This is a genomic window from Brucella grignonensis (assembly GCF_002252505.1).
Taxonomy (GTDB): Bacteria; Pseudomonadota; Alphaproteobacteria; order Rhizobiales; family Rhizobiaceae; genus Brucella; species Brucella grignonensis.
The window spans coordinates 346,030-461,372 of sequence record NZ_NNRL01000163.1 but is presented as its reverse complement, the minus strand read 5'-3'; the positions used below and the strand labels follow the sequence as shown (position 1 = coordinate 461,372).

The window sequence follows — 115,343 nt, the reverse complement described above, 5'->3', positions numbered from 1 at the left end:
TGCGCGTTGTGCGCAATGGTCACGGTATTCACCCGGTTGACGTAACGACCGATCCATTCCCCGGTTTCCCGACCGATCTTCAGGCGCAGTTCATGGGCCTGATGACCATGGCAAAGGGAACGTCGCGCATTACCGAAACGATTTTCGAGAATCGCTTTATGCACGTACAGGAACTGGCGCGCCTTGGCGCAAAGATTTCGCTGTCCGGTCAGACCGCGACAGTTGAAGGCGTCGAACGTCTCAAGGGCGCTCAGGTTATGGCAACCGATCTGCGCGCTTCGGTTTCTCTCGTCATTGCAGGTCTTGCAGCCGAAGGTGAAACCATCGTCAACCGCGTCTATCACCTTGATCGCGGCTTTGAGCGTCTGGAAGAAAAGCTCTCGCGTTGCGGCGCGAATGTCGAACGCATCAGCGGTTAATTGCTTAAAAGCCGGAAATAAGTTTCCGGCTTTTCTTTTATTGCAGGCAGATTAATCAACAGGCTGAAAAGCCTGTCGATTTTTTTCTGCTGGCATGTAAAGTTGACTTGCCTAAGACTGAAGAACAGTAGGGAACGATGCCAGATATGGAAATGTTGAAGCTTGTGGCGCTGGATGAGGAGGATTTGCAGGTCCTGTCCGCCCATCTTCAGGATGCAGTCCTAAAAGTCTCCGATCTTCAATATCTCGCGAAGGACAAGCGCTTTGTCCTGACTGCCAACCGTTTTGCGTGGGAAGAAGCGAAGCCAAAGCTGTTTCGCAAACCCCAGTATCAGCGCCGCCGGGCAGCTTTGCATTTCAATCGTGTGACGGTTGCGAAAGCCACCGGCATTGATCGACAGAAGCCGGATGAGGTTCTCTCGCTGCTTGCTATTCGTTTCATTCCCGGTGAGGCACCTGCCGGAACATTGGAACTGACTTTTTCGGCAAATGCAGCTATCCGTCTGGATGTGGAATGCATTGAAGCGCAGCTGACGGATGTGGGACCAGCCTGGGAAACAAATTCCCTGCCGCGACACGACGCCTGATTGCCGCTGACATCTGCTTCGCATACCTGACGGGCACCGCCCAGACTGACAATTAAAGGAATACCAGCGTGGTCACGACGCTAAGACAAACCGATCCCGATTTTGAACAGAAGTTTGCAGCTTTCCTCACCGGCAAGCGCGAGGTCTCGGAAGATGTGGATCGGGCTGCCCGCGAAATCGTTGATCACGTGCGTCGCGAAGGCGATACAGCGCTTATTGAATATTCGCAGCGGTTTGATCGTATCGATTTGAATAAGACCGGTATCCGGGTGACGGAAGCGGAAATCGATACGGCTTTCGATCAGGCGCCTGCTTCGACCATCGAAGCTCTCAAACTTGCCCATGAACGCATCGAAAAGCATCATGCGCGTCAGCTCCCAAAGGACGACCGTTATACCGACGCACTTGGTGTAGAACTCGGTTCCCGCTGGACAGCCATCGAAGCGGTTGGTCTTTATGTGCCGGGCGGCACGGCAAGCTATCCAAGTTCGGTGCTGATGAATGCCGTGCCCGCGAAGGTCGCAGGCGTCGAGCGCATCGTCATGGTTGTTCCCTCACCCGATGGCAAGCTCAACCCACTGGTTCTGGTTGCGGCCCGTCTTGCAGGTGTGTCGGAAATCTACCGCGTCGGCGGTGCGCAGGCTATTGCGGCGCTCGCTTATGGCACGGAAACCATTGCGCCGGTGGCCAAGATCGTCGGTCCCGGCAATGCATATGTTGCTGCGGCCAAGCGCATTGTGTTCGGCACTGTCGGCATCGATATGATTGCAGGACCTTCCGAAGTTCTGGTGATTGCCGACAAGGACAACAATCCAGATTGGCTGGCCGCCGACATTCTGGCACAGGCAGAACATGACACAGCGGCGCAGTCGATTCTCATGACGAACGACGAGCCTTTCGCAAGAGCTGTTGAAGAGGCTGTGGAGCGTCAGCTCAAGACTTTGCCGCGTGCTGAGACTGCCGCCGCAAGCTGGCGCGATTTCGGTGCCGTCATTCTGGTTGACGATTTTGAAGCGGCCATTCCGCTGGCAAACCGCATTGCTGCGGAGCATCTGGAAATCGCCACGGCAGATCCGGAAGCGCTTTTGCCAAAAATCCGCAACGCCGGTTCGGTGTTTATAGGCGCCTATACGCCGGAAGTGATCGGCGACTATGTCGGCGGCTGTAACCACGTTCTGCCCACAGCACGCTCTGCGCGTTTCTCGTCTGGCCTGTCGGTTCTGGATTACATGAAACGCACATCGCTTCTTAAACTCGGCCCGGATCAGTTGCGTGCCCTCGGTCCCGCAGCCATCGAAATCGCCCGTGCTGAAGGCCTCGACGCCCACGCACAATCTGTCGCCATCCGGCTTAATCTATGAGGTATCATGACCGCCGGCGTTCCTAATGCCCGCCTTGTTGACGTCGAGCTCGATGATTCCATCGGCCGCTCGACGCCTGACGTCGAGCACGAACGCGCGGTCGCGATTTTTGACCTGATTGAAGAAAATGCGTTTCATCCGGTGGGTGACCATACTGGCGGGCCGTACAAACTGAAGCTTTCGCTGATGGAATCACGTTTGATTTTTTCCATCATGCGTGAAAGCGGTGACGATGTTGCAACTCACATTCTCTCGTTAACCCCATTGAGACGCGTTGTGCGCGACTATTTTCTCGTTTGCGAAAGCTATTATGAGGCCATTCGCTCAGCGAGCCCCAGCAAGATCGAGGCGATCGACATGGGACGGCGCGGCTTGCACAATGAAGGCTCGCAGACTCTGCAAACTAGACTGAACGGCAAGATCGAAGTCGATTTTGCGACCGCACGGCGTCTTTTCACGCTCGTCTGCGTGCTGCACTGGCGGGGCTGATCCTTGATGAGCAATCAGGAAGCGATTGTCCCAACAGAAGAAAGCGAAGTCGCTAAACGGCCCACTTCTGTACTTTTCGTCTGTGGCAAGAATTCTATTCGTTCGCCAATTGCCGAACTTCTTGCAAGAAAACTGCTTCCACCCAATATGTATATCGCTTCTGCCGGTGTTCAACGTGGCGAGCGCGATCCGTTTGTCGATGCCGTGCTCATTGAAGAAGGCCTGTCGCTCGATGCCCGGCAACCGCGCGGACTCGAAGAATTGGCGGACGGCTATTTTGATCTTATCATCACGCTTACCCCGCTCGCGCATCATACGGTGCTTGAACGGATGCGTGGCTTTTCCGTCGATGTGGAATATTGGCCCACGCCTGATCCAACGCTTATGACGGGAAGTCGCGAGCAGATCATGAATGCATATCGTGACGTGCGAGACCGCCTGAAGCGGCAAATCACAGAGCGATTGGCCCCAAAATAACATCGCCCAATTCGGTTGTTCACAAATGCTGTCTAATCATATAGGTTCCGGCCAAATTTAAAGCTGCGGCCCGATGTCGGGCCAATCTATCAAAGAAAGTAACAGGTATCGCATGGCGAAAGAAGAAGTCCTCGAATTTCCGGGCGTTGTTACGGAACTGCTGCCGAATGCAATGTTCCGTGTGAAGCTCGAAAACGAACATGAAATTATTGCGCACACCGCAGGCCGCATGCGCAAAAACCGCATTCGCGTTCTGGCTGGCGACAAGGTTCTGGTCGAAATGACCCCTTACGACCTGACCAAAGGCCGTATCACATACCGCTTCAAGTAAGCAGCCGCCTATCTTTCAGGAAACTTAGTTCCAGGAAAAGCCTTGTCTATGAGCGCGCAACATAAGCTAGTTCTTGCCTCCGGCTCTCCCCGCAGGATCGAGCTTCTGGGGCAGGTCGGCATTGAGCCAGATCATATTCAGCCAGCAGATATTGACGAAACGCCTGAGCGCGCGGAACATCCGCGTTCACTGGCGCGTCGTCTTGCGCGTGAAAAGGCAAAAGCCGCACAGGAACAATTGAAGGGCGATGAAAACTTCGCCAATGCTTTTGTTCTGGCGGCTGACACGGTTGTTGCCGTGGGACGTCGTGTCCTGCCCAAGGCAGAGATCAACGACGAAGCACGGGAATGTTTGCGCCTTTTGTCAGGACGCACGCATAAGGTTTTCACCGGCGTGTGCCTTATTCTGCCCAACGGCAACCTGCGTCAGACGCTTGTAGAAACGCGCCTGCGTTTCGAGCGGTTGACGCGCAAACAGATTGACGCCTATCTCGCTTCGGGCGAATGGCGCGGCAAGGCCGGTGGTTATGCCGTTCAGGGGCTTGCAGGCAGCTTTGTGGTCAAGCTGGTTGGATCATATACCAATGTGGTTGGCCTCCCCTTGCAGGAAACTGTAAGCTTGTTGGCCGATGGTGACTATCCGATTTATACCAATTGGATAAACGGCAAGGTCTGAGAATTCCCATGAGCGACAAGAAAGATATATCTGCAGCTGCCGGTTCGCGCGTTACACCGTTGCGCCCGACTCGCCCCTGCCCTGAATGTGGTAAGCCATCAGTTCGTGATACGTATCCGTTCTGCTCGCCACGTTGCAAAAGCATCGATCTCAATCGCTGGCTTTCGGGAAGCTATGTCATTCCTGGAAAAACGATTGAAGAAGAGGAAGAAAACGACAACTGAGGCTGGGTAACGTCGATTTCCACAGTGAAATCGGCACTTTAGCGTGTTTATAAGAAATCTTATAAAAATTGCGATGGGGTGCTGGACAGCGCGAAATTTAATGCTATAACCCACCCACTTCCGGCGGACACCAACACCGCCACACGGTGAGAAATCACTGCAAGGATGCCCGGATAGCTCAGTTGGTAGAGCAGCGGATTGAAAATCCGCGTGTCGGCGGTTCAAATCCGTCTCCGGGCACCATCTTTCTCCTGACAATGATCTTCTGATATTGCGCAGCACTTTAGCGGTTACCTGATATTCGGTGAGTTTAATCCGGAATACTCATGAAATTTTCCCCTGCCGATCAAGATGTTCTCTTCCGCATTCTGCGGTGGCGGCGAGATGTGCGCCATTTTCTATCTGATCCTGTTTCCGATGAAATTCTCGAAAAGCTGCAACAGGCAATGGCCTATGCACCATCCGTTGGAAATTCACGGCCATGGAGAATCTTTGCCGTCCAGAGCGCCAAAATGCGCGAGGCGGTGCATCATCTATTTGAAAAATCAAACCGCGATGCAGCAAATATCTACGACCCGGCTCGTGCCAGGGAATATGAGAAACTGAAGCTGGAAGCTATCCGCACAGCCCCGGTTCAACTCGCCATTTTCACCGAAACAGACCCCGCTGAAGGTCATGGTCTCGGGCGACAGACAATGGCTACCACACTGGAGCAAAGCACAGCGATGGCAGTCCAGAATCTCAATCTGGTAGCCCGTTCACTCGGACTTGGTGTCGGCATGGTTTCTATTCTCGATCCACACGCAATGAAGCACCTGTTCAGCACGCCAGAACATTGGAATTTCAGTTTTTATCTGTGTATCGGCTGGCCATGCTTCGCCAGCGATACGCCCCTCCTGCACGAGAACGGATGGCAAGAAAATACGCCCCTCCATTGGAGCACATCATAGATCACAATCATCCGCTGGCCTGATCGTTCAGCAAGTGGCTGGCACGCATTTGATAGTTGATCGCAACAGCCCAATTTTCTTGATGAGAGACATGCTTCTACGCCACAAACACCGGCTCGCTGCTTTATTTTGATGTCGACCGGTACAAGTCAATGACGAGCGTGGCCACGCTGCTGGCGACGAGTTGCTGCAGCTGATCGGCGAAACACTGGCCGGGCGCAATCGTCCGGATGAAGTCAGTGCACGTTCCGGTGGCGATGAATTCATCGTGCTGCGTCTGGGCGGGACAAAGGCAAGCGATCTTGCCGAAGCGCAGCAGATCAAGGCTTTGTTTGATGATGCCGTTGCGCGTGAAGGCTTTCCCGTGAGCTTTTCGATGGGCCTTGTGAGCTTCACCATGGCTCCGACAGATGTAACGGCAGCTCTCTATGCAGCTGATGCACTGATGTATGACGCCAAGCGGCGCGGTAAAAACCTGATCTCTGTCGGCGAACAGAAATAAGGCTTCACTTTTCAGTGAGGCTGAGGCTTGTTGTTTTGCTGCGATTGATCTGCAGCACGTCTTCTGCGACCACTGCATCCCACAGATAATTGGGAATGTTATCTGGTAGGCTTCAGCGCATATCGCCTGTCATCAAACGGCTTGTTTAACATCTTGCGGGGATTTTCCATGATCTGGACCTTGTTCGGCATTCTTTCGGGTGCCTGTATTGCTATTCAGGCGCCAATCAATGCCGCACTGGCTCGTGGATTGGGATCGCCGGTAACAGCTGCTGCGATTTCGTTTCTTTCCGGTGCCGTCATCCTTGCCGTTATCGCCGGAATTACCGCGCGCGCGACGGGTGCGATGCCAGCGTTCAACGTGCCTGCGGGCTGGCTGTTCGTGGCTGGCGGTGCGCTTGGCTGTATCTATGTGACCGCATCGGTGTTGCTGACGCCGCGTATCGGGGCTGCTGCCGTGATGGGGCTTGCTGTTGCTGGACAATTGATGGCCGGACTGGCTGCTGACCGCATCGGCTTCATGGGCGTTGCGGTGCGTGAAATCACCGCCGGGCGCATTGTTGGTGCGGTGCTGTTGCTTTCCGGCGCATTGATGATCCGCTTCCTCTAAAAACAAAGCCGCGCTTTCCAGCGCGGCTTTTTATTTTACGATAAGCCGAAAATTGGCTCTCAACCCTTGAACGTATATTCCGCAATCGACTGCGGTTTCATTTCAATCGAGAAGCCCGGCAGCGATGGTGGCATATAAGCCGCATCCTTGATGATGCATGGCTCGATGAAGTGTTCGTGCAGGTGATCGACATATTCGATCACACGACCATCCATGGTGCCGGAAACGGCCACATAGTCGATCATGGAAAGGTGCTGCACATATTCACACAGGCCAACGCCACCCGCATGTGGCCAAACCGGCTTGTTGTACTTGGCAGCAATCAGCAGCACGGACAGAACTTCATTCAGGCCACCCATACGGCATGAATCGATCTGAACGATGTCGATAGCGCCTTCCGCGATGAACTGCTTGAACATGATGCGGTTCTGGCACATTTCACCAGTCGCAACCTTCACATCGCCAATGGCTTCGCGGATCTTGCGATGGCCTGCAACATCATCCGGGCTGGTCGGTTCTTCGATGAAGAACGGCTTGGAGAAGGCAAGCTTGTTGACCCATTCGATTGCCTGATCGACTTCCCAGACCTGATTGGCGTCGATCATCAGATAACGATCCGGGCCGATTACTTCGCGCGCGATGGTGAGACGACGAATATCGTCTTCCAGATCGCGGCCAACCTTCATCTTCACATGATTGAAACCCTCGTCGATGGCTTCCTGGCAAAGACGACGCAGCTTGTCATCGTCATAGCCGAGCCAGCCAGCAGACGTCGTGTAGCAAGGATAACCCTTGGCTTCGAGCTTCGCGATACGCTCGGCCTTGCCGGCTCCCGCTTTACGCAGAATTTCGACAGCTTCGTCGCGGGTCAGCGCATCGGTGAGGTAGCGATAATCGACAATATCGGCGATCTCTTCCGGCGACATGTCGGCGACAAGCCGCCATACCGGCTTGCCAGCCTGCTTTGCCGCCAAATCCCAGAAGGCGTTGACGACAGCGCCGGTGGCAAGATGCATCGCGCCCTTGTCCGGACCGATCCAGCGCAGCTGGCTGTCACCGGTCAGGTAGCGCCAGAACTTGCCGGGGGCCGCGAGGAAATCATCCATCGAGGCACCCACGACCAGATGACGCATGGCGAGAATCGCCTGACAGCAAATGTCGTTGCCGCGTCCAATGGTGAAGGTCAGGCCATGGCCCTTCAGCGCCTCGTCATCCGTATCGAGGATAACATAGGCTGCCGAATAGTCCGGGTCCGGGTTCATCGCGTCAGAGCCGTCCAGACTTTGCGAAGTCGGGAAGCGGAGATCGAAGACGCGCAGATCAGTGATTTTCGTCATGATTTATCCGTGATCAGAGCATGCTCAAAAAAGTTAAACGTCAGCGCGCACGTTCTGCTTTTGCGTGCCGAGACCTTCGATGCCGAGTTCGACAACATCGCCAGCCTTGAGATAGCGCGGTGGCTTCATGCCCATGCCAACGCCAGGAGGCGTGCCGGTGGAGATGATATCGCCCGGCTGCAAAGACATGAACTGCGAGAGATAGGAAACGAGGTGGCGTACGCCATAGACCATGGTCTTGGTCGAGCCGTCCTGCATGGTTTCGCCATTGACCTTGAGCCACATGCCAAGGTTCTGCGGATCGGCAACCTCGTCCTTCGTCACCAGCCATGGGCCGGTCGGGCCGAACGTGTCGCAGGATTTGCCCTTGGTCCACTGACCGGCGCGCTCGATCTGGAATGCGCGTTCCGAAACGTCATGCAGCGTGCAGTAGCCCGCGACATAATCAAGCGCATCATCTTCCGAAACATATTTCGCAGTCTTGCCGATGACGATGCCGAGTTCGACTTCCCAGTCGGTCTTTTCCGAACCGCGCGGGATCAGCAGATCATCATTCGGACCGACGATTGCCGAGGTTGCCTTCATGAAGATGACCGGCTCTGGTGGTACAGCCATGCCGGATTCTGCTGCGTGATCGGCATAGTTGAGGCCGATGCAGATGAACTTGCCGGTGCCTGCAACGCATGGGCCAAGGCGTGGGTTGCCTTCGACTTTTGGCAGCGCATTGACATCCAGTGAACCGAGCTTGGCGAGTGCTTCAGGGCTGAGAACGGCACCCGACAAATCGCTGACATGCGCGGAAAGATCACGGATATTGCCGTCCGCATCGAGAAGGCCCGGCTTTTCCTGACCGGTTTCGCCATAGCGAAGAAATTTCATGAGTTTACTCCTTGTGGGGATAGAATTGGTGGCGGTGGAATGCCTAGAGCTGTCGAAATTCAGGTTATGGCGTGCCGAAAATGGTGTTTTTCGAGAACCGGAGCGGAATGTACTTAAAGGTACATGAGCACCGAAAGCGAAGAAAAATGCCATTTGCAGGCCGCCAGAGCCTGAATATCGACTACCCTAGATCGTCCAGCCTCCATCAATGTTATAAGCCTGACCGGTGGTATAGGTCGCACCCGCGAGATAGACCGCCAGATCGGCGATTTCTTCCGGCTGGCCGATACGGCCAATTGGCTGACGCGCGATGAATGCCGCGCGCTGTTCTTCATAATCGCCCTGCGCACGCAGACGGTCCTGAAGCGACGGGCTTTCAACCGTACCGGGGCAGATGGCGTTGCAGCGGACGCCCTTGGCAACATAGTCGGCAGCGACAGCCTTGGTGAGGCCGATGACAGCCGCCTTGGTGACGCCATAAGCAAACCGGTTCGGCACGCCTTTGACGCTCGAAGCAACCGACGCCATGTTGACGATGGCGCCATCCTTGCGTTCCAGCATGCCCGGCAGCACGGCCTGAATGGTGCGGATCATGGCCTTGACGTTGAGATTGACGGCAAAGTCGAGATCTTCGTCCTTCATCTCAAGGATTGAGCCGCCATGGACGACGCCCGCGCAGTTGAACAGGATATCGACCTGGCCGATCTCGGCGACCGCTGCCTTCACTTCCACCTCGTCAAGCACGTTGAGCTTGCGGGTGATAATGCCCGAAACGCCTTCGATTTCCTTGAGTGCGGCCTCGTTGATATCGGTCGCATAGACCTTGGCACCCGCTTCCGCAAAGGCCAGCACGCTGGCGCGGCCAATGCCTTGTGCTGCGGCTGTCACCAGTGCGGTTTTTCCATCAAATCGTATCGTCATTTTCAAGCCTTCCGTTCGACAAGCAGGATGTGGTCGCAAGCCAGCACCACTTCATCCCGCTGATTAAGCACTTCGCACCGCTCGGTAACGCGGCCCATATTGGCCCTCTTCGGGTCATCTTCCTTAGCGCTGATTGTCACGCGCGTGCGGATCGTATCTCCGATATGAACCGGACGAATAAAGCGCAGACGATCATAACCATAGGAAAATGCAACCGGATTGATCAGCGTTGCGGTCAATCCGACACCAATTGCAAAGATCATTGTGCCGTGGGCAATGCGCTGACCACCCGGCAGGGTCTTGGCGAATTCCGCATCCATATGGTGTGGAAAGAAATCGCCCGTATGCCCGGCGTGAACCACGAAATCCGTTTCGGTGATGGTGCGGCCCGTGGTGAGGCGCACATGGTTCATTTCATAATCTTCGTAGTAGATTTTCTGTTCGGCCATAATCAGACCTCCGGTTTTGCGGCAAGCGGCGTGGCGGGCGCGGCGCTCGACTGATAGGCGGCCTCGACCAGTGCCATGGTGTGCCAAGCATCTTCGACCGAGCCGATCAGTTCTGCATCTTCGCCGGTTCCAAAGCGCTGCAACTGCGCCATGCGGTTTAAGAATGCGTCCGGGAACCAAGCGCCTTGAAGCTCTACCTGCACCCAATCGCCCTCGCCTTTTGGCTTGATCCAGAGCTCGTCCGGTTCGCCGCGCGGATAGTCGAGATTGACGCCCAGTTTCACATAGGCAGCACCCTCGGTGCCGCAGATGCGGAACTCGCAGGCCTGAAACTTGCGGCCGAAATCATGATCGTGATTGACCGACAGCGCGCAGCGGACCCGGTCGCCATAATCGAGGATCGCGGCAGTGCGAGTCTGGGCCACATCGTGGTTCGGGTGGCCAATCGTTTTGGCGTGAACGCCAAGCGGATTGCCGAGCAGGCCGCGGATGAAATCCAGATAGTGGATCGAATGCATGGCAATCTCGATGCGCGGCAGACCTTTCAGGAACGGCCACAGACCCCAAGGGGTCGCAAGCGCCAGCCACGCGTCGAAATCCACCACTTCACCAAGCAAGCCCTTATCGACAGCATCATAAAGTGCCAACATCATCGGCGCAAAGCGTAGCTGGAAATTGACCGCAGCTTTGAGATTGCGCGCACGGCAAACTTTCAGAATTTCCGTGGCTGCAACAAGATCGCTGCCCATCGGCTTTTGGATGAGACAAGCGGAGCCTTCCGGCAATTGTGCGAGGATCGAAGCATGGGCCGATGGTGGCGTAGCGAGATCAAAGATCGCGCCTTCGACAGCAATCGCTTCTTCAAGGCTTCCAAAAGCTTTCACGCCCCATTGGTCGGCAAGTGCCGATGCCTTGTCCAGATTGGGATCGAAAATACCTGCAACCGGAAAGCCGCCCTTTTGATAAGCAGGCAGATGCGCGTCACCGACGATACTGCCTGCACCGAAAATCACGATAGGCTTTGGCTGTGTGGGCTTGGCCCACCACTGGCGCAGGGTCTTCGGATCGAAAACCTCAGTCATGATGGAATACCTCTTCCATCATCGCCCACCACTCGCCCTCTTTGCGGGTTTCGAGCGGCTTCTGACATGGCATGCAGACGGACCACCATTCCTGATTTTTCGGATTATCGGCCATCTTCTTCATGTCGGCCTCAAAGTCGGTGCCGACATAGTCCCATGTGCCGAACAGGAGATTTTCCGGTTCTTTCAGAAAGATCGTATAATTGGTGATGTTGCATTCGGAAATGAGCGCCAGAATTTCCGGCCACACGCTCGCGTGCAGCTTTTTATATTCTGCGATTTTCTCAGGCTTCAGCCCGATCACCATGCCCATTCGCTGCGCCATTACGACCTCACGATCTCGCGGGTGAATTCGGAAACCGACCGCGCACGCACAGCATCCCAATCCCACGAAATGCCAATGCCCGGCTCGGACGGCGCAATAGCGTGGCCATCACGGATTTCCATGCCCTTGGTGGTCAGATCATCAAGCTGCGGAATATATTCGACATAGCGCCCGTTCTGAACGGCACAGGTGAGGCTGACATGCAGTTCCATCAGGAAGTGCGGGCAGACCGGAATGTCGAACGCTTCTGCGGCGTGTGCCACTTTCAGCCATGGCGTGATGCCGCCAATACGCGCCACATCCACCTGCACGATGGAGCAAGCGCCCTTCTGCATATATTCGCGGAAATGGCGGATCGAATAGATCGATTCACCAACTGCAATCGGTGTCGGTGTGGAACGGGTCAGGCGGATATGACCGTCAAGATCATCCGCCGGAAGCGGCTCTTCAATCCACGCCAGATCAAGTTCTTTCAGACGCTCGGCGCGACGGATCGCTTCGTCCACCGTAAAGCCCTGATTGCAATCGGTCATGATTTCAAAGCCATCGCCTACGGCTGCACGAACAGCAGAAAGACGCGCATAGTCTTCCGACCCATGCGGCTTGCCGATCTTCACCTTGGAGCCAGAAAAGCCATTGGCTTTGGCTTGCAGTGCATCCTCAACCAGCGCTTCTTTTTCGATATGCAGCCAGCCGCCTTCGGTCGTATAAAGCGGACAGCGATCCTTGGCACCACCTGCAAGCTTCCACAGCGGCAGGTTCTGTTTTTTCGCACGCAAATCCCAGAGTGCCGTATCAATGGCCGCGAGCGCCAAAGCGGTGATCGCGCCGATGGTTGTGGCGTGGGTTGCAAATTCGAGCTTACGCCAGATCGCCTCGATGCAATCCGCATCCTCATTGATGATCAGCGGCACCAGATGGTCGTTCAACAGGCGCATGACGGACGAGCCGCCGGTGCCAATGGTGTAGCTGTAGCCCGTACCGACCGCACCATCGCTATCGGTGATGGTGACGATTGGTGTTTCCTGGCTGACAAAGCTCTGGATCGCATCGGTGCGCTTGACCTTCGGTGGAAGGTCGACCATGCGCAGTTCAACTTTTTCAATACGCGCCATAACTATACCGCCAGACTCTTGCCGCTTGCCGCATCAAACAGATGCGCCTGCGACAGATCAAAATGCATGGAAATCGCTTCACCGGAATTGAGGTGACGCGGGTTGAGCATACGCGCCACCCATTCCTTGCCAGCAAATTCGACAAAGACCAGCGTTTCATTGCCAAGCGGCTCGGTGATCGAAACGCGCAATTCGCCCTCATGAACGGCGTCTCCCGATGAAAGCCCGTGGCCTTTCGGAAACAGATCATCCGGGCGCAGGCCGAACGTGACCTTGGAGCCATCCGTGACCTTGGCCTTGAACTGTGCCGGCACTGGCAGGCGGTCGCCACTGGCAAAGACCAGTTCCGAACCCTGCACGGTTGCCTCAGCCATATTCATCGGCGGTGAGCCGATAAAGCCCGCAACAAACTGCGTGGCCGGACGCTTGAACACTTCATCCGGTGTTCCGACCTGCTCGATATGGCCATCGCGCATGATGACGATGCGGTCGGCCAGTGTCATGGCCTCGACCTGATCATGCGTCACGTAAACAACCGTTGACTGCACCTTGGCATGAAGCTTTTTGATCTCGGTGCGCATCTGCGTGCGCAGCTTCGCGTCGAGGTTGGAAAGCGGTTCGTCGAACAGAAACACTTCGGGGTTGCGCACGATGGCGCGACCCATGGCAACACGCTGGCGCTGACCGCCCGAAAGCTGTGCCGGACGGCGTTCCATCAGCGCTTCGAGGCCAAGAATGGCGGAGGCTTCATTGACGCGTCGGTCGATTTCCGCCTGCGGCTGCTTGGCGATTTTGAGCGAGAAGCCCATGTTCTCTCGCACCGACATATGCGGATAAAGCGCATAGGACTGGAACACCATGGAGATGTTGCGATCACGCGGTGGCAGATCGTTGACCACCTTGCCGCCGATTTCGAGCGCACCATCGGAGATGCTTTCAAGACCCGCGATCATGCGCAGCGTCGTGGACTTGCCACAGCCGGATGGGCCAACAAGCGCTACAAATTCCTTGTCGGCGATTTCGAGATTGATGCCATGCACCACTTCGATTGTACCATAGCGCTTGACGAGATTTTTAATGGAAAGCTGAGCCATTGTAATATCAACCTTTAACCGCGCCGAACGTCAGACCAGCAACAAGATGCTTCTGAACGATGAATGTGAGGGTCAGCGCCGGAATAATCATCACGACCGCCAGCGCACACATGCCACGCCAGTCGATGGTGAATTCAGCGGTGTAATCGAGAAGACCAACAGGAAGGGTCTTGGAATTGACGGAACGGGTAAGCTGGGACGCCAGCGCATATTCGTTCCACGAAGTGAGGAAGGCAAAAATGCCTGCGGTCGCAATGCCGGGACCAGCGAGTGGAAACTCCACCTGCCAGAAGGCCTGCCAGCGTGTGCAGCCGTCAATCTGGGCTGCTTCCGCCAGATCCTTCGGCACCTGACGGAAGAAGCCGTCGATCAGCCAGATCGTGAATGGCACATTGAGCGCCACATAGGTGACGATCAGACCAAAATGCGTGTCGATAATGCCGATGCGCGAATAGAGCATGAAGAGCGGTAGCGACAAGGCAATGCCCGGCACCGAGCGCGTCAGCATGAGGCCGAGGAAGGTTGTCGACTTGCCCCAGAAGCGGAAGCGCGCAAAGGCATAGCCACCTGAAACACCGACAATCAGCGCGATGATGGTGGATGTGACCGAGATAATCAGCGAGTTGCGGAAATAATCCCAGACCGGAATACCGCCGCCGCCAGCACCCGAAAACATCGCATAATAAGCATCAAGCGTGATTTCCTGCGGAATCCAGACCGGTGGCTTTGCCATGATTTCGACCGGCGGGCGCAGCGAGGACAGCACGATCCACAGACCGGGCAGACAAATGATCGTCATCGCGAGAAACAGGCCGATGAGATAGGCGACTTTCTTGACGCGACGTAGCAGACGATGCTGATCATTAGAGAGGGTTTTGGAAGCCATGATTACCACTCCGCTCCAATTTGCGCGCGTGCGGCTGCAAGCTTGCGGAAGAACATTACGGTGAAGAGGATCGAGAGCAGGATCGCGACATAAGCCATGGCATTGGCCAAGCCCATCTGCGCATCCGAATAGGCCGTGCGTCCGACCAGCGTCCAGATCAGCTCGGTTCGCCGTGCCGGGCCACCATCGGTCATGATCTTCACGATGTCATAGGCACGCGCTACATCGAGCGAACGAATGGTCATTGCGATAAAGGCAAATGGCATCAGATAAGGCCAGATGACATAGCGGAAGGTCTGCCATGGCGTGCAGCCATCAACGCGGGCCGCTTCAACCGGGTCCTGCGGCATGGACAGAAGACCGCCCAGAATAAGGATTGCGAACACCGAGGTCGACATCCAGACTTCTGCCAGCAAAATCGCAAACAGCGCCAGATTGCCGTCGATCAGCCATGGAATAGCCTGGCTGGTGATGCCCAGAGATTGCAGCGCATTGTTCACGAGACCGATATTGTCGTTGAACATGAACTTGAACTGGAAGCCAACGAGCACCGGCGAAAACATCATCGGGAACATCATCAGCGTGCGCAAAACACGCTGACCGTGGGTGGCCTTATTGATGAGCAGCGCTAAGCCAAGGCCGAGCAGCATTTCCAGATTGAGCGCGATGGTGAGGAAAATCACCGTGCGGATGAATGCAGCCCAGAACACCCAATCACTCATGATGCGCTGATAGTTACGCAAGCCGATGAAGTTGAACAGGCTTTCAGGACGCGTCAGCCGGAACGGCGTGAAGCTTGAATAGAGCGAAAGCGCGAGGGGAAACAGAACCACCGCTGCGAGAATGATGAAGGCCGGAAGCAAAAGCAGAACCGGCGGGGAAATTCGTTTAAACATTGTTCTTCCGAAGCGGTCATTAAGCGCAAAAGTGGCCCGCCCCGGTTAGAGCGGGCCATGAAGTCATAGTTTAAATCAAACGGCGGGCTTAAAGCTCGCCAGCATCCTCAAGGATCTGCGTTGCCTTCTTGGCTGCATCATCAAGCGCCTGCTGTGAGGTCTTGTCACCAAGGATAGCTGCCTGAAGCTCAGGATAAACAGCGTTGGAAATTTCGATCCAGGATGGGGTCTGCGGAACCGGGAAAGCGGTCTTTGCCGTTTCCTGGAACACCGAAAGCACTTCCTTCTTGTATGGATCGGAAGCAGCCTGTTCGATGACATAATCCCAGACGGCGGTGCGGGTTGGCAGCGTACCAGCAGCCGATTCCTGCTTCTGCGAATCCTCATTGGTCAGGAACCAGACGAGCGATGCGGCAGCTTCTTTATTGTTGCAGGTTTCAGTGACCGAGAAGCCATGATGACCCGACCAGCCAGTGCGCTTACCCGATGAACCTTCCGGCGCGACGGCGATACCGACATTGCCTGCGACTTTCGACGACTTTGGATCGTTGAAATAGGTCGCCCAGCCCGGCCAATCCAGATTGAGTGCAATGGTGCCGGATGCAAAGCCAGCGCCCAACTCATCCCACAGATAGTTGGTGGTGCCTGCAGGAACGGCCTTGGCCTTGTAAAGATTGACGAACCAGTCGAGCGCACGAACACCGGCTTCAGAGTTGAAAGCAGGCTTGCCGTCCTTGAGATATTCGCCGCCTTCAGCCACCAGCATTTCATAGAAGCGGCCATTGATCGCTTCTTCCTTGCCCGCAAACTGCGTGCCGTAGAAATTTGGCGGGTCAGCGAAGAATACAGCCTGATCGGAAACTTCCTTCCAGGTCTTTGGCGGCGCCAGATCGTAGCCGTATTTTTCCTTGAATGCCGCCTTCTTGGCGTCATCTTCGTAGAGGCTCTTCTGATAGTAGAGCGCCGAGACGTCGTATTGCGCCCGCGGCAGCATGATCAGCTTGTCGTTAAGCGTCGACGCCTTGATGACCGATGGCACGAAGCCTTCGATTTCTTCCTTTGGAACCAAAGCGTTCAGGTCGGCATAAAGGGTAGGATATTGTGGTGCAAAGGACGAGTGGTTGGAACCAACGCACCAATTGATCGAGCCGGATGCAATGTCCGACTTGATTTCCTTGTCCAGCTCGAAGTGGTTCTTCTTGGACAGGATATTGACCTTGGCACCAGTCGCTTTTTCCCATTCGGCAATGCGCGAATACAGCGCTTCATACTGCTGACCACCAATGAGCTTGGCGTCAATTGTAACGCCTTCAAATTTGCCCGGAAGTTCCGCAGCCCCCGCAGAAACCATACCCAGCGCAAGCAGGACTGAACCTGCCAGCACAGATGTCGTAAAATTCCTCATGCTTTCCTCCTCATGACGGGCACCTCCCGTGCCCGCACCCAATTGTAAATTGTGTATTTATATGCAAACATAATATTCACAGCCGGTCAAGGCGCTTTCGCTGCGTTCACGACTTTCATCACTTGCGATGTTCGTATATGAAGAAGGCTATTCATGAAGGGGACCAGTTTGGAAACGGATGATCGCTACCGCGCGCCTGCGCTGGACAAGGGGCTGGATATTCTCGAATTGCTGGCGAGCGTCGATGGCGGCTTAAGTCAAGCCGAGATTGCCAAATATCTCGACCGCAGCCCCAACGAGTTTTATCGGATGCTCGACCGGCTGGTGAAGCGCGGTTATGTGACCAAGCTCGAAGGCGACCGTTATTCTCTGACGCTGAAACTATTCGGTCTTGCACATCTGCATGCGCCGGTGCGCAGACTTGCATCATTCGCCACGCCCTTCATGCGCGAACTCGCAGACCGCTCAAAGCAAGCCAACCAGCTCGCGGTTTTCGACCGCGGTTCTGTTGTGGTGATCGCCCAGCAGGAAGCCCCGGACTATTGGGGTATTTCGATCCGCGTCGGTTCGCATATCAGCCTGTTTGATACAGGTTCCGGCCATGTGCTTTTGGCCTTCCGTTCACCGGAAGAGCGCAAGATGATGATCGCGGAATATGTGAAAGGCGGCGAAAGTGCACAGCTTGACGATAGCTTCTATGAGCGCCTCGACCAGATTCGCGAGCGCGGCTATGAGATGATGCCAAGTGCACAGGTGGCTGGCGTCTATAACCTGTCGGCACCGATTCTCGGGCCGGACGGCACATGCATTGCAGCGCTCACCTGTCCCTATGTCACGCTCGTCAATTCGACCGCTGCACCCGACATCACACAGACGATCAATCTGCTGCAAAAGACTGTCAAAGACCTGTCGAAGCTGGTTGGTTCCGATATCGGAACAACTGATTAAACAGCGCCAACAATTCTTATTTGAAAACTCTCTTCTTTTTTGAAAATATAACGGAGGAGGAGAGTTTTCATGATTATCGATACCCATCTGCATCTGATAGACAAAAGCGCGCTCAACTATCCATGGCTGGGGGATGTCCCGGCGCTCAACCGCGACTTTCTGTTTGAGACCTATCGGAAGCAGGCCGAACGCTGCGGCATCAAGGCAGCGCTGCACATGGAAGTGGATGTTGCCGCTGATAGCATTCAAGCCGAGACGCACCATGTTCAGGATATTTCAATCGCGAATGGTGGCTTTATAAAAGGTGCAATTGCCTCCTGCCGCCCGGAAGAGCCAGGCTTTCCCGAATATCTCGAATTGCAGCTTGGCAATCCTTTCGTCAAAGGCTTTCGCCGCGTGCTGCATGTCGTACCCGATGACGTTTCTGAGGGTGTTCTTTTCCGCGAGAATATCAAGCGGCTGGAAGGCACTGGCCTGACCTTTGATCTCTGCACACTCCCACACCAGATCGACAAAGTGACGGCACTTGCCGATCTTGCCCCGGACGTGCAATTCGTGCTCGATCATTGCGGCGTGCCGGACATCAAGTCAGGTGCGCTGGAAGTCTGGCAGAAGGGCATTAACGAGATTGCGCAGCGCGACAATGTGACGGCCAAGATTTCCGGCGTGGTTGCCTATGCCGATGCTGAAAGCTGGACCGTCGACACCGTGTGCCCCTATGTGGAGCACGTCATTCAGGCCTTCGGTTGGGAGCGGATTGTGTGGGGCAGCGACTGGCCCGTCTGCACTTTAGCAGTTCCGGGGGCGAGCAGTGTCGATGCCGGACTTTCGACTTGGGTGGCCACAACCCATGCGCTTCTTGAAGGATGCAGCGACGACGAAAAAGCGCTGCTTCTCTCCGAGAATGCAACGCGTCTCTGGAAGCTATAAAATTGATAAAGCTGGCGGATTAACCGCCAGCCAATTTGTTGAATTAAAAGCTTTCGCGGAAAAGCCGATTGAGATCGGCAACGACATCTTCCGCCTTCTCATTGTCCAGCAAGCCCTTGTTGATGCGTTCCGATGCCGCTTCCTGAAACGGCATATAGCCATCGTGACGCGGACGTACCCATGCGCCTTCCAGTGTCGCGCGCGTGTCGCGGTAGAAGTCAGACGTCGCCGCATTCACAGTGTCGTCTTCCCATGCTTCCGCATGTCCCGGCTGACCATTGGAGGCCGCATAAAGCCCCTTCTGTACGTCACCGCTTGCAATCCAGTAAGCAAAGTCGATTGCCGATTCAGGATGCTTGCTGAAGGCTGAAACAGCAATACCCGTACCGCCCAGAGCCGAGCCTGCAACACCTGCTGGACCCGCTGGAACATCGGCAAAGCGGATCAGGCGGTCGCGGAAACCCGGCATGGCATAATTCACATAGCCGTAGATCAGGGGTGAGCACGCGATTTCGGATTCCAGCTCTGCCATTTCTTCAAACACGGCAATCGGATCCATGCCGAAGCATTCCGGCTTTACCAGCGAAGCGATCTCGCGCAGTTGCTCAAAAGCTTTCGCGCCATCCTCAACAGAGATCAGTTCGCCTTCAACCGCGCAAGGCGTTCCGGCATTGGCAACGAGTGTATAAAAGCACATCAGCGAATGCGGTGAGCGCAGTGGCAGCAGAACTTTCCCGGCGCGCGCAAGGCGCAGAACTTCACCCCATGAGCTTGCAGGACTATCCATCAGATCGGGACGCCATGCCTGAACCTGTGTGGCGGCATCAAGCGGAAATGCCCATTGCCGCCCCTGCCAGTTATAGCTTGGGAAGGACTGGCCGACCGAACCTTCGGCAAGCTTTTTCAGTTCCGTTTCGCGGCCCGGCACATCAAGCGGCAGCAGACAGCCTTCCTTGGTGATCTGGCCCACATGCGGATGGTCGATCACGATCATATCGAAATTGCACGCCAGTTCCTCGACCGGAAAGGTCTCGAAATCCTGTAGCGACCGCTTTTCCCACTCGATTTCGACGCCCTTGTCCGCGAGCCACTGCTCGGCACCGGCAACCATCGGATCATAGCTGCGCGGGTGGCTCCAGGTCATGCCTTTCAGCTTGATCGTGCTCATAGACCGAATTCCTCGCGAATTTCTTTGCTGTTTTCGCCAATGCGCGGTGCAGCACGTGCCACCTTCGGACGCTGTCCATTGATGCGCAGTGGGGAACGTGTGGTGGTGATGGAAACATCATCCTCACGCGTTACCGTCTGGAGCAGATCGAGGGTTGAAAAACCTTCGCTTGCAAGTAGTTCTTCCCAGTTGAGAACGCGAGCGCACCAGATATCAGCTGGTTCCAGAATGGCGAGCCATTCATCGACCGTCTTCGTGGCAATACAATCAGCAATCAGACGCTTGATCTCATCGCGCTTGGCAAAAGCCAGTTTCGCATCCTCAATGAAAGGCGAAAGCGTATCGGTTTCAAGCAGTGGTGCGAGTTTCGCAATCGGCATCATGGCAATCGCCAGATAACCGTCCGCTGCTGGATAGACACCGTAAGGTGCTGCAAGATAGGCATGCGCGCTGCGGAAATCGGACCGCTTTGGCAGGCGGCGACCATCGTTAAGGTGGGTGGTCAGCACTTCAAACTGGAAATCAACCAGCGCTTCGAGAAGGCTGGTTTCGACATGCGAGCCTCTATTGGTGATGCCGCGGCGAACCAGCGCTGCGAGAATTCCCTGTGCGGCCGCGGCCCCCGCCAGCATATCGGCAACCGCCAGACCGAATGGCACCGGTCCCTGCCCTTCATCACCATTGAGCCACATGAGGCCTGAGCGCGCCTGCGCCAGCAGATCCTGCCCCGGACGCCCGACCCATGGCCCTTCTTCGCCATAGCCGCTGATCGATGCATAGACGAGACGCGGATTGATTTCTTTGGCTGCCTCGTAATCAAGGCCAAGACGCTTGATGACACCGGGACGGAAATTCTGAATAACCACATCGGCCTGTGTGAGAAGCTTTTTCAATGCTGCCAGATCGTCAGGATTTTTGAGGTCAATCGCAAGGCTGTCCTTGCCGCGATTGATCGCATGAAAAATCGTGGAATCACCGCCGATCTCCGTGTCACTCAGATAAAGCCTGCGCGAGAGATCGCCACCATCGGGCCGTTCAATCTTGATGACGCGTGCGCCCAGATCCATCAGACGCAACGAGCAATAAGGCCCCGACAGAAACTGGCTCATATCAACAACGACAAGCCCGCTCAGCGGCAGTTCGCTTTCCGACATCGGGAAATTCCCTCCTCATGAATTTCTTATGTAAATATAGTCTTCACATATGGATTTATGGAAGGCAAGACCGAATTTGGGCTTTGAATGCAAAAACGCCGCCCGGTTGGGCGGCGTTTTCAGTCCCGATTTGATGAATTGGATTGCGTGTTAAACTTCGTTGCTGGCCAGTTCCAGCAAGGTCCAGACGTGATCCGCGAATGAGTTCCACACTTCAATCCGGTAATGATCGGCATCCCACTTCAACAGAATGATCTGGGCGTGATCGAAGATCGTGCGGGCAGCACCGGGAAAGCTCATCTGCGAAAGATCAAGCGGGGAAGCGGCATTCAACAGCCACTCCGCTTTGGGGCCGGAAATATCGATGCCGGTTTCCCGATGGCTTACTTCCGTCAGGCTGTGCGGCTCTGTTTCATAAAGCTTGGCGAAAGCCTGTGTGATGGCTGCGCCCTTGGCTTCCTCGGCCCAGATATACCATTCATCCGGTCCGATGCAGGCAACGGCAATATCGTCCGTGCGGATCAAACCGCCGATCTTTGCCGGGATTTTTGCACCCAGCGCCTTTTCGGCCAAGGCCAGTTTTGCCGGGGCAATGCGCAGGATGAAACGGGCGGCATCATCGGCTGCATGGATTTCCAGACGACCGGGAATGGCGACCTTGCGGTTCGAATAAGGTTTTGTCTCAACAAGCATGGTTCAATCCTTATCACTACAGTTGCAAATTCGTCAGGCCGTGGCGAAAAGAGTGATTTTCGAGTACCGGAGGGGAGCGTACTTAAAGGTACGTGAGCACCGGAACGCAGACAAATTGCTCTTTGCAGCCCGGCATCACGAAGAATGCAGCTGTAGTGTTATCCGTTCAGTTTCTTTCCTTCGGGATCATAGAAGACCATGCCCGAAACGGTGGCTTCGTGCACGCTGCCATCCGGCATCGGCATATAAAGCGTTTCACCCATACGATCCTTGCCGCCTGATACCACGGCCATGGCGATGGAACGACCAAGCGCCTCGCTCCAATAGGACGAGGTGACATGGCCGAGCATGGTCATCGGCAGCGCCTGCTTTGGATCGGCAACAATCTGCGCACCTTCTTCCAGCACCAGCTTCGGATCGTTGGTGAGCAGACCCACGAGATGCTTGCGGTCCGATTTCAGCATATCCGGACGCGCCAGCGAACGCTTACCGACGAAATCCGGCTTCTGCTTGCCGACAGCCCAGCCTAGGCTTGCATCATCCGGCGTAATTGTGCCGTCAGTGTCCTGACCGACAATGATATAGCCCTTTTCAGCGCGCAGAACGTGCATGGTTTCGGTGCCGTAAGGCGTGATGTCATATTGCTGACCGGCCTCATAGAGCGCCTTCCAGAGTGACAGGCCGTAACGGGCAGGCACGTTGATTTCATAGCCCAGCTCGCCGGTGAAGCTCATGCGGAACAGACGCGCTGGCACGCCAAGGAATGTGCATTCCGCCACCGACATATGCGGGAAGGCTTCATCGGAAATATCCAGACCTTCAACCATTGGCTCAATGAGCTTGCGCGCATTCGGGCCGTTGATTGCCACCACGGCCCATTGTTCCGTGGTTGAAGTAAGCCGCACTTTCAGGTCCGGCCACTCGGTCTGGAGATAGTCTTCCATCATATTGAGAACACGCGCAGCACCGCCGGTCGTGGTCGTCACATGGAAACGATCCTGCGTCAGACGCCCGACAACACCGTCATCCCGGATGAAACCATCTTCGCCAAGCAGCAGACCATAGCGGCAGCGCCCGACACCAAGCTTCGTCCATGGATTGGTGTACATGCGGTTCATGAATTCCGCAGCATCCGGGCCAACCACTTCGATCTTGCCAAGCGTTGAGGCGTCGAACATGCCGAGTGACTGGCGGGTTGCCTTGCACTCGCGCGCCACGGCCTGATGCATGTCTTCGCCGGTTTTCGGGAAGTACCATGCGCGACGCCACAGCGAGACCGGCTCGAAAGCAGCACCATGCTGTTCAGCCCAGCTATCGATTGGCGTCTTGCGCGTGACATCGAACAGCTTGCCGCGATTGTAACCGCAGAAAGCGCCAAAGGTCGTCGGCGTGTAAGGCGGGCGGAAGGTGGTGAGACCTACCTGCGGCGTTGGGCGCTTGAGCGCATCGGCTGCAACGGCCAGACCGTTGATGTTCGAGGTCTTGCCCTGATCCGTCGCCATGCCGTTGGTGGTATAGCGCTTGACGTGCTCGATGGAATGGAAACCCTCGCGCACGGCCAGACGAATATCCTTGGCAGTCACATCGTTCTGGAAATCGATGAAAGCTTTGGCCTTGCCCGGATCGCGATCGGTTGGCAGTTCGCGACAGCTTACGCCATCACAGACAAAATCACCGGCGACCGCATATTCCGATGCCTTGGCTTTGTGTCCGGAGTCATTGGCAGCAGCAGCACCCGCTTCCGCACCCTCGCGCAATGCGGCCTGTAGGTCGAAATTGCCATTGCCTGCACCGGCACAGCGGCTTTCCTCGGTGCGTTCGCCGGGCAGATAAATCTGACGCGCTTCATCCCAGACGAGAGAGCCTTTCGTGTGCGAGAACAGATGCACGCTCGGATTCCAGCCGCCGGACATCAGCAGCACATCGCAAGCAATCGTGCGCGCAGCACCGACCGAGCCATGGGAAACCGGATTAGCCCGCACAGACGACACGCGATGGCGCCCGCCAGAATCCGTCACAGTCCAGCCGGTCAGTGTTTCAATGCCAAGCATTTTGGCGCGGTTGACGAGGCTGTCGGCAACGCTTGAACGCACATCGATGATGGCTGGAACCTTCACACCTGCAACAGCGAGATCGAAAGCCGCAAGCCATGCGCTGTCATGCGAGGTGACGACGACAGCCTGATTGCCGACCTTGACGCCATAGCGATTGAGATAGGTGCGTGCGCTCGATGCCAGCATCACGCCGGGGCGGTCATTGCCTGCAAAGACCAGCGGCTTTTCAATCGCGCCCTGCGCCAGCACCACCTGTTTTGCGCGCACGCGCCACATACGCTCACGCGGCGTATTGGAGGCAGGCTTGGCCTGATGATCGGTCAGGCGTTCGCAAAGGCCAACCATGTTTTGATGGTAATAGCCAATGGCCGTCGTGCGCGGCAAAAGCGTGACATTCGGATTAGCCTTGAGCACTTCTATGGTTTCGTTCAGCCAGTCCCAGCTTGCGCGGCCATTGATGACCGGCTCCGGTTCCGACAGAAGCGAGCCGCCAAATTCTGCCTGCTCGTCAACGAGGATAACCTTCGCGCCGCTCTTGGCGGCTTCAAGAGCCGCAGCCAGACCCGCAGGTCCACCACCGGCAACCAGCACATCGCAGAAAGCATAGCGGCTGGCATAGGTATCCGGGTCCGGTTCGGACGGCGATTTGCCAAGACCGGCGGCACCACGGATGAAAGGCTCATAGACCTTGTTCCAGAAGCTTTTCGGCCACATGAAGGTCTTGTAGTAAAAGCCTGCCGAGAAGAACATGTAGAATGCATCATTGATCGCGCCGACATCGTGCTTGAGCGACGGCCAGTGGTTCTGGGTTTCAGCCTTGAGGCCGTCATAGAGTTCCAGCACCGTTGCGCGGGTGTTCGGCTCAAACCGACCTGGCCCACGCGAGACGCCCATCAGTGCATTCGGCTCTTCGGAACCGGCAGAAAGAATGCCGCGCGGGCGGTGATATTTAAACGAACGACCGGCCAGATGCTCGCCATTGGCAAGCATGGCGGATGCCAGCGTATCACCTTCAAAGCCGGAATAGGTCTTGCCGTTGAGGGTGAACCGAACGGACTTGGCCTTATTGACACGGCCTTTGTTATGAATGCGCATATCGGTCATTATTTCGTCTCCGCAGCCGGAGTTTCTGCCAAAGCAGGACGGGGTTCGCCGGCCTTGTAGGTGGTGACAAACTTGTCGCTCACCGTATCGCGCACCGCATTGAAAAAGCGGCCGCAGCCATTGATATGCCGCCAGCGTTCATAATGGGTGCCGCGCGGATTGGAGCGCGTGAACAGGAAATCGCGCCATTCATCATCGGTCAATGTCGATGGGTCGGCTGGGCGCGCAATATGCGCTTCGCCCGCATAGGCGAATTCCAGCTCTGGGCGTTCCATCTCGCAATAAGGGCAACGGATAAGAAGCATTAGTGTTTCCCCTATTTCCTTAGTGAGCCACGGCGGCGGCAGCCGCTTCATCGATCAGGCGACCGGTGGTGAAGCGTTCCAGCGTGAATGGCGCGTTGATCCAGTGTGGTTCGTCGCGCGCGATGGTGTGAGCGAAGACATGCGCGGAACCCGGTGTTGCCTTGAAGCCGCCCGTGCCCCAGCCGCAATTGACAAAGAGGCCCTGAACCGGGGTCTTGCCAATGATCGGCGAACGATCCGGCGTGACGTCAACGATACCGCCCCATTTGCGCAGCATCCGCATACGGGTGAAGATCGGGAAGACTTCGCAGATGGCCGCAAGCGTATGCTCGATCAGTGGTAGGCCGCCGCGCTGGCTGTAAGACACATATTGGTCAGTGCCGGAACCGATCACCAGCTCGCCCTTGTCGGACTGGCTGATATAGGCATGAACCGTGTTGGACATGACCACGCATGGGAAGATCGGCTTGACCGGCTCGGACACGAGCGCCTGTAGCGGATAGCTTTCAAGCGGCATCCGCACGCCTGCCGTATCCATGACAATCGATGTGCTGCCAGCTGCCGAAACGGCCACTTTCTTCGCCTTGATGAAACCGCGTGGCGTATCAACGCCGGTCACGCGACCCGACGCATCGCGACGAATGGCTGTAACCGGACAATTCTGGATGATATCGACGCCGCGCTCTGTCGCGCCGCGTGCATAACCCCAGGCAACCGCATCGTGACGGGCCACGCCGCCGCGCCGCTGCAAGGTGGCACCGACGACCGGATAGCGCGCATTGGTTGAAATATCGAGCGGCGGGCAATATTCCTTCGCCTGCTCCTTGGTCAGCCATTCATTGTCGATGCCGTTGAGACGATTGGCATGGATGTGACGCTTGAAGCTCTGCACATCATGCACCGTATGGGCCAGCATCATCACGCCGCGCTGCGAGAACATGACGTTGTAGTTGAGGTCCTGGCTCAAGCCTTCCCACAGCTTCATCGCATGTTCGTAGAGATGCGCGCTCTCATCATAGAGATAGTTGGAGCGGATGATGGTGGTGTTGCGCCCGGTATTGCCGCCGCCAAGCCAGCCTTTTTCGATGACCGCAACATTGGTGATGCCATGTTCCTTGGCCAGATAATAGGCGGCACCCAAACCATGCCCGCCCGCGCCGACGATGATCACGTCATATTCGGCCTTGGGTTCGGCATTCGGCCATTGCGGCTTCCAGTTCTTGTTGCCGGAAAGCGCATTTTTAATAATAGAAGCAGCAGAAAAGCGGGACATAGACAAACCACCAGTCTTACGGTTCATGCACCCATGCGGCACACGAAAAATCTCTGACGATATTTGTATTGACTCACGAGCAAGATCGACAGCAGGCTTGCGTCAAAAGACGTCACAAATACGACATTAGCACCATTTCGCGACATGCTCGCTTATTCCCGTCAGAAGTTGCAATTGTTCCCATAGCCAGACAGTAGTGGAGTGAATTTGAACGCACCGCATCAACTTTGACTGGATTTCCCGATGACCGACACATTGCCGCTTAAGCCGCTCGATCTACCTGAAAGCGAATTTGCAAATCTCGTGCCGAATGCCAGACTGCGGCAGCAGTTCCAGTTCATTCTTGAAGTCGAAAAGCTGAAGCAGGTGATGCGGCGGACACCGCTTCTGGATGGGTCGCGCCGCGAGAACGATGCCGAGCACACCTGGGAACTGGTGCTCATGGCGATGGTTCTGCAGGAACATGCGAATGAAAAAGTTGATCTGCTGCGCGTGCTCAAGATGCTGATCATCCACGACATCGTGGAAATCGATGCAGGCGACACCTTTATCTATGACGACGCGGGAGCGCTCGACCAGGAAGAGCGTGAAATACAGGCAGCCACCCGGATATTCGGCATTCTGCCCGACGATCAGGCGCTGGAATTCCGCGCCCTTTGGGATGAGTTCGAGGCACGCAAAACGGCAGAAGCGCAGTTCGCTCGCGCGATGGATCGGCTGCAACCACTCCTGCACAATTTCTTCACAAGTGGCGGCACCTGGCATACGCCCGGCGTAACTGCGCCTGTGGTGCTTGACCGGAAGTCACCGATTTCCCACGCATCTGATACGCTTTGGGAAGCTGCACAGCGGATTATCGCGGAAGGTGTTGAGCGTGGATTTTTGAAGCAGGGCTGAATGCTGCATTTGTATCCGCCTCATTATATTAGCAACAAGTAATTTTAGAAAAAGTCCAAAACATATCTTTGAGATAGGACAATAATATTGTCCTTTTCTCTTTCCTTTTATTGCGTGAACAGATACCCAGACTTGCGCAAAATCGCATTTAAAAAAACTTAAACGCAAGAAAGGTGATTTCGTGACTAGGGAAAATCTACTCGAAAGCGCGCTCGTTCGTCTGGATGAAGCCGCAAGCCACATCAATATTGATCCGGATGTTATCGAAAAGCTGAAATACGCTCGTGAAACCATGAAGGTGCGGTTGATGATCCGCATGGACGACGGTTCGCGGAAATCCTTTCTTGCATGGCGCTGCCGTTATGACGACACCCGCGGACCAACCAAGGGCGGCATTCGCTATCATCCCGAATCAACCGCTGAAGAAGTTGAAACGCTCGCTTTCTGGATGACTTTCAAATGCGCGGTCATGAACCTGCCTTATGGCGGCGGCAAGGGTGCAATCCAGGTCGATCCCCGCAAGCTTTCAAAGGCGGAACTTGAGCGCCTTTCGCGTGCCTATATTCAGGCTTTCTCCGGTATCATCGGCCCGGACCGTGATATTCCGGCACCAGACGTCTATACCAATTCCATGATCATGGGCTGGATGGCAGACGAATACTCACAGATCGTCGGCCAATCCTCACCTGCCGTGATTACCGGCAAGCCATTGGCGCTGGGCGGCTCGCTGGGTCGTAACGATGCCACTGCACGCGGCGGCTTCTATCTGGTTCGCCATTTGGCTCACGACCTCGGCCTCGCTGCACAGCTCCGCGTCACGGTTCAGGGTTTCGGCAATGCCGGTCAGTTCTTTGCGAAACTTATGGCCAGCGACGGCCACAAGATTGTAGCCGTATCGGATTCGTCGGGCGCTGTTTATTGCGCGAATGGTCTTGATCTCGATCTGCTGCTGGCTGCAAAAGAACAGGGCAAGTCGGTTGTTTCCACCGCCGGCAACAAGGGCCATGAGGCGATCAGCGCTGATGAACTGCTTGCTGTTGATTGCGATGTTCTGGCACCAAGCGCCATGGAAAACATGATCCATGTCGACAATGCTGCATCCATCCAGAGCAAACTGATTGTTGAGCTGGCAAACGGTCCTGTGACGCCAGAAGCCGACAAAATCCTGGAGGAAAAGGGCGTTATCGTTCTGCCGGATATTCTGGCCAATGCCGGTGGCGTGACGGTTTCCTATTTCGAATGGGTGCAGAACCGTCAGGGCTATTACTGGACGCTTGAAGAAATCCATGAGCGCCTGAAGGTCATCATGGAACGCGAAGGCCGCGCCATCTGGAACCATGCCAAGCAGCACAACGTAACTGTTCGCTCGGCCGCCTATGTTCATGCACTGGAACGTCTCGCACAGGCCATCGAGGCGCACGGCACGCAGAACTACTTCTCTGCCTGATTGCGCATTTTGAAACTGTCCCTCCTGTCAGACATCTGGCAGGAGAGGCCTCTTTCGTACGCAACTTTTGTCAAGCGGCAATAATCCGGCCTTTTAGAATAACAATCGTATAATACATGCCTGCAAGGCTCTTTGAATAAAGCCTTGCCATCCCTATATCTTGTGAAATCAGGAAACCGCGAGGAACGGGATGAATATCGGGCAAGCCGCCAAAGCATCGGGCATATCGGCGAAAATGATCCGCCATTATGAAACCATCGGGCTTATCGAGGCTGCCGACAGAACCAGCTCGGGCTATCGCGTCTATACGCAGAATGATGTCGAAACGCTGCGTTTCATCCGCTCAAGCCGCGATCTCGGATTTCAGGTCGAACAGATCAAGGAACTGCTGGCACTTTGGCGCGATCGCAACCGCGCATCTGCCGATGTAAAGAAGGTCGCACTTCAGCATGTCGAAGACCTCGAAGCCAAGATGAGGCAGCTGCAGAATATGGCCGATACACTGCGCCATCTCGCTCATAATTGCCAGGGCAATAACCGTCCCGACTGTCCGATTATTCAAGAACTTGCCACCCATAGCGTACAAAAGCCTGGGCGTCCTGCGCCTCGGAAGGGCGAGTTGCTGCACGGAAAAGTTTGAAACGCTCTTTGGACAAGAGACATTTCAAAAAAGCAAAACGCCGGGAAATTCCCGGCGTTTTTGTTTGATGTGTTCTGTCGGTTTATTTTTACGCGCATCTTATCCCGAAAACCGACTCACACTTTTCGGGATGCGCTTTATTTCGGCAGCGTATAGGCAATCACGTAGTCACCCGGCTTGGTACCAACCGAACCGTGACCGCCCGCAACCATCAGCACGAATTGCTGATCGTCAACCGTATAGGTCATTGGTGTGGACTGACCGCCCGCAGGCAGGCGCGCCTCCCACAGAACCTCACCATTGGTGAGATTATAGGCGCGGAGATAATCATCGACTGCAGCGCCCAAGAAGGCAATGCCACCAGCTGTGATCATCGGCCCACCAATACCCGGCACACCCACCTTGAATGGCAGCGGAACCGGTGCCATGTCGCGGATGGTGCCGTTGCGGTGTTTGTAAACCGTCTTGCCGGTTCGCAGATCAACACCCGCAACATAGCCCCATGGTGGCGACTGACACGGAATGCCGAGCGGACTTAAGAACGGTCCCATGAAGACGCCATAAGGCGCGCCGTCATTGCGGTTCAGGCCCTGCTCGCTGCCCTTCTCGCCCTGACCTTTCGGTGGAATGTCTGCACGTGGCACAAGGCGCGATGTAAAGGCGAGATAGGTCGGCATACCGAACATCACCTGACGCACCGGATCGACTGCCACACTGCCCCAGTTGAAGACGCCGAAATTGCCCGGATAAACAATCGTGCCTTTAAGCGAAGGTGGCGTATAGCGCCCTTCGTAGAAATGCTTATGGAACGAAATGCGGCAGGCAAGCTGATCGAACAATGTGACGCCCCACATGTCGCTTTCTTTAAGCGGCGGCGGGCTGAATGTCAGATCAGAGATCGGTTGCGTGGGCGATGTATGATCTTCCGGAATTGCGCCTGTGGGCGCCGCAATCTCGCTGATCGGAATGATCGGCTCACCAGTGCGGCGGTCGAGCACATAGAGATCGCCCTGCTTGGTCGGGCCAACCAGTGCAGGAACACCGTTGATGTCAAGCAGGACGGGTTGTGCCGGAACATCCATATCCCACAAATCGTGATGGACGGTCTGGCGAACCCATTTCACCTGCCCTGTATTCACGTCAAGCGCCACGATGGATGACGAGTATTTTTCGACATTCTCGCTGCGGCCCATACCGAGCTGATCAGGCACCTGATTGCCAAGCGGGATATAGACAAGGCCGAGCTTGTCATCGACGCTGAATACCGACCAGCTGTTAGGCGAATTGGTCGTGTAGTGCTCACCTTCCGGCAGCGGTGTCGTTACATCCGGATTGCCTGAATCCCAGTTCCAAAGCAGCGCACCTGTGCGGATATCGAACGCGCGGATAACGCCCGACTGTTCTTCAGTCGAATAGTTGTCATTGACCGCACCGCCGACAATAATCTTGTCGCCGACGACTGCTGGTGGCGAGGTCGAGTAATAATAGCCAGCCGGGTTATATTTCATCCCATGGCTGAGATCGAGCGTGCCACCACTGGCAAAGTCGGTACAGATTTCGCCGGTAGCAGTATCAAGCGCGATCAGACGGGCATCCGAAGTCGGCAGATAGACACGCTCAGAGCATTTAGCGCCAGCACTCGCGGTTGAATCCTTCCAGTAGCTTACACCACGGCAGGTCTGATGCTGACGGTCTGTATTGAAACCAACCTTCGGGTCGAACTTCCACTTTTCCTTGCCCGTTGCCGCATCAAGCGCAATCGCCCAATTGTGCGGCGTGCAGAGGAAAAGCGAGTCACCTATCTTGAGCGGTGTCACCTGATAGGTGGTTTCGCCCACATCTTCAGGCTGTTTCACATCGCCGGTCTGGTATTGCCAGGCGACCTGCAGTTTGGAGACATTTTCAGGCGTTATCTGTGCAAGCGGCGAATAGCGCTGCCCGTAAGGCGTGCGCCCATATTGATGCCATTCGCCATCGGGTACATTGCCACCAAGATCAGGCGTTGCGGCTACCTTTTCCGTCGGCAGATCACCCTTGATGCTGGTCGGGTCCTGCGTCATCGAGTAACCCGCGACAACGAGAGCTGCGAGTGTCGCAATGGTCAATGGTAATCCACCACCATTGAGCGGCTTCCTGATCCATGGAGTGAGGAGCCAGAGGCCTAGCAACACAATGATGCCGCCCGTGGAACCCAGTCGCCACCAATCGAATCCTACTTCATAAACAGCCCAGCCAAGCGCTCCGAAAATGACCAACGCATAGATCCAGAGCGCCATAGAGCTTCGTTTGAGAAGGAAGAAACCTGTCAGCAGGAAGCCGACAGCGATGATGATGAAGGCCCAACTACCGCCCAGCGTGACGAGATAAATCCCTGCTGCGCCGAGCACAAGGCCAATCAGTAACAACACAATAGCCGTAAGAGAAACAAGCAAGACATTACCCCCTTCAAGTAGTGACTGCAGTCCCGCCGTGCATGACTGTTAATCTATTGAAAGCTGCACGGATTAAACCGAATTCGAGGCATTTCTGATTTGGGTAGGCCTGATTTGGGTAAGAGTGTCGCAGCAAATCCTTTGCCACGCAACACTAGCTGCCTGTTCATCCACATAGGCTGTAAAATGAAAAATCCAGAGGCGTGTATCTAAAAATTCACATTAATGAATCGGCAGCCTTCACGACTGCCGATGTAACTATTCCAATATTTCTTTTATCAGCTCGCCATCGGACTCTTAAAGCCCTTCAGTCGCAGAGCATTGCTCAAGACGAAGATGCTTGAAAGCGCCATGGCTCCCGCAGCCAAAACCGGAGACAGCAACGTGCCGGTGAACGGATAGAGGATACCAGCTGCAACCGGGATCAGCGCCACGTTATAGGCAAAGGCCCAGAACAGGTTTTCGCTGATATTGCGGATCGTTGCCTTCGAGATCGCAATCGCATTCACCACGCCACGCAGATCACCGGACATCAGCACAACGTCTGCACTTTCAATCGCAATATCCGTGCCCGTACCAATGGCAATGCCGACATCGGCCGCAGCAAGGGCTGGCGCATCGTTGATGCCATCACCAACAAAGGCAATACGCTTGCCACCTGCCGAGAGGCGCTTCAAGGCTTCGACCTTGCCGTCAGGCAATACTTCGGCCACCACTTCATCAATGCCCAGACGCTTGGCAATGGCCTGCGCCGTGCGACGGTTGTCGCCCGTAATCATTGCCACTTTTAAACCCTGTTCATGCATCGCTGCAATGGCTGCGGGTGTGGTTTCCTTCATTGGATCGGCAACGGTGATGATCGCGGCAAGCTTGCCATCAATTGCTGCATAAAGCGGTGTCTGGCCTTCATCGCCAAGGCGACTTGCATCATCGGCAAAAACAGCCACGTCAAAGCCAAGCTTTACCATATAACGATCAGCACCGATCGCAACTTCATGACCGGCAACACTGGCTTTCAGGCCAAAGCCCGGGACAGATTCAAAGGCTGAGACATCCGCAAGCTTAAGGCCCTTTTCCTTTGCTGCAGCCACAATCGCATCGGCAATCGGATGCTCAGAACGCGCTTCCACCGCGGCAACCAGGGCCAGGGCTTCATCCTTGTCAACGCCATCAACAACAGCAAAATGTGCAAGTGCAGGTTTGCCCTGTGTCAGTGTGCCGGTCTTATCGACCGCGATCACCGAGGCATCACGCAGTGTTTGCAGTGCATCGCCTCGACGGAACAGCACACCAAATTCGGCTGCACGGCCCGTTCCGACCATGATTGAGGTCGGTGTTGCAAGGCCCATGGCGCATGGGCACGCAATGATGACAACGGCGATGGCATTGACCAGCGCATAGCCCATCATGCCCGTGCCGCCGATTACCAGCCAGACCACGAAGGTCAGCGCCGCAGCCGCCAGAACCGCTGGCACGAACCAGCCGGTGACTTTATCAACTTTCGCCTGAATAGGCAGCTTGTCGGCTTGGGCATCCTCGACCATGCGCACGATCTGCGAGATCACCATATCGCGGCCAACCTTGGTCGCGCGGAACGTGAAGGCGCCAGTCTTGTTGATCGTACCACCGACAACTTCGGCTCCTTCTTCCTTGGCAACGGGCACCGGCTCGCCCGTGATCATCGATTCATCCACATAGGACGAACCCTCAATCACCTCGCCGTCCACTGGCACTTTTTCGCCCGGACGCACCTGCACGATATCGCCGACCAATACATGATCGAGCGGCACATCGACTGTCTCACCATCGCGCACGACGCGCGCAGATTTTGCCTGCAAACCGACCAGGCGGCTGATTGCAGCGGAAGTACGACCCTTGGCACGCGCCTCCAGATAACGACCGATCAGGATCAGCGTGACGATGACAGCGGCTGCCTCGAAGTAAACATTCACCGTGCCTTCAGGAAGAATTTCGGGCCAGAAAGTTGCAACGACCGAAAAACCCCATGCGGCTGTCGTTCCGACCACCACCAGAGAATTCATGTCCGGTGTGCCGCGCAGCAATGCCGGAATGCCTTTCTTGAAAAAGCGCATACCGGGACCGAACAGCACCATGGTGGTAAGTACAAACTGGAAATACCAGCTGTTCTGCATTCCGATCGTGTCCATGACGAACATGTGCACCGCCGGAATGATATGTGACCCCATTTCAAGAATGAATACCGGCAACGTCAGAACTGCGGCAAGGATCACGCTCTTCTTGAGTTCTGCAGCTTCTGCATCGCGCTTGTCGGATTGCGTTTCCTGCTTCGCATCGCTGCGCGCTTCATCAAGCGAGCGAGCCTCATAGCCTGCAGTCTCGACAGCCTTGATAAGATCACTGAGGGGCACCGGACCTGCAAGCTCTACATGCGCACGCTCGGTCGCCAGATTGACACTGGCCCGCGCAACACCCGGAACGGCGTTCAACGCCTTTTCAACCTTGCTGACGCAGGACGCGCAGGTCATGCCTTCAATGGCAAGATCGGCACTCCCAGATGGCACGTCGTAGCCAGCCTTGCGGATGGCATCGATGACCGCAGGCATATCAGGAGCGGCTTTAAAAGTTACATCAGCGCGTTCCGTCGCAAGATTGACCAGAACCTTGTCAACGCCCGGCACTTTCGCGACGGCTTTCTCAATGGAAGACACACAGGACGCGCAGCTCATGCCCTCAACGGGAATGGCAAAGCTTGTGTTTTCGGGTTTGACTGGCTTGTTCATGGCAATCCCTTTCAGCCCCTATTTGAGGGGCGATATGACGAGTTGCACAATAAGTAACCCTTCCCACCGTTGGAAGGTCAAGCCTTAATCTGAAATGAATTTCAGACTGCCATTTCGTTCTGCGGCTGCAGCGCAACGAGGATTGAACCGCAGCGGGTCTGAATGAAGTCCGGCACGTCGGCTGCAGGCATCGGCCGTCCCATGAGGAAGCCCTGCACTTCACCGAAATTCTGTCTACGCAGACATTCAAGCTGTTGCGTCGTCTCAACCCCTTCGGCGGTCGTGACAATCTTGAAGCCCGCTCCAAGCGTCGCAACAGCCTGAATGATTGCCAGATCGCGGCTATCAATTTCGATACCGGAAACGAAGCTCCGGTCGACCTTGATCTTGTCGAAAGGAAACGAGCGCAGATAGCTCAGCGATGAATAACCGGTGCCAAAATCATCCATGGCAATGCGTACGCCCAATTGGCGTAACTCGAACAGCAGCTCAGTATTGTGCTTGCTGTTTTGCAGAAAGACCGATTCCGTAATTTCCAGTTCAAGACGGTCGGGAGAAAGCCGCGCTGCATGCAATGCGTCCTTCACGGAATCAAGCAACATGCACTGATTGAACTGAACCGGAGAAAGATTGACGGAAACCTTGATGTCGTCAGGCCACGAAGCCGCCTCCCGACACGCCTCGCCAAGCACCCAGTCGCCGATGGGGCCGATGAGTCCCGCCTCTTCGGCAATCGGAATAAACTCGACCGGAGAAATCATGCCCAATAGGGGATGATACCAACGCAGCAAGGCTTCAAAACCGGATATGTGTCCAGTTTCAAGATTGAAGATCGGCTGATAATGCAACTCGAACTGCCGCGCTGCCAAAGCCAGTCGCAGGTCGGTCGTCATAGCATGACGTTTTTCAACGGCAAGGCGCAGAGAATGCTGATAAAAGCAGAAAGTCCGTCTACCATCTGCCTTGGCGGCATAAAGTGCAAGATCGGCATTTCGCATCAGCACATCGGGATCGTCACCGTGCATCGGTGCCTGTGCAATGCCGATACTGCATGTCACAAATTCCGAGATATCGCCCAGATCGAACGGATCTTGAAATGCGGAAAGGAGACAGTCGGCAAACATGGCCATCTGTTCAACCGTATCGCAATGATAAATGATGGCGAATTCATCGCCACCAAGTCGCGCGATAAACTGATCACTGATGATATTTTTGAGCCGAACAGCAACCTGTTGGAGAAGCAGATCGCCAATCTGGTGACCTCTGCTGTCATTGATGGTCTTGAAATGATCGATGTCGAGATAAAACAGCGCGAATGCGGGAGCGCGCTCTCTCTTTTTCAACACCCCGGCAATATGCTGTGAGAAATAGGCACGGTTAGGTAAATCCGTCAGACTGTCATGCATGGCAACATGAGCCATGCGTTCCTCAATCTGCCGCTGCTTTGTCGTATCCTCTACCAAACCAATAAGATAGCGCGGCTGATCGCCCTCTATCGGAGGGATCGAGCGCTTTATAATGCGCATCCGGCGCGGCTTGCCATCGGCGCAACGGATATCACGTTCAACCGTCAAAACATTGCCGCGGCGCATGGCCTGACGATCCTGCTGGGCTAGAAGCTTTGCTTCCTCAACCGGAAAGATTTCTGCATCTATCGAACCAACAACCCGATCAATTTTATGCCCACTGATGCTGGACGCCGCCTGATTGTAGAGGAGATAGCGCCCCTCATCCTTCATGTCCTTGACGAACACGCCAAGCGGCAGGTTATTGACGAGACTGTCGAGCAGCGATTGCACATGATTTGCCTGCCGGTTAGCTTCTTCCAGCTCGGTAATATCCTGCACAATTGCAAGGATGGCCTGTTTGCCATCAAAGATTACCTGACGCCCGTAAGTCAGAACATCGATGGTCTTGCCGTTGGCTTTCAGATGCTGCCAACGCTCCGGGCGCTCCAGATCACTCCTGTCACGCACTGCAGCAAACATTCTGTCACGTTCGGTCTGCGGGCGAATGTCCAGCACCGTCATGCCGGGTATTTCATCAATGGAATAGCCATAGAGCCCTTGGGCTGCTTCATTCATGACAATGAAATGCAGCGTTTCAGGATCATAAACCCACATCGGCGTCGGATGGGTTGTAAAAAGAACGCGGAAATCTTCTTCGGAGGTGCGCACCATGGCACCATCCGAGCGAGCCTGATCGGCTTCCCGCTTCCTCATCATTGTCCCCTCATCAGACTTATCCTGACTGGATGTTCTCTGTTCTCATGTCTGGAGAATCAAACCAAACTGTCTGTAGCAGGACGAAACAATCCCGTGGATAGCTTACGGCGCATAATTTTAACAAATTATATACAAATTATCGGAATTGCTAAATTAGCCCATCTTATTTGGAATTCAGAGAGCTTTGCTCTGTCTCTTGACCGGCTTGCCGTTCCGGCCTATGCCTAAAGACGCAAAATTCGTTGGGGTGCCTTCGAAGCGATATCAGGAAAAGTGCTGAGCAGTTTTCCGTCCGGTATTGCGACACAAAAGGCTGAGAGACGCTGATCGCGTTAACCCATTGAACCTGATCCGGGTAATACCTGCGTAGGGAACGGAGTTTGACGCGTCGCGGCCGAGGGAGTTCCCTCATCGGAGTTCAGGCTCCAAACAGGTTCATGACGTCTCATTTTTCCGTTCGGAATGAGAGACGACATGATGGACCAAAAAAACAGTTTCTCCCGAACAACAGCAAACGGCAGTGCGGCATTCGTGCCCATATGCGTAACTATTGCCGGCTCTGACAGCGGCGGCGGCGCGGGCATTCAGGCCGACCTGAAAGCCTTTTCGGCCCTTAATGTTTATGGCGCAAGCATTATCACGGCAATCACCGCGCAGAATACACGTGCTGTGACGGCGGTGCATGATGTGCCACCGGAAATTGTCGCCGGACAAATCGATGCGGTTTTCAGCGATCTCAATGTCGCTGCGGTCAAGATTGGCATGGTCTCGGTTCCTAAGACAATTCAGGCAATCGCGCGAAGCCTCGAGCATTTTTCCGGCCCTATCGTTCTTGATCCGGTGATGATCGCCAAATCGGGTGATCGCTTGTTGAGTGAAGATGCTATTTCAATCCTGCGCGAAAAGCTGATCCCGCTTGCAGCCATTTTAACCCCCAACAGACCGGAAGCTGCCTGCCTTCTCGACACGCCTGTGGCGACCAATGAAGACGATGTAGAGGAACAGGGCCGTGCTTTGCTAAAGCTCGGCGCTAAAACCGTCTTGATGAAAGGGGGACATGCTGAAGGCGCAATCTGTACGGACCTTTTGATCCGCAGTGACCAGCCAACGATGCGGCTTGAAGCACCCCGCATTTACACCGCAAACACGCATGGAACGGGTTGTACGCTATCTTCCGCAATTACAGCCGGACTTGGTAAGTATCTCCCTCTTGAGCAAGCACTCCGCGAGGCCCACGCCTATCTGCAAGGCGCGATCCAGAACGCAGACAAGCTTAAAGTCGGCAGCGGGCATGGTCCTGTGCATCACTTCCATAATTTGTGGGAGACAGTCTGATGCGTGTGACCATCATTGGCGCAGGCGTTGCTGGCCTTGCCTGCGCTGCAGAGTTTAGCGATCAGGGACATGCCGTCACCGTGATTGCGAAAAGCGCCGCAATCGGTTCCGACAGTTGCTCGTGGTTTGCAGGCGGAATGCTCGCCCCATGGTGCGAGGGCGAGAGTGCGGAAGAACCCGTCGTCAGGTTGGGACAAGAGGCGATTGGCTGGTGGGAGCGGCATGTTTCGACGGTCCACCGCAAGGGCACCCTCGTCATCTCCCACACCCGCGATGCGACTGAATTGCGCCGCTTTGCCCGTCGCACGGAAGCATTCGACACAATCGATTCCGAACAGATTGGTGCGCTGGAACCAGACCTCGCAGGCCGTTTCCGGCAGGGGCTTTTCTTTGCCGAAGAAGGCCACCTCAACCCACGCAATACACTGATCGAGCTTGCCGAAAACCTGCAAAAGAAAGGCGTCGTCTTTCATCTCGGTCAAGATGCGAAAGACGTCAAAATCGATACCGATATCACCGTCGATGCGCGCGGTCTGGCAGCACGCGATCAATTGCAGGATCTGCGCGGCGTGAAGGGCGAAATGCTGGTGGTTCGCTCCCGCGACATCAGTCTTTCACGCCCAGTGCGACTGCTGCATCCGCGCATTCCGCTCTACATCGTGCCACGCGGCGATGGCATCCACATGATCGGCGCAACCATGATCGAAAGCGATGAGAGGGGCGGTATCAGCGTTCGCTCAACGCTGGAAATGTTAAGCGCCGCCTATGCGCTGCATCCAGCATTTGGCGAGGCGGAAATTCTGGAAACGGGCGTCGATGCCCGCCCCGCCTTCCCCGACAATCTGCCGCGTGTGCGCAAGCGTGGCCAAACAATCTATGTCAACGGGCTTTACCGGCACGGATTTCTGCTCTCGCCTGCGGTTGCACGCATGGCGGTTGCGGCAGCAACCGAGGCCGAACAACAGCCTGAACTTCTGGAGAACCTGGCATGACCATCGTTTTAAATGGCGCGGTCTTTGAGACCAAAAGCGCCAATCTTTTGGCCCTGCTTGCAGAAATCGAACTGGATGAGGCCGTGGTGGCGACCGCGCTCAATGGCGAATTCATTGCGGGTGACGAACGTGAAGAAACCTTGATCGGTGAAGGCGACCGCATTGAAGTGCTCGCGCCCATGCAGGGAGGCTAAGATGCTGGAATTTTACGGGAAAACATTTGAAAGCCGCCTGCTATTGGGAACGGCACAATATCCATCGCCTTCAATTCTCGCAGACAGCGTCCGCTCTTCAAAGACGGAAATCGTAACAGTTTCACTGCGGCGCGAGAGCGGAAACCAGCGTGCCGGTCAAGATTTCTGGACGCTCATCAAAGATTTGGGTGTTTCGGTTCTGCCCAATACTGCCGGGTGCCATACCGCACGTGAAGCTGTGACCACGGCAAAAATGGCGCGTGACGTTTTCGGCACCAGCTGGATCAAGCTTGAAGTCATCGGCGATCACGACACATTGCAGCCCGATCCTTTCGGGCTGGTCGAAGCAGCCCATATTCTCTGCGATGAAGGTTTTGACGTCTTTCCCTATACGAATGACGATCTGGTGGTGGCTGAAAAACTTATCGAAGCAGGCTGCAAGGTGTTGATGCCATGGGGCGCGCCGATTGGTTCAGGTCGGGGCCTCAACAATCCTTATGCGCTTAAAACCATGCGTGCGCATTTCCCCGATACTCCACTGGTCGTGGATGCCGGTATTGGCGTGCCATCGCACGCTGCAACCGCCATGGAACTTGGCTTTGATGCCGTGCTGATCAACACCGCCGTTGCCAAAGCAGGTGATCCTTGCGCAATCGCCCACGCTTTTGCGCTCGCTGTTGAAGCTGGTCGCATCGCTTATGAAGCGGACCCGATTGAAGCCCGCGACATGGCAGCCCCCTCCACTCCCCTCATCGGAAAGGCGTTTTTGTAATGGCCCTTGATCCGTTCTACCCGATCTTTGACAGCGCAAGCTGGTGTGAGCGCTTGGTACCGCTTGGCATCAAACTCGTGCAGCTACGCATCAAGGATAAGGACGACACGCAACTGCGCGCAGAAATTCGTGCAGCTCGCGAAATCTGCGCCCGATATGATTGCCAACTCATCATCAATGACTACTGGAAGCTGGCGATTGAGGAAGGCTGCGACTTCATTCATCTCGGTCAGGAAGACCTTGATGATGCTGATCTTGATGCGATCCGCGCGAGCGGCGTGAAGCTTGGCGTATCCAGCCATGATAGAGCTGAACTTGATCGTGCCATGGCGCTTAAGCCTGCCTATATCGCGCTCGGTCCTGTCTATCCGACCATTCTCAAGAAGATGCAATGGCATGAACAGGGACTGGACCGTGTAAGCCAATGGAAAGCCGCCATTGGCGATATTCCGCTCGTTGGCATTGGCGGTATGAATGTGGAGCGTGCCTCCGGCGTCTTTGAAGTCGGAGCCGATATCGTTTCAGTCGTCACCGACATCACTCTCAACCCCGATCCCGAAGCCCGCGTGCGGCAATGGATCGACATTACGCGTGCCTATGTAATTTAGTTTCTGGAGGAAACAGTGAAAAAACTGATTTTTGCTGCGCTTTTCAGCGCCACGGCTTCGTTTACCCTGATGTCAGCTCAGGCAGCATACGCAAACGATAAATTTAAACTCATACTGGACTGGTATGTGAACCCTGATCATGGTCCGATCATCGTCGCCGACAAACTCGGCTACTTCAAGGATGCGGGTCTCGATGTCGAAATCGTGGCGCCTGCGGATGCATCCGTGCCACCCAAAATGGTTGCCGCCGGACAGGCTGATCTCGCAATTTCCTATCAGCAGCAGGTGCATCTCGATGTACATGCCGATATTCCGCTGATCCGCGTCGGCACTTTGGTCGATTCCCCACTCAATTGCCTGATGGTCCGCGATGATGGTTCGGTCAATTCAATTGCCGATCTCAAGGGCAAGAAGATTGGCTTCTCGGTTGCAGGCGTTGAAGAAACGGTGCTTGGCACCATTCTTAAACGCCACGATATTCAGCTTTCCGATGTCGAACTCATCAACGTAAACTTCTCTCTGGCACCATCGCTGATGTCAAAGCAGGTCGATGCGGTGATGGGCGCCTATCGCAATGTTGAACTCAACCAGATGGCGGTTGAAGGGGTTGCGGGCAAATGCTTCTTCGTCGAGGAAGAAGGCGTGCCGGTCTATGACGAGCTGGTTTATGTCGCCAATTCCAACAAGCTTGATGCGAGCGAAAAAGAGCGGATTTCGCGCTTTCTCGCCGCCACAGAAAAGGCCGCGCAATATATCGTCAATCATCCAGAGCAAAGCTACGACCTGTTTGCATCCTATAGTTCCGAACTCAAAGACGAGCTGAACCAGCGCGCATGGAAAGACACCGTCGCCCGTTTCTCGCGCTCGCCTGCAAGTCTCGATTACGGACGCTGGAGCCGCTACGAAACCTATCTCAAGGAAAACGGCCTCGTGCCCTCCATCCTGCCTGTCGAGAAATTCGCCATAGACGTCAACGCGGAAGGGAGCAAGTCATGAGCCAGCCACAGCCGCATTATTCGTCAGAACTGTTCACCCGTCTGCGTGCTGCAACACTTGATGACTGGAAGCCCTATATCGATCATGAGTTTGTGCGTGGACTTGGCGACGGAACTCTGCCGAAATCGGCATTCCTGCACTATCTCAGGCAGGATTATGTCTATCTGCATCACTATGCCCGCGCCTTTGCGCTTGGTGTCGTGAAGGCAGGCAGTCTTCAGGAAACGCGGCTCTGCGCTGAAATCATGCATGGGCTGGCAGTGACGGAATTGCCGCTGCATGTCGGCATCTGCGCTCGCGAAGGCATAACCGAAGACGATCTTTACAACACAAAAGAAGAGCCGGAAAACCTAGCCTATACGCGTTATGTGCTCGATTGCGGGCAGGCAGGCGACTTCCTCGATCTGCTGACCGCCCTTGTTCCCTGCGCGCATGGCTATGGCGAGATCGGGATCAACCTCGCAACCACTGCCCATACCGGTACACCCTATCAGGAGTGGATCGACACCTATGCAGGCGCTGACTATCAGGAGATGTGCCACACAGTTGGCAAACTCTTCGATCAGGCTGCCAGAGATCGCATTGGCACAGATTTCGAGAGCAGCCCGCGCTGGCCAAAACTCTGTCAGATTTTTGCAACCGCAAGCAGGCTTGAAGCCGATTTCTGGAGTATGGGCCTTAAAGGAGCATGACGGGCGTGATCCCGCACTCGCGCAAAAAACGCATCGCCGACGGTTTTCTGTCGGCGTTTGCAATGCTGGTACTATGGCAGGCTGTGGTGAGCATCTGGCAGATGCCGCGCTTCATCCTGCCCGGTCCGCTCGATGTCGTTCAATCGCTTATCACCAATGCGCAGCTGATTGCTGACAATGCCGTTGTGACATTTGGCGAAGTGCTGGGCGGGCTATTTCTCGGCTCTGCCATTGGCGTACTGACTGCCATCTGCCTGATGATGTCGCCGCTTGCACAACGGCTGGTCATGCCAGTGATGGTGTTCAGTCAGGCGATCCCGATATTTGCGCTTGCGCCCATCTTAACGCTCTGGCTCGGCTACGGCCCTACATCCAAAATCGCTGTCACCATTCTGATGATCTTCTTTCCGGTCGTCTCGACCTTTCTGGATGGAATGCAGCGTACCGATCAAACTCTCATCAACGCGGCGGAAAATCTCGGTGCCAAGCGCATGCAAATTCTGTTTCGCATTCGCATCCCGGCAGCGTTCCCGTCGCTCGCTTCGGGGTTAAGTCTTGCAGCCGTCTACGCACCCATCGGTGCCGTGGTGGGCGAATGGGTCGGCGCATCCAAAGGGCTTGGCTATCTGATGCTGCTCGCCAATGGGCGCGCCAAGGTCGATCTCATGTTCGCAAGCCTGTTTGTGCTGGCGGCCTTCACCATGCTATTGCATGCAACGATCTCACATTTTGCGCGCAAGCTCGCCGCGTGGCCTCGAAAGCTTTAAAGCGTAAAGCGCTTTATTTTTTTGCTTTACGCATGTCTTAACCCCAAAACCGGTTCCCACTTTTGGGAGACATGCGTGGCCTGACATTTTTGCCACACTCAATGGATTGAAATTAAACTTCCGTATTTTGCCACTTGGCAAATAGATTTGCTCATTTATTGTGCAGCCATCTGAAACACTGGCAAGAGGTATGAGATGCGTGCTTATCCATTTCCGTCGGTGCCCGGTGTTAATGCGGGCGCTTCCAAGCTTTAAGTCTTTGGCCCGTGTTGCAGGCTAAGGCCTGACCGCCCTCCCTAAAAGGGCACATTCCTAACAACTTCCAAATTTGCCGCAGCTATTTTCAGCTGTTTGTTTTGTCTTCGTTTTCACGCATCGTCCGGCGCATAACCGCATCGCACATTTGCTGAAAATGATTTTAAAGGAACCAGAATCCGTCTTCGCGCGGCCTGGTATTATTCATATGACTCGGTTTCGTATCGATTTCCGGGGACCTGCCTTCCGCAATGTCCTCGGCTACACATTTGGCCACTGGCGAAGTCAGCCTCTGCGGCTGACGCTGATTATCATCAGTATGCTACTTGCAACGGCCGCAGATGTTCTCACACCGCTTTATTCCGGGCGGCTCGTTGACGCCCTTTCTCTTGGCAAAGACAGCGCATGGGATGGTGCGGTTCATGCGCTGATTATCCTGCTTGCACTGGGTGCACTGGCGCTGATCACACGTCAGCTGACCTTCTATGTCATCACCGACTTCACGCTGAAGATCATGAGCGACATGGCAGCCAGCTCATTTCGCAAGTTACAGCGATTTTCGACCGACTGGCACGCCAATGCTTTTGCCGGATCAACCGTGCGCAAAGTCTCGCGCGGCATGTGGGCGCTCGATCTGCTCAATGACACGCTGCTCATTGCCTTGCTGCCATCAATCCTGATGCTGCTTGGCTCAGTGGCGCTGCTCTCATGGTACTGGCCAATGATGGGCTTGCTCGTTGCAATTGGCTCGGTGCTTTTCATCGTCTGCACGATCGTGATTTCACTGGGCTTTGTTGCGCCTGCAGCAACGCTCGCCAATAGCTGGGACACACGTATGGGCGGCGCTTTGGCCGATGCCATTTCGTGCAATGCCGTTGTTAAGGCATTCGGTGCGGAAGGTCGTGAAGATGGACGTCTCGCAAAGGTCGTCACCAAGTGGCGCGGTCGTACACGCCGCACATGGCTGATCGGCACGCTGAACGGCTTCATTCAGGGGGTAAACCTGCTGGTGATGCGTGGCGTGGTCATTGCCTTTGCGCTCTATCTGTGGAGCCAGGGCAAGGCAACGGCCGGTGATATCACCTTCGTTCTGACGGCCTTCTTCATGTTGCAGGGCTACCTGCGTGATGTGGGTATGCATATCCGCAACCTGCAGCGTTCGGTTAACGATATGGAAGAACTGGTTCAGATTGAAGCCGAGCCTTATGGCATTGCCGACAGGCCAGGTGCTGGTGCAATCAAGATTGGAAATGGTGAGATCACATTCGACAACGTCACCTTCCATTACGGCAGTCACGACACAGCTCTTTATCGCGACTTCTCGGTCAGGATCGAAGCTGGTGAACGGGTTGGTCTGGTCGGTCATTCGGGTTCGGGCAAGACGACATTCGTCAAGCTCATCCAGCGTCTTTATGATGTCAGTGGCGGCGCCATCAAGATTGACGGACAGAACATTGCCGAAGTCACGCAAGGGTCACTGCGTTCGCAGATTGCTATCGTGCAGCAGGAACCGATCCTGTTTCACCGCACACTGGCTGAGAACATTGCTTATGCTCGCCCCGGCGCAACTCAGGCCGAGATCGAGCATGCAGCGATGCTTGCCAGTGCGCATGACTTCATCATGCGTCTGCCAAAGGGCTATGCGACACTCGTTGGCGAACGCGGCGTGAAGCTTTCGGGCGGTGAACGTCAGCGTGTAGCGATTGCCCGTGCATTTCTGGCAGATGCACCAATCCTTATTCTGGACGAGGCGACGTCGAGCCTTGATTCAGAATCGGAAGTGCTGATCCAGCAGGCCATGGAACGGCTGATGATCGGTCGTACAACACTCGTCATTGCACACCGGCTTTCGACGGTTCGTGCGCTTGACCGGTTGCTGGTCTTCGACAAGGGCAAGATTTTGGAAGAAGGCGATCATGATGCGCTTATCCGTAAGCCGGGCGGCATCTATCGCCGCATGTTCGAACGGCAGGCGCTGGAACTGACCAAGGGACTGGAAGACGTTCTTCCTTCATAGTAAGAAATGAAGCGGGGCCGGGATTACCGGCCCTTTTTTATTCCGCCACCTTGCCGGAAGACTGGCGGATAATCAGCTTATATTCGACATGGCGCGACGGTGATGCATCGCCGCTTTCGATCTGCTGCAGAAGCATTTCTACGGCATCGCGGGTCATCTCGCGTATGGGCTGACGAACGGTCGTAATCTGCGGCGACACCATGCTGGCGATAGCGCTGTCATCGAAGCCGACAATGGTCAGATCGCCAGGTACGTCCAGCTTATAATCATAGGCGATCTGCAAAACGGCAGCCGCCATATCATCATTGGAAGCGAAAATGGCCGTTGGCCTCTTTTGCAGTTCCATCAGTTTCCTACCTGCTGTCAGCCCGCTGGCGAAACTGAACCCACCCCCAACCTCATAATCGGGATTGTGCTCAATGCCCGCCTCATCAAGCATTCGCCGATACCCCGCGAGCCGCAATTGCGCGGAACGATGGGTCAGATCGCCAATGACAATGGCAATCCTCGTATGACCCTGCTTGAGAAGGTAATCCATCAAGTCGATAGTGGCGGCTTCGTCATCAATTGCCACACTGTCAGTCGGATGCACGTTAAAATCGCCCGCCACCCGCGCAAATGGCATGGCGGAAGCAATCAATTCCTGCAAAATCTCCGGATCATCAGACATGGGCGGCGTGACGATTATGCCATCAAGCCCGGAAGCATGAGCGGTTTCAATCAAGGATCCACGAATATCGGCGCGATTTTCGACCGGAAAGATCAAAAGCCGATAGCGGGTACCGCGCAGGCGATCAAGCGCACCGTTCTGCAATTCCGTGACATAGCTGTGGCTCGGATTTTCAAAGAAAAGTCCAATGAGATGCGAGCGTCTTTCAACCAGATTGCGCGCTGCCGCATTCGGGCGATAGCGCAACTCGGCCCCCGCTTCTCTCACACGCTCGCGGATCGTGTCGCGGACATTGGGTTCGTCATTATAAACCCGTGATACTGTCTTGATAGACACGCCAGCAAGACGCGCCACATCATGGATTGTCGCTCTTTTATTGGATGCGGCCATGGCCGTTATGTACTCTCTCCCCGGTATTTCCGACAATTTAACTAGCTGCTTTGCCTGTCAACGCAAAGCGTTAAAGCGCGACGCGCTTTAACTATTGCTTTTACGCATGTCGTTATCCCCAAAGCCGGTGTCCACTTTTGGGGGGCATGCTTCAAATCGAGCATATCTTGGAGCGGGTGAGAAAGCGTTTTTCACGGCCATTATCGAGCGAGAACATACCACCCCGCCCCGGCACGACATCGATGATGAGTTCGGTATGCTTCCAGGCTTCGTATTGCGAACCGCTGATGTAAAATGGCGCACCGCCAATCTCACCAAGTTTTACGTCAGCGTCAGACAGCAGCAAATCGCCCTGCGGGTAACACATCGGCGAAGAGCCATCACAGCAACCACCGGACTGATGAAACATGATCGGCCCATATTCGGCCTGCAATTCCTTTATGAGCTCAAGCGCTGCATCAGTCGCAGTAACCTGCTGCTCTTGTGCGAGCTGGGTCATGGTTTCCTCCTCCCATAAAGAAAGCCGCCGCATCACTACGGCGGCTCTATTTGAACTATGAACCGATTACTGCGTGAGGTCCATCACGACACGGCCTTCAATCTGACCGGCGCGCATTTCATCAAAAATTGCATTGATGTTGTCGATCTTGTCTGTGCGGATGGTCGCCTTAACCTTGCCGTCGGCGGCAAAATCGATGGATTCCTGCAAATCGAGACGGGTACCGACGATGGAACCGCGCACGGTGACGCCGTTCAACACCATATTGAAAATCGACAGAGGGAATTCACCCGCTGGTAGGCCATTGAGCGCAATCGTGCCACCGCGCGCAGCCATGCCGATTGCCTGTTCAAAGGCCTTTGGCGAAACGGCTGTGACAAGTACGCCCTGTGCACCGCCATCAGTTTCTTTTTTAATATAAGCAGCCGGATCATTATGCGTCTTGGCATTGACCGTAACAGTCGCACCAAGCCTACGGGCAAGGTCGAGCTTCTTGTCATCGATATCGACGGCGGCGACATTGAGCCCCATCGCTTTGGCATATTGCACCGCCATATGGCCAAGGCCACCAATGCCGGAAATCACCACCCAGTCACCAGGCTTGGTGTCCGTGACTTTAAGGCCTTTATAGACCGTCACGCCAGCGCAAAGGATAGGTGCAATCTCATTGAACTCGATGTTCTTCGGCAGATGCCCAACGAAATTCGGATCTGCAACCACATAATCAGCAAAGCCGCCATTGACAGAATAGCCAGTATTCAGTTGTTCTTCACAGAGTGTTTCCCAGCCGCCAAGGCAATGCACGCAATGACCGCAAGCCGTGTAGAGCCATGGAATGCCGACGCGATCACCTTCCTTGACGTGTTTTACCCCTTTACCCACTGCAGACACAAAGCCAACGCCTTCATGTCCGGGGATAAATGGAGGATTGGGCTTCACAGGCCAATCGCCTTCCGCGGCATGAAGATCAGTGTGACAGACGCCGGATGCCTGAATGGCTATCTGAATCTGACCGTCTCCCGGCTGCGGAATTGGAACTTCGTCAATTGTCAGTGGTTTGCCGAATTCGCGGACTACAGCCGCTTTCATTGTCTTTGCCATTGGAAGTTCCTTCTGTTTTTGGGCGGGCGGGCAGGAATACAAACCCTGCCGACCCGCCCCTTTCCTGGGAGGAAACAGGGGGGAAACGACCTCAGCATGATGTAGCAAGTGAAGCCGTACTGTACCGATAAACTGTGAGGAGAACGGCGGTCCGAGCTTCGAAAGCCACGAACCGCCTTCGCTGTTTAGAAGAAGCCGAGTTTCTTCGGGCTGTAGCTCACCAGCATGTTCTTGGTCTGCTGGTAGTGATCGAGCATCTTGAGGTGGTTTTCACGACCGATACCCGACTGCTTATAACCACCGAACGCCGCATGGGCCGGATAGGCGTGGTAGCAATTTGTCCAGACGCGGCCTGCCTGAATGGCACGACCAAAGCGATAAGCGCGCGTGCCGTCACGCGTCCATACACCTGCGCCAAGACCGTAAAGTGTGTCATTGGCAATTGCGAGCGCTTCGGCATCGTCCTTAAACGTCGTGACCGAAACAACAGGACCGAAGATTTCCTCCTGGAAAATCCGCATCTTGTTGGTGCCCTTGAAGACAGTTGGCTTGACGTAATAGCCGCCTGCAAGATCACCGGCCAGCTCGTTGCGCCCGCCGCCGGTCAACACTTCTGCGCCTTCCTGTTTGCCGATATCGATATAGCTCAGGATTTTTTCGAGCTGTTCGCTGGATGCCTGCGCACCGATCATGGTTGCCGGGTCAAGAGGATCGCCCTGCACGATAGCTTCCACGCGCTTCAATGCGCGCTCCATGAACTTGTCATAGATCTTTTCATGGATCAGCGCTCGGCTTGGACAGGTGCAGACTTCACCCTGATTGAGCGCAAACATGACAAAGCCTTCAATGGCCTTATCGAAGAAATCGTCATCTTCTGCCGTAACGTCAGAGAAGAAGATGTTTGGCGATTTTCCGCCCAGTTCCAGCGTAACCGGGATGAGGTTCTGGCTGGCATATTGCATGATGAGACGACCAGTCGTCGTTTCACCGGTAAAGGCGATCTTGGCAATGCGCGGGCTCGATGCCAGCGGCTTGCCAGCTTCCAGACCAAAACCATTGACCACGTTGAGCACGCCCGCAGGCAGCAGATCACCAATAAGCTCCATCAGTACAAGAATGGATGCAGGTGTCTGTTCAGCAGGCTTCAGCACAACGCAGTTACCGGCAGCAAGGGCTGGTGCCAGCTTCCATACGGCCATCAGCAGCGGAAAATTCCAAGGGATGATCTGGCCGACCACACCGAGCGGCTCGTGGAAATGATACGCAACCGTATCGTGGTCGATTTCCGAAATACCACCTTCCTGCGCACGGATTGCACCGGCAAAATAACGGAAGTGATCAATAGCGAGTGGCAGATCGGCATTAGTGGTTTCGCGGATCGGCTTGCCATTGTCCCATGTTTCGGCGGCAGCAAGCTTTGGCAGATTTGCTTCCATGCGATCTGCGATCTTGTTGAGGATCACAGCGCGTTCCGCAGGGCTGGTTCTGCCCCATGCATCCTTGGCTGCGTGTGCCGCATCAAGAGCCGCATCGATATCAGCGGCATCGGAACGCGCAACTTCGCACAGAACCTGACCATTGACCGGGGATGTGTTTTCGAAATAGCGGCCAGACTTGGGTTCAACCCATTTGCCACCAATGAAATTGCCATAGCGTTTGGCAAACTCCGGCTTAACGGAGCGGTGAAATTCTACCTTGTTCATGACATTCCTCCCAAAGACAACGCCGCTCCTACGGCGTTTCTTTATTCAAGATGGCGCGGCTCTTGGGAGGAGTCATCCACACGAATGACTATACAATATCAATGTGTCTCAATAATGAGACAGTTTGGAAGGCCTAACGTAAAATCTAGTTCGTCCGAATGATTTTCAGTCGATTGAGCTTGCGGTGAAGTGTGGCGCGGCTGATACCAAGAAGCTTGGCAGCGGAAGAAATATTGCCGTCTGAACGTGCAATAGCCCGCAAGATGACACTCCTTTCCGACTCCGCCATATCCTCTCGCGGATCGGCATGCCAACCCAAAAGGTCGGCAGCCGGGAGTGCCGTCGAAAGCGCTTCATCGGTAAGATCAAGCGAAAGCCTTGCCGCTCTTGTGGCACCAACCACCAGGTCATCCTTATCGACAGCAATCAGCGCGCCGCCGGTGCGATCAGCGCTTGGAGCCAACATGATACGCGCTTGCGGAAAAGCCTGGCGGAAATTTTCGGCCTCTATCCGACGCGCGGCATCAATGACAGCCACAGAAATCAGCTGAACAAAAGCCTCCGTGAGATCACTGCGGCACGATGAAACATCAAGCGCTGCCATAAGCCGACCCCGATGATCATGGATCGGTGCAACCGTACAGGAAAGGCCTATGTTTCGCGTGTGAAAATGTTGGTCACGGTGGATGGTCAGCGCTCGTTGTTCGGCAATACAGGTCCCAATCCCGTTTGTGCCTTCGACAGCTTCACTCCACACGGCACCGGTCCACAGACCCCAATCATAGAATGTATCATCATCGCCTGCAGCACCTCGTCGCTCGACCGGCACACCGTTACTGTCAGCCAGAAGCACACAGCAACCAACGCCGCCAACCGCCATATAAAGGCGATCCATGCTCGCTTGCGCTATGTTGACCACACGCTCCATACGTTGACGTATATTGCGAAACTCGCCGTCAGAGAGCGTTTGAACTGAACCAAGCTCTGCCGGGTCCAGCCCATGCAATTGCGCAGATCGCCGCCACGATGCGACAAGAGCCGAGCGAGCCGCACCACCCGTATCTATAGCGGAATGGATGCGGTCAGCATGAATTCTGTCTTGCGGTGCGCCCATGTTTTCCTCCCAGAAAGGCTGGAAACCGCCTGCTGGAGGGATAATGGCTTTTTATATCGAGGGTTGCAAGTGTGGGATCAAGCCGCCTTCACCGACTTCAAGAAAGATTCCAGCGCAACAACCTCCGAGCTAGTCAAACGAAGGCCAAGCTTTGTGCGCCGCCACAGAATATCCTCTGCCGTATGTGCCCATTCATTTTCAATGAGATAGCGCACTTCTGCCTCATAGAGATCGGCACCAAAATGCTGTCCCAGATCAGCGAGCGAACTGGCCTTTCCGAGCAAGGCGCGTGCCCGTGTTCCATAAAGCCGGAAGAGGCGACGGGCATGGGTGGGTGAAAGGAACGGATAAGCTGCTTTCAGCTTTTCAAGCTCACGATCAAAGGCTACTTCCTGAAAATCACCGCCCGGTAGAGGTGCGGCATGGGTCCAAGGAGCACCTTTTTTGCCCAAGTGATGCTCAATCTTCTCAAGCATATGCTCAGCCAGCCTGCGCGCAGTGGTCAGCTTACCGCCAAAGACGTTAATCAGCGGTGCGGCACCCTGCGGAGCATCTTCTTTTAGCACGTAATCACGTGTTGCTTCCTGTGCCTTGCTCGCACCGTCGTCATAAAGCGGACGCACGCCAGAATAGGTCCAGACAATATCCTCACGACGCACCGGCTCCTTGAAATATTCACTGGCACAAGCGCAGAGATAATCAGCTTCCTTGTCTGTGATCGCGACCTTGGCCGGATCGCCCTGATAGTCCTGATCGGTTGTACCGATCAGCGTGAAATCATCCTCATAGGGAATGGCGAAGATGATACGTCCGTCATTGTTCTGGAAGAAATAGGACCGCGGATCAGAGAATTTTTTGCGCACCACAATATGGCTGCCCTGAACCAGACGCACATTATGTAGTTGGCGATCACCTTCAACACCTTGCAAAACCTGGTCGGCCCATGGGCCTGCTGCATTGACCAGAAGCCGTGCGCGAAACTCTTCGCGCGCACCCGTGTCAATGTTTTCCAGCGTCACCGTCCATGCCTCATGGTCACGGCGAGCGGATATGACCTTGGTGCGCGTGCGGATCATTGCACCACGATCTGCGGCGTCACGCGCAGTCAGGGCAGTGAAACGCGCATCATCCACCCAGCAATCGGAATATTCGAAGGCCTTGGTGAAAAGCGGCTTCAACGGTGCGCTCGAGGGGTCGGTTCGCATATCGAGCGTGCGCGTCACAGGCAGTTTCTTCCGACCACCGAGATGATCGTACAGAAACAGGCCAAGGCGCAAAAGCCAGGCCGGGCGAACCCCACCCTTATGAAAAGGCAGCACAAAGCGCATAGGATGGATGAGATGCGGCGCGTTGGCCCACAGTACTTCCCGCTCCATCAGCGCCTCGCGCACCAGACGGAATTCGTAATGCTCCAGATAGCGCAAACCGCCATGAATGAGCTTGGTGGCCCGCGACGAGGTGCCGCTTGCCAGATCGTTCATTTCGGCGAGACCAACGGAGAAGCCACGCCCCACCGCATCTCTTGCAATGCCGCATCCATTGATGCCGCCACCAATTACGAAAATATCGAATATTTTATTCTGCACCATGGCGAACCCTGAAGACCCTCTCCAACCACCAAAGCGAATATAATTCATTTCATACGAAAGCAAAACGAAAATGAAACGAAACTGCGATTCTTTCTGCCCATTGGAACGACATACCTCCTATAGGGTACTGAAACGTCGCTCTAACGGTTTAAATTCGCTGCATAATTTTGGTTTAATTCGATTTTGGCCCAAAGAATTAAATTGCAGGCTATTCAACCGCTGTTTCAATGAGTTCAACCTCATTTTCCCGACATAAATCACGCAGTTGCTGCGACGGACAGCGGTCGGTGATGAAAGTATGGACCTGCGATATATGCCCCAGACGCACGGGCGCCGTTCGTTCCAGCTTGGTTGAGTCGGTCACAAGAATCACATGACGTGCATTGGCGATGATGGCCTGTGCGACCTTCACTTCGCGGAAATCGAAATCGAGCAGTGCACCATCTTCATCCATCGCCGAGGTACCAATGACCGCATAATCGACCTTAAACTGACGGATAAAATCAACCGCAGCTTCGCCAACAATACCGCCATCAGAGGCGCGCACGACACCGCCAGCAATAACCACCTCTATTTCAGGATAGACACGCAGCGTATTGGCGACATTGATATTGTTGGTGATGACCATCAGGTGATTGTGGTCAATGAGTGCATGGCTGACAGCCTCGGTCGTTGTGCCAATATTGATAAAAAGCGATGCGCCGTCGGGGATCATTTCAGCAGCAGCCCGCCCGATCAACTCCTTCTCATGTGCTGCAATCCGGCGGCGCGCCTCATATTCCATGTTCTCGACGCCGGATGGATAGAGTGCACCACCATGAATGCGCCGCAGCAAACGCGCCTTGCAGAGATCATTAAGATCCTTGCGCACGGTTTGCGGTGTCACATCGAACGCAGCTGCCAGATCGTCGACCAGCACCTGCCCCTGTCGGCGGGCGATATCCAAAATTGCATTATGGCGAGGAGTAAGCTGCATTTTTTGTCCGGCAATAGAATTGTTCTAACGAGAGCATTTCCAGATTAAGTTGAATCATTAGAAATGCTCTATCTTTTTGCTTTTTTTCGCACATCTTGTCAGAAAACCGGTTCCCACTTTTCCGCGACAAGCTTTAAGTTCGTAATTTCGCTGTTTTGCGAAAGAAAGCAACCGCTTGATGACAAATCAGCTGGAAAGTGACGCCATCAGTCCGTAATTTTCACGTTACGTTTGCAAGCCTGTCAATTTACTTGATCCTGCGCCTGCCGACGTAGCGCGTCAGATAATGTCGATAGATATAAACTTTCGTGTAGAAGCGCAACTAACGTCAGAACCAATAATCTGAAAATACTCTTGTGATAAATCTAAAGATTAATAATAATTAAAACATTACACAATTTACGTAATAAATATCATAACATTTATATTCACAGGATTTAAAATTCTTATATTGTTAAACAACATCCTTTCTGACTTGAATCTAGAGGGATTATATACATCTAAACTGGGCATCCTTTACCTATGGAGCAATTGACCCAGAAATTTGACGTAGCTTTGCCAGTGATAGTGAGTAAGAAAAATAATTATAGGGAGTTCAGCGAACCAATCTTGGCTGGACTCGCTAAAATTGAAAATTCGCGGAACTCGAAAGGCTGTAGCGAGAGGTCATCGCGTTTACTCTCGCTCAGAAAAGAATGAGAGACCCCTCAAAGAATACCCCTCTCATTCTTAGGGGCAGGTGAAAATCTGCCCCTACCCTTTTTACTTAAACGCAGAACAATCTCTGCGTTATACGTGGCTCCATACATGGCTCCGAAAGCCATGAAGCGCCGACTGAGCTTGTCAGTCCGGCGCTTCATAGTTTCCAGAATGTATATGTATGCATGCGAATGCTCATTCCTCGCTGAATTTATTACCGTACATTTTATGCAGCTTGCAAGCGACTTCGGTGCGGTTGGCAGCACCGATCTTTCTCATGATGTTATGAACATGCGCCTTTACCGTGCCTTCACTCATACCAAGTTCAAAAGCAATAATCTTGTTGGATTTGCCCACCCGGATCGCGTGAACAACTTCAATCTCGCGCACCGTCAATAGCTCGCCCAGCACATCATCGTTCAAATCCTGTGACGGCGGCTTCATCAGCATCGAAGCCGGTACATACATACCACCCGCCAAGGCAAGATGAATTGCTTCCACACAGATCTTGATATCAACCGATGTCGGAATGTAGCCGCGGGCTCCGATTTCCATCGCACGCAAAACCTGCGACCACTCTTCGCGTTCGGCAAGGAGCACAAGCGGCGTCGGATGCCATGCTTTAACCGCAGCCTCCACCTCATCGGAAAAAAACGGATCAGCGAGGCGCTTTGAACCGATATGCATGAGGATAACGATTGCACCATTCAACGGCATGTTTTTATCAATAGATGCGTAGCTGACGACCGGAAGTTTAAGTCCGTTCATCATCAGCCCATTGAAAAGACATTCCCGCTCCAGATTGCTTTTACAAACAAGCATCAAATGTGGTTCATTCTGCACAGACAAACCGGCCGAATGTCCCCCTTCTTTTGTTCGCCCACCTACAGCAACAGAAACTCCGTCACTATTGCCATCAGGTGCTGCCCATAAGTATTGTTCTCTGACTTCAAACATTGCTTAGTTTCCCCTGTTACTCAGGTTTGCATTCAACGCAAAACACTAGTCATGCCAAAAACTGCGCTAGTTTATTAGGATTTTCGTTGCCAATTCAGATGACGGCTGGTCTAAATATTGCTACCGTCAAATAAACGTGTCATTAACTTATGTTAGCGCTTTATAAAAAAATGCAATCGCCATAAGAACGACTTCGGGAACAGAAAGTTATAAATTCTATAACTTTCGTTGGGCATAGGCAGCAGATGCATAGTGGTAACCAGAACACCACCGCCCTGATGATCGACGGATTGGTTAGCTTATTGGAATCCCCTCCAATTCTGGCCAAATTGAACACGCAGGAAAAAGAAGCGTTGCAGTCTCTCGTCATTTCCGAGAGCAGTTATCCTGCTGATGCTGTCATCATTAATCAGGGCGCTTCAATCAGAAGCATTCATCTGGTCCGTTCAGGCTGGGGATGTGTTTATCGCGATCTTTCGAGTGGCGAGCGTCAGATCATCGATTTTCCCATGAGATGCGATTTTGTCGGGCTGAGGACCGCAGATGGTTACAGCTATAATACGATCAAGACGATCACACCGATGTCCGTTTATGAAATACCGCTAACGTCACTTGAAGAAACAATCCGCCAAGTACCAAGATTGGGCATGATTTTCATCGAGCTGCTTTCACGACAACGCTCAATGCTCATCGAACATCTGACCAATGTTGGTTGCCGAAGTGCTTTTATCCGCACAGCGCATCTTTTGCTGGAGTTATCTGACCGCGTTAAATCCTGCGGGATGGGTGAGCCAGATTCCTTTTATTGTCCGCTCACACAGTACCAGCTTGCAGATGCTTTGGGCCTCACGCCCATTCATCTCAACCGCATGATGCGTGAGTTGCGCGAAGAAGGGCTGATCACGTTCAGAAATTACAACGTCGAAATTATCAATCGGCCTCGACTGATCGAAATCGCCGAATATGACGGCGCATTCATGCGAATGTCAGTTTTCGGCAGAACGAACTAGCTTCGCCTGCTGACAAATACAGATCATTTTACAACATCGCTGGGGAAGACATGGTCGGAGCGAGAGGATTCGAACCTCCGACCCCCTGATCCCAAATCAGGTGCGCTACCAGGCTGCGCTACGCTCCGTGACCATCTTAATCGTGACTCTCACAAGCCCGACTGTGAAGCGGCTTATAGCGCTGCCGTTTTCAAGTCGCAAGGGGAGTATCAGGCTTTTTTTGCAGTCTTTTTGAGACATAGAGTGCCGTACGTCTTATTGGAGGCACTAAGATTTCTCTAACATTTTAAATTTGCTGCATAATTTCACCTTAAACTGTTTCAAGTTGGAGGTAAAATTATGCTACGTCTGATTAGCTGGCTTATCAGTTTCAACGGGTGGGGTTTTGAAGCCGCTTATTTTAAGCAAAAACCGGTGCCGCTCCTGCGCCGTAGGCGACAAAATCCGGATTTGCGAAACTTTGCACTGTGCCATCGGAGCGCTGGCCATAAGTCAGTGGGCGCGCATCAAGCGTAGTCGTCATCCCACCAGCGGCACGAAGCACTGCGTCCCCTGCCGCCGTATCCCACTCCATTGTCGGGCCAAAGCGCGGATATAAATCAGCCTCGCCCCGCGCAATCATGCAAAATTTGAGTGAAGATCCCACAGAAACGCAATCGCCGATGTTGTTGGCTTTGAGAAATTGCTCCGTCTCCATTGTGATATGGGAACGACTGCAAACCACGACACGTTTGGAGGGCGCGATGCGCGCTTTAATCGATCGCTGGCTCTCGGCGGCATGATCGGTTGTCGTCACGATTTCAACGGCACCATCGGGGCTTCCCACGTAGAGGAGATTGCGTACCGGCGCATAGACAAGGCCCAGCGCAGGTACTCCATCCTCAATAAGCGCGATATTCACCGTAAAATCGCCATTACGCAGCAGAAACTCCCGCGTTCCGTCAAGGGGATCTATCAGGAAGAAGTTTCGTCCCAGATGAGTAGGCAAACGGCCCGCTGCAGCCTCCTCTTCCGCAACGACTGGAACATCGGGAGCAATAGAGGAGAGAGCCGATAGAATCACGGCTTCTGCAGCGTGGTCGGCTTCTGTAACCGGCGACTGATCCTTCTTGGAATGAACTGCGCAACCATTGGCATAATGCTTCATGATCACGCGTCCCGCCTCAAGCGTTGCATCCCGCAAAGCAGCAAGAAGCGTCTGGCCATCTGGCTCTTTTTTTGGTGAGGCGAATATTTTCATTTTCTCAAATCGACCAGGAATCGCTGCCATAGCTGCCGATAACACCGCGTTCAGCCAGGTACTTTTCTACCTCCGCGACGAGCTCGTCAATGTCACGCCCTGCAGTATTAAGATGCAACTCGGGTGAAAGCGGAGCTTCATAAGGTGAATCGATGCCTGTGAAGGCCTTGATCTCGCCCCGTAAAGCTTGCGCATAGAGCCCTTTCGGATCACGCGCCATGCATTCCTCAATCGGCGTATCGACAAAGATTTCGATGAATTCTCCCTCCGGCAAGCGTGACCGCACCCGGTCCCGTTCAGCGCGAAACGGCGAAATGAACGACACCAGCGTAATCAATCCGGCATCGGCCATAAGCCCAGCCACTTCGCCAACACGGCGGATATTCTCCGCACGGTCTTCATCCGAAAAGCCGAGATCACTGTTGAGACCGTGACGGACATTATCGCCATCCAGCAGATAGGTGTGCTTGCCAAGCGCATGCAACCGCTGCTCGAGCCTGTTGGCGATAGTGGATTTGCCTGAGGCGGACAGTCCTGTAAACCAGAGCACCGCCGGCTTCTGGAATTTCTGCGCAGCGCGTGCCTGCTTGTCGAGATCGAAAGCCTGCAAATGCACATTGGTTGCCTGCCGCAGCGCATGATCGATCATGCCTGCGCCAACGGTTGCATTGGTGAGACGGTCAATCAGCACGAAAGCACCCGTCACGCGGTTATCCGCATAGGGATCAAACACGATCTGATCCGCCGTCTGAAGATGGCAAAGTCCCACTTCGTTGAGGTCGAGATGCGCTGTATCTTCGCGGGCAAATGTATTGACGTCGGTGCGGTATTTAATCTCGCTGATCGTTACCGGCGTCTGGTCGGTTTCGGTGCGCAGCAGATAGGAACGCCCTGGCTGCAAAGCGTCTTCGCCGAACCAGACGATATTGGCCGCAAAGCGATCTGCTACTTCAGGCCGTGCCTCTGTACCCACCAGCATATTGCCACGAGACACCTCAATCTCGTCTTCGAGAACCAGCGTAACCGCCTGCCCTTCGGTTGCACGCGGCAGGTCGCCGTCATAGGTGGCGATGCGTTTCACCTTCGACTGTTTACCCGATTTTGCAACAACGACCGTGTCACCCTCGGCAATCGATCCCGAGGCAACAGTGCCGGAGAAGCCTCGGAAATCGAGGTTGGGTCGGTTCACATATTGCACCGGAAAGCGAAACGGCTTGCCGATACTATCCGCTTCAAGACGCACCGTTTCCAGATGCTCAAGCAGATACGGTCCTTCATACCAGCCGATACGCGGTGAAAGGCTGCTGACATTATCACCGAAGCGCGCGGAAAGCGGGATAGCCTGAATGCTGGCAAAGCCCAGGTCTTTGGCGAAACTCATATAGTCGGCAACGATCCGATCAAACGCAGTTTGCGAGAAATCAACCAGATCGATCTTATTGACGGCCACCACGATATGCCGGATGCCCAAAAGCGAAGCAATAAAGCTGTGACGGCGCGTCTGCGTCAGCACACCCTGACGCGCATCGATCAGCACAACCGCAAGATCGGCGGTCGAAGCGCCCGTCGCCATGTTGCGGGTATATTGCGCATGGCCGGGCGTATCAGCCACGATAAACTTGCGGCGCGGTGTCGAGAAAAAGCGATAGGCCACATCAATAGTGATGCCCTGCTCGCGTTCGGCTTCCAGACCATCCACCAGCAATGCAAAGTCAAAATCATCATCCGTGGTGCCGAATTTGCGGCTGTCGTTCTTCAGCGTAGCCAGCTGATCCTCAAAGATCAGCTTGGTATCATAGAGAAGTCGACCGATCAGCGTAGACTTGCCGTCATCGACAGAACCACACGTCAAAAAGCGGAGCAGCGTCTTGCGTTCCTGATCAGCGAGAAAGTCACTGACCGCCGCACTCGTTACAGAAGGCTTCAATACGGCGTTCATCAGAAATAGCCCTCGCGCTTCTTCTTTTCCATTGAGCCCGCCTCATCGCGATCAATGGCGCGGCCCTGACGCTCGGATGTTCGGGCGATCAGCATTTCTTCCACAATATCGGAAAGATTGGTGGCGCTTGATTCAATTGCACCCGTCAGCGGGTAGCAGCCAAGTGTGCGGAAGCGCACCAGTCGTTCTTCCACCTTTTCACCGGCGCGTAGCGTCATGCGGTCGTCATCGAGTTTGATCAACATGCCATCGCGCTCCACCACCGGACGGGGAGCGGCAAAATAGAGCGGCACAATCGGGATATTTTCCTGCAGGATATACTGCCAGATATCGAGTTCGGTCCAGTTGGAGAGTGGGAAGACGCGGATCGATTCACCAGCTGCGACGCGGGTATTATAGACCTTCCACATTTCCGGTCGCTGGTTCTTCGGGTCCCAGCCGTGCTGTGCATTGCGGAATGAAAAAATGCGCTCCTTGGCACGGGATTTTTCCTCATCGCGCCGCGCACCGCCAAAGGCGGCATCGAATTTGTATTTGTCCAATGCCTGCCTCAAACCTACTGTCTTCATGACATGGGTATGGACGTTTGAGCCATGCGTGAATGGGCCAACACCATCGCGCACGCCATCTTCATTGATATGAACGAGCAACTCAAAACCCTTTTCGCGGGCCTGTGCATCGCGAAACTCGATCATTTCGCGGAATTTCCATGTTGTATCAACATGCAGGAACGGAAATGGCGGGGGAGCTGGATAGAACGCCTTCATCGCCAGATGCAGCATGACGGAGGAATCCTTGCCCACCGAATAAAGCATCACCGGATTGGAGAAGGTCGCAGCAACCTCGCGAAAGATATGAATTGCTTCTGCTTCCAGACGCTCAAGATGTGTCAGGTTTTTACTCAGGGATGCATGATGCACGTCTGTTTCTCCCGGAAACCGGCTAACTAACTCTACTTTGACGCGCATCTTGCCCGAAAACCGTTTCACACTTTTCGGAATGCGCTTTGGTACTGGCGGGAGACTGGCAAGAGCCCTGATCCGGCGCAGATGTGGCAAGCCACGTTGAGCGCATTGTCGTGAAAGACAGGGCAAAAGGAAAAGTATGCTATCGCGTATTGCGAGAGGGTTAAGCGAAAACGTGCCTGTTTTAAGCCCGAAGCAGGAACAAACTTGCGTCAGATCGAAAGGGGCAATTTTCGGCCAAACCGCGGAAAATACTACTAAATTTGTGGTATTAAGATAATTTTGAAGGGGTAAATTGTCCTTCGAGCCAGACCGCCGAAGGATTAAGCACTGTTACAGAAGACCAAAAGTGCGCGCCTTAGCGACAGCCTGCACCTTGTTCACAGCAACAAGTTTGATGAGAACATTGCTGATATGGAAATTGACGGTTCGGGTCGAGATGTTGAGGATTTTTCCGATAATTTCGGCGGTCTTTCCTTCACTCGTCCACCGCAAAATCTCCCGTTCGCGCGCCGTCAGATTAACCTCCGCCACACAATTGATGCTTGGAACATCGACATGTTCATACATGGCGAGATGTAGAAGGTTAGCTACAATCTGCATCTGCCGACGCAGCATCGAGATTTCCCCCTCTGACAGCGCTGGCTTTTCGCGCAAGAATGTAAGAATTCCAAAAACACCCTGAGCCGCCCAGCACGGCTGGGAGATACCAGCCTTCAAACCAAACTCTTGTGCATCTGCCCATATTTGTGGGGCCTCCGCAAATTGTCGGGCCGACCAAACCAAAGGCTCGATGCTGTTTATGCCCCGCCTGATAATCGGATCGATATCCGCATATTTCTTGGCGGCATAGTGCTTCTGCCACCCATCAGGCAAGGATTCATAACGCACCCAGCGAGCAAAACTGTTTAGAGACGGCACACACATGGCATATGAAGCATATTGAAAGCCGAGCGCTTCAGCGTAAGACCTAACGTGTTCAAATAAGTGCTCTGCATCGTCGGATGATTGTATCTTTTCGTATAAATCTTCCCATTTCATCGCATAAATCCCAACATTTTCCTTATGAAGCAATATTTACTCTGAAAACGCTGCAAGCAGGCACACTCCGGCATCAGAGCGCATTTCGATCCGATTGAATCAGATCGCACTCTGACATTTTGTTTTGATGCGCATCTTTTCCGAAAACCGTTTCACACTTTTCGGGACGCGCTAAAACTCTGCCAGACAAACACATATAAACTGAAGGGATTCTATGGCGCCGGAATCCGCGAATTCAAATCATCGACTACAAAACCGTAAGCCACCTGTATTACATAACACATGATTCTTGGGTCATCTATACAGAATGATTTCAATTTCTTATGGAGATTTCAGAAAACTAATATTTATTCTACATAAATTTAAATTTAGTGAATTAAGTATAGAAGCCCCGCATCGCGGGGCTTTTATCATCATTATTTTATAAATTACTCAAGCAGCAGCTTCAACCGGCTCTGGCGTCTGCCCCGGTATATAGTTTAGAATCGGTCCCAGCCAGCGCTCGACCTCCTCAACGCTCATGCCCTTGCGGTTCGCGTAATCTTCGACCTGATCACGCTCGACCTTGGCGACACCGAAATAATAGCTTTCCGGATGGCCGATATAGAGGCCCGACACGGACGAACCCGGCCACATGGAATAGCTTTCCGTCAGTTCGACGCCGGTTTGCGCTGTGGCATCCAGCAGTTCGAACAAGGTCTTCTTTTCGGTGTGGTCAGGCTGCGCCGGATAACCCGGTGCCGGACGGATACCCGCATAACGCTCGTGGATCAGATCATCATTCGTAAGCTCCTCGCCCGGCGCATAGCCCCAGAACTCATTGCGCACGCGCTGATGCATCAGTTCGGCAAAGGCTTCGGCAAAACGGTCGGCCAGTGCCTTCACGAGAATGGACGAGTAATCGTCATTGGCCCGCTCGAAGCGTTCGGCAATTGCCACTTCCTCGATACCCGCCGTGACGACGAAGCCACCGACATAGTCCTGCTTGCCACTATCGGCGGGTGCAACAAAATCGGACATAGCGACATTCGGACGACCATCACGTTTTGACAATTGCTGACGCAGCGTGAAGAAGGTTGCGAGTTCTTCCTTGCGGCTTTCATCGGTAAAGAGACGAATATCGTCGCCCACCGTATTGGCAGGCCAGAAACCGATTATGCCACGCGGCGCAAACCACCTCTCATCAATGATCTTTGCGAGCATGGCCTGTGCATCCGCCCAGAGCTGACGCGCTGCTTCGCCCTGCTTCTCATCTTCGAGAATAGCCGGATAACGGCCTTTCAGCTCCCATGTCTGGAAGAAAGGTGTCCAGTCGATATAACGAGCAATCTCTGCGAGATCGTAGTTCTCAAATGTTTTGGTGCCAAGGAATGTCGGCTTTGGCGGTGTGTAGGCGTCCCAGTCGAGCTTGTGGGCGTTTTCGCGCGCACGAGCTAGTGGCAGACGCTTCTTTTCTGCCTCATTGCGCGCATGCGCTGCCGCAACCTTGGCATATTCCTCACGGATGCCCTCAACGTAACCCGCCTTGTTTTCAGGCGATAGCAGATTGGAAACAACACCCACCGCACGGCTGGCATCAATCACGTAGACCGCCTGTCCCTGCTCATAACGCGGATGGATTTTCACCGCAGTATGCACACGGCTGGTCGTCGCACCACCGATCAGCAGCGGCACATTGAAGCCTTCGCGTTCCATTTCAGCAGCCACATGCACCATCTCGTCGAGCGATGGGGTGATCAGACCAGACAGCCCGATGACATCGACATTTTCAGCGCGCGCCGTATCGAGAATTTTCTGCGTCGGCACCATCACGCCAAGATCGATGATCTCGTAATTGTTGCAGGCGAGGACCACGCCGACAATGTTCTTGCCAATGTCGTGCACGTCGCCTTTCACAGTGGCCATCAGCACCTTACCAGCGCTCTGGCGGCCTTCGCCACCATTCAGGCGCTTTTCTTCTTCCATGTAAGGCAGAAGTACAGCCACGGCCTGCTTCATGACGCGGGCGGACTTGACCACCTGCGGCAAGAACATCTTGCCCGAGCCGAACAGATCGCCAACCACATTCATACCAGCCATCAGCGGACCTTCGATGACATGCAGCGGACGTGCAGCCGCCTGACGCGCTTCTTCGGTATCGGCTTCAATATATTCGGTAATGCCATTGACCAGCGCATGGGAAAGCCGCTTTTCGACCGACCATTCACGCCAGCTCAGATCCTGCGTCTTGGCTTCTTTTGTGCCGCTGTCGCGGAAACGCTCCGCGATTTCGAGCAGTCGTTCCGTCGCGTCATCACGACGGTTCAGCACCACATCTTCGCAAGCTTCACGCAGTTCTGCGTCAATCGTATCGTAGACCGCCAACTGCCCAGCATTGACGATACCCATATCCATGCCGACCTGAATGGCATGATAAAGGAAGACAGCATGCATCGCTTCGCGCACCGGCTCGTTACCGCGGAACGAGAAGGACAGATTTGATACACCACCCGAAATATGGACGTGCGGCAGCGTTTCGGTGATCTTGCGCGTGGCTTCGATGAAGTCGACGCCGTAATTATTATGCTCGTCAATGCCGGTTGCGACCGCAAAGACGTTCGGATCGAAGATGATGTCTTCCGGCGGGAAACCAACCTGCTCGGTCAGGATCTTGTAAGCGCGGGTACAAATCTCGACCTTGCGCTGTTCAGTGTCCGCCTGTCCGGTTTCGTCAAATGCCATAATGACAACTGCAGCACCATAGGCACGCACCAGACGCGCATGGTGCAGGAAGGCTTCTTCGCCTTCCTTGAGCGAGATCGAATTGACGATCGGCTTGCCCTGAACGCATTTCAAGCCAGCTTCGATCACTTCCCACTTGGAGCTGTCGATCATTACCGGAACGCGCGCGATATCCGGCTCTGCCGCAATCAAGTTGAGGTATTCAACCATGATCTTCTGGCTGTCGATCAGACCTTCATCCATGTTGATGTCGATGATCTGCGCGCCGTTTTCGACCTGATCGCGCGCCACATCGAGCGCTGTCGAATAATCGCCAGCCTTGATCAGCTTGCGAAAACGAGCTGAACCGGTAACATTCGTGCGCTCGCCGACATTGACGAAAGGAATATCCTTGGTCAGCGTGAAAGGCTCAAGGCCCGAGAGGCGCATCAGCGGTGGCACCTTGACGGGTTTGCGCGGCGGATGCTTGGCCACCGCTTGCGCAATGGCGCGGATATGGTCCGGCGTCGAACCACAACAGCCGCCTACCACGTTGACGAGGCCTTCACGCGCAAAATCTTCGATCTGCGCCGCCATGGCTTCCGGGCTTTCGTCATATTGGCCGAATTCATTTGGCAGACCAGCATTCGGATAGGCGCAGACAAATGTATCGGCAATACCGGCAATTTCCGCGAGATGTTCGCGCATCGCATTGGCACCGAGCGCGCAATTAAGCCCGATGGTGAAAGGCTTGGCATGGCGCAACGAATACCAGAACGCCGTCGGCGTCTGGCCGGAAAGCGTGCGGCCCGAAAGATCGGTGATCGTGCCGGAAATCATCACCGGCAGATGCACGCCCTTCTCAATGAACACTTCTTCGGCGGCAAAGACAGCGGCCTTGGCGTTCAGCGTATCGAAGATCGTCTCAATGAGAATAATGTCGGAGCCACCATCGATCAGCCCGCGGATCTGGTCAGCATAAGCAATGCGCAGATCATCGAATGTCACCGCACGATAGCCCGGATTGTTAACATCCGGAGACAGCGACGCGGTACGGTTTGTCGGCCCCAACGCACCCGCAACAAAGCGGCGGCGGCCGTCTTTCTGCTGCGCACGGATTGCCGCGCGACGCGCCAGACGTGCGCCATCACGATTCAGCTCATAGACAGCATCTTCCATGCCGTAATCAGCCTGGGCGATGGTCGTTGAGGAGAATGTATTGGTTTCGAGAATATCAGCGCCAGCCATTGCATAGGCATAGTGAATTTCTTCAATCGCCTTTGGCTGGGTGAGTGTCAGAAGATCGTTGTTGCCCTGCAACTGGCAATGGCAGGCACCAAAACGCTCGCCGCGAAAATGCTCTTCGTGAAAGCCAAGTCCCTGAATCTGCGTACCCATGGCACCGTCGAGAATCAGAATGCGCTCGCTTGCGGCTTTGGTCAGTGCTGCAAGCACTTCCGAACCGTCCGGCTTTGCCGCCGTTGAACCAAAAAGATTATCGAGGGAAGACGTCATAGGGGATTACCACCTGTATTCAGATACGCTTCATCGCTACAACACCGCCCGAAATCCGCAAAGGATTTTCAGTAAACGCGATGTGTAGATTACTTCATAGAGCGCGCGTTTGATGGTTCTGTATGAACCCACAGCACATAGGGCTCATTTAATGACATAAACATATCTTTATGTCAATTCGATTGATGTATTTTGAATCACCGTTCCCGTCCTCACCAAACTGTTGCCGTTGAGAAGAAAAAGTGAGTTTTCCCAGCCGCCTACCCGCCACATTGCGGGAGTAAGATAGGTCTCAGGGACGTTGATAACAAAGCCACTATATTAGGGAGAAACCGATGAAGAGATTTGCATCTTCCTTCTTCGCAGCCTGTCTGTCATTCGGCATAGGCGTACCCGCTATAACAGCAAGCGCCAATGCGGCACAGCCGACAACGCTCATCGCACCTGCAACAGCACCCGGCGCACAGGCTCCGGTCGAAAATGTGCAGTATTACGACTATCGCGGCGATAGACGCCATTGGCGCCACCATCCGCCACGCTATCGGGATGGCTACAGGTATTATCGCCCTCATTATCGGCCATACTATCGCGATTGGGGACCGCCACCGATCTATCGCCATCCACCGCGCTATCGCCCAGCCCCGATGTATCGTGGTGGCAATGCGCATGTGCGCTGGTGTTACAACCGCTATCGCTCTTACCGCGCCTATGACAATACGTTTCAGCCCAATTATGGACCACGGCGTCAGTGCTATTCGCCTTATATTTAGAGCGTATCCCGAAAAGTGTGAAACGGTTTTCGGACAAAGATGCGCGTTAAAACAAATATTTAGAGCGCCGATCTGATCCAATCAGATCGGCGCTCTAAACAAAAAAGCCCCGGACGAACCGGGGCTTTTCCATAGTGAATATCTCAAAGATCAGGTTACGAAAGCGCCGATAGAGGCTGCGACCAATCCGATCGCAATGGCGATCATAACGCCGTAAATACGAGGTTTATCGAAAAGCACGGCAAAGGCAGAGAACCAAGCCACCACCGCCGCACCCAGCGCGAAAAGAAAACCGGGCTTGTCGCCATGGTAAAGATTGGCCGCCATCAGTGCGCCGACGATCAGCGCACCAAACACGATCATCAGCCCTGTGGCATAGCGTTCGTAATCGTCCATCTAAAATTCCTTGTCCCGATCACGCCAAACGCGCGCCAGAAGATATCGCTCATTCATTTGGCCATTTAAAGACATGGTCATTTCCCATGTCATTGCCAGGTTATTCTCACACAATCACTATTTGCTTCGTTCTTCAACCATTTCGCAGCACGATCCGCTGCAATTGTCACGACTTTCACGTAGGCATTTTCGCAAAAACCCCAACTCATGTTATGATTACAGCCATGGAATCGTCTGGTCTTAACATCTTTGAAACACCGATAGGCCCTTGCGGCATCGCCTGGCATGCAGACAAAATCGTCGGCGTGGAAATTGGTGACGCAGATGAAAATGAGACCCGTTACAGGCTGAAAAGCCGCTTCTCTGAAATAGAGGTATCATCCCCACCCGTTTTCGTCACAGAAGCTATCGACAAAGTTCGCATACTTCTTGAGGGCGGCGATCCGGATTTCTCCGTGACACCACTCGCGCTTGATTCGGTGCCCGATCTCAACCGCAAGGTCTATGAAGTCCTCCTCGAGCTCAAAGCTGGCGAGACTATCACCTATGGCGCAATCGCGCGCAGGCTGGGCGATGTCAGTCTTTCACAGGCGGTGGGCTATGCGCTCGGCAAAAACCCTTTTCCGATTATAGTGCCCTGCCATCGGGTTTTAGGCTCCAACGGCAAGGTCGGCGGTTTTTCGGCTGCGGGCGGCACGGCGACCAAGCTGCGTCTGCTCAATATTGAACGCGCCAGAACATCGCTCGAGCCGGATTTGTTCGGTGGCTTGCCGTTGCAGGCACGACGGACACCCGAAGACTAATTACGCAAATCCCGCCAACCCGAATGACGCAGCTGATCTACGATCAATCCGACGGCATCATTCGTTGAGACCAACGCTGTATCGATCACAAGACGTGGTCTATCCCAGGGGGCATATTCCCGAGATAGAACAGCGTTCCATGTCGGCTGAGAGGGGTCCTGAGACTTCTCCCGACGCGACTCAACGCGTCTTCTATGCTCCACGACGTCAGAACAGATGATTTCTACTTCAGTCAGCGGCACTTTCGCGGAAATCGCCACAGACCTGTAGGTATCACGTGTAATTTTGAGAGGGTTCACAGAATCTGCAATGACCGTGTGCCCAATCGCCAGATTATCCGCTGCAATACTGTAAGCGGTCAAATAACCTGCAGCTCCCGGCTGTGAAAGCATATCGGAAGCAACGATGGCTTTTTCGATCGTATCAATGCGCAAATAAAAAGCGGGCAAAATGCCCGCCAATCTATGCGCAATCGTACTTTTCCCAACGCCCGGCAAACCTGCAAACACGATAAACATATGCCTATCACCTTCCGTCAGAGCCGGGTTAGAGCATTTCCAGCAAAAGTGCGAAGCGGTTTTGCGTCGGATAATGCGCATCAGCCCTTGTCAGTTACAACATCCGCAGAGAAACGCAGCTCACGCATGGGGCGAACATGCTGTGTAGTCGCATCATAGGTTGGGTGTTTCTTGAAGGCAAAAAGCGCTTCTTCGTCCCTGAACTCGGCATAGACAACGAGATCAATATCGTTGCCCATCGGATCGACCTTGGAATTCGGCAGAACTTCAAACACGTCGGAATGTGGAATGGTGCCCAACTGCTCCAAACCCTTGCGGACGATTTCTATGTCCTGGTCGGGCTTGACGCTGAAGAAAACAATGTGGCGGATCACTTCTTGTCTCCAAATCTTGATGGGGCGTATCTACCCCATCAAGCTGGCAAGAAAAACCACAAAAAGGTGATTGCTAAGATTTAACCAGCCTTAACTCGACGCCAGGCAAATCCACCCTCTTGCTGCACAGAACCACGGCCGGGCTGATAGTAGCCCGGTGTATCGACGAGACGCTGCTCGCCAAGACGCGATTGCGCAACCTTGTTGGTCACTTGCAAGCTGTCGAAACCCGTGCGCAGCATGAGCGCTGCCTGATCAATCAGCACATCGCCCGTCGCACGCAATTCGCCCTCAAAGCCCGCACGACGCAGAACTTCTGCCTTGGAGTAGGAGCGTCCATCATTGAAGGCTGGAAACTGCAAAGCGATGACAGGCAAACTTGCCAGATGGTCGAGCAGTGGCTCAATCTTCTCACCCGGCGTCACCGAAACACCGATGCGGCGATTGGAAGAACGGCGCCGTTCCTCATCAAGCCCCAGCCAGACGGCCAAAGGGATGATAATCGCAGGCGCATCGCCTGCGGTTTCGAGATCATCCGCAAAAATATAGTCGTCTTCACGAAAGCCTTGCTCAGACCAGAGTTGGGTTTCAGCTATTGTTTCACTCATTTCTGGTCCAAAGCTCCTAGATTATTCAGGCTATCAGCAAGGCCCGTCAGATGGATGCCGCATTCGGTCTTTTCCGATCCTGCCCAACGTCCTGCGCGCTGATCTTCGTCATCGCTGACCGGTCGTGTGCAGGGCATGCAGCCGATTGACCGATACCCCTGCTCTGTCAGCGGGTGGACGGGGAGATCGTGCACGCGCGCATAGGCACGCAAATCTTCCGCGCTCATATGTGCAAGCGGATTGATGCGAATACGCGGGCCGACTGATTCAAAAACCGGCAAAGCATTGCGGGTCGAGGCCTGAAACTGCTTCCGGCCAGTCATCCATGCATCATAAGGTGCGACAGCACGCGCCATCGGCTCCACCTTGCGAATGAAGCAGCAGCGATCCTTGTCGGTCATCGACAAAGCGCCGAACGGATCATCGGCTTTCACGTTTTCCTCAAGCGGCAGAATATCCTGCACATTGAGCAGACCCAACCGGTCTACGAGATCATGCCGATAATCGAGTGTTGCACGGAAATGCTTACCCGTATCGAGAAACAGAACCGGAGTTGCCGGATCGATCTCGGAAATCATGTGCAGTAGCACAGCCGATTCAGCGCCAAAGGACGAAACGACTGCAATGCGTCCATCAAAGAGTTCGCGTGTGCTGAGCGCAATCACCTCTTGCGGAGAGGAAGCCCCATGGCTTCCCTCCAAAAGACGGGCTTGCGCCTCGGCCCTCTGGTCTGCATTAAGATCTGAATTGGGATCAACGTCAGGCCGCACGGCTCACTTCTCCATAAAGCGCACGTTTAAACGGCTCCATGCCAACCCGACGATAGGCAGCAAGGAAAGTCTCTTCGTTGTTTGCGCGCAAACCGAGATAGGTATCGACCACGGTTTCAATGGCATCGACCACTTCTTCGGATGAAAATCCGCGTCCGGTGATGTCGCCAATCGACGAATGCTCGTCAGCCGAACCACCAAGCGTGATCTGGTAGAGTTCTTCGCCCTTCTTCTCGACGCCAAGAATACCGATATGGCCGACATGGTGATGACCGCAGGCATTGATGCAGCCGGAAATCTTGATCTTGAGATCACCGATTTCAAGCTGGCGCTGCTGATCTCCGAAGCGCTCGGAAATGCGCTGTGCAACCGGGATCGAACGCGCATTGGCCAGCGCGCAATAATCAAGGCCGGGGCATGCGATGATGTCAGTAATCAGACCGGCATTGGCTGTCACCAGCCCGTCCGATTGCAAGAGATCATAGACCGCCGGAAGATCGGCTTTTGCCACGTGCGGCAGAACCAGATTCTGTTCATGGCTGACGCGAATTTCATCGAAAGAATAGGTTTCGGCAATATCCGCCACCAGTTCCATCTGCTCCGCACTCGCATCGCCCGGAATACCGCCAATAGGTTTCAGCGAAATCGTGACAACGGCATAATCCGGGTTCTTGTGTGGCGTAACATTGCGCTTGGTCCATGCCGCAAAATCAGCGTCGGATTTCTGCGTAACCGCCAGAATTTCCCAGCCTTCAGGACGCTGCGGCAGATCCGGCATCCGGAAATAGCTTTCGATTGCATCGATATCGCGCTGCGGCAGTTTCAGATCACCGTAACGGATCTGTTCCCACTCGGCATCAATCTCTTCCACCAGCGGCTCTACGCCCGTTTCATGAACGAGGATTTTGATGCGCGCCTTGTATTTGTTATCGCGACGTCCATAGAGATTATAGACACGAACGATAGCTGTCACATAGGTCAGCATGTCTTCGACAGGCAGAAAATCGCGGATTTTCTTGGCGACCATCGGCGTGCGCCCCTGTCCGCCACCGATATAGACGGCAAGGCCCAGTTCGCCTGCTTCGTTCTTCTTAAGCTGCAAGCCAATGTCGTGCACCTGAATGGCTGCACGATCATGTTCAGAACCGACAATCGCAATCTTGAACTTGCGTGGCAGATAGGAAAACTCCGGATGCAGCGACGACCACTGGCGCAGAATTTCTGCAAAGGGACGCGGATCAGCTACTTCATCATGAGCTGCACCTGCAAAATGATCAGCCGTCACATTGCGAATGCAATTGCCCGAAGTCTGGATTGCATGCATTTCGACTTCGGCCAGCTCTTCCAGAATTTGCGGCACATCTTTCAGTGCCGGCCAGTTGTATTGGATGTTCTGACGCGTCGTGAAATGCGCAAAGCCCCGATCATAATCGCGCGCGATTGCGCCAAGCCTGCGCAGCTGGCGGCTCGACAATGTGCCGTAAGGGATCGCAACACGCAGCATATAGGCATGTAATTGCAGATAAAGACCATTCATCAGCCGCAAAGGCTTGAACTGGTCTTCCGTCAATTCGCCAGAAAGGCGACGTCCAACCTGATCCTTGAACTGTGCAACGCGGGCCGCAACAAAGTCGCGGTCAAATTCATCATAACGATACATATTTACTTCCGATATTCAGATCAGGAGGCTTTTTTCAGGGCCGGTTGACCAAGCGTAATGATGGTGGGACCAGAGAGTCGGATGCGTTCGCGGAGGCGAATGGGATAGAGCCCTTCGTCACGCTCTTCGACATCGATCACATTCACATCGACAACCAGATTGGCTTTGGCAGCGACCTTACCAGCGTCTTCGAGAGCGCTGACCGCTTCCACATGACGGGCAACCAAGGCACCATCAATGGTTTCCTGCCATGATCCGTCAGCACCAAGCCACACAGCCTGTCCATCGATGAGCCGGTTTGCGGTGAGAACTTTTACAACCATTTCCAAACTCCTCAGGTTCAGGCAGCGACCGCGACTGGCTTGACTGCCAGCGCCTGCGCTTTGTCGATAGCGGCGCCTGCAACAGCATCGCCGATGATGACCATGACCGGACCGGAGAGTTCTTTGCGCTCTTCCAGAGACGGCAGATCTTTCAATGTTCCATGAAACAGCCGCTTGTCCTTGCGGCTGGCATTCTCAATAACCGCGACGGCCGTATCTTCGTGGAGACCCGCAGAGATCAGACGGCTTGCAACGGAGGCTGCAACGCTTGAGCCCATATAGACGGCGATTGTCGCACCCGAGACTGCAAGCTTGGCCCATCCCGGCAGCACATCGCCTGCCATGTCGTGGCCCGTCGTGAACACCAGTGAGGAGGCCACACCACGCAAGGTGAGCGGCAGTTCCATATCGGCTGCGGCAGCGAAAGCAGACGTAATGCCCGGCACGATTTCAAAGCCGATACCGGCCGCGCGCAATGCTGCCATTTCTTCGCCCGCACGGCCAAACACCAGCGGGTCGCCTGCTTTCAGGCGCACCACGCGTTTGCCCTCACGACCAAGCCTGACCAGCAGATCATTGATCTCGTTCTGGCTCTTGGAATGGCAACCCTTGCGCTTGCCCACGGAAACGCGTTCTGCATCGCGCCGCCCCATGGCGATCACGCCCTCCGGCACCAGCGCGTCATGCACAATCACGTCAGCTTCCATCAGAACGCGATGTGCGCGCAAGGTCAGCAGGTCTTCGGCACCCGGACCGGCACCAACAAGCCAGACATAACCCGTAGCATTCTGCGGTTCTGTGATTAATTCATTTGCTGCTCTATAAGCTTCCTCGCGGTCGCCATTTTCAACAGAACGCGCAACGGAGCCGGAGAAGAACCCGCGCCAGAAACTGCGGCGCGCCAAACCTTTTGGCAAAAGCTTTTCGACCAACGGACGCCAACTTTCGGCATAATGTGCGAGCTCACCAAGGCGTGGCGAGAAGGCCGCATCAATACGCGCACGCACCATCTGCGCCAGCACAGGGGCCGAACCTTCTGTGCCAATCGCAATTGCAATCGGCGCACGGTTCACGATGGCAGGTGTCAGGAAATCACAGAGCGCAGGGCGGTCGACAACGTTGACTGGAATTTTCTGCGCCTTGGCCGATGCTGCAATCGCGCGATCCCGATCTTCATCACCCGTGGCAACAAAAACCAGCTTCGCACCTTCAAGAAGATCAGCGCTGAAAGATTGAGAAAGATGTTCCGCGCGATGGCTTTTAATGTGGCTTTCGATGAAACTCGCCAAGGCTGGTTCAAGCTCTCGCGCAATTATGCGCAAACGAGCGGACGTCTGGGCCACAAGCCTTGCTTTGTTGAGCGCTTCCTCGCCACCGCCGACAATAACAACCACCTCTTCCGATACACGGAAGAAGGCAGGAAAATCAGCAAGAAGTCGTTGGGACGTAAGAGCCACGGAGCCATCCTTTTTTAGATGGCCGCCATTATTCCCGGACTGGCGAAATTTTATAAGAAACGGGCTTGCGTGCGCAAATCGCGCGGAGCATCGCTTTTTCTCAGAAAAGGCATTTTGAGGATTTTAATTCCTGTTTGCCTCAAATTATATCCCATAATTTTTATAGGATTTACATTTGAGCGCCGTGCGTCCTATTGGGCGCACAAAGGACGCTCAAACACTAAAAATGTGCATCGAGCTTTCCAAAAATCGATTTCGATTTTTGGGTCGATGCGTGGTTAGAGGTAATTGCCTGACGTAAAAAAGGCTGGCACATGCTTTGGCCAGCGTCGTGGCAACACCGCGATCAGATCAAAGCGCAACGACAATTGTGCATAATCCTTTTGTCGTTGCAGCCACATATCCGCCGCCGCCTCGATACGGCGCATGGCCTGCGGCGTGACGGCAAGTTGCGCTGCTTCCACGCTTGCCCGTGCTTTGACTTCAACAATGAGAACAAGATTGCCGCGCCGGGCGATCAGATCGATTTCGCCAAGCCGCGTGCGGTAGCGGCGTGCCACGATGCGAAAACCTTTGAGCATAAGCGCAAACGCGGCCAGCCGCTCGGCGCTGTGTCCGCGAAAGAAAGCAACACGCTTTTTCTCGCGGAAATCACTCATCAGCCTTGCGCCTTAAGCTGCATCAAGCGCTGATAGAGCACCGATTTCTGCCCGCCAGTCATCTTCGCCGCCTCGCCTGCCGCCTTGGATGGAGGCAATTCCTTTGAGAGCGACAGCAGCAGCTTGTCGATGTCTTCTTCGCTTTGCGGACCCGCCTCGCCTGTTGGCGGACCGACCAGCAACACGACTTCACCGCGAATGCGATCTTCGCCATCGAATTGCTGTTTCAACTCACCCAGAGTAGCGGTGACAATGGTCTCGTACGCCTTGGTCAGCTCCCGGCAAAGGGCTGCTTCACGCCCATCGCCAAAAACCTCTGCCATATCGGCGAGCGTTGTCGCCGTGCGGTTGGGCGATTCATAGAACACAAGCGTTGCTTCGATATTCTTGAGGCTTTCGAGCTTGGAGGTTTTCTGGCCGTGCTTAACCGGCAGAAAGCCGCAGAACATGAAAGCATCGGTCGGAAGTCCGGAAGCAGCCAGCGCTGCGAGAAGTGCCGAGGCACCCGGAATTGGCACCACACGGATGCCTGCCTCGCGTGCCTCACCAACAAGCCGGAAGCCCGGATCAGAAACAAGTGGCGTGCCTGCATCTGATACAAGCGCCACGCTCTTTCCGCTTTCAAGGGCAGCGATTAGTTTTGCGCCTGCTTCCGCAGCATTATGTTCGTGATAGCTTATCGGGCGGCGTGAAATGCCATAGCGATCCAGCAACACGCGGGTCACGCGCGTATCTTCACAGGCCACAATGTCGGCACTCGCAAGCACTTCCAGCCCGCGCAGCGTCATGTCGCCGAGATTGCCAATCGGGGTCGAGACGATATAGAGCGCGGGTTCGATGGGGCGCGCACGCTGGGCAATGCCGCCGACGACAAATTCGCGTTTCTGCTCGTCCAAAAATTCGCTCATCTAAATTCCTTATGCAGCCAGATCAGCCACCAGCGCATCAAGCACCAGTGCGCCATCCGGCGTTGCACGGATGAAGCTTCCATCCATCTTTTCAATCATGTCTGATGCAATCAGCCGTTCAAGGCGCTTGCGATCAATATCGTGGCCCGTCAAACGCTGATAACGCGCAAGATCAATGCCTTCGCGCAGCCGCAACCCCATCATCAGAAACTCATCGCCTTCCTGATTGCCATTGAGATATTCTTCTTCAATGATGCCGTGACCGTTGGTCTCGACCTTTTCGAGCCAGGTTTCCGGGTGCTTTTCGGTCATTGTGACCGTGCGCGTGCCATTCTCAACAAAACGGCCATGTGCACCCGGACCAATGCCAACATATTGCCCATAACGCCAGTAAACCAGATTGTGCTGGGATTCACGCCCCGGCACTGCATGGTTTGAGATCTCATAGGCCGGAAGACCGTGTTCCGCTGTAATCTTCTGCGTTTCCTCATAAAGAGCCGCCGCATGATCAGGCTCTGGCGTGGTGAGCTTGCCCGCCTTCCAGAGATTATAGAACTGCGTGCCTTCTTCGATTGTCAGCTGGTAGAGCGAGAGATGATCAGCGGCAAGACCGATGGCTTCTTTTAGTTCCTCGCGCCATGCCTCAATGGTCTGATTGGGCCGCGCATAGATGAGATCGAACGAAAGACGCGGGAAAATTTCACGCGCAAGCCGGATTGCGGCTTTTGCTTCTTCGACTGAATGCATACGGCCCAGACGACGCAGATCAGGATCATTCAGCGCCTGAATGCCAAGCGAAACGCGATTGACGCCCGCTGCGCGATAGCCGCGGAAACGATCGGCTTCCACGCTTGTCGGATTGGCTTCCAGTGTTACTTCAATATCGGGTGCGACAGTCCAGCGCGAAGCAATCCCATCAAGTAGGCTGCCAACAGTCGACGGCTGCATCAGCGATGGTGTGCCGCCGCCCAAAAAGATGCTGGTGACGGTGCGCGGGCCTGTGCGGGCGCGCAATGTGTCCATCTCGCGATTGAAAGCTTCCGCAAAGCGTGGCTGATCAACCGGCTGATGGCGCACATGGCTGTTGAAGTCGCAATAAGGGCATTTGGCCAGACAAAACGGCCAATGCAAATAAACGCCAAAAGCCGTTTCCCCATCCGCGCGTGCAATTGGCAGAATATCGGCACTTCCGGCGGGTGGAGAAAAATGATGGTTCATACAGCAGCATCCGAAACAACATCAAGCGCCTTTTCAGCAAACAGCTTGAAGGCGCGTGCACGATGCGAAAGCGCGGACGCGTCACCCGGCTTCCAGCCATGCTTTTCGTCGGCAGTCATTTCACCAAAGGTCTTTTCATAGCCATCCGGTTTGAAGACCGGATCATAACCGAAGCCGATACGCCCACGCGGAGGCCAGATCAGCGTGCCTTCCACTTCACCGCGATAATATTGTGCTTCACCATCCGGCCATGCAAGGCAGATCACCGAAACAAAGCGCGCCTTGCGCTCAGCCGGTGTGACAGCACCTTTTTCCTGCAAAAGGTCTTCAACCTTCTGCATCGCCATATTGAAATCACGCGTGCCGTCTTCAGTCTCTGCCCAGTCAGCGGTGTAAACGCCGGGATTGCCATCAAGCGCATCTACCATCAGGCCGGAATCGTCAGACAGAGAAGGCAAACCGGTGGCTCTAGCTGCGGCCAGCGCCTTGATATAGGCATTCTGCTCAAATGTGGTGCCGGTTTCTTCCGGCTCCGGCAGGCCGAGAGCTGCAACAGAACTGACCTCAAAACCAAACGGAGCAATAAGCCCATCGAACTCGCGCAGTTTGCCTGCGTTGTGCGATGCGACGATCAGTTTGCCCTTTTCAAGCGCCTTCATTTAAGTTCTACCTTTTTACGCATGATCTTATCCGAAAACCGGTATCCACTTTTCGGGATCATGCTTTAGCTCCAAAGTTTCGGCTCAGCGAATTCCAGCGAGTTGCCGGAAGGATCGCGAAAATAAATCGAACGTGCGCCATTAGGCCATTCGAAATCAGACTCGATAGCAATGTTGTGCTTTTCGAGATAGGTGCGCCAGTCGTCAATTTCATGACGTGTGGCTGCAAAACAGACATGCCCAGCACCGATCGTCCCATGCGGCGGCACCGGCAGCGATCCGGGTAGAGGTGGCTTCAAAGTTTCTTCCGCTTTAAACAGCAGCAGAATGCCGTTGCCACAGCGGAAGAATGCATTGCGTTCACTGACCTTGCCCACCGGCTCAAGCCCAATGATGTCGCGATAAAACGCAATCGCCTCGGCAACATCACGGACATAGAGCGCGGTTTCAAGAATGCGGGATGCTTGCATAGCCTCGGCCCCCTCGTGAATAAGAGAAGGCCTTATAGCATTTCCAGCAAAAGTGCGAAGCAGTTTTGCGTCGGATAATGCGTAAAAACAAACAGTTACAGCGGTTCCAACGATTCATTCTTAACTGGAACCGCTGTAACTATCAGGCAAGTGCGGCTTTCTGCAACTCGACGAGCTGATTAATGCCGCCGCGTGCAAGCTTCATGAGCGCTGTGAACTCTTCTTCCGAGAACGGTGCGCCTTCTGCCGTACCCTGAATTTCGACGATACCACCCTGACCGGTCATCACGAAATTGCTGTCGGTTTCAGCCGCCGAATCCTCGACATAGTCGAGATCAAGCACAGGCTGACCTTCGTGGATGCCGCAGGAAATGGCTGCGATATGATCTTTAAGCACCTTCTCAAAGCGGATCATCTGACGCGCTTCCATCCAGCGCAGGCAATCATGCAGCGCTACCCAGCCGCCGGTAATCGCAGCAGTACGGGTGCCGCCATCGGCCTGAATGACATCGCAGTCAACCGTGATCTGGAATTCGCCAAGCGCCTGAAGATCAACGACAGCACGCAGCGAACGGCCGATCAGGCGCTGGATTTCCTGCGTACGGCCACCTTGCTTGCCTGTGGCTGCTTCACGGCGCATACGGTCGCCGGTCGAACGTGGCAACATGCCATATTCTGCAGTGACCCAGCCCTTGCCGGAATTGCGCATCCAGCCCGGCACCTTTTCCTCTAAGCTTGCCGTGCAAAGAACATGGGTGTCGCCGAACTTGACGAGGCACGAGCCTTCCGCATGTTTGGAGACGCCGCGCTCGAAAGAGACGGCGCGCATTTCATCAGCAGCGCGCTTGGATGGACGCATTGTATTTCCTCAATTCATTTATCGTTGCGGCTTTTTAGGCCTGTCGCGCCAGAATGGAAAGGAATTTCGCGTGATCCTTCAAGAGAGATGTTGAGAGAACTGTCATTACTGGCGCAAAGCCTTTGACGCCTTCAATACCAGTCTTATATTTATGGCATGCAATTCAGAGGGTTCGCTCTAAGACCATGATCAAATCACCGGAACATCAGCTGCTTAATTCGCTCGACCAGCGGTCGCGTGATATTTTTCGGCTGATTGTCGATAGCTATCTCAATGATGGTGATCCAGTCGGCTCGCGTAATTTGTCGCGTCTTTTGCCTCATAGTCTTTCGCCTGCCACCATTCGCAATGTGATGAGCGATCTCGAACAGCTCGGTCTCATTTACGCACCGCATATTTCTGCCGGACGTCTACCAACGCAGATCGGTCTGCGTTTCTTCGTCGATGCTTTCATGGAAGTGGGCGACCTGCCGCCCGATGAACGTTCCTCCATTGAGGCACAGGTTCGCTCGGCAGGCATGAATAATTCGGTCGAGAGCGTGTTGACCGAAGCCAGTCAGGTTCTCTCCGGCCTGTCGCGCGGCGCAGGCCTTGTGCTTGCCACCAAGGCTGAAGGCGCGCTTAAACATATAGAATTCGTGCGTCTTGAACCGACCCGCGCGCTTGCCGTGCTAGTGATGCAGAATGGCGATGTTGAAAACCGCGTCATCAATCTGCCCGCCGGCATTTCTGCGTCGCAGCTCGTGGAAGCGTCCAACTTCCTCAATGCGCATATCCATGGCCATACGCTGTCGGAAGCGAAATCGGAACTGGAAAAACTTTCCGAAGAAACGAGACAGGAGCTTGATCAGCTCTCGCAGGAATTGGTAGCACAGGGCATAGCCGTCTGGAGCGGCGCGGGTTCTGACCAGCCTGCACGCCTCATCGTGCGCGGTCGTGCCAACCTGCTTGAGAACATTCATGCACAGGAAGATATCGAACGTCTGCGTCACCTGTTTGACGACCTCGAAACCAAGGACGGCATGATCCAGCTGCTTGATCTGGCTGAATCGGGTTCTGGCGTGCGGATTTTCATCGGCTCGGAGAACAAGCTGTTCTCGCTTTCCGGTTCATCGCTGGTGGTGGCTCCTTATCGTGACAGCGAACAGCGTGTTGTCGGTGCTCTCGGGGTCATTGGACCAACCCGGCTTAACTATGCTCGCATCGTGCCGATGGTCGATTACACCGCCCAGATCGTCTCGAGGTTGCTGCGTTAAGTTGTCAGACTTAACAAGGCAGGGAAATTAAACCTTGATTTTAACGCCGTGAAACTCGATATCCGGCCCAAACACTATTCAAGACGGAAGAAGCATTATGGCTGATGAAAAGAATACACCCGAAAACCCCGATCTTGAGCAGCGCGATATCAACAATCCTCGTGATCGTGATGCGCTGAAGCGTGCTGCCGACGATTTTCTGAAAAGCCGCAAGGCTGAGGCACGCGCTGAAGCCGAAGAGGACGCCGTTGATGCCGATAGCCTGGCTGCAAATACGATTGCAGCGCTTGAAGCGGACAATGCTGAACTCAAGGATCAGATGCTGCGTCTCGTTGCCGAGATGGAAAACCTGCGCAAGCGCACCCAGCGCGATGTTCAGGACGCCCGCACCTATGCCGTGACCAATTTTGCTCGTGACATGCTGTCGGTTTCCGACAACCTGAGCCGTGCGCACGAAGCCATCCCCGCCGATGCATTGGAAACCGATGCAAACCTCAAGTCACTGGCTGAGGGCGTGGAAATGACCGAACGTGCCATGTTGCAGGCTTTGGAACGCCATGGCGTGACCAAGCTTAATCCTGAAGGTGAAAAGTTCGATCCGAACTTCCATCAGGCTATTTTTGAAGTCCCGAACCCTGAACTGCCAGCCAACACGGTCGTGCAGGTTATGCAGGCAGGCTATGCCATCGGCGACCGCGTGCTGCGTCCGGCCATGGTCGGCGTTTCAAAGGGTGGCCCAAAGGCTGCCGCTGAGGCCGCGCCTGAAGGCAATGCTTAATTAAGCAGCTCATTAGAGCACGTTTCGATCTGATTTTATCAGATCGGCGCGTCTCAATGTTTGTCTTAACGCGCATCCCGAAAACCGTTTCACACTTTTCGGGATGCGTTCACATTCTAGAGCCCGGGCGTCCTATTGGGCGCACAAAGGTCGCTCTAACACTTTAAAATTATGCTCTAAAACATTGGAGAAAGAGCGGCGTGTTCATCGCCGCTCTTTCTTTTTGTCGCTATCCATTGGACTATCGACACACTATCAGCTGGGAGGCCGTGCGTGACGATCTTTGATTTTGCAAACTTTTCAGGGGTTTTCGTCTTCGCTGCCACCGGCGCTCTTGCCGCCTCACGCCGCCAGCTTGATATTATCGGCTTCATTTTCCTCGCCAACATTACAGGCATTGGCGGCGGCACAATGCGCGACCTGGTGTTGGGTGCGCCGGTTTTCTGGGTCGTCCAGCCCTTTTATCTGATGGCAGGTACATCAGCCGCCATCATCGTCTATTTCACAGCCCATCTGTTCGAATCACGCTACCGGCTTCTGCTCTGGTGTGACGCTATTGGTATGTCTGCTTATACGGTTGTGGGGGCCGCCAAAGGACTGACGCTTGGCTTCGGCCCATCGGTCGCGATTGTGACTGGCATCTTCACCGCCACGCTTGGCGGCATTTTACGCGACATGGTGGCAGGCGAGCCATCTGTGCTGATGCGGCGGGAAATCTATGTCACCGCAGCCCTTGCAGGTGCTTGTCTTTATGTGGTGCTGGAGCGTTTCGGGATCGACCCATTGTTTGCAGCACTTGCTGCTGCGCTAACCGCATTCATCGTGCGCGGAGGTGCGCTCTATTTCGGCTGGAATCTGCCTGTTTATAAAAGCCGTCCCGGCCGCACAGAGGAAGAACTCAAGCGCGACCGGATTGTGCGAATTGATCAATAATCAGATAAGTTTAGCTTGGCTTGCTGCAGCCTGAAGATCGATCAGTGGACGTGGTCCCATCTGCTGAATAATCATACCCGCAGCAAGTGAACCCAATCGTGCGCAATCTTCAAGCGAACGATCCTTGGTATAGCCATAGAGGAAACCAGCCGCATAAAGATCGCCAGCGCCCGTTGTGTCGACCAGCTCTTCAATCTCGATCGCGGGCACATGCAACGTCTGATCGGCAGTGATGACAATTGCGCCTTTTTCCGAACGCGTGACGATTGCAAGCGGGCAATCCTTGCGGATGGCTTCAACAGCTTCATCAAGCGACTTGGTCTGATAGAGCGACTTCACCTCGTCTTCGTTCGCAAAAACGATATCGACAATGCGCTTGCGCATCAGACCCAGGAACTCTTCGCGATAACGATCGACACAGAACGGATCGGACAAGGTCATGGCAACCTGACGACCATGTTCATGTGCAATTTTTGATGCCAGAACGATGGCTTCCTTGGCGCGCGGCGGATCCCACAGATAACCTTCGAAATAGGTAATGCGGGCATCGGCAACCTTGGAGGTTTCGACATCCTCCGGCCCGAGCTCAACGCACGCACCCAGATAAGTGTTCATTGAACGCTCGCCATCAGCCGTGACGAAGATCATCGAACGCGCCGTTGGTGAACCGTTTTCCAAAGCCCGTGTATCGAAGGCTACACCCTGCGCACGGATATCATGAACAAAGACCCGCCCGAGATGGTCGGTTGCAACCTTGCCGAAATAGGCAGAGCGTCCGCCGAAACTTGCAACACCTGCAGCAGTATTGCCCGCACTGCCACCGGACATTTCCGTGAACTGGCCTTTAATGCGGCTATAGAGCAGTTCTGCCCGGTCGCCATCAATCAGGTTCATGGCGCCTTTTATGATGCCATTGGCTTCGAGAAACGCATCTTCTGTGCGCGAAAGAATATCGACAATGGCGTTGCCAATGCAAAGAACGTCGAATGTAGCCATGAGCTGGTCTGGGGCTCCCCTTCTTGTCTGCCGCCATCTTCGATTGAAGAATTGTGGCGGCGATCTAGCGGCATTCATTTGGGGTCGGTTTAGCCTTTTGAAAAGTTTTTGGCTAGTCCGTCAGTGTTGCCACTTGTGGGCAGACCGTCTTGTGCAGATCAAACGGCCTTCCTATTTTGATCGCATGAGATTGCGGAGAGTGAACCCAAAATGATCATTGATGCTGCGCTGAAGGCGCTTAAACGTCTTCCAACTCCGGAGTTTCGCTCGGTTTTATGGAAAACGCTTGGCTTGACGCTTTTGCTTCTCCTCGGGTTTTGGGTCGCCATAAGGCAGGTTTTTTTTACTTTCGCATGGCCCTGGATGGAGCAATTGCTGCCGGGAATGCCCGAATGGGCAGGTTGGCTCGGTATCGTTGCAGCAATCGTGGCAGGTCTTGGACTGGCACTCGTTCTCGCTTTGATGATCGCGCCCGTTACAGCGCTTGTCGCCGGTATTTTCCTTGATGATGTCGCAGACGTTGTCGAACGAGAGGATTATCCCGATGAACCCGCAGGTACGCCCCTGCCACTGGGCCATTCCATTGTCGTGTCACTCAAGTTTCTGGGCGTAGTTATTCTCGGCAATATCGTGGCGCTGTTTCTGCTCTTCGTACCCGGCATCAATCTGATCGCCTTCTTCGTGATCAACGCTTATCTGCTCGGCCGGGAATTCTTTGAGTTTGCAGCCATGCGTCATCGAACAGAGCGTGAGGCCAAGGCACTCCGCTCTCAATATGGTGTGACGGTATTTCTTGCAGGACTGCTCATTGCCGGCTTCATGGCAATTCCGATTGTCAATCTTCTGACACCGCTCTTTGCAGCGGCAATGATGATCCATCTGCACAAGGCTATATCTGAGAAGGAAACTTTAAAACTGCGGCGGTAACGGAATGAGCGCTGCGGGCACATCGCAAGTCTTGCCGGGAAACTTACAGATATCGGCAATCACGCAACTCTCGCACTCAGGCTTGCGTGCCTTACAGGTATAGCGCCCGTGCAGGATCAGCCAGTGATGTGCGTGGAACAGATATTCTTTCGGAATGACCCGCATGAGAATAGCTTCCACCGCATCCGGTGTCTTGGCCGGTGCAAGCCCGATCCGGTTGCCTATGCGCAGAATATGCGTATCTACAGCCATGGTCGAATGACCAAAAGCCATGCTCAGCACAACATTGGCAGTCTTGCGCCCGACACCCGGCAGTTTCACCAGCTCGTCGCGATCATCGGGAACTTCACCGCCATAATCACGGATAAGCGCTTCAGACAGCAGAATGACGTTCTTGGCCTTGTTGCGCCAAAGACCAATGGTGCGGATATAATTGCCGACCGTGTCCTCGCCCAGCGCCAGCATTTTTTGCGGCGTATCGGCAATCGCAAAAAGCGCGCGCGTTGCCTTATTCACGCCCGCATCCGTCGCCTGTGCCGACAAGACGACAGCCACCAGCAGCGTGAAGGCGTTCACATGCTCAAGTTCGCCTTTAGGCTCGGGGCGCAGAATGGAAAAGCGACGGAAAATCTCATGAATCTCGTCTGCCGTATAAAGCGTGCCAGAAACCCGGCGCGGACGACGGGCAGGTGTCGCAACAGGTGTGTTCACGGGCGATTTGATTTTGGCGTTTTCCATTTTGTCTCTATACTTGCGTCTATCTTCGGAAAACAGTTCACAGCTTGACGCAGCCCGGAGGGAACTTTGCATGCAGCATCCAGACGGCGCAAATCCAGACAAATTTGATACTCCCATTTTTGAAGCTCTGCTGACGCCCTATCGTTCATTGGGACAAACGGGATTTCGTGTGCTGATGGGGGCCATGATCTGCTGCTGGCTGTTTGTCTGCATATTGTTCTGGTCAATCGGAGCATGGCCGATCATCGGCTTTTTTGGCCTTGATGTGCTGGCGATCTATCTGGCTTTTCGCTGGAACTATCGTTCGGCAAATGCCCGCGAGGAGATATCTGTTTCGCGTGCAGCACTGTCCATTCGCAAATATGAAGCATCCGGCAAACTGACCACCCACCTGTTCCATCCGTTCTGGACAAGATTCAATGTTGCCAGAAAGCCAGATATTGGCATCACAACCATGCGCGTCGAAAGCCGCAACAACAGCGTTCTCGTCGGCGGCTTCCTCAATCCCGATGATCGGGAGAGCTTCGCCACGGCTTTTGGCAATGCGCTGAGCGAAGCCCGGCGCTAAAGAAGCGCTAAAATTTTTCCACATATGTTGACGGCTTTTGCCAACAAAGCATCAGTTTTAGGATGCCGTGACAGGAATCCGATTTCGGCCCTTGAAGTCGGGCTTTTCACAAGCCATATCAGTTGAGCGAAAGATACGCCGAAAGGGTGCTTTCCATGACGGTCGCTTCGATAAGGACTGATGCAATGACAAGAATGACACCGTTTTCGAGCCCGCTATTGCTCGGATTCGACACAATGGAAAAGACGCTGGAACGGATCGCCAAATCCGGCGATGGCTACCCGCCCTACAATATCGAGCGTCTGCGCGGCGAGACTGGTTCTGAACGCCTGCGTATCACGCTGGCTGTCGCAGGCTTTGCCAGTGACGATCTTGAGGTCATGACGGAGGACAATCAGCTTGTCATCCGCGGACGCCAGACAGACGATACCGAACGCGAGTTTCTGCACCGTGGCATTGCTGCCCGCCAGTTTCAGCGCGTCTTCGTTCTGGCCGATGGAATGCGGGTTGTCGGCTGCGATCTGAAAAATGGCCTTCTCGCCATTGATCTTGATCGACCTGAACCAGAACGACTTATCAAACGTATAAATATAGCAGTCAAAGACTGAATTCGGTTCAGGCTGGGTTCAGGTAAAAACCGCTATAGGAATTTATTAAGCTCTTAAGCGCCATGATCGCAAATGATATGCCGCTAGAATGGAGGCTACGATGATGAACAGACACATTCTCACCGAACATGAATTCGCTCATCTGGGTGAAGGTGAAGTGGCTTATGTGCGCAAGATTCGTTCCGACGACCTGACACGCACCTTCCCGGCACTCCCCCCGATTGCACCCGGTCTTGAGCTTTGGGCGCTGTTTGGCGCAAGCGGCGAGCCGATTGTGCTTTCCGACGTCCGTGCCACCGCACTGCAAGGCGCACATGAACATGAACTGCGCACCGTGATGCTGCACTAAATTCTTTGCGTGATGCCGGTCCGTCAAACAGACCGGCATTGCTGCTCTTCGTCAAATGATCATTTTGACGGATTCTGGTGCATGCAGTTGGCATATTGCTCACGCAGGCACCATTGATACCATTTTTCACCCTTGTTCTTGTAATTCCGGCAAAGGGTCTCCGCTACTTTCCTGCATTGATCAGAAGTAGCTAAATTCATCGCAACTGACATATTTGACACTAAACGTTCCGCTCGTGCCGAACCGGAAATCACGAGCAGTGAAATTGTCGTGACTGCAATTGTTTTATACAAAGTCACAAAATACCTCTCACCAAATTCACAATCATCAATGTCTGAGGCTTATATCAAGGCGGCTCAAGATGCTGACGCATCACGCCTTGATAAAGTTCAAGCGCCACTCAGGCTTAACCAAAGTCCAATGAGTTTCACTCAATGAACTTTGGTATTAGCGGTATCGGACGGCCTTGAAAATCGTGAGATATAGCGACAGAAATAGTGTACCGTAAAAATGACAAAGCCGCCGTTCTCCCCGAAACGGCGGCTTTGTTTATTAATGTCCGACAGATTCAGGCAGCGTTAGACGCTGGCTGCGATGTCAGGAATGAATAAAGCGCCTGCGCGTCATGTGTTCCACGCAGCTTTGCCACTGTGTCGGCATCGCGCAACATGCGCGCAATGCGTGACAGGGCTTTCAAATGATCCGCACCAGCGTTTTCCGGTGCCAGAAGCAGGAAGACGAGATCGACGGGCTGATCGTCCAGTGCTTCAAAATCCACTGGAGTTTCAAGGCGCGCAAAAATTCCTGCAATCTTGTCGATGCTTGCCAACTTGCCGTGCGGAATGGCAACGCCGTTGCCAACCCCGGTGGAACCGAGGCGTTCACGCTGGAGAATTGTTTCGAAAACTTCACGCTCAGGGAGACCGGTCAGTTCCGCAGCCTTTTCAGACAATATCTGCAAAAGCTGCTTTTTGGAGCTGGCTTTCAGCGCCGGGATAATCGCCCCAGGCTGAATCAGATCACTAAGATCCATTCTCTCCGTTCCTTCTTCAATCAGGCCATCGTGGGCCCGGTTTAGGGAAGCGCACGACAGCGAAAAACTGCGTGCGCTTCAGGTTTGCCGTCAAGCGCGGGGAGCGGCCTGGCGGGTAACCGTCGATGGGTCAACCCAGCCAATATTGCCGTCCGCACGACGGTAGACGATATTTACTTCATCATTGCCCGCGTTGCGGAAGACCAGAACCGGGTTTTCGATCAGATCAAGTTCCACAACCGCCGACGCAACCGAAAGGGTGCGAAGGGCGACGGACGATTCCGCAACGATAGTCGGCGCGTAATCAACCGGAAGGTCCTCCTCTTCTTCCGGCAGCGGTGCCATAACACGATATGCCACATCATCATAGATCGCATTTGGTGCAGTCGCTGGACGCGATTTCAGACGGCGCTTGTAACGACGCAACCGTGTTTCAATCTTGTCGGCAGCCGCATCGAACGCCAATTGCGGGTCCTGTGCATCTCCGGTGCTCTGCAAGGTAGCACCGCTATCAAGATGTAAGGTACAATCCGCGCTAAACCGCGATCCGGACTTGGTGACCGTTACCTGCCCGGAAAAGCCATGATCAAAATATTTGCCGACAGCTTCATTAACCCGATCAATAATCCGGGCCGTGAAAGCTTCACCGACGTCCATATGCTTTCCAGATACACGCAGAGTCATTTGGTACACCTCATTTGCGTTACACAACAGGACGTAGTCTAATCACAAGGTGAGCGAAGCGCAAAGCGAACCAGCATCAATTCTGCTTTTCGTCCTGTGCTAATTTTCAGCCCCGCCTCACACGTTCAGGCCAAGTGTCGAAACACTGTCCAGAATGCGCTCTTTATCGCGACTATTCGAGTAATTTCCCATTCACGTGTCTTTAAAACACATGCCTGAGATGATCGCTGCACATCGTTCTTTTATGTAACGCCGGATACGCAGAAGCGTTTCCCGAAATATTCCCTTGCCTTTCGTTTAAAGCGGTTCCAGTTAAACAGGATCATCTCCCCGGAATTCCTGTCTTTATGGATGCATATCGTAATGCGAGGGGGGCTTCTATTGACTGAAACGTCAATTGTCAATTGCACCTTCTTTCAGCAACAGACAATGCAATGAGGCCAATCCCCCTATAAGATCGAATTTTACGAGTTCAGGGTAATACTGTTTCAAAAACCGACATCAATCCAGTCGCTTCCGAATGCATATATTGATGTGCACGCAACTTCTTGTTGCGGAAATATCTCGTCAACTGGCCGATAATCTGGCTTTCTTCTCGCGTCTGCGCTGTACTGAAGAAGCAATATTCATCGATTCCCGATATTTTGCGACCGTTCTGCGCGCAATATCCACACCGTCCTTCTTCAAGGCATCGACGATTGCATCATCGGATAATACATCATCCGGCTTTTCCGCATCGATCATCTGACGGATACGGTGGCGCACACTTTCAGATGAGTGGGCGTCCCCTCCTTCGGAAGAGGCAATGGATGCGTTGAAAAAATAACGCAATTCAAACACACCACGCGGCGTTGCCATGAACTTGTTGGCTGTTACGCGGCTTATGGTTGATTCATGCATACCGACAGCATCGGCAACAGTGCGCAGGTTCAACGGCTTGAGATGTGTAACACCATGTCGAAGGAATCCATCCTGCTGGCGCACGATTTCCTGCGTCACTTTCAGGATCGTACGCGCCCGCTGATCGAGGCTGCGTACGAGCCAGTTGGCCGATTGCATGCAATCAGACAGAAATGTCTTTTCCTCACCTTTGATCGAAGGGGTCACTTCTGCGTAATATTCGTTGTTCACGATAAGACGCGGCTGGGCTGCCGGATTAAGCTCGATCCCCCAAGTTCCGTCACGCGCTGCGGCAACCAGCACATCGGGAATAATCACATCGGCAACCGAAACCTCGAACTGGGTTCCGGGCTTGGGATCAAGCATCCTGATCTCGGTCAGCATGTCGAGAATATCGGACTGATCGACACCGCAAAGCTTTTTAAGCGTTGCAAAATCACGGCGCGCAAGCAGATCAAGATTATCGATGAGCGCTTCCATCGCCGGATCAAACCGGTCCTTGAGACGGAGCTGAATTGCCAGGCACTCACGCAGATCGCGCGCGAAAAGCCCCGCCGGATCAAAGCTTTGCATTTCACGCAGAATGCGTTCGACATGTACGGTTTCAACGCCGAGATTCTGCGCAAGCAAAGAGACATCGGCACGCAGATAACCGCTTTCATCCAGCGCATCGGCCAAAGCCGTTGCAATAAAGCGATCAGCCGGTGTGGAAAACGTGAGCGCTATCTGTTCAGCGACATGTTCGCTCAAAGATACGCGGCTTGCCGTTACCTGGTCAATGTCGTAGCTGCCGCCCGCACTATATGTCTCGCCAGCGGAGGTGTTCCACTGCGCAGCCAGGTCGACATGTGCATCGTCGCTGCGACCGGGATCATCGGGAAAGATATTTTCAAGCGAACTATCGAATGTCGAAGAGAGATTTTGCGCGTCATCGACAGCCCCGGTTTTGAACCAGTCTTCATCCGCAGATGCGTCCGATGGGCTGGCGTTATCGTCATCGCGCTCACTCTGGCTCTGTGGCTCAGCGTCTGCAAAATCATCATTCGCTGCCTCTATTCTGTCCAGCAGCGGATTTTTTTCAATCTCAAGATCGATAAACTGGTCCAGCTCGATATGCGTCATCTGCAGCAGTTTGATCGACTGCATCAGTTGCGGCGTCATCACCAGCGATTGCGACTGACGAAAATCAAGCTTCGGCGAAAGGGCCATGCGTTATTTTATTCCCCCCACTTCCCTGACAGCATATTTTGAGCTGGCAAACCGCTTGTTCCTGAATTGTTTTCAATTAGAGCGCGTTTCGATCTGATTGGGTCAGATCGGCGCTCTAAATATTTGTTTTAACGCGCATCTTTTTCCGAAAACCGTTTCACACTTTTCGGGATGCGCTCTAAAGCGTGCAAGACATCAAAACTGGTATGAACCTTGCTTGTCAATTCTGAATGTGCGTTTTTTTCATGAAAAGGGGAAAATAGTCGCAAAAATGTGGCGCCAGTTGAGACAGTCGTCGCGGCAAATACGGGAAAGAGGGAAACGGTTTCCGCAAATCTGCGGAAACCCGAAAAATCAGAGTGTAAACTGATCGCCGAGGTAAAGTCTGCGAACGTCCGGATTGGCGACGATTTCAGCAGGACGACCATGTGTCAGAACCTGACCAGCATGAATAATATAGGCGCGGTCGATCAGACCGAGCGTTTCACGCACATTATGGTCAGTGATAAGAACGCCAATGCCACGGCTGGTCAAATGACGCACGAGCTGCTGGATATCCGAGACGGCAATCGGGTCAACACCAGCGAAGGGTTCGTCGAGCAGCATGAAATTCGGGCGAGACGCCAGCGCACGTGCGATTTCCAGACGACGGCGTTCACCACCCGAAAGAGAGATTGCGGCAGCCTTGCGCAGATGTGCGATATGAAATTCTTCAAGAAGTGCATCGAGCTCGATCGCCCGCTTCTTGCGGTCTTTTTCGACGACTTCCAGCACGGCCTTGATGTTGTTTTCAACCGAAAGACCACGAAAAATCGATGCTTCCTGCGGCAGATAGCCAATACCGAGACGTGAGCGGCGGTACATCGGCATCGACGTTACGTCATAACCATCAATTTCAATGGCACCAGCATCAGCAGGAACAAGACCTGTCACCATGTAGAAGCAGGTTGTCTTACCGGCACCGTTTGGACCAAGAATACCCACGGCTTCGCCGGCGCGCACACCGAAAGACACGCCGTTGACGACCTGTCGTCCGCGATAGCTTTTGCAAAGGCCGCGAGCAACCAACGTCCCTTTGAGACGGGTGGCTTTGCCGGGCTGCGATGGCATCATACCATCCGCACCCTCAATAGCGGCTGCATTTTCAGACATGCCTTGCTGCTCGTCGGCTTTCTTGTTCCAGAACAATCCCACGCGCGCTCCGGTTAATTCGATTTGGGCGCGGCACCGCCCTGCTTCTGTTGGTCCTGCGGCGCCATAATGATGGATACACGACCCTTGCTCTGGCCCTTGCAGCTCTCGAGGAAAGCCTTGCCGGTGCTCATATTGGCGGTGAGCTTGCAACCGGTTGCAACATTGTCACCGTCGGTCAGCACAACCTTCTGGCCCTGCAAGACCATGATCTGGCTCTTACCGTCATAGTTGCCTGTGTCGCCCGTTGCAACCTGAGTGCCGGACTTGAGGTAGACCTTGCCGCTGATTTCGAGACGATCAATGCCGGAGCCGCTCAGGCCGGCAGTAGCGCCGGCGGCCTGAGCGCCTTCGCCCTGCGAATCCTTATTGTAATAGACGATCATCTTGCCGGACTTCAAAAGTGCGTCGCCCTGCACCACAGAGACATTGCCTGTAAAAATGGCCTTGCCTTCCTTGTCGAGCATTTCGAGCTTGTCAGCATCGATCTTGATTGGGTCCTTGCCGCCAGAAAGCTTGAGGCTGCCAAATGGCACCTGCTGACTATCCTGAGCCAGAGCGGATTGCGGCGCAACAACGAGGCCAAGCGCCAAAGCTGCAAATCCCATCCGCAACGTGCGGGTCATCATGCTCTTGTTCATCTTGCCCGTCTCGCGTTCCATTACTCTCCAGCTCCCCTACGCTTCCTGTTTCAGGAATCAGGTCGAGCACATCAAATCCCTACCCGACGCATAAATCTGTCCGAAAAGTCTATCAACCTTTCAGACCTACACCTCAAGCCATAATCATTCGACCCCGATCTTAAACTTAACGCAGCCAGATAGAAATATCTGACTGCGCAGAAAAGAAAACGAAGTCCACAGAACCTGCGTACATGATATCCGCTAAAGCGCACACGCTTCACAGCATCGATTTCAAGGCGTGTTGTTGCCCGAAACTGCGCCGCCGTCAATCACAACACGCACCTTGTTTTCAAAGATCACGATCTTGCCGTTCTCCTTGATCTGCATACTGTCAGCACTGATCTGTGTACTACCATTACGAATATCGACAGGCTTGTCCGTCGTAATCTGACCGCTCTTCAGATTGACATCCGCAGAACGCATGACGGCGTGCAAGCCTTCATTCGTCGTAACAGTAAAATCCTTATCAAGTTGCAAACGGCCGTTCGCATTATCGTAAACACCGGAGGCAGCTTCGACCTTGGCGCTACCATTGTCACCAACTGGCAACTCGGCAGAAATGCCTTCAAGCGCTATTGCACCACTGTTTTTGGCGTCCTGCACGGCCTTTGCCGCAACCATCGAATAGGGACGGTTGTCTTTGGTATAGCCGTTGAGCTGTGGATTGCTCATGACAAGCTTGCCACTCTCGCCACCGTTATTGACTTCGACCTTCACGGGCGCGGCTGGCGTGGCGAGAAACGTGTACCAGGAAAAGACCGCCGCAAGCGCAATAGCAGCAACAGGCAAAGCAGTTTTAAGCACGCGCACGCGGATCGAATGCCGCTGTGCTGCTTGAAAAAGCGAAGCCGCCTTTTCAGACGCTCCAAAATGCATGCCACCGCCATTGGGCGCCGCGGAAGCGGATCCCTGCGAAGCATGGATATGTGGTGTGTCAGCGCTCATAGTGTCTTTCGATTACTCAATCTGTTATTCGGCCTGTTATTCGACAGCTTTTTAATGCTGCTTCATTGCTCAACTGTTTACAGAAGCATCCAGCAGCGAACTTTTTCACGCGATGCTGTCTTAGTTCAATGCGGTTTATTTGGGGTGCAATACCCTGACACTCAAGTCTAATACACGTCACAAAACACCGCACCTGCCATGCAAAAATGACATGAACACTGCGGAAACGCTATAAAACCGGCTTTTCTTCAGTCTTTTACAGCAACAAAAGCCGATCACTTCATTGTTAACATACAAGTGATTTTGATTATAGTCTCGGCAAGTTTCAGACAAATTCATCAAGAGAGCTTGCAGCCTTCCCCTGTCGCGGGTCATAGATTAAAGAACATCGACTACACTTCGTTTTGAAGAAATGGATGGATGAGGATGGCTCAGGACGCCGAAGCACTGATCGAAAGACGCAAGCTGCGTAGAAAGCTCACAGTCTGGCGCGTCGCTTTTCTGCTTTTGCTGGCGGCCCTGATTGCTGGAGTTGCTTCCTATTCCATGCGAGGCCCCAATTATGCGACGCCGCATGTTGCGAAAGTTCGCATTGAAGGCACAATCTTCGAGAACGAAGAATTGTTGAAGCGTCTTGACAAGATAGCCGATGATGATGCGGTGAAAGGCGTGATCCTCATCCTCGATTCACCCGGTGGAACCACGGTCGGGGGCGAATCAATTTACGAAGCCGTACGGAAAATCGCTAAAAAGAAGCCGGTCGTAACTCAGGTCGGGACCCTTGCGGCATCGGCTGGCTATATGATTGCCAGCGCATCTGACCACATTGTAGCGCGGCAGACATCGATCGTTGGTTCGATAGGCGTGTTGTTCCAGTATCCTGATCTTTCCAAACTGCTCGACACTGTTGGTGTAAAGGTTGAAACCATCAAATCATCGCCATTGAAGGCAGAACCCAACTATTTCAGCCCGGCAAGCGACGAAGCCAAAGCCATGATCCGCAATATGATCATGGATTCCTACGACTGGTTCGTCGGAATTGTTCAGGAGCGTCGCTCTTTCACGCGTGAAGAAGCGCTCGCTCTGGCCAATGGTGCGGTTTTTACGGGGCGTCAGGCGCTGGAAAAGAAACTGATCGATGGCCTTGGTGGCGAGGAAGAGGTCGTTGCCTGGCTGAACAGCAAAGGCGTTTCCAAGGACTTGCCGAAGCTTGAATGGAAACCTGTCAGCAGCGACACTGGGTTTTCTCTGCGTGACCTGATTATTCATGCTGGCGCGCGTCTTCTTGGCGTGCCGCAAGAGGCTGATGCCATGTTGAAGGAAATCGCCAAGGATCGTATCTTCCTTGACGGACTTCTTTCGGTTTGGCACGTTGACGGAACGCCGGGCATCATCCCGGCAAACAAATGAGTCTCTCACCGGACAGATATAAACACAGGGGGTTAAAGCCGTGATTAAATCGGAACTCGTTCAGGTTATCGCCAGCCGGAATCCGCATCTTTTCCAGCGCGATGTCGAAAATATCGTCGGCGCGGTCTTTGAAGAGATCACCAATGCCCTTGCTGACGGCAACCGCGTGGAATTACGCGGCTTTGGCGCTTTCTCTGTGAAGAACCGTCCAGCGCGCAGCGGTCGCAATCCACGTACAGGCGATACGGTAGACGTTGAAGAAAAGTGGGTGCCATTCTTCAAGACCGGCAAAGAACTCCGCGACCGTCTCAACGGCGCCATCTGATCAATCGTCATGATGGCAAAGCGCATTGTAACAATTGTCATTCTGGTGCCACTGGCGGTCATTCTGATCGCTCTTTCGGTCGCCAACCGGGAAACGGTTGGCCTGACAATTGATCCATTCAATCCCGGCAATCCTGCGCTGACCTATCAGGCACCGCTGTTTATCTGGCTGTTTGGCGCGCTTATCTTCGGCGCTTTGATCGGCGCTGCCGTTACATGGCTGACGCAAGGCAAGCATCGTCGCCGGGAGCGCCGCTATAAAAAAGAAGCGTCCCAGCTTCTGGAACGTGCTGAATCGGCAGAAAAGCGCCATGTGTCGAGTACAGTTTCCAAAGCCTGATAGCAGCGCTTTTTCTTTTTCACTTTCGTTCCGGCATTATTTGGCCTACCTACAGGCCAAATAATAAGCGGAGTTTCGGGTGAAGGCGCCAAAAGGAAAAGGCAAAAAGCCAACAGGCGGTAAAGAGCAGCGCGGCTCCAGTCGCGCAAAGCACGATGAGCCGCGTTCGGTTGCCAGACAGGGAAACAAGCCTGACGATAAGGGCTCGTTCTTTAAAAAGCCACGCCCGCAATTTGCCAAGGCTCCCGTAAAGCCTGCTGAGGAAAAGCATATTGCAGCGCCTCTGCGTGAGATCAAAGCTTACGCAGGCGAACGTCCCGGCGAACGCACACCCGTTATCCTCGAGACTGAACCATCAAATGATTATGCATTGCTCGACAGCGGCGATGGCCTCAAGCTTGAGCAATATGGTGCTTATCGTATCATACGCCCGGAAGGTCAGGCGATCTGGCTTCCGAGTCTGCCGAAAAGCGAATGGGACAAGGCCGATGCTGTCTTTACCGGCAACACCGATGAAGAAGGCATGGGGCGCTGGGCATTCCCGAAACTGCAGCCCGGTCAGACTCTGGGTGAAACATGGCCGATGCAGCATGATGGCATTTCGTTTCATGGCCGCTTCACTTCGTTCCGCCATGTAGGTGTATTCCCTGAGCAGGCCGCGCACTGGTCCTATATGGATGAGCTGATCCGTAATGCAGCCAAATCGGGCCGCACGGTGAAAGTGCTCAATCTGTTTGGCTATACCGGCGTTGCATCGCTCGTTGCAGCGCGTGCAGGTGCCGAAGTCACCCATGTCGATGCTTCCAAGAAAGCAATCGTCTGGGCCCGTGAAAATCAAGAAATGGCGGGGCTTTCCGATAAGCCAATCCGCTGGATCTGCGAAGACGCGATGAAGTTTGTGCAGCGCGAAGAGCGCCGCGGCAGCTTCTATGACATTATCCTGCTTGATCCGCCCGCTTATGGTCGTGGCCCAAACGGAGAAGTCTGGCAATTGTTCGAACATCTGCCAGCCATGGTCGATACCTGTCGTTCAATCCTCACGGCAAACGCCCTGGCAGTCATCCTGACTGCCTATTCGATCCGCGCTTCCTTCTTCGCCATTCACGAACTGGTCCGCGACCGCTTCACCGGCCTTGGTGGCACAGTCGAATCGGGCGAACTTATTCTGCGCGAACGCTCAGCCAAGCGTGCGCTTTCCACCTCCATGTTCAGCCGCTGGGTAGCAAAATGAGCCGAAACGACGATTTTTCCAGAAGCGGCAACAATCAGACCGGATCACGCGTGGGTCAGGTGAAGGAAGTCACCAGCCTCACCAACCCCATTGTCAAAGACCTGCGTTCGCTGGCGCTGAAAAAATTTCGCGATCAGCAGGGCGTATTTCTGGCTGAAGGCCTGAAGCTCGTCATTGATGCCTTTGAACAGGACTGGCGCATCAAAACGCTTGTGTTTGCCAAGTCCGGCAAGGGCAACAAAATGGTCGAGCAGGTTGCAGCCCGTACCTTCGCCAAGGGCGGACTGGTGCTGGAAGTGACTGAAAAGATCATGGCTGCCATCACTCGCCGCGACAATCCGCAGATGGTGGTTGGCGTTTTCGAACAGCAGTATCAGCAGCTCTCGAGCCTCAAGCCGAAAAGCAACGATGTCTATATTGCACTCGACCGCGTGCGCGATCCCGGAAACTTAGGCACCGTTATCCGCACGGCTGATGCAGTTGGTGCCAAGGGCGTGATCCTGATCGGCGACACCACCGATCCCTATTCGCTGGAAACCGTTCGCGCCACGATGGGATCGGTCTTCTCGGTGCCGCTTTATAAGGTGACGGAAATCGAGTTTCTCAACTGGCGCAAGGGTTTTTCCGGCCTCATCGTCGGCACACATCTTAAGGGTGCTGTCGATTATCGCACCATCCCCTATGCCAAGAAGCCAGTCATATTGATGATGGGCAATGAACAGCAGGGGCTACCGGACACTCTGGCTGAAACCTGTGACAAGCTCGCACGCATTCCGCAGGCAGGCCGAGCAGACTCGCTCAATCTGGCGATTGCCACCGGCGTCATGCTTTATGAAATTCGCCGCGAGGCACTCACTCTCGATGAAAGGGCCAGCGGATGAAGCGTCATGCGGTTTTGTCCTCGTTTCTCGTTGTCATTATCGCAGTCCTGATTGATCAGGGCGTCAAGTTTCTGGTCGAAACCCGTATGGGTTACGGGCAGCAGATTGATCTGCTGCCGTTCCTCGCGCTGTTCCGCACCCATAATGAAGGCATTGCCTTTTCAATGTTGGCATGGCTGCATGACTGGGGCCTGGTCGCGATCACCGCAGCCGTCATCCTTTTTGTGCTCTATCTCTGGTGGACAAACCCACCTGAACGTATTTTTGCGCGCTACGGATTTGCGCTTGTGGTTGGTGGTGCCATTGGCAATCTCATTGATCGCGTCATGCATGGTTATGTGGTCGACTATATTCTCTTCCATCTGCCGACATGGTCATTCGCTGTTTTCAATCTGGCTGATACCTTTATCACCATTGGTGCAGCACTTATCATTCTGGAAGAGTTTCTCGGTTGGCGACGCGAGCGGGCAACGCGTTAGCCGGTTTACAGACTCTTTTTTGCCCCCAATCCGAAACGCTTGATCCGGCTCAAGCTTTCCCCTATTTTGACTGTGAAATTTAACTGATTTTTGAAGGGGATAAGCTTCACCCACCCCAAATGACACATTGGTGACACGCTTTTGTCATCCTCGCGTAGCACTGAATCTGTATTGCTGCGGTCAGATTGGACGTCATGTCCTCGCAACCAGACCGTAAGAAAATCGGAATTGGTTAGCTCTTGCTGAAATATCAGTAGGAAAACCATTCAGGAATGCGAGAACAACAAGATCAGGAGCGAATCATCATGTCAGTACTGCTTGGAATGGGCCAGCAAATCATTGATGATACGGTCATGTCGGGCATAGAAGCACAACCAACGCTCTTCACATCCGCAAGCGATCCCATTGTTCTGGGGCGTATCGGGTCACTGGAAGTACGACTTGCAAATTCTCGCGATGCGATTGATGCCGCGCAAGAACTGCGGTTCCGCGTCTTTTTCGAAGAAATGGGCGCACGCAAGGAAACCATCGAAGAAGTTGAGCTTAGAGATGCCGACCGTTTCGACGCCATCTGCGATCATCTTCTGGTTTATGATACCTCGTTGCCGGTTCCTGAACATCAGCAGATCGTTGGCACCTATCGTCTGATGCGAAGTGATCAGGCCGAAAAAGCGCTCGGTTTCTACTCGGCCGAAGAATATGACGTTCAGCGCCTGGCGCTTTCGCGGCCGAATCTCAGGCTTTTAGAACTTGGCCGCTCCTGCGTTAAGGCGGAATACCGCTCAAAGCGCACGGTCGAGCTTTTGTGGCAGGGTGCATGGGCCTATTGCCGCCGTCATTCGATTGACGTGATGTTTGGCTGTGCGTCGTTCCACGGTGCCGTGCCTGCAGCGCATGCGCTGGGTCTATCCTTCCTGCATCAGAACTGCCGTGCAACGCCCGATTGGGATGTACGTGCGCTGCCGCATCGCTATCAGCCGATGGATCTGATGCCAAAAGAAGCAATCAACACCAAGGTTGCACTGTTCTCGATGCCGCCACTGGTGAAAGGCTACCTGCGCCTTGGTGCAATGATTGGCGACGGCGCTGTCATCGATGAAGCTTTCGGCACGACCGATGTGTTCATCATCCTGCCAATCGAGCGCATTTCCAGCCGTTACATTACGTATTACGGCGCTGACGCGAATAGGTTCGTATAAAACAAAAGGCGAAGCACCAGCTTCGCCTTTCTAACTTCACGCCCTGCCCGCCAGCTCTTTCAGCTTATAAATCAGCTCAAGCGCTTCGCGCGGCGTCAACTCATCCGGGCTGATCGCGGCCACGGCTTTGGACAATTCGCTGTCCTTTGCGGCAGTCTGCGGCTTGGGCTTTTCCTGTTGCAACACAACGGAAAACAGCGGCAGATCATCGATCAATTTGTCAGCCTTGCCCGATGTTTCACCCGCTTCCAACTGATGCAGAACATCGCGTGCACGATTGACGACAGCTTCCGGAAGACCAGCAAGGCGCGCAACCTGCACGCCATATGAGCGGTCAGCCGCACCCTTCGCCACTTCATGCAGGAAGACGACATCATTGTCCCATTCCTTGACCCGCATGGTGACGTTGAACAGCCGGTCCAGCTTTTCAGAAAGTGCCGTCATTTCGTGGAAATGCGTGGCAAAAAGTGCGCGGCAGCGGTTTTTTTCATGCAGATATTCCACTGCCGCCCAGGCAATCGACAGCCCGTCAAAGGTTGCCGTGCCTCGACCAATTTCATCGAGAATGACCAGTGAACGTTCGCCTGCCTGATTGAGAATGGCGGCAGTTTCAACCATTTCCACCATGAAGGTCGAACGGCCCCGCGCCAGATCATCCGACGCGCCAACACGGCTGAAAAGCCTGTCCACAACACCGATTTGTGCGGAGCCCGCTGGCACAAACGATCCCATCTGCGCGAGAATCGCAATCAATGCATTCTGGCGCAGGAATGTCGATTTACCGCCCATATTCGGGCCAGTCAGCAACCAGATCGCACCATTCCCCCCGTCTGATTGTGGAGAAAGATCGCAATCATTGGCCACAAAAGGATTGGCCGCCTGTCGACGCAATGCCTGCTCCACCACCGGATGACGACCGGCGATGATGTTGAAAGACAGGCTGTCATCGACCAGCGGACGGCAATAGCCCTGCTCTTCGGCAAGAACGGCAAGAGAAGCGGAAACATCGAAAACGGAAAGTGCTGCAGCGGCGGCACGGATGCTATCCGCATGGCTGACCGCTTCCGCAGTCAACTCCTCGAAAATCGCCAGCTCAATGGAAAGCGCACGGTCGGCAGCATTGGCAATCTTGCTTTCAAGCTCAGCCAGTTCCGTGGTGGTGAAGCGCATGGCATTGGCCATGGTCTGGCGATGGATGAAGCGGCCCTTGGCTTCAACCGTATCGGTCATGGCACCGGAATTATTAGCGGTCACTTCGATGAAATAGCCAAGCACATTGTTATGCTTGATTTTCAGCGTCTTAATGCCGGTTTCCTCGATGTAATCTGCCTGAAGCCCGGCAATAACACGGCGCGACTGATCACGCAGCGCGCGCATTTCATCAAGCTCGGTATTATAGCCCTGACGCACGAAGCCACCGTCACGCTTCAAAAGCGGCATTTCCTCGGCAAGCGCGCGGTCGATATGGGCAGCAAAGCTGACAGGCAATGTCTCAATCGCTTCGCGTGCCTGAGCCAGCTCATCGGGCAGAAGTGCGCCTTCGAGAAGCGAGCCAATGCCGTTGGCGGCTTCAAAGCCACGCTGCAAAGCGCCCAAATCGCGCGGACCACCGCGACCGACCGCCAGACGCGACAAGGCGCGTGGCATATCCGGCACGCCTTTCAGCTCCAGTCGAAACCCTTCGCAAAGCGATGGTTCATTTAGAAACCATGAAACGGCATCAAGACGTAGCGCAATTGCCTTTGGATCGGTCAAAGGTGCAGTCAAACGTTCAGCCAGAAGGCGCGCACCACCGCCCGTTACCGTGCGGTCGATGGCCTTGAGCAGACTGCCCTCACGATTGCCCGACATAGTGCGTGCCAGTTCAAGACTGGCACGGGTGGCAGGATCGATGAAAATCGTGCCGCCTTCCTGCTCGCGTTCAGGCCGCATCAGAGGCGGACGCTCTGAAATCTGCGTCTTTTCTATATAGGCAATCGCACCGGAAATGGCGGAAAGCTCGGAGCGGCTGAACTGCCCGAAACCGTCAAGGGTTGCGACATTGAAATAGCGCTGGATGCGTGTCTCCGCTGCACCACTGTCAAACAGCGTTGCAGGCTGTGGCACAACTGATTTGCCAATCAGATCAAAGGTCGGGCGCAGATCAGCATCGTGAAAGGCCGTATCAGCGACGACCAATTCGCGCGGATCGACGCGGGCAACATCGGCAAAAAGCCGGTCTTCGGTTGTTTCCGCGACCCGGAACGTGCCGGTTGAAATGTCGATCCAGGCGAGTGCCAGCGCGCCGTCACCCTTGGTGCGGCCAAGCGTCATCAGGAAGTTTGCCTCAGACGGATCAAGCAGTTTTTCTTCAGTGATCGTGCCGGGCGTTACCAGCCGGGTCACATCACGGCGGACCACCGATTTTGAGCCGCGCTTTTTGGCTTCCGCCGGGTCTTCGATCTGTTCGCAGACCGCTACACGATAGCCTTTGGCAATCAGTCGCTGGAGATAATCATCAGAGGCATGAACCGGCACACCGCACATTGGAATGTCTTCGCCCAGGTGCTTACCGCGTTTGGTGAGCGTGATGCCGAGCGCGCGGGATGCTTCCACGGCATCATCGAAGAACAGTTCGTAGAAATCGCCCATGCGATAGAAGAGCAGCGAATCAACATTCGCGGCTTTGATCTCGATATATTGCTCCATCATGGGCGTGAGGCGAACAGCGGTTTCCTGCACAGAGCTTTCAACCGTCTGAGGATTATTGTCGCCAGCTTTCGATTCCATAGTGAAGCCTTCGTTTATTGCGCATTTAAATCGTTTAAAGTCATAAAGTTTCACGACTCATCACTTTTGGGATCAACATCTGTTCCAATATGCACTGTTTACACCGTGCATCACTGGCGCTATCGAATTTGTCCCGCAGATGAATCCGGAGGGAACATGCCAGCCTCGACGCCGAAGGGCAACACGCCAGAACGCACACCCACAGCCAGTGAGAAGGAAGCGCTCGACTTTCACGCTCAGGGCCGCCCGGGCAAGCTGGAGATCAACCCCACCAAGCCCATGACAACGCAACGCGACCTGTCGCTTGCCTATTCACCCGGCGTCGCGGTGCCGGTCAAGGCCATCGCGGAAGATCCTGCCCGCGCCTATGACTATACCGCCAAGGGTAACCTCGTCGCGGTCATCTCCAACGGCACGGCGATCCTCGGCCTCGGTAATCTGGGTGCGCTTGCATCCAAACCCGTCATGGAGGGCAAGGCTGTCCTCTTCAAGCGCTTTGCCGATGTCGATTCCATCGATCTTGAAATCGATACGACCGATATCGACGCCTTCATCAACGCAGTGCGTTATCTCGGACCATCATTTGGCGGTATCAATCTCGAAGACATCAAGGCACCAGACTGCTTCATTATTGAAAGCCGCTTGCGTGAGTTGATGGATATTCCGGTTTTCCACGATGACCAGCATGGTACGGCAATCATTGCCGCAGCGGGCATGATCAATGCGCTGCATCTGACGGGCCGCGACATCAAGAACACCAAGCTCGTCTGTAATGGCGCAGGTTCTGCTGGCATTGCTTGTATTGAGCTCATCAAAGCCATCGGTTTTCCGGCTGAAAATGTCACGCTCTGCGACACCAAGGGCGTCGTCTATCAGGGCCGTGAAGAAGGCATGAACCAGTGGAAGTCGGCCCATGCCATCAAGACTTCCAAGCGCACGCTCGAAGATGCGATGAAAGATGCCGACATCTTCTTCGGCGTTTCGGCAAAGGGCGCATTGACCAAGGAAATGGTGCGTTCTATGGCACCAAACCCGATCATCTTTGCCATGGCCAATCCGGACCCGGAAGTAACACCGGAAGACGTGGCAGAAGTGCGTGACGACGCAATCGTTGCTACTGGCCGTTCGGACTATCCGAACCAGGTCAATAATGTGCTGGGCTTCCCGTATATTTTCCGTGGCGCACTCGATGTTCGTGCCACCACGATTAATGACGAGATGAAGATTGCAGCTGTCTATGCAATCGCGGAGCTCGCACGCGAAGACGTGCCGGACGACGTGGTTGCCGCTTATCAGGGCAGCCGTCCGCGCTTCGGTCCGCAATATATCATCCCGGTACCATTTGATCCGCGCCTGCTGGCGACGGTTTCGGCTGCTGTCGCCAAGGCTGCAATGGAAACCTGTGTTGCCGGTCGCGCCATTGACGATCTTGAAGGCTACAAGCGCGAACTGCTGGCGCGTCGTGATCCGATTGCATCAACATTGCGCGGCATTTATGAGCGCGTGCGCCGCCAGCCAAAACGCATCGTCTTTGCCGAAGGCGAAGAAGAGCAAGTGATGCGTGCCGCTGTTTCCTACGTTAATCAGGGGCTTGGCACGGCCATTCTTGTTGGCCGTGAGGAGCGCGTTGCAGAAACCGCAAAAGCAGCCGGTCTTGATCTTGATCGTCCGGGCATCGAGATTATCAATGCGCGTCTTTCGAGCCGCAATACGGTCTATGCCGATTATCTCTATGAGAAGCTGCAGCGCAAGGGCTATCTGACGCGTGACTGTCACCGCCTGATCAACAATGACCGCAATCATTTTGCAGCCTGCATGGTGGCGCTGGGCGATGCCGACGGCATGGTAACGGGGATCACTCGTAACTACGCGACCGGCCTCGAAGATGTGCGCCGCGTGATTGATTCAAAGCCGGGCCATCGTCTGGTTGGTGTTTCCATTGCGCTCTGCCGTGGCCGCACGGTGTTCATCGCCGATACCGCAGTCCATGAAAAGCCAACAGCTGAAGAACTTGCCGATATCGCCGTTGAAGCGGCGGGCATGGCACGCCGCATGGGCTATGTGCCGCGCGTGGCACTGACAGCGTTCTCGACCTTCGGTCATATGGTCGGCGAAAGCTCGGCACGTATTCAGGAAGCAGTTCGTATTCTCAACACACGTCATGTTGATTTTGAATTCGACGGTGAAATGAGTGCAGACGTTGCTCTCAACCCGAAGCTGATGGACCGGTATCCTTTCATCCGCCTGTCGGGTCCGGCCAATGTCATCGTCACGCCCGACAATCATTCGGCTTCGATTGCTGCCAATATGCTGCAGGAGCTGGGAGGTGCTACCATCATTGGCCCGCTGCTCGTCGGTCTCGATAAACCAGCGCAGATTGTCAATATCGGCGCAAAAGATACCGACATCGTCAATATGGCAGCAATCGCGGCCTATAACGCAACCAGCTAAGCAGACGACCAACACATGGAAAAGGCCGGGCATTGCCCGGCCTTTTCGTTTGAAGCGTCCACACACGTTTCCGCGACACAACTTATATTCGCTTGTCGTTATCGGAAAACCGGCTTCCACTTTTCCGCGACAAGCGAGAGTATGTTCACCATATCTAAAACCGGCTATAGGATGATGACCGCAAGCCCTTCCCCACAAGCCGGACATCAAAGCCGCATGAGCGCACACGACCTGAAGCTTGAAGAAATCGTCAATCCAGAAACACTGCGTCGCAAGCTGAACGAACTGGCTGATTCCACAGATGAGAGCTACACAAGCCCGTCCGTGCGCAAAGTCGTGTTGCAAGCGCTTAAAGATGCTCTGATACGCGGTCGTGCCAATGCGGAAAGCCTGCTGATGAAAGATGGCGGCGGTACACTTTGTGTGCGGCGCTTGTCTTATCTCATGGACACGCTGATCAGCGCGTTGTTCGAATTTGCCAGCACCAAAGCCTACCCGATGACGAACCCGTCCAAAGCTGAAAACATGGCGGTTGTCGCTGTTGGTGGCTATGGGCGCGGCGGGCTTGCTCCCGGTTCCGATATCGATCTTTTGTTCCTGCTGCCCTACAAGCAAACCCCATGGGGCGAACAGGTCGCCGAATATATGCTCTACATGCTTTGGGACATGGGGCTGAAGGTCGGCCATTCGACGCGCAATATCGACGAATGCATTCGTCTTTCACGCGAGGACATGACAATCCGCACAGCCATTCTGGATGCACGTTTCATTATCGGCAATCGCGACCTGTTCAATTTACTCGTCACCCGCTTTGACGAGGAAGTGGTAAAAGATACCGGACCTGAATTCATTCAGGCCAAGCTTGCCGAGCGCGATAATCGCCACAAAAAAGCGGGCGAAACGCGCTATCTGGTTGAACCCAATGTCAAGGAAGGCAAAGGCGGCCAGCGCGATCTGCACACGTTGTTCTGGATCGCCAAATATTTCTATCGCGTCAAAAGCAAGGAAGAGCTGGTCAAGCTCGGTGTTCTTTCGCGAGCCGAATTGCGCCTTTTCAACAAGGCCGAGGATTTCCTTTGGGCTGTGCGTTGCCACATGCATTTTGCAACGCTTAAAGCCGAAGAACGCCTTTCCTTCGATATCCAGCCGGAAATTGCGCAGCGGCTTGGCTACACCGCGCATCCGGGCCAGAACTATGTCGAACGCTTCATGAAGCATTACTTCCTTGTGGCCAAGGATGTCGGCGATCTGACCCGCATTCTCTGCGCGGCGCTCGAAGAAGAACAGGCCAAGCATGTGCCGGGCTTCAACCGGATCTTCCTCACCTTCTCACGCCGCAAGCGCAAGCTTTCCGCAAGCGGAGATTTCGTCTCCGAAAATCACCGCATCAATATTGCCGATCCCGACGTCTTCAAGCGTGACCCCGTCAATATCATCCGCATCTTCCATCTTGCTGACAAGCATGGACTGGAATTTCATCCCGATGCAATGCAACAGCTTACCCGTTCGTTGAAGCTCATCAACGGGGAACTGCGCGAGAACGCAGAAGCCAATCGCCTTTTTCTGGAAGTGCTGACATCGCCGCGCAATCCGGAATTGATCCTGCGCCGCATGAATGAATCTGGCGTGCTGGGTAAGTTCATCCCGGATTTTGGCAAGATCGTCGCGATGATGCAGTTCAACATGTACCACCACTATACAGTGGATGAACATCTGCTGCGCTGCATTCAGGTCATGTCTGAAATCGAGCACGGGGAGCTTGAAAACGAGCACCCCCTGGCCAACCATCTCGTCACCACCATGAAGCGTGACCGCGTTCTGCTTTATGTGGCCATTCTTCTGCATGACATCGCCAAAGGTCGACCAGAGGATCATTCCATTGCCGGTGCTCGCATTGCCCGCAGGCTCTGCCCACGCTTCGGCCTGTCTGCATCAGACACGGAAACCGTGGAATGGTTGGTGCGCGAGCATCTGACCATGAGCATGGTTGCGCAGTCTCGCGATCTCAATGATCGCAAAACAATTGTCGACTTTGCCGATACGGTTCAGACGATGGAACGGCTGAAGCTTTTGCTGATCCTGACCGTCTGTGACATCAAGGGCGTTGGCCCCGGCGTCTGGAATGGTTGGAAAGGCCAGCTTCTGCGTACCCTTTTCTATGAAACTGAACTCGTTCTGACGGGCGGCTTCTCCGAATTGCCACGCGCTGATCGTGACCGGCAGGCGCGCGCAGCATTGGCCGACAAATTATCCGACTGGCCAGCGGCAGAACGCGATGCTTATCTTAGCCTGCACTACACTAACTATTTCCTGACCGTCAGTCTCGACGATCAGGTACGCCACGCCCATTTCATACGGGAAACGGATCGCAACGGTCGTGCGCTTGCCACGATGGCCAAACCACACACCTTTGAGGCTGTCACGGAAATCACTGTGCTCGCCCCCGATCATCCGCGCCTGCTTTCGATTATTACCGGCGCTTGTGCGGCGGCTGGCGGCAACATTGTCGATGCGCAGATCTTCACCACAGGCGACGGTCGTGCGCTTGATACAATCCTGATCAGTCGCGAATTCGACACGGACGAAGATGAACGCAGACGCGCCGAGCGCGTGGGCAAGGTGATCGAAGACGTGCTTTCCGGCAAATCTCACTTGCCGGATGTTCTTGCCAAGCGCACCAAGCCCAAGAAAGGCGCTAAAGCCTTCAAGGTCGAGCCGCATGTGGAGATCAACAATACGCTCTCGGATAAGTTCACCGTCATCGAAGTGGAAGGGCTGGATCGCCCAGGTCTTCTTTCGGAACTGACCGGTCTTATTTCTGACCTTTCGCTGGATATTGCTTCGGCTCATATCACCACTTTCGGCGAAAAGGTGATCGACAGTTTCTATGTAACCGATCTCGTCGGGCACAAGATTTCAAACGCAACCCGACAGGGCAATATCAGGCGCAAGCTCCTTGCCGTTCTTGGCGGGGAAAATAGCACGAAGACCAACGGTCGCGCAGCAGCATAGGTTTTTAGATTACATGAGTTTGGTCAAAAAGTTCGCAACGGTTGCGTCCGGCACGCTGATGAGCCGCATTTTCGGCTTCACGCGCGAAATGCTCATGGCAGCAGCGCTCGGCACCGGCCCCGTGGCGGACGCATTCAATGCGGCCTTCCGCTTCCCGAACACGTTCCGCAGATTGTTTGCTGAAGGTGCATTCAATGCGGCCTTCGTGCCGCTGTTTGCCAAGGAGATCGAAAAGAACGGCATGGAGGGCGCACGCCGCTTTTCCGAAGAAGTGTTCGGCGTTCTGTTCACTGTGCTGCTCTTCATTACGATCGCCATGGAACTCTCCATGCCGTTTATCGTGCGCACGGTCATTGCGCCGGGCTTTACCGATGATCCGGTAAAGTTCGACAATACTGTGCGGCTTGCGATCATCATGTTCCCCTATCTCGCCTGCATGTCGCTTTCGGCAATGATGGGCGGAATGCTCAACTCCCTGCATCGCTATTTTGCAGCCGCGATTGCGCCGGTGTTCCTCAACATCATTCTGATTGGCGTTCTGGCCTTTGCCTGGTGGAAGGGCTACGACGCACTTGCCGTCGGCTACGGGCTCTCATGGGGTGTGATGGCGGCCGGTGTGGTGCAACTCGCTATCGTATGGCTTGCCGTGCGCAATGCGGGCATCAAGATCGGTTTCCGTCGTCCGCGCCTGACTAAAAATGTCAAACGCTTGCTGGTGCTGGCATTACCTGCAGCGATTACCGGCGGTATCACGCAGATCAATCTGCTGATCAACACCAATATCGCATCGGGCATGGAGGGAGCCGTATCCTCGCTCGTTTATGCTGATCGCATCTATCAGTTGCCGCTCGGCGTGGTTGGTATTGCGGTTGCGACTGTGCTTTTGCCGGAGCTCTCCCGCGCATTGCGTGGCGGACACATGAAAGAGGCCTCGAACCTGCAGAACCGCTCGGTCGAGTTCACGTTGTTTCTCACACTTCCCGCAGCCGCAGCATTGCTTGTCATGTCAGAGCCGATTGTGCGGCTTCTGTTTGAACGCGGTCAGTTCAGTGCTGAATCGACAATCGTCGTTTCCAATATTCTCGCGATTTACGGTTTGGGTCTTCCAGCGTTTGTTCTGATCAAAGCCTTTATTCCGGGCTTCTTCGCGCGCGAAGATACCCGCACACCAATGATCTTTGCTGCCATTTCAGTGGTCGTAAACGTCTCGCTGGCCATTACGCTATTTCAGCGCATGGGACCAAGCGGCATAGCGATTGCCGAAATTACTGCCGGTTGGGTCAATGCAGCGCTCTTGTTCGCAACACTCGTCAAGCGTGGCCATTGGGGGAGCGATATACCGTTGCTCACCCGCATTCCCCGCCTGCTGATTGCAGCGGGCGTGATGGCAACAGGTATCTATTTTGCCATCGGGCATTTCGCATATGAACTCTCATCTGCTGCCTCGTTCGCGGTCAGAGCAGGCACCGTTACGACTATGGTTGTTGCAGCAATGGTCGTCTATTTTGCACTGGCCTTTGGTCTCGGCGGTGCCAATACCGCCATGATCCGCCGTGGCATCAAACGTGGAGGCGTAAATAAGGAACCCGGCGCAGACACATAATTGCCCTTGAAAGGCTGCCACAGCTCTGCGAAAACACCGCATCAAATTAGTACCCTTCGCTCTCCACCGGCGGAGGCCAACATCAGGATAAAGTCATGAGCACGTTTAAACCGCTTGTCTTCTCCGGCGTCCAACCGACCGGAAATCTTCACCTCGGCAATTATCTGGGTGCGATCAAGCGGTGGGTAGAGGTTCAGGAGACGCAGGAATGCATCTACTGTGTCGTTGATATGCACGCGCTGACCGTTTCGCCTGATCCGGCTGAACTCATTCAGTCGACCCGCGAAGTCACGGCCGCATTTCTGGCTGCAGGCATTGATCCCAAGCGGAGCATTGTCTTCAACCAGAGCCGCGTCATGCAGCATGCGGAACTTGCATGGGTGTTCAACTGCGTTGCGCGCATCGGCTGGATGAGCCGCATGACGCAGTTCAAGGACAAGGCAGGCAAAGACCGCGAGAACGCCTCGCTCGGCCTCTTCGCCTATCCAAGCCTCATGGCTGCCGACATTCTGCTTTATCGCGCAACCCATGTTCCAGTCGGCGAAGATCAGAAGCAGCATCTCGAACTGACCCGCGACATCGCCCAGAAGTTCAACAATGACTATTCCGATCGCATTGCCTCGCTGGGTATCGGTGTTGACATGCAGGTGGGTGACGAACAGGTTTCGGGCTTCTTCCCGCTGACCGAGCCGATGATTTCGGGTCCAGCCATGCGCATCATGTCGCTGCGTGACGGCACCAAGAAGATGTCGAAATCCGACCCTTCGGACCTTTCGCGCATCAATCTGATCGATGATGAAGAGACCATCAACAAGAAGATCCGCAAGGCCAAGACCGATTCTGACGGTTTGCCAACGGAAATTGATGGCCTTACCGGACGCCCGGAAGCCGATAACCTCGTCGGTATCTATGCGGCCATGTCATCGAAGTCGAAGGAAGAAATCCTGAGCGAATTCGGAGGCCGTCAGTTCTCTGAATTCAAAGCAGCGCTCGCTGATCTTGCTGTGGCAAAGCTGTCGCCTATCACTCATGAGATGCGTCGTCTGGTGGCCGATCCAGCCTATATCGACAGTGTTCTGAAAGATGGCGGCGAACGTGCCAGCGTGATTGCAGAAGCAAACATGCGCCACGTCCGCGATATTATCGGCTGGTTGCAGAACTGATAAATAATCAGGAGCTGCCCGCTTGCGGGCAGCTCTTTGCAATGCCACATTATCGCCATGGTATCCAAACGACTTAGCCGGGAAGCCGGCCACCGACGCAAGTTTCTTGCTGTTATTGACGACACGCCCGAATGCGAGCGTGCAGTCGCCTATGCCGCACGCCGCGCCAAGAATACCAATGGCGCGCTGGTCATGCTGTTTGTCATCGACAATTCAGATTTCCAGCAGATTCTGGGCGTTGGCGAGATCATGCGACAAGAAGCAGAAGAGCGCGCACGTTCAACGCTAGAAAAATTTGCGGCCACTGTGCGCAAAGAACAAGGTATCGAGCCGGAATTGATCATCCGCGAAGGCAACACCAATGATCAATTACCAAGCCTGATTGAAGAAGATCAGGACATAGCCATTCTCGTTCTGGCTGCGGGTTCCGGCAAGGAAGGTCCCGGCCCTCTGGTCCAATCGCTTGCAGGGCGGGCATTGTTCCAGATTCCCGTTACCGTGGTCCCCGCGGGACTTTCCAACGATGACATTGATGCGGTGACATAATCACCCTATATTGATCGTAACTCGTATATGCCCGTACAAGGCAGGGCTTGCCTTCGCGCGTATCCATGCTTACGAACAGTTTCTGATATTGAAAGCGGAGAACGGATATGTTCATCCAGACCGAGACTACGCCGAACCCGGCGACCCTGAAGTTTCTTCCAGGCAAGGTTGTCATGCCTGAAGGGACGGCGGATTTCCGTGACGCGGCAAGCGCAGGCAATACGTCGCAGCTCGCTGCAAAGCTTTTTGCGGTGCCCGGCGTAACCGGCGTCTTCTTCGGCTATGATTTCATCACAGTCACCAAGGAAGACGGCGAATGGCAGCATCTGAAGCCAGCCATCCTTGGTACGATTATGGAGCATTTCATGTCTGGCCTGCCTGCCATGGCGGGTAATGCCAATGCCGATGCAGCAGGCGCTCATGACGATGAAGAATTCTTTGATGAGGCAGACACCGAAATCGTCGAAACCATCAAGGAATTGATTGAGACCCGCGTTCGCCCGGCTGTTGCACAGGACGGCGGCGATATCACATTCCGCGGTTTTGAAAATGGTACAGTGTTTCTGCACATGAAGGGCGCCTGCTCTGGCTGCCCGTCATCGACGGCAACGCTCAAGCATGGCATTCAAAATCTTCTGCGCCACTTTGTGCCGGAAGTGCAGCAGGTCGAACAGATCTGACCCCGCTGAGATTTATAAAGAAAAAGGCCGCTTCTCAGCGGCCTTTTTCTTGTTCCAGAGGCATCTTTACTGCCTCACAATAACCTTGGCACCCTGATCTGCGCGTTCATGGAGATCGATGATATCCTGGTTCATCATGCGCACGCAGCCAGACGACATGGCCTTACCAATCGACCACCATTCCGGTGTGCCGTGGATACGGTAGCCAGTGTCTCCGCCCTTGTTGTAAAGATAGAGCGCACGTGCACCCAGTGGGTTTTTCAGGCCCGGCTCCATACCATTGCGATATTTTGCCAGTTCCGGCTGACGCTTGATCATAGGAGCGGGTGGCGTCCAGGTCGGCCATTCACGCTTCATGGCGACGCGCGCGGTTCCCGACCAGCCAAAGCCTTCGCGGCCGACGCCGATGCCGTAACGCATCGCCTTGCCATCGGGCATGACGTAATAGAGGAACTTCTCACGCGTCTCAACGACGATCGTTCCGGGCGCTTCATTCGTCTGATATTTTACGATCTGACGGCGATACTGTTGTGGAATCTTCTCACTTGGAATGGCTGGAATCGTATAACCAGCATCACTGATCGAAGAATACGACGCGGTATAGAAAGCGCCGCCCACCGTGGAGCAACCCGCAAGAGCACCACCAAGAAGAAGTGCTGCGGCCAGCTTCAAAACGCGAGACTTCATGAATTTCCCCCAGATTGAGATTTTCCATCATCAGGAGCGAATCGCTCATTCACGTGCAAAGTTGCGTTAGTATTGTTAACCAGGCGTTAACCGTAAAATGAAAAATCCTGCTTTGGTCGCTTTCTTGCCATTTTTGCTGCGGTTGTGTGGCCTCAGCGTCTCAATGGACGGCATTTTGCTGTTGTTTCAAGCATCGGTCAGGCGCAAAATCTGGTCATGCCAATCGTGATTCCCAACAAATCTCACCCTCTTTCAGATGGACGGCAGTCCGAAAACGCGCTTCTTGTGCGACGCGGTGTGCAGCGTCTTTTTCTGGAAATGGGATTGGCAACGCTGCCCGAACTGCCTCTGGCGTCAGGAAGACGCGCTGATCTGATTGCGGTCAGCCGCAAAAGCGAGATCTGGATTGTTGAGATTAAGTCCTCGATAGAAGATTGGAAAGCGGACCACAAATGGCCTGAATATCGCGCCTATTGCGACCGGCTTTTCTTTGCGACCCACCCGGCAGTGCCACGCGAAATCTTCCCTGAAGATTGCGGCTTCATCTTATCTGACGGCTATGGCGCTGAAATTCTTCGTGACGCGCCGGAACACAAGCTTGCCGGTGCAACCCGCAAGGCGCTGATGCTACGCTTTGCTCGAGCAGGGGCTGCACGGCTGACCATTGCAGAACTTGCCGGTCTCGATGTGCCCGAGACCGAGATAGATTAGAGCGCATCCCGAAAAGGGTGAAACGGTTTTCGGACAAAGATGCGCGTTAAAACAAATATTTAGAGCGCCGATCTGATCCTATCAGATCGAAACGCGCTCTAAATCAGCGCGGCGCGCGTTTAGCCAGAATCCGTTGCAAAGTACGGCGATGCATATTGAGGCGGCGCGCTGTTTCGGAAACATTGCGCTCGCACATCTCATAAACACGCTGAATATGCTCCCAGCGAACACGATCGGCGGACATTGGATTTTCAGGTGGCGCAACCTTTTCGCCCGGACGACGGGTCAGAGCAGCAAACACCTCATCTGCGTCGGCAGGCTTGGAGAGATAGTCAATCGCACCAAGCTTCACGGCATTCACCGCAGTTGCGATATTACCGTAACCGGTCAGCACGATGGCGCGCGTATCCGTGCGACGTGAACGGATGGCCTCAATAACGTCGAGCCCATTACCGTCTCCCAGCCGCATGTCCACAACCGCATAAGCGGGTGCAGCGGCCTTTGCAGCGGCGATGCCTTCTTCAACCGATTCTGCAGTCGTTACCTGAAAACCCCGGCCTTCCATGGCTCGGGCAAGACGCTGCAAGAAAGGCTTATCATCATCAACCAGAAGGAGGGTGGGATCGTTGCCAATGGCTTCGGTGTCTTCCTGCTTCAAGTCTTCCATGGGGTGCTTCCTGCCTGTATTTTTCTTTCCTTATTGATACCCCTGCGTCAAAAAGTCAAATAGCCATTGAATTATTGAAGCAATCTCAACATCCACCCATACGCAAAAGCGATGCAAGCCATTGTATTTTCAGAATATTTTAAAAAATAGACACAAGGAATTGATAGCAAAATCGTGCGTAAGCGGCAGTCCTTTGCTCAGACGGCCCAATATTGCCGTGCCTCGGCAGGTAGCCCGGCTAGAAAGCTATCCAGCTTCACTTGATCGATATGCGCACGCAACGCCTTGGCAACATCGTAAATAGCTGAATCCGGCGCGAAATTATGATCTTTACGGAGAGACTGCACTTCACGGGTCAAGGTTTGGCGGCTCAGAAATGGCCGCTTCGTTTCACCAATATCCCAGTTCGCTATAAAAACAGCGCGAAGAACAGGCGGCAATATCGCGGCAAAACGAATCGCTTGATCGACCTCCAGCCGGTGACGGAAAGTGAGCAGCACAGCTTCCACCATCGTATAGGCCTGATTGCGTGTGGCGAGCCCTGCCTCGTCCCGAGCCATATGGAGAAACTTGTCGAACTCCTCCGTCGCTCTCTGAATCTCAAGCAGGATCGTCATGCTGCATCTTTCTTCAGCCTGATGTGAAGGCTGAACGTGGCCATATCACTCTTACTTCGGCACCCTGCCCCGGATTCTTGCGATTTTTAAAGCTAATCTGCGCGCCAGAGCGTTCCAGCAGAGTTTTTGCGATAAAAAGCCCCAATCCAAGACCGCCGCCACCATTATGAGAGCTGTCGCGGCTGGTCATATAAGGTTCACCGATTCGGTCGAGAATTTCCGGTTTGAATCCCTCACCGTCATCCTGAATCGTAACGGTGACGTTCGCGTCGGTCCAGCCCCAGGTGACACTGACTTCATCGCGCGCAAAATCGACCGCATTCTCCACCAGATTGCCAAGCCCATAGAGCAGACCCGGATTGCGGCGTACAACCGGCTCCGGCTTTGGGCCTTCCTGTCTGGTTACTTCAAGGAGAATCCCGAAATCCCGATGCGGCTCAATCACTTCTTCGATCAATGATGAGAAAGGCAGGCGCGACATATGTTCCTCGTTTTCCGAGGACAGACTGGTCAGTCGCTGAAGAATTTCTCGACAGCGCGCGGCCTGTGATTGCAAAAGCGCGATATCTTCTGCGAGCGCCGGATCACCGTTCTGTTTTTTTGCATAACTGCGCTGCATTTCCTTGACCACAAGAGTAATGGTGGCAAGCGGTGTGCCGAGCTCGTGGGCAGCGGCGGCGGCCAGCCCATCCAGTGCCGTCAAATGTTGTTCGCGTTGCAAGATCAGTTCTGTGGCAGCCAAAGCATCGCCAAGCTGGCGCGTTTCTTCTGCAATACGATAGGCATAGATGCCGGTAAAACCCAGTGCCGCTATGATTGCGCACCAGATGCCTGCTACGAAAAGAAATGGCAGATCAAGAGCCTCGCCCGGATACCAGGGCAGCGGCTCGTAGCGCATGGTCAGCACTGATGTGCTCAACACAACGAGAAGCGCGAGAGCCAGCGTATGGCGCACCGAGAGCGATGTGGCCGATATGATGACTGGGGCAATCATCAAGATGACAAAGGGATTTTGTACTCCACCTGTCAGATAGAGCAGACCCGCCAGTTGCAGAATATCAAATGCCAGAACAATGCTGGCGGCAGTCGGGCTTAGACGATGATTGGTCGGAAAGCGAAAGGCGAGATAGAGATTGAGCCATGCAGAGCACGCGATAAGTGCGAAGCAGATACCGACCGCAAAGTTGAATTGCAGATAGAGCGCCACAAACATGACTGTCGCGGTTTGTCCAGCAATAGCCAGCCAGCGAATGCGCACCAATGTGGTCAAGCGCGGCTTTCGCGAAAGATTTGAAGCCCGGTTGTCGAGTTCTGCGTGCATGATCACCCCTATAGGCCCCTTATGCGGCAAGGTGCATATCGACGCAAGCAGAACTGCGTTATCCGGTCGCAGGCAATCAAGTTCCGCGTGGTTTTGCCCTTCGCGTGGCTTCGGCATTAGCCGGATCTTCCGGCCAGACATGCTTCGGGTAGCGGCCTCGCATGTCGGAGCGCACATCGGCCCATGACCCCTTCCAGAAGCCGGGAAGATCGCGGGTGATCTGGATCGGGCGGTGGGCTGGCGAAAGTAATTCCAACAGGAGTGGCACTTTGCCATTGGCGATGGCCGGGTGACTTCCAAGCCCGAAAAGCTCCTGCACACGAACTGCGATCACCGGCTCTTCGGCGTCATAGCGGATCGGAATGTTCGAGCCGGTCGGCACCTCGAAATGCGTCGGTGCCAGTTGATCGACACTGCGTTGCAGGTCAAACGGCACAAGGCTCATCAATCCATTTTTCAGCACATGCGTCGGAATGCGGTCGAGCTGTGCCTCGCCGGTCAGAAACGGCAAAAGCCAGTCATCGAGACGCTCGATGAGATTGTCATCATCCATCGACGGCCATGGATCGCCAAGCCCGCGATTGAGCCAGCCCAAACGACGGCGTAGGATTTCAGCCTCTTTGCCCCAGGGAAGAATATCAAGCCCATGCTCGCGCACGGCAGCGATCACACCTTCATCGGCAATCGCGCCTGAAGGAGCAGCCAGCGGCTTTTCAGAGAGAGCAATCGCACCAATGCGCACAGCTTCACGAGCCCGCAAGGCGTTCTTTTCCGGGTCATAGACAACCTGTCGTCCGCTTTCGATACGGGCCCCAAGGGCAGCGCGGATTTCGGTTTCCGAAACTTCCGCGGCAGAAAGAATGCGGGCGCGCCCTGCTTTGCCCGACATATCGGCGACCACAAGCCATGCCGCACGGCTAAGGCTGATGGCGGGATCTACCTCGCCGCCACGTCCATTGGCCAGAAGAAACTGCCCCATCTGCCCGCGAGCCTTGGCTATGCGGTCAGGATAAGCATCAATGAGCATCCGACCTACGCTTGAGCCTGCCGCCTCGCCCTTGTTCGGGACATTTGCTGCAAGCCGCCTCGCCAGTCCTTTTGCACGCTGCGCACGATCCGAACGGTCGTTGCGGAACCGCGACATGCGGGTGTCGAGGTCGGTTTCATTGCCGCCAAGGCCGCGTTCGGTCAGCAACACAGCCAGTTCGGCAGCCTTTTGCG

The 115,343-nt window shown here is 54.3% G+C and carries 109 protein-coding genes, 2 tRNA genes, 1 pseudogene and 1 riboswitch (2 of these 113 only partly in view); of the genes and pseudogenes, 50 read left to right on the top strand and 62 right to left on the bottom strand.

The genetic code is table 11. The features are described 5' to 3' along the window. From murA to CEV33_RS15955, 12 genes and pseudogenes are all read left to right on the top strand, one after another. A protein-coding gene (murA, locus tag CEV33_RS16010; RefSeq protein WP_094541390.1) for a UDP-N-acetylglucosamine 1-carboxyvinyltransferase crosses the window boundary here: on the top strand, positions 1 to 419 show its final stretch. It extends 874 nt beyond the left edge of the window; 419 of the gene's 1,293 nt are visible here — the last part of the coding sequence; its start codon lies off the left edge, out of view; the stop codon is at positions 417 to 419. A 146-nt stretch (positions 420 to 565) separates the two neighbouring features. Further along, positions 566 to 1,006 carry a DUF2948 family protein gene (locus CEV33_RS16005; RefSeq protein ID WP_094541752.1) on the top strand — a complete coding sequence of 147 codons (441 nt, stop codon included), beginning with the start codon at positions 566 to 568 and terminating at the stop codon, positions 1,004 to 1,006. A gap of 68 nt (positions 1,007 to 1,074) precedes the next feature. Beyond that, positions 1,075 to 2,367 (top strand): histidinol dehydrogenase, encoded by a 1,293-nt coding sequence (gene hisD / locus CEV33_RS16000; RefSeq protein ID WP_094541389.1) that lies wholly within the window; start codon positions 1,075 to 1,077, stop codon positions 2,365 to 2,367. Positions 2,368 to 2,373: 6 nt separating this feature from the next. Next, entirely contained in the window at positions 2,374 to 2,856 is a 483-nt protein-coding gene (locus CEV33_RS15995; protein ID WP_094541388.1) for a UPF0262 family protein, read from the top strand. Between the two features lie 6 nt (positions 2,857 to 2,862). Continuing rightward, a complete protein-coding gene (locus CEV33_RS15990; RefSeq protein WP_094541387.1) occupies positions 2,863 to 3,333 on the top strand; it encodes an arsenate-mycothiol transferase ArsC in 471 nt (156 codons plus the stop codon). Positions 3,334 to 3,445: 112 nt separating this feature from the next. Continuing rightward, the gene (infA, locus tag CEV33_RS15985) at positions 3,446 to 3,664 is read left to right on the top strand and encodes a translation initiation factor IF-1 (RefSeq protein ID WP_002965531.1); all 219 of its coding nucleotides are present in this window, start codon (positions 3,446 to 3,448) and stop codon (positions 3,662 to 3,664) included. A gap of 48 nt (positions 3,665 to 3,712) precedes the next feature. Next, positions 3,713 to 4,339 carry a Maf-like protein gene (locus CEV33_RS15980; RefSeq protein ID WP_094541386.1) on the top strand — a complete coding sequence of 209 codons (627 nt, stop codon included), beginning with the start codon at positions 3,713 to 3,715 and terminating at the stop codon, positions 4,337 to 4,339. An 8-nt stretch (positions 4,340 to 4,347) separates the two neighbouring features. Continuing rightward, positions 4,348 to 4,563 carry a DNA gyrase inhibitor YacG gene (yacG, locus tag CEV33_RS15975; protein WP_024898072.1) on the top strand — a complete coding sequence of 72 codons (216 nt, stop codon included), beginning with the start codon at positions 4,348 to 4,350 and terminating at the stop codon, positions 4,561 to 4,563. 167 nt (positions 4,564 to 4,730) lie between these two features. Then, positions 4,731 to 4,806, top strand: a tRNA-Phe gene (locus tag CEV33_RS15970). A gap of 83 nt (positions 4,807 to 4,889) precedes the next feature. Then, positions 4,890 to 5,513, top strand: a complete 624-nt coding sequence (bluB, locus tag CEV33_RS15965) for a 5,6-dimethylbenzimidazole synthase (RefSeq protein ID WP_094541385.1) — start codon at positions 4,890 to 4,892, stop codon at positions 5,511 to 5,513. 157 nt (positions 5,514 to 5,670) lie between these two features. Further along, positions 5,671 to 6,015 (top strand): annotated as a pseudogene (locus CEV33_RS15960) (GGDEF domain-containing protein); the annotation flags it as partial. Between the two features lie 168 nt (positions 6,016 to 6,183). Then, positions 6,184 to 6,624: a DMT family transporter gene (locus CEV33_RS15955; protein WP_094541383.1), complete on the top strand. Its 441-nt coding sequence runs from the start codon at positions 6,184 to 6,186 to the stop codon at positions 6,622 to 6,624. A 59-nt stretch (positions 6,625 to 6,683) separates the two neighbouring features. On the opposite strand, the gene CEV33_RS15950 is transcribed toward CEV33_RS15955, so the two are convergent. The 11 genes from CEV33_RS15950 to CEV33_RS15900 form a co-directional block, all read right to left on the bottom strand. Further along, positions 6,684 to 7,961 (bottom strand): L-fuconate dehydratase, encoded by a 1,278-nt coding sequence (locus CEV33_RS15950; RefSeq protein WP_094541382.1) that lies wholly within the window; start codon positions 7,959 to 7,961, stop codon positions 6,684 to 6,686. A 33-nt stretch (positions 7,962 to 7,994) separates the two neighbouring features. Continuing rightward, positions 7,995 to 8,840: a fumarylacetoacetate hydrolase family protein gene (locus CEV33_RS15945; protein ID WP_094541381.1), complete on the bottom strand. Its 846-nt coding sequence runs from the start codon at positions 8,838 to 8,840 to the stop codon at positions 7,995 to 7,997. Positions 8,841 to 9,026: 186 nt separating this feature from the next. Further along, positions 9,027 to 9,761: an SDR family oxidoreductase gene (locus CEV33_RS15940; protein ID WP_094541380.1), complete on the bottom strand. Its 735-nt coding sequence runs from the start codon at positions 9,759 to 9,761 to the stop codon at positions 9,027 to 9,029. Positions 9,762 to 9,763: 2 nt separating this feature from the next. Then, entirely contained in the window at positions 9,764 to 10,210 is a 447-nt protein-coding gene (locus tag CEV33_RS15935) for a MaoC/PaaZ C-terminal domain-containing protein (RefSeq protein WP_010658087.1), read from the bottom strand. A 2-nt stretch (positions 10,211 to 10,212) separates the two neighbouring features. Then, positions 10,213 to 11,292 (bottom strand): Gfo/Idh/MocA family protein, encoded by a 1,080-nt coding sequence (locus CEV33_RS15930; RefSeq protein ID WP_094541379.1) that lies wholly within the window; start codon positions 11,290 to 11,292, stop codon positions 10,213 to 10,215. Further along, positions 11,285 to 11,617 (bottom strand): L-rhamnose mutarotase, encoded by a 333-nt coding sequence (locus tag CEV33_RS15925; RefSeq protein WP_007873411.1) that lies wholly within the window; start codon positions 11,615 to 11,617, stop codon positions 11,285 to 11,287. Before CEV33_RS15925 ends, CEV33_RS15930 begins: the two co-directional genes overlap by 8 nt. Then, entirely contained in the window at positions 11,617 to 12,732 is a 1,116-nt protein-coding gene (locus tag CEV33_RS15920; protein ID WP_094541378.1) for a mandelate racemase/muconate lactonizing enzyme family protein, read from the bottom strand. The genes CEV33_RS15925 and CEV33_RS15920 overlap by 1 nt, the downstream gene beginning before the upstream one ends. Before the next feature lie 2 nt (positions 12,733 to 12,734). Beyond that, positions 12,735 to 13,826, bottom strand: coding sequence for an ABC transporter ATP-binding protein (locus tag CEV33_RS15915; protein WP_094541377.1), 1,092 nt, complete (start codon positions 13,824 to 13,826; stop codon positions 12,735 to 12,737). Between the two features lie 7 nt (positions 13,827 to 13,833). Continuing rightward, positions 13,834 to 14,712: a carbohydrate ABC transporter permease gene (locus CEV33_RS15910; protein ID WP_007873406.1), complete on the bottom strand. Its 879-nt coding sequence runs from the start codon at positions 14,710 to 14,712 to the stop codon at positions 13,834 to 13,836. 2 nt (positions 14,713 to 14,714) lie between these two features. After that, the gene (locus CEV33_RS15905; RefSeq protein WP_024898098.1) at positions 14,715 to 15,608 is read right to left on the bottom strand and encodes a carbohydrate ABC transporter permease; all 894 of its coding nucleotides are present in this window, start codon (positions 15,606 to 15,608) and stop codon (positions 14,715 to 14,717) included. Positions 15,609 to 15,696: 88 nt separating this feature from the next. Then, complete coding sequence (locus CEV33_RS15900) at positions 15,697 to 17,013, bottom strand: ABC transporter substrate-binding protein (RefSeq protein ID WP_094541376.1); 1,317 nt, start codon at positions 17,011 to 17,013, stop codon at positions 15,697 to 15,699. Positions 17,014 to 17,166: 153 nt separating this feature from the next. On the opposite strand from CEV33_RS15900, the gene CEV33_RS15895 reads away from it, so the two are divergent. Both CEV33_RS15895 and CEV33_RS15890 read left to right on the top strand, forming a co-directional pair. Beyond that, entirely contained in the window at positions 17,167 to 17,961 is a 795-nt protein-coding gene (locus CEV33_RS15895; protein WP_094541375.1) for an IclR family transcriptional regulator, read from the top strand. Between the two features lie 69 nt (positions 17,962 to 18,030). Further along, positions 18,031 to 18,891, top strand: coding sequence for an amidohydrolase family protein (locus CEV33_RS15890; protein ID WP_094541374.1), 861 nt, complete (start codon positions 18,031 to 18,033; stop codon positions 18,889 to 18,891). Positions 18,892 to 18,934: 43 nt separating this feature from the next. Here CEV33_RS15890 and CEV33_RS15885 read toward each other — a convergent pair whose 3' ends face one another. From CEV33_RS15885 to CEV33_RS15860, 6 genes are all read right to left on the bottom strand, one after another. Next, a complete protein-coding gene (locus CEV33_RS15885; RefSeq protein WP_094541373.1) occupies positions 18,935 to 20,059 on the bottom strand; it encodes an extracellular solute-binding protein in 1,125 nt (374 codons plus the stop codon). After that, a complete protein-coding gene (locus CEV33_RS15880) occupies positions 20,056 to 21,213 on the bottom strand; it encodes a CaiB/BaiF CoA transferase family protein (protein ID WP_094541372.1) in 1,158 nt (385 codons plus the stop codon). Before CEV33_RS15880 ends, CEV33_RS15885 begins: the two co-directional genes overlap by 4 nt. A gap of 150 nt (positions 21,214 to 21,363) precedes the next feature. Next, entirely contained in the window at positions 21,364 to 21,906 is a 543-nt protein-coding gene (locus CEV33_RS15875; protein ID WP_094541371.1) for a sarcosine oxidase subunit gamma, read from the bottom strand. Between the two features lie 158 nt (positions 21,907 to 22,064). Continuing rightward, positions 22,065 to 25,064, bottom strand: coding sequence for a sarcosine oxidase subunit alpha (locus CEV33_RS15870; protein ID WP_094541370.1), 3,000 nt, complete (start codon positions 25,062 to 25,064; stop codon positions 22,065 to 22,067). After that, the gene (locus CEV33_RS15865; protein WP_010658073.1) at positions 25,064 to 25,369 is read right to left on the bottom strand and encodes a sarcosine oxidase subunit delta; all 306 of its coding nucleotides are present in this window, start codon (positions 25,367 to 25,369) and stop codon (positions 25,064 to 25,066) included. The genes CEV33_RS15870 and CEV33_RS15865 overlap by 1 nt, the downstream gene beginning before the upstream one ends. Positions 25,370 to 25,388: 19 nt before the next feature. Next, positions 25,389 to 26,642: a sarcosine oxidase subunit beta family protein gene (locus CEV33_RS15860; RefSeq protein ID WP_094541369.1), complete on the bottom strand. Its 1,254-nt coding sequence runs from the start codon at positions 26,640 to 26,642 to the stop codon at positions 25,389 to 25,391. 243 nt (positions 26,643 to 26,885) lie between these two features. Here CEV33_RS15860 and CEV33_RS15855 point away from each other — a divergent pair, with 243 nt between their 5' ends. From CEV33_RS15855 to cueR, 3 genes are all read left to right on the top strand, one after another. After that, positions 26,886 to 27,539: an HD domain-containing protein gene (locus CEV33_RS15855; RefSeq protein ID WP_208620208.1), complete on the top strand. Its 654-nt coding sequence runs from the start codon at positions 26,886 to 26,888 to the stop codon at positions 27,537 to 27,539. A gap of 181 nt (positions 27,540 to 27,720) precedes the next feature. Then, positions 27,721 to 28,986 carry a Glu/Leu/Phe/Val family dehydrogenase gene (locus tag CEV33_RS15850; RefSeq protein ID WP_094541368.1) on the top strand — a complete coding sequence of 422 codons (1,266 nt, stop codon included), beginning with the start codon at positions 27,721 to 27,723 and terminating at the stop codon, positions 28,984 to 28,986. Positions 28,987 to 29,176: 190 nt separating this feature from the next. Beyond that, on the top strand, positions 29,177 to 29,626 hold the full coding sequence (gene cueR / locus CEV33_RS15845) for a Cu(I)-responsive transcriptional regulator (RefSeq protein WP_094541367.1): 450 nt from the start codon (positions 29,177 to 29,179) through the stop codon (positions 29,624 to 29,626). Between the two features lie 137 nt (positions 29,627 to 29,763). Here the strand turns inward: cueR and CEV33_RS15840 are convergent, their stop codons facing one another. From CEV33_RS15840 to CEV33_RS15830, 3 genes are all read right to left on the bottom strand, one after another. Then, positions 29,764 to 32,058 carry a glucose/quinate/shikimate family membrane-bound PQQ-dependent dehydrogenase gene (locus CEV33_RS15840; RefSeq protein ID WP_094541366.1) on the bottom strand — a complete coding sequence of 765 codons (2,295 nt, stop codon included), beginning with the start codon at positions 32,056 to 32,058 and terminating at the stop codon, positions 29,764 to 29,766. Between the two features lie 278 nt (positions 32,059 to 32,336). Then, positions 32,337 to 34,820 (bottom strand): heavy metal translocating P-type ATPase, encoded by a 2,484-nt coding sequence (locus CEV33_RS15835; protein ID WP_094541365.1) that lies wholly within the window; start codon positions 34,818 to 34,820, stop codon positions 32,337 to 32,339. Positions 34,821 to 34,921: 101 nt separating this feature from the next. Continuing rightward, complete coding sequence (locus CEV33_RS15830) at positions 34,922 to 37,042, bottom strand: putative bifunctional diguanylate cyclase/phosphodiesterase (protein ID WP_094541750.1); 2,121 nt, start codon at positions 37,040 to 37,042, stop codon at positions 34,922 to 34,924. A gap of 236 nt (positions 37,043 to 37,278) precedes the next feature. Next, positions 37,279 to 37,435, top strand: a riboswitch (TPP riboswitch). A gap of 87 nt (positions 37,436 to 37,522) precedes the next feature. Here CEV33_RS15830 and thiD point away from each other — a divergent pair. The 9 genes from thiD (at position 37,523) to CEV33_RS15785 (ending at position 45,673) form a co-directional block, all read left to right on the top strand. Continuing rightward, positions 37,523 to 38,380: a bifunctional hydroxymethylpyrimidine kinase/phosphomethylpyrimidine kinase gene (thiD, locus tag CEV33_RS15825; RefSeq protein WP_094541749.1), complete on the top strand. Its 858-nt coding sequence runs from the start codon at positions 37,523 to 37,525 to the stop codon at positions 38,378 to 38,380. Next, the gene (gene thiO, locus CEV33_RS15820; RefSeq protein WP_094541364.1) at positions 38,380 to 39,372 is read left to right on the top strand and encodes a glycine oxidase ThiO; all 993 of its coding nucleotides are present in this window, start codon (positions 38,380 to 38,382) and stop codon (positions 39,370 to 39,372) included. The genes thiD and thiO overlap by 1 nt, the downstream gene beginning before the upstream one ends. Next, positions 39,369 to 39,566, top strand: a complete 198-nt coding sequence (thiS, locus tag CEV33_RS15815) for a sulfur carrier protein ThiS (RefSeq protein WP_094541363.1) — start codon at positions 39,369 to 39,371, stop codon at positions 39,564 to 39,566. Before thiO ends, thiS begins: the two co-directional genes overlap by 4 nt. Before the next feature lies 1 nt (position 39,567). Continuing rightward, positions 39,568 to 40,338, top strand: coding sequence for a thiazole synthase (locus CEV33_RS15810; RefSeq protein WP_094541362.1), 771 nt, complete (start codon positions 39,568 to 39,570; stop codon positions 40,336 to 40,338). Next, positions 40,338 to 40,946 carry a thiamine phosphate synthase gene (locus CEV33_RS15805; protein ID WP_094541361.1) on the top strand — a complete coding sequence of 203 codons (609 nt, stop codon included), beginning with the start codon at positions 40,338 to 40,340 and terminating at the stop codon, positions 40,944 to 40,946. Before CEV33_RS15810 ends, CEV33_RS15805 begins: the two co-directional genes overlap by 1 nt. A 15-nt stretch (positions 40,947 to 40,961) precedes the next feature. Then, entirely contained in the window at positions 40,962 to 41,942 is a 981-nt protein-coding gene (locus CEV33_RS15800) for an ABC transporter substrate-binding protein (protein ID WP_094541360.1), read from the top strand. Beyond that, complete coding sequence (gene tenA, locus CEV33_RS15795) at positions 41,939 to 42,634, top strand: thiaminase II (protein WP_094541359.1); 696 nt, start codon at positions 41,939 to 41,941, stop codon at positions 42,632 to 42,634. Before CEV33_RS15800 ends, tenA begins: the two co-directional genes overlap by 4 nt. Then, the gene (locus CEV33_RS15790; RefSeq protein ID WP_094541358.1) at positions 42,631 to 43,401 is read left to right on the top strand and encodes an ABC transporter permease; all 771 of its coding nucleotides are present in this window, start codon (positions 42,631 to 42,633) and stop codon (positions 43,399 to 43,401) included. The genes tenA and CEV33_RS15790 overlap by 4 nt, the downstream gene beginning before the upstream one ends. A 463-nt stretch (positions 43,402 to 43,864) precedes the next feature. Further along, complete coding sequence (locus CEV33_RS15785; protein WP_024898121.1) at positions 43,865 to 45,673, top strand: ABC transporter ATP-binding protein; 1,809 nt, start codon at positions 43,865 to 43,867, stop codon at positions 45,671 to 45,673. 37 nt (positions 45,674 to 45,710) lie between these two features. Here the strand turns inward: CEV33_RS15785 and CEV33_RS15780 are convergent, their stop codons facing one another. The 8 genes from CEV33_RS15780 to CEV33_RS15745 all read right to left on the bottom strand — a co-directional run bounded on the left by CEV33_RS15780 (position 45,711) and on the right by CEV33_RS15745 (position 55,371). Beyond that, positions 45,711 to 46,733, bottom strand: coding sequence for a LacI family DNA-binding transcriptional regulator (locus CEV33_RS15780; protein WP_094541356.1), 1,023 nt, complete (start codon positions 46,731 to 46,733; stop codon positions 45,711 to 45,713). Positions 46,734 to 46,884: 151 nt separating this feature from the next. Further along, entirely contained in the window at positions 46,885 to 47,232 is a 348-nt protein-coding gene (locus tag CEV33_RS15775; RefSeq protein ID WP_024898123.1) for a DUF779 domain-containing protein, read from the bottom strand. Positions 47,233 to 47,298: 66 nt separating this feature from the next. Continuing rightward, the gene (gene adhP, locus CEV33_RS15770; RefSeq protein ID WP_094541355.1) at positions 47,299 to 48,333 is read right to left on the bottom strand and encodes an alcohol dehydrogenase AdhP; all 1,035 of its coding nucleotides are present in this window, start codon (positions 48,331 to 48,333) and stop codon (positions 47,299 to 47,301) included. A 185-nt stretch (positions 48,334 to 48,518) separates the two neighbouring features. After that, a complete protein-coding gene (adh, locus tag CEV33_RS15765; RefSeq protein WP_094541354.1) occupies positions 48,519 to 50,036 on the bottom strand; it encodes an aldehyde dehydrogenase in 1,518 nt (505 codons plus the stop codon). Positions 50,037 to 50,181: 145 nt separating this feature from the next. Beyond that, a complete protein-coding gene (locus tag CEV33_RS15760) occupies positions 50,182 to 51,150 on the bottom strand; it encodes a GAF domain-containing protein (RefSeq protein WP_094541353.1) in 969 nt (322 codons plus the stop codon). Positions 51,151 to 51,227: 77 nt separating this feature from the next. Further along, a complete protein-coding gene (gene glpD, locus CEV33_RS15755) occupies positions 51,228 to 52,739 on the bottom strand; it encodes a glycerol-3-phosphate dehydrogenase (protein ID WP_094541352.1) in 1,512 nt (503 codons plus the stop codon). 208 nt (positions 52,740 to 52,947) lie between these two features. Next, positions 52,948 to 53,715 carry a DeoR/GlpR family DNA-binding transcription regulator gene (locus tag CEV33_RS15750; protein WP_094541351.1) on the bottom strand — a complete coding sequence of 256 codons (768 nt, stop codon included), beginning with the start codon at positions 53,713 to 53,715 and terminating at the stop codon, positions 52,948 to 52,950. 894 nt (positions 53,716 to 54,609) lie between these two features. Then, a complete protein-coding gene (locus CEV33_RS15745; protein ID WP_094541350.1) occupies positions 54,610 to 55,371 on the bottom strand; it encodes a helix-turn-helix transcriptional regulator in 762 nt (253 codons plus the stop codon). A 245-nt stretch (positions 55,372 to 55,616) separates the two neighbouring features. Between CEV33_RS15745 and CEV33_RS15740 the strand changes: the two genes are divergently transcribed. Continuing rightward, positions 55,617 to 56,381 carry a Crp/Fnr family transcriptional regulator gene (locus CEV33_RS15740; protein ID WP_094541349.1) on the top strand — a complete coding sequence of 255 codons (765 nt, stop codon included), beginning with the start codon at positions 55,617 to 55,619 and terminating at the stop codon, positions 56,379 to 56,381. A gap of 51 nt (positions 56,382 to 56,432) precedes the next feature. Here CEV33_RS15740 and CEV33_RS15735 read toward each other — a convergent pair. The 6 genes from CEV33_RS15735 to metH all read right to left on the bottom strand — a co-directional run bounded on the left by CEV33_RS15735 (position 56,433) and on the right by metH (position 65,781). Then, positions 56,433 to 56,509: transfer RNA gene (locus CEV33_RS15735), tRNA-Pro, on the bottom strand. 272 nt (positions 56,510 to 56,781) lie between these two features. After that, the gene (gene cysQ, locus CEV33_RS15730; protein ID WP_094541348.1) at positions 56,782 to 57,621 is read right to left on the bottom strand and encodes a 3'(2'),5'-bisphosphate nucleotidase CysQ; all 840 of its coding nucleotides are present in this window, start codon (positions 57,619 to 57,621) and stop codon (positions 56,782 to 56,784) included. A 4-nt stretch (positions 57,622 to 57,625) separates the two neighbouring features. Beyond that, positions 57,626 to 59,560 (bottom strand): sulfate adenylyltransferase subunit CysN, encoded by a 1,935-nt coding sequence (gene cysN / locus CEV33_RS15725; protein WP_094541347.1) that lies wholly within the window; start codon positions 59,558 to 59,560, stop codon positions 57,626 to 57,628. After that, positions 59,560 to 60,480, bottom strand: a complete 921-nt coding sequence (gene cysD / locus CEV33_RS15720) for a sulfate adenylyltransferase subunit CysD (protein WP_094541346.1) — start codon at positions 60,478 to 60,480, stop codon at positions 59,560 to 59,562. The genes cysN and cysD overlap by 1 nt, the downstream gene beginning before the upstream one ends. 378 nt (positions 60,481 to 60,858) lie before the next feature. After that, entirely contained in the window at positions 60,859 to 61,566 is a 708-nt protein-coding gene (locus tag CEV33_RS15715) for a LuxR family transcriptional regulator (protein WP_094541345.1), read from the bottom strand. A 432-nt stretch (positions 61,567 to 61,998) separates the two neighbouring features. Next, a complete protein-coding gene (metH, locus tag CEV33_RS15710; RefSeq protein WP_094541344.1) occupies positions 61,999 to 65,781 on the bottom strand; it encodes a methionine synthase in 3,783 nt (1,260 codons plus the stop codon). Between the two features lie 335 nt (positions 65,782 to 66,116). Between metH and CEV33_RS15705 the strand changes: the two genes are divergently transcribed. Beyond that, positions 66,117 to 66,551, top strand: coding sequence for a BA14K family protein (locus tag CEV33_RS15705; protein ID WP_094541343.1), 435 nt, complete (start codon positions 66,117 to 66,119; stop codon positions 66,549 to 66,551). A 150-nt stretch (positions 66,552 to 66,701) separates the two neighbouring features. On the opposite strand, the gene CEV33_RS15700 is transcribed toward CEV33_RS15705, so the two are convergent. Further along, on the bottom strand, positions 66,702 to 66,947 hold the full coding sequence (locus CEV33_RS15700) for a hypothetical protein (RefSeq protein ID WP_024898138.1): 246 nt from the start codon (positions 66,945 to 66,947) through the stop codon (positions 66,702 to 66,704). Positions 66,948 to 67,171: 224 nt separating this feature from the next. Between CEV33_RS15700 and CEV33_RS15695 the strand changes: the two genes are divergently transcribed. After that, positions 67,172 to 67,750: a methylated-DNA--[protein]-cysteine S-methyltransferase gene (locus tag CEV33_RS15695; protein WP_094541748.1), complete on the top strand. Its 579-nt coding sequence runs from the start codon at positions 67,172 to 67,174 to the stop codon at positions 67,748 to 67,750. On the opposite strand, the gene CEV33_RS15690 is transcribed toward CEV33_RS15695, so the two are convergent. From CEV33_RS15690 to rph, 13 genes are all read right to left on the bottom strand, one after another. Next, positions 67,747 to 68,268 carry an AAA family ATPase gene (locus CEV33_RS15690; protein ID WP_094541342.1) on the bottom strand — a complete coding sequence of 174 codons (522 nt, stop codon included), beginning with the start codon at positions 68,266 to 68,268 and terminating at the stop codon, positions 67,747 to 67,749. The genes CEV33_RS15695 and CEV33_RS15690 overlap by 4 nt on opposite strands. 80 nt (positions 68,269 to 68,348) lie before the next feature. Continuing rightward, on the bottom strand, positions 68,349 to 68,642 hold the full coding sequence (locus CEV33_RS15685) for a Dabb family protein (protein WP_094541341.1): 294 nt from the start codon (positions 68,640 to 68,642) through the stop codon (positions 68,349 to 68,351). A gap of 80 nt (positions 68,643 to 68,722) precedes the next feature. Next, the gene (locus CEV33_RS15680; RefSeq protein ID WP_094541340.1) at positions 68,723 to 69,250 is read right to left on the bottom strand and encodes a DUF934 domain-containing protein; all 528 of its coding nucleotides are present in this window, start codon (positions 69,248 to 69,250) and stop codon (positions 68,723 to 68,725) included. Further along, a complete protein-coding gene (locus tag CEV33_RS15675; RefSeq protein ID WP_094541339.1) occupies positions 69,247 to 70,020 on the bottom strand; it encodes a phosphoadenylyl-sulfate reductase in 774 nt (257 codons plus the stop codon). Before CEV33_RS15675 ends, CEV33_RS15680 begins: the two co-directional genes overlap by 4 nt. Further along, positions 70,010 to 71,680 carry a nitrite/sulfite reductase gene (locus CEV33_RS15670; protein WP_094541338.1) on the bottom strand — a complete coding sequence of 557 codons (1,671 nt, stop codon included), beginning with the start codon at positions 71,678 to 71,680 and terminating at the stop codon, positions 70,010 to 70,012. The genes CEV33_RS15675 and CEV33_RS15670 overlap by 11 nt, the downstream gene beginning before the upstream one ends. A gap of 20 nt (positions 71,681 to 71,700) precedes the next feature. After that, on the bottom strand, positions 71,701 to 72,003 hold the full coding sequence (locus tag CEV33_RS15665) for a DUF2849 domain-containing protein (RefSeq protein ID WP_094541337.1): 303 nt from the start codon (positions 72,001 to 72,003) through the stop codon (positions 71,701 to 71,703). 17 nt (positions 72,004 to 72,020) lie between these two features. After that, positions 72,021 to 73,460: a siroheme synthase CysG gene (cysG, locus tag CEV33_RS15660; RefSeq protein ID WP_094541336.1), complete on the bottom strand. Its 1,440-nt coding sequence runs from the start codon at positions 73,458 to 73,460 to the stop codon at positions 72,021 to 72,023. A 278-nt stretch (positions 73,461 to 73,738) separates the two neighbouring features. Beyond that, positions 73,739 to 74,119 (bottom strand): YraN family protein, encoded by a 381-nt coding sequence (locus CEV33_RS15655; RefSeq protein ID WP_094541335.1) that lies wholly within the window; start codon positions 74,117 to 74,119, stop codon positions 73,739 to 73,741. Then, positions 74,119 to 75,027: a 16S rRNA (cytidine(1402)-2'-O)-methyltransferase gene (gene rsmI, locus CEV33_RS15650; RefSeq protein WP_094541334.1), complete on the bottom strand. Its 909-nt coding sequence runs from the start codon at positions 75,025 to 75,027 to the stop codon at positions 74,119 to 74,121. Before rsmI ends, CEV33_RS15655 begins: the two co-directional genes overlap by 1 nt. A 9-nt stretch (positions 75,028 to 75,036) precedes the next feature. Continuing rightward, entirely contained in the window at positions 75,037 to 76,245 is a 1,209-nt protein-coding gene (gene hemW / locus CEV33_RS15645) for a radical SAM family heme chaperone HemW (RefSeq protein ID WP_094541333.1), read from the bottom strand. Further along, a complete protein-coding gene (gene rdgB / locus CEV33_RS15640) occupies positions 76,242 to 76,904 on the bottom strand; it encodes an RdgB/HAM1 family non-canonical purine NTP pyrophosphatase (RefSeq protein WP_094541332.1) in 663 nt (220 codons plus the stop codon). The genes hemW and rdgB overlap by 4 nt, the downstream gene beginning before the upstream one ends. A gap of 65 nt (positions 76,905 to 76,969) precedes the next feature. After that, on the bottom strand, positions 76,970 to 77,374 hold the full coding sequence (locus CEV33_RS15635; protein ID WP_094541331.1) for a VOC family protein: 405 nt from the start codon (positions 77,372 to 77,374) through the stop codon (positions 76,970 to 76,972). A gap of 142 nt (positions 77,375 to 77,516) precedes the next feature. Then, positions 77,517 to 78,233, bottom strand: a complete 717-nt coding sequence (rph, locus tag CEV33_RS15630) for a ribonuclease PH (RefSeq protein ID WP_094541330.1) — start codon at positions 78,231 to 78,233, stop codon at positions 77,517 to 77,519. A 185-nt stretch (positions 78,234 to 78,418) separates the two neighbouring features. Here rph and hrcA point away from each other — a divergent pair, with 185 nt between their 5' ends. The 3 genes from hrcA to CEV33_RS15615 all read left to right on the top strand — a co-directional run bounded on the left by hrcA (position 78,419) and on the right by CEV33_RS15615 (position 81,200). Continuing rightward, positions 78,419 to 79,489 carry a heat-inducible transcriptional repressor HrcA gene (gene hrcA / locus CEV33_RS15625; RefSeq protein ID WP_094541329.1) on the top strand — a complete coding sequence of 357 codons (1,071 nt, stop codon included), beginning with the start codon at positions 78,419 to 78,421 and terminating at the stop codon, positions 79,487 to 79,489. A 97-nt stretch (positions 79,490 to 79,586) separates the two neighbouring features. Then, positions 79,587 to 80,267 carry a nucleotide exchange factor GrpE gene (grpE, locus tag CEV33_RS15620; RefSeq protein WP_094541328.1) on the top strand — a complete coding sequence of 227 codons (681 nt, stop codon included), beginning with the start codon at positions 79,587 to 79,589 and terminating at the stop codon, positions 80,265 to 80,267. A 273-nt stretch (positions 80,268 to 80,540) separates the two neighbouring features. Further along, entirely contained in the window at positions 80,541 to 81,200 is a 660-nt protein-coding gene (locus CEV33_RS15615) for a trimeric intracellular cation channel family protein (RefSeq protein WP_094541327.1), read from the top strand. On the opposite strand, the gene CEV33_RS15610 is transcribed toward CEV33_RS15615, so the two are convergent. Further along, a complete protein-coding gene (locus tag CEV33_RS15610; RefSeq protein WP_094541326.1) occupies positions 81,201 to 82,196 on the bottom strand; it encodes an adenosine kinase in 996 nt (331 codons plus the stop codon). 210 nt (positions 82,197 to 82,406) lie between these two features. On the opposite strand from CEV33_RS15610, the gene CEV33_RS15605 reads away from it, so the two are divergent. Further along, positions 82,407 to 83,123, top strand: coding sequence for a sulfate transporter family protein (locus CEV33_RS15605; RefSeq protein WP_094541325.1), 717 nt, complete (start codon positions 82,407 to 82,409; stop codon positions 83,121 to 83,123). On the opposite strand, the gene nth is transcribed toward CEV33_RS15605, so the two are convergent. After that, on the bottom strand, positions 83,106 to 83,861 hold the full coding sequence (gene nth / locus CEV33_RS15600) for an endonuclease III (RefSeq protein WP_094541324.1): 756 nt from the start codon (positions 83,859 to 83,861) through the stop codon (positions 83,106 to 83,108). The two genes, CEV33_RS15605 and nth, sit on opposite strands and share 18 nt — an antisense overlap. 70 nt (positions 83,862 to 83,931) lie before the next feature. On the opposite strand from nth, the gene CEV33_RS15595 reads away from it, so the two are divergent. The 3 genes from CEV33_RS15595 (at position 83,932) to CEV33_RS15585 (ending at position 85,386) form a co-directional block, all read left to right on the top strand. Next, a complete protein-coding gene (locus CEV33_RS15595) occupies positions 83,932 to 84,429 on the top strand; it encodes a DUF2244 domain-containing protein (protein ID WP_094541323.1) in 498 nt (165 codons plus the stop codon). A 185-nt stretch (positions 84,430 to 84,614) separates the two neighbouring features. Beyond that, complete coding sequence (locus CEV33_RS15590; protein ID WP_024898160.1) at positions 84,615 to 85,037, top strand: Hsp20 family protein; 423 nt, start codon at positions 84,615 to 84,617, stop codon at positions 85,035 to 85,037. Between the two features lie 88 nt (positions 85,038 to 85,125). Beyond that, positions 85,126 to 85,386, top strand: coding sequence for a BQ00720 family protein (locus CEV33_RS15585; RefSeq protein ID WP_374816330.1), 261 nt, complete (start codon positions 85,126 to 85,128; stop codon positions 85,384 to 85,386). Positions 85,387 to 85,954: 568 nt separating this feature from the next. Here CEV33_RS15585 and ptsN read toward each other — a convergent pair. The 6 genes from ptsN to lptC form a co-directional block, all read right to left on the bottom strand. Continuing rightward, a complete protein-coding gene (ptsN, locus tag CEV33_RS15580) occupies positions 85,955 to 86,419 on the bottom strand; it encodes a PTS IIA-like nitrogen regulatory protein PtsN (protein ID WP_024898162.1) in 465 nt (154 codons plus the stop codon). A gap of 90 nt (positions 86,420 to 86,509) precedes the next feature. Beyond that, a complete protein-coding gene (gene hpf / locus CEV33_RS15575; RefSeq protein WP_094541322.1) occupies positions 86,510 to 87,103 on the bottom strand; it encodes a ribosome hibernation-promoting factor, HPF/YfiA family in 594 nt (197 codons plus the stop codon). A 567-nt stretch (positions 87,104 to 87,670) separates the two neighbouring features. After that, positions 87,671 to 89,212, bottom strand: coding sequence for an RNA polymerase factor sigma-54 (gene rpoN, locus CEV33_RS15570; RefSeq protein WP_094541321.1), 1,542 nt, complete (start codon positions 89,210 to 89,212; stop codon positions 87,671 to 87,673). A 354-nt stretch (positions 89,213 to 89,566) separates the two neighbouring features. After that, positions 89,567 to 90,406 carry an LPS export ABC transporter ATP-binding protein gene (lptB, locus tag CEV33_RS15565; protein WP_094541320.1) on the bottom strand — a complete coding sequence of 280 codons (840 nt, stop codon included), beginning with the start codon at positions 90,404 to 90,406 and terminating at the stop codon, positions 89,567 to 89,569. An 11-nt stretch (positions 90,407 to 90,417) separates the two neighbouring features. Then, the gene (locus tag CEV33_RS15560; protein ID WP_094541319.1) at positions 90,418 to 91,065 is read right to left on the bottom strand and encodes an LptA/OstA family protein; all 648 of its coding nucleotides are present in this window, start codon (positions 91,063 to 91,065) and stop codon (positions 90,418 to 90,420) included. A 252-nt stretch (positions 91,066 to 91,317) separates the two neighbouring features. Beyond that, the gene (gene lptC / locus CEV33_RS15555; protein WP_094541318.1) at positions 91,318 to 92,031 is read right to left on the bottom strand and encodes an LPS export ABC transporter periplasmic protein LptC; all 714 of its coding nucleotides are present in this window, start codon (positions 92,029 to 92,031) and stop codon (positions 91,318 to 91,320) included. A 426-nt stretch (positions 92,032 to 92,457) separates the two neighbouring features. Between lptC and sppA the strand changes: the two genes are divergently transcribed. The 7 genes from sppA to CEV33_RS15515 all read left to right on the top strand — a co-directional run bounded on the left by sppA (position 92,458) and on the right by CEV33_RS15515 (position 97,895). Further along, on the top strand, positions 92,458 to 93,441 hold the full coding sequence (sppA, locus tag CEV33_RS15550; protein ID WP_094541317.1) for a signal peptide peptidase SppA: 984 nt from the start codon (positions 92,458 to 92,460) through the stop codon (positions 93,439 to 93,441). Between the two features lie 40 nt (positions 93,442 to 93,481). Continuing rightward, complete coding sequence (locus CEV33_RS15545; protein WP_007873253.1) at positions 93,482 to 93,766, top strand: integration host factor subunit beta; 285 nt, start codon at positions 93,482 to 93,484, stop codon at positions 93,764 to 93,766. A gap of 9 nt (positions 93,767 to 93,775) precedes the next feature. Further along, positions 93,776 to 94,105 carry a lipopolysaccharide assembly protein LapA domain-containing protein gene (locus CEV33_RS15540; protein ID WP_094541316.1) on the top strand — a complete coding sequence of 110 codons (330 nt, stop codon included), beginning with the start codon at positions 93,776 to 93,778 and terminating at the stop codon, positions 94,103 to 94,105. A gap of 79 nt (positions 94,106 to 94,184) precedes the next feature. Continuing rightward, a complete protein-coding gene (locus CEV33_RS15535; protein WP_094541315.1) occupies positions 94,185 to 95,336 on the top strand; it encodes a class I SAM-dependent methyltransferase in 1,152 nt (383 codons plus the stop codon). Continuing rightward, positions 95,333 to 96,217 carry a TrmH family RNA methyltransferase gene (locus CEV33_RS15530; protein WP_094541314.1) on the top strand — a complete coding sequence of 295 codons (885 nt, stop codon included), beginning with the start codon at positions 95,333 to 95,335 and terminating at the stop codon, positions 96,215 to 96,217. The genes CEV33_RS15535 and CEV33_RS15530 overlap by 4 nt, the downstream gene beginning before the upstream one ends. Next, positions 96,214 to 96,696 (top strand): signal peptidase II, encoded by a 483-nt coding sequence (gene lspA, locus CEV33_RS15525; RefSeq protein ID WP_094541313.1) that lies wholly within the window; start codon positions 96,214 to 96,216, stop codon positions 96,694 to 96,696. Before CEV33_RS15530 ends, lspA begins: the two co-directional genes overlap by 4 nt. A gap of 305 nt (positions 96,697 to 97,001) precedes the next feature. Beyond that, positions 97,002 to 97,895: a GNAT family N-acetyltransferase gene (locus CEV33_RS15515; protein ID WP_208620207.1), complete on the top strand. Its 894-nt coding sequence runs from the start codon at positions 97,002 to 97,004 to the stop codon at positions 97,893 to 97,895. Between the two features lie 36 nt (positions 97,896 to 97,931). Here CEV33_RS15515 and mutS read toward each other — a convergent pair whose 3' ends face one another. Next, positions 97,932 to 100,664: a DNA mismatch repair protein MutS gene (mutS, locus tag CEV33_RS15510; protein WP_094541311.1), complete on the bottom strand. Its 2,733-nt coding sequence runs from the start codon at positions 100,662 to 100,664 to the stop codon at positions 97,932 to 97,934. 156 nt (positions 100,665 to 100,820) lie between these two features. Between mutS and CEV33_RS15505 the strand changes: the two genes are divergently transcribed. The 6 genes from CEV33_RS15505 (at position 100,821) to CEV33_RS15480 (ending at position 110,119) form a co-directional block, all read left to right on the top strand. Further along, positions 100,821 to 103,115 (top strand): NADP-dependent malic enzyme, encoded by a 2,295-nt coding sequence (locus CEV33_RS15505; protein WP_094541310.1) that lies wholly within the window; start codon positions 100,821 to 100,823, stop codon positions 103,113 to 103,115. A gap of 216 nt (positions 103,116 to 103,331) precedes the next feature. Further along, entirely contained in the window at positions 103,332 to 106,127 is a 2,796-nt protein-coding gene (locus CEV33_RS15500; RefSeq protein WP_094541309.1) for a [protein-PII] uridylyltransferase, read from the top strand. A gap of 13 nt (positions 106,128 to 106,140) precedes the next feature. Next, the gene (gene murJ / locus CEV33_RS15495; protein WP_094541308.1) at positions 106,141 to 107,730 is read left to right on the top strand and encodes a murein biosynthesis integral membrane protein MurJ; all 1,590 of its coding nucleotides are present in this window, start codon (positions 106,141 to 106,143) and stop codon (positions 107,728 to 107,730) included. Between the two features lie 95 nt (positions 107,731 to 107,825). Further along, positions 107,826 to 108,893 (top strand): tryptophan--tRNA ligase, encoded by a 1,068-nt coding sequence (gene trpS / locus CEV33_RS15490; protein WP_094541307.1) that lies wholly within the window; start codon positions 107,826 to 107,828, stop codon positions 108,891 to 108,893. A 6-nt stretch (positions 108,894 to 108,899) separates the two neighbouring features. Beyond that, a complete protein-coding gene (locus tag CEV33_RS15485; protein WP_024898179.1) occupies positions 108,900 to 109,439 on the top strand; it encodes a universal stress protein in 540 nt (179 codons plus the stop codon). Between the two features lie 107 nt (positions 109,440 to 109,546). Continuing rightward, positions 109,547 to 110,119 carry a NifU family protein gene (locus CEV33_RS15480; RefSeq protein WP_094541306.1) on the top strand — a complete coding sequence of 191 codons (573 nt, stop codon included), beginning with the start codon at positions 109,547 to 109,549 and terminating at the stop codon, positions 110,117 to 110,119. 66 nt (positions 110,120 to 110,185) lie between these two features. Here the strand turns inward: CEV33_RS15480 and CEV33_RS15475 are convergent, their stop codons facing one another. Further along, the gene (locus tag CEV33_RS15475) at positions 110,186 to 110,806 is read right to left on the bottom strand and encodes a L,D-transpeptidase (protein ID WP_094541305.1); all 621 of its coding nucleotides are present in this window, start codon (positions 110,804 to 110,806) and stop codon (positions 110,186 to 110,188) included. A gap of 216 nt (positions 110,807 to 111,022) precedes the next feature. On the opposite strand from CEV33_RS15475, the gene CEV33_RS15470 reads away from it, so the two are divergent. After that, on the top strand, positions 111,023 to 111,517 hold the full coding sequence (locus CEV33_RS15470; RefSeq protein WP_094541745.1) for an MmcB family DNA repair protein: 495 nt from the start codon (positions 111,023 to 111,025) through the stop codon (positions 111,515 to 111,517). A gap of 103 nt (positions 111,518 to 111,620) precedes the next feature. Here CEV33_RS15470 and regA read toward each other — a convergent pair whose 3' ends face one another. The 4 genes from regA to hrpB all read right to left on the bottom strand — a co-directional run. Beyond that, positions 111,621 to 112,184, bottom strand: coding sequence for a global response regulator transcription factor RegA (gene regA / locus CEV33_RS15465; RefSeq protein WP_024898183.1), 564 nt, complete (start codon positions 112,182 to 112,184; stop codon positions 111,621 to 111,623). Positions 112,185 to 112,381: 197 nt separating this feature from the next. Next, the gene (locus tag CEV33_RS15455; protein ID WP_094541304.1) at positions 112,382 to 112,801 is read right to left on the bottom strand and encodes a DUF2267 domain-containing protein; all 420 of its coding nucleotides are present in this window, start codon (positions 112,799 to 112,801) and stop codon (positions 112,382 to 112,384) included. 13 nt (positions 112,802 to 112,814) lie between these two features. After that, entirely contained in the window at positions 112,815 to 114,122 is a 1,308-nt protein-coding gene (locus tag CEV33_RS15450; protein WP_094541744.1) for an ActS/PrrB/RegB family redox-sensitive histidine kinase, read from the bottom strand. 76 nt (positions 114,123 to 114,198) lie between these two features. Next, positions 114,199 to 115,343, bottom strand: the final stretch of a protein-coding gene (hrpB, locus tag CEV33_RS15445) for an ATP-dependent helicase HrpB (RefSeq protein ID WP_094541303.1). Its footprint extends 1,312 nt past the window's final position; the window shows 1,145 of its 2,457 coding nt (coding positions 1,313-2,457); its start codon lies beyond the right edge, outside the window — the gene reads right to left on this strand; it ends in the stop codon at positions 114,199 to 114,201.

Excerpts from the sequence above, each read along its gene's own strand:
- CEV33_RS16005 (WP_094541752.1), top strand. The coding sequence starts at position 566 with ATGGAAATGTTGAAGCTTGTGGCGCTGGATGAGGAGGATTTGCAGGTC.
- CEV33_RS15995 (WP_094541388.1), top strand. The coding sequence starts at position 2,374 with ATGACCGCCGGCGTTCCTAATGCCCGCCTTGTTGACGTCGAGCTCGAT.
- CEV33_RS15990 (WP_094541387.1), top strand. The coding sequence starts at position 2,863 with ATGAGCAATCAGGAAGCGATTGTCCCAACAGAAGAAAGCGAAGTCGCT.
- infA (WP_002965531.1), top strand. The coding sequence starts at position 3,446 with ATGGCGAAAGAAGAAGTCCTCGAATTTCCGGGCGTTGTTACGGAACTG.
- CEV33_RS15980 (WP_094541386.1), top strand. The coding sequence starts at position 3,713 with ATGAGCGCGCAACATAAGCTAGTTCTTGCCTCCGGCTCTCCCCGCAGG.
- yacG (WP_024898072.1), top strand. The coding sequence starts at position 4,348 with ATGAGCGACAAGAAAGATATATCTGCAGCTGCCGGTTCGCGCGTTACA.
- bluB (WP_094541385.1), top strand. The coding sequence starts at position 4,890 with ATGAAATTTTCCCCTGCCGATCAAGATGTTCTCTTCCGCATTCTGCGG.
- CEV33_RS15955 (WP_094541383.1), top strand. The coding sequence starts at position 6,184 with ATGATCTGGACCTTGTTCGGCATTCTTTCGGGTGCCTGTATTGCTATT.
- CEV33_RS15950 (WP_094541382.1), bottom strand. The coding sequence starts at position 7,961 with ATGACGAAAATCACTGATCTGCGCGTCTTCGATCTCCGCTTCCCGACT.
- CEV33_RS15945 (WP_094541381.1), bottom strand. The coding sequence starts at position 8,840 with ATGAAATTTCTTCGCTATGGCGAAACCGGTCAGGAAAAGCCGGGCCTT.
- CEV33_RS15940 (WP_094541380.1), bottom strand. The coding sequence starts at position 9,761 with ATGACGATACGATTTGATGGAAAAACCGCACTGGTGACAGCCGCAGCA.
- CEV33_RS15935 (WP_010658087.1), bottom strand. The coding sequence starts at position 10,210 with ATGGCCGAACAGAAAATCTACTACGAAGATTATGAAATGAACCATGTG.
- CEV33_RS15930 (WP_094541379.1), bottom strand. The coding sequence starts at position 11,292 with ATGACTGAGGTTTTCGATCCGAAGACCCTGCGCCAGTGGTGGGCCAAG.
- CEV33_RS15925 (WP_007873411.1), bottom strand. The coding sequence starts at position 11,617 with ATGGCGCAGCGAATGGGCATGGTGATCGGGCTGAAGCCTGAGAAAATC.
- CEV33_RS15920 (WP_094541378.1), bottom strand. The coding sequence starts at position 12,732 with ATGGCGCGTATTGAAAAAGTTGAACTGCGCATGGTCGACCTTCCACCG.
- CEV33_RS15915 (WP_094541377.1), bottom strand. The coding sequence starts at position 13,826 with ATGGCTCAGCTTTCCATTAAAAATCTCGTCAAGCGCTATGGTACAATC.
- CEV33_RS15910 (WP_007873406.1), bottom strand. The coding sequence starts at position 14,712 with ATGGCTTCCAAAACCCTCTCTAATGATCAGCATCGTCTGCTACGTCGC.
- CEV33_RS15905 (WP_024898098.1), bottom strand. The coding sequence starts at position 15,608 with ATGTTTAAACGAATTTCCCCGCCGGTTCTGCTTTTGCTTCCGGCCTTC.
- CEV33_RS15900 (WP_094541376.1), bottom strand. The coding sequence starts at position 17,013 with ATGAGGAATTTTACGACATCTGTGCTGGCAGGTTCAGTCCTGCTTGCG.
- CEV33_RS15895 (WP_094541375.1), top strand. The coding sequence starts at position 17,167 with ATGAAGGGGACCAGTTTGGAAACGGATGATCGCTACCGCGCGCCTGCG.
- CEV33_RS15890 (WP_094541374.1), top strand. The coding sequence starts at position 18,031 with ATGATTATCGATACCCATCTGCATCTGATAGACAAAAGCGCGCTCAAC.
- CEV33_RS15885 (WP_094541373.1), bottom strand. The coding sequence starts at position 20,059 with ATGAGCACGATCAAGCTGAAAGGCATGACCTGGAGCCACCCGCGCAGC.
- CEV33_RS15880 (WP_094541372.1), bottom strand. The coding sequence starts at position 21,213 with ATGTCGGAAAGCGAACTGCCGCTGAGCGGGCTTGTCGTTGTTGATATG.
- CEV33_RS15875 (WP_094541371.1), bottom strand. The coding sequence starts at position 21,906 with ATGCTTGTTGAGACAAAACCTTATTCGAACCGCAAGGTCGCCATTCCC.
- CEV33_RS15870 (WP_094541370.1), bottom strand. The coding sequence starts at position 25,064 with ATGACCGATATGCGCATTCATAACAAAGGCCGTGTCAATAAGGCCAAG.
- CEV33_RS15865 (WP_010658073.1), bottom strand. The coding sequence starts at position 25,369 with ATGCTTCTTATCCGTTGCCCTTATTGCGAGATGGAACGCCCAGAGCTG.
- CEV33_RS15860 (WP_094541369.1), bottom strand. The coding sequence starts at position 26,642 with ATGTCCCGCTTTTCTGCTGCTTCTATTATTAAAAATGCGCTTTCCGGC.
- CEV33_RS15855 (WP_208620208.1), top strand. The coding sequence starts at position 26,886 with ATGACCGACACATTGCCGCTTAAGCCGCTCGATCTACCTGAAAGCGAA.
- cueR (WP_094541367.1), top strand. The coding sequence starts at position 29,177 with ATGAATATCGGGCAAGCCGCCAAAGCATCGGGCATATCGGCGAAAATG.
- CEV33_RS15835 (WP_094541365.1), bottom strand. The coding sequence starts at position 34,820 with ATGAACAAGCCAGTCAAACCCGAAAACACAAGCTTTGCCATTCCCGTT.
- CEV33_RS15830 (WP_094541750.1), bottom strand. The coding sequence starts at position 37,042 with ATGAGGAAGCGGGAAGCCGATCAGGCTCGCTCGGATGGTGCCATGGTG.
- thiD (WP_094541749.1), top strand. The coding sequence starts at position 37,523 with ATGGACCAAAAAAACAGTTTCTCCCGAACAACAGCAAACGGCAGTGCG.
- thiO (WP_094541364.1), top strand. The coding sequence starts at position 38,380 with ATGCGTGTGACCATCATTGGCGCAGGCGTTGCTGGCCTTGCCTGCGCT.
- thiS (WP_094541363.1), top strand. The coding sequence starts at position 39,369 with ATGACCATCGTTTTAAATGGCGCGGTCTTTGAGACCAAAAGCGCCAAT.
- CEV33_RS15810 (WP_094541362.1), top strand. The coding sequence starts at position 39,568 with ATGCTGGAATTTTACGGGAAAACATTTGAAAGCCGCCTGCTATTGGGA.
- CEV33_RS15805 (WP_094541361.1), top strand. The coding sequence starts at position 40,338 with ATGGCCCTTGATCCGTTCTACCCGATCTTTGACAGCGCAAGCTGGTGT.
- tenA (WP_094541359.1), top strand. The coding sequence starts at position 41,939 with ATGAGCCAGCCACAGCCGCATTATTCGTCAGAACTGTTCACCCGTCTG.
- CEV33_RS15790 (WP_094541358.1), top strand. The coding sequence starts at position 42,631 with ATGACGGGCGTGATCCCGCACTCGCGCAAAAAACGCATCGCCGACGGT.
- CEV33_RS15785 (WP_024898121.1), top strand. The coding sequence starts at position 43,865 with ATGACTCGGTTTCGTATCGATTTCCGGGGACCTGCCTTCCGCAATGTC.
- CEV33_RS15780 (WP_094541356.1), bottom strand. The coding sequence starts at position 46,733 with ATGGCCGCATCCAATAAAAGAGCGACAATCCATGATGTGGCGCGTCTT.
- CEV33_RS15775 (WP_024898123.1), bottom strand. The coding sequence starts at position 47,232 with ATGACCCAGCTCGCACAAGAGCAGCAGGTTACTGCGACTGATGCAGCG.
- adhP (WP_094541355.1), bottom strand. The coding sequence starts at position 48,333 with ATGGCAAAGACAATGAAAGCGGCTGTAGTCCGCGAATTCGGCAAACCA.
- adh (WP_094541354.1), bottom strand. The coding sequence starts at position 50,036 with ATGAACAAGGTAGAATTTCACCGCTCCGTTAAGCCGGAGTTTGCCAAA.
- CEV33_RS15760 (WP_094541353.1), bottom strand. The coding sequence starts at position 51,150 with ATGGGCGCACCGCAAGACAGAATTCATGCTGACCGCATCCATTCCGCT.
- glpD (WP_094541352.1), bottom strand. The coding sequence starts at position 52,739 with ATGGTGCAGAATAAAATATTCGATATTTTCGTAATTGGTGGCGGCATC.
- CEV33_RS15750 (WP_094541351.1), bottom strand. The coding sequence starts at position 53,715 with ATGCAGCTTACTCCTCGCCATAATGCAATTTTGGATATCGCCCGCCGA.
- CEV33_RS15745 (WP_094541350.1), bottom strand. The coding sequence starts at position 55,371 with ATGTTTGAAGTCAGAGAACAATACTTATGGGCAGCACCTGATGGCAAT.
- CEV33_RS15740 (WP_094541349.1), top strand. The coding sequence starts at position 55,617 with ATGCATAGTGGTAACCAGAACACCACCGCCCTGATGATCGACGGATTG.
- cysQ (WP_094541348.1), bottom strand. The coding sequence starts at position 57,621 with ATGAAAATATTCGCCTCACCAAAAAAAGAGCCAGATGGCCAGACGCTT.
- cysN (WP_094541347.1), bottom strand. The coding sequence starts at position 59,560 with ATGAACGCCGTATTGAAGCCTTCTGTAACGAGTGCGGCGGTCAGTGAC.
- CEV33_RS15715 (WP_094541345.1), bottom strand. The coding sequence starts at position 61,566 with ATGAAATGGGAAGATTTATACGAAAAGATACAATCATCCGACGATGCA.
- metH (WP_094541344.1), bottom strand. The coding sequence starts at position 65,781 with ATGACGTCTTCCCTCGATAATCTTTTTGGTTCAACGGCGGCAAAGCCG.
- CEV33_RS15705 (WP_094541343.1), top strand. The coding sequence starts at position 66,117 with ATGAAGAGATTTGCATCTTCCTTCTTCGCAGCCTGTCTGTCATTCGGC.
- CEV33_RS15700 (WP_024898138.1), bottom strand. The coding sequence starts at position 66,947 with ATGGACGATTACGAACGCTATGCCACAGGGCTGATGATCGTGTTTGGT.
- CEV33_RS15695 (WP_094541748.1), top strand. The coding sequence starts at position 67,172 with ATGGAATCGTCTGGTCTTAACATCTTTGAAACACCGATAGGCCCTTGC.
- CEV33_RS15690 (WP_094541342.1), bottom strand. The coding sequence starts at position 68,268 with ATGTTTATCGTGTTTGCAGGTTTGCCGGGCGTTGGGAAAAGTACGATT.
- CEV33_RS15680 (WP_094541340.1), bottom strand. The coding sequence starts at position 69,250 with ATGAGTGAAACAATAGCTGAAACCCAACTCTGGTCTGAGCAAGGCTTT.
- CEV33_RS15670 (WP_094541338.1), bottom strand. The coding sequence starts at position 71,680 with ATGTATCGTTATGATGAATTTGACCGCGACTTTGTTGCGGCCCGCGTT.
- CEV33_RS15665 (WP_094541337.1), bottom strand. The coding sequence starts at position 72,003 with ATGGTTGTAAAAGTTCTCACCGCAAACCGGCTCATCGATGGACAGGCT.
- CEV33_RS15655 (WP_094541335.1), bottom strand. The coding sequence starts at position 74,119 with ATGAGTGATTTCCGCGAGAAAAAGCGTGTTGCTTTCTTTCGCGGACAC.
- rsmI (WP_094541334.1), bottom strand. The coding sequence starts at position 75,027 with ATGAGCGAATTTTTGGACGAGCAGAAACGCGAATTTGTCGTCGGCGGC.
- hemW (WP_094541333.1), bottom strand. The coding sequence starts at position 76,245 with ATGAACCATCATTTTTCTCCACCCGCCGGAAGTGCCGATATTCTGCCA.
- rdgB (WP_094541332.1), bottom strand. The coding sequence starts at position 76,904 with ATGAAGGCGCTTGAAAAGGGCAAACTGATCGTCGCATCGCACAACGCA.
- CEV33_RS15635 (WP_094541331.1), bottom strand. The coding sequence starts at position 77,374 with ATGCAAGCATCCCGCATTCTTGAAACCGCGCTCTATGTCCGTGATGTT.
- rph (WP_094541330.1), bottom strand. The coding sequence starts at position 78,233 with ATGCGTCCATCCAAGCGCGCTGCTGATGAAATGCGCGCCGTCTCTTTC.
- hrcA (WP_094541329.1), top strand. The coding sequence starts at position 78,419 with ATGATCAAATCACCGGAACATCAGCTGCTTAATTCGCTCGACCAGCGG.
- grpE (WP_094541328.1), top strand. The coding sequence starts at position 79,587 with ATGGCTGATGAAAAGAATACACCCGAAAACCCCGATCTTGAGCAGCGC.
- CEV33_RS15610 (WP_094541326.1), bottom strand. The coding sequence starts at position 82,196 with ATGGCTACATTCGACGTTCTTTGCATTGGCAACGCCATTGTCGATATT.
- CEV33_RS15605 (WP_094541325.1), top strand. The coding sequence starts at position 82,407 with ATGATCATTGATGCTGCGCTGAAGGCGCTTAAACGTCTTCCAACTCCG.
- nth (WP_094541324.1), bottom strand. The coding sequence starts at position 83,861 with ATGGAAAACGCCAAAATCAAATCGCCCGTGAACACACCTGTTGCGACA.
- CEV33_RS15595 (WP_094541323.1), top strand. The coding sequence starts at position 83,932 with ATGCAGCATCCAGACGGCGCAAATCCAGACAAATTTGATACTCCCATT.
- CEV33_RS15590 (WP_024898160.1), top strand. The coding sequence starts at position 84,615 with ATGACAAGAATGACACCGTTTTCGAGCCCGCTATTGCTCGGATTCGAC.
- CEV33_RS15585 (WP_374816330.1), top strand. The coding sequence starts at position 85,126 with ATGGAGGCTACGATGATGAACAGACACATTCTCACCGAACATGAATTC.
- ptsN (WP_024898162.1), bottom strand. The coding sequence starts at position 86,419 with ATGGATCTTAGTGATCTGATTCAGCCTGGGGCGATTATCCCGGCGCTG.
- hpf (WP_094541322.1), bottom strand. The coding sequence starts at position 87,103 with ATGACTCTGCGTGTATCTGGAAAGCATATGGACGTCGGTGAAGCTTTC.
- rpoN (WP_094541321.1), bottom strand. The coding sequence starts at position 89,212 with ATGGCCCTTTCGCCGAAGCTTGATTTTCGTCAGTCGCAATCGCTGGTG.
- CEV33_RS15560 (WP_094541319.1), bottom strand. The coding sequence starts at position 91,065 with ATGGAACGCGAGACGGGCAAGATGAACAAGAGCATGATGACCCGCACG.
- lptC (WP_094541318.1), bottom strand. The coding sequence starts at position 92,031 with ATGAGCGCTGACACACCACATATCCATGCTTCGCAGGGATCCGCTTCC.
- sppA (WP_094541317.1), top strand. The coding sequence starts at position 92,458 with ATGGCTCAGGACGCCGAAGCACTGATCGAAAGACGCAAGCTGCGTAGA.
- CEV33_RS15540 (WP_094541316.1), top strand. The coding sequence starts at position 93,776 with ATGATGGCAAAGCGCATTGTAACAATTGTCATTCTGGTGCCACTGGCG.
- CEV33_RS15530 (WP_094541314.1), top strand. The coding sequence starts at position 95,333 with ATGAGCCGAAACGACGATTTTTCCAGAAGCGGCAACAATCAGACCGGA.
- lspA (WP_094541313.1), top strand. The coding sequence starts at position 96,214 with ATGAAGCGTCATGCGGTTTTGTCCTCGTTTCTCGTTGTCATTATCGCA.
- CEV33_RS15515 (WP_208620207.1), top strand. The coding sequence starts at position 97,002 with ATGTCAGTACTGCTTGGAATGGGCCAGCAAATCATTGATGATACGGTC.
- mutS (WP_094541311.1), bottom strand. The coding sequence starts at position 100,664 with ATGGAATCGAAAGCTGGCGACAATAATCCTCAGACGGTTGAAAGCTCT.
- CEV33_RS15505 (WP_094541310.1), top strand. The coding sequence starts at position 100,821 with ATGCCAGCCTCGACGCCGAAGGGCAACACGCCAGAACGCACACCCACA.
- CEV33_RS15500 (WP_094541309.1), top strand. The coding sequence starts at position 103,332 with ATGAGCGCACACGACCTGAAGCTTGAAGAAATCGTCAATCCAGAAACA.
- murJ (WP_094541308.1), top strand. The coding sequence starts at position 106,141 with ATGAGTTTGGTCAAAAAGTTCGCAACGGTTGCGTCCGGCACGCTGATG.
- trpS (WP_094541307.1), top strand. The coding sequence starts at position 107,826 with ATGAGCACGTTTAAACCGCTTGTCTTCTCCGGCGTCCAACCGACCGGA.
- CEV33_RS15480 (WP_094541306.1), top strand. The coding sequence starts at position 109,547 with ATGTTCATCCAGACCGAGACTACGCCGAACCCGGCGACCCTGAAGTTT.
- CEV33_RS15475 (WP_094541305.1), bottom strand. The coding sequence starts at position 110,806 with ATGAAGTCTCGCGTTTTGAAGCTGGCCGCAGCACTTCTTCTTGGTGGT.
- CEV33_RS15470 (WP_094541745.1), top strand. The coding sequence starts at position 111,023 with ATGCCAATCGTGATTCCCAACAAATCTCACCCTCTTTCAGATGGACGG.
- regA (WP_024898183.1), bottom strand. The coding sequence starts at position 112,184 with ATGGAAGACTTGAAGCAGGAAGACACCGAAGCCATTGGCAACGATCCC.
- CEV33_RS15455 (WP_094541304.1), bottom strand. The coding sequence starts at position 112,801 with ATGACGATCCTGCTTGAGATTCAGAGAGCGACGGAGGAGTTCGACAAG.
- CEV33_RS15450 (WP_094541744.1), bottom strand. The coding sequence starts at position 114,122 with ATGCACGCAGAACTCGACAACCGGGCTTCAAATCTTTCGCGAAAGCCG.